The following is a 115,343-nucleotide window of genomic DNA, read 5'->3' on the forward strand; positions in this document are numbered from 1 at the left end:
GGTCAGGCCCGCCGCGTGCTGGTCATCGGCGCCGAAACCTTCAGTCGAATCATGGATTGGGAAGACCGCTCCACCTGCGTGCTCTTCGGCGATGGCGCCGGCGCGCTGATCCTCGGCGCCGAAGAGGGCGTCGGCACCAAGGAAGACCGCGGCATTCTTGCCACCGATCTCAATTCCGACGGGCGCTACAAGGACATGCTCTATGTCGATGGCGGCGTCTCCACCACCGGCACCGCGGGCAAGCTGCGGATGCAGGGCAATCAGCTCTTCCGCCAAGCCGTGGAAAAGCTCGCCTCCACCGCCGAAACCTCGCTGGAAAAGGCTGGTCTGCTGAGCTCGGAAGTCGACTGGATCGTACCGCATCAGGCCAATATCCGCATTATTTCCGGCACCGCGCGCAAGCTCGGCCTGTCGATGGACCGCGTCGTTCTGACGGTGCAGGACCATGGCAACACCTCCGCCGCGTCGATCCCGCTGGCGCTGTCGGTGGGCGTGGCCGAGGGCCGGATCAAACGCGGCGATCTGGTGCTGTCCGAGGCGATTGGCGGCGGTTTGGCTTGGGGTTCCGTGGTTCTGCGCTGGTAAAACCTGAGAAATCCCGCTTAAACAGCCACTTCCAAGTGGTTGATATTGACTCGTTTAATACTTCCCCGCAATGTTATCCAAAGCATCCAGGGGGACGACATGAGCGAAACCACACTGACACGCATGGACCTGAGCGAGGCGATTTTCCGCGAAGTCGGTTTGTCGCGCAACGATTCCGCCCAACTGGTGGAAAGCGTGCTCGACCATATGTCCGACGCGCTGGTGCGCGGGGAACAGGTCAAGATTTCATCTTTCGGCACCTTTTCCGTGCGCCAGAAATCGGCCCGCATGGGGCGTAACCCCAAGACCGGAACCGAAGTGCCGATCGATCCACGCCGCGTGCTGACCTTTCGCCCCTCTCACCTGATGAAAGAGCGCGTGGCGGCCGGCAACAAACGCTAAGGCGGACCGAGCCGATGCCCAAATCCGCAGACGCCTTCCGCACCATCAGCGAAGTCGCCGATTGGCTGGGCGTTCCCGCCCATGTTCTGCGCTTTTGGGAAAGCAAGTTCAGCCAGGTCAAACCGGTCAAACGCGCGGGCGGCCGCCGCTATTACCGCCCCGCCGATATGCGCCTTCTGGGCGGCATCCGAAAATTGCTGCATGACGATGGGATGACCATCAAGGGCGTGCAGAAACTCCTGCGCGAACAGGGCATCAAACATGTGGCCGCCCTGTCGCTGCCGCTCGACAGCGACGACGATCCCGTCGAGATCCCAGCCACCGCGCCCGCCGCGCCGGAAACGGCCAAGGTGCTGAGCTTTAGCCGCGACGACAATGCCGAAGCCCCCCCTTCTGACGACAGCGACGCCGCAAGCCCTGCGCAGCCGAGCGACCCCGAAGAGGCATCGCCCACTGAGACGCCCGAGGCGGCCCCGGTAGACACCCCCGCCGCTACGGCATCGGACGCGCCACCAGCCGCGCACTCTCCCGAAGGTCAGCCCCCCGAGACAACGCCGCCCGCCGCTAGGACGCCCACGACCACAGAATCGCCCACAGAGACAGAAGAGACGCCCGAAGCGCCCTCCATGGCCGAGGCCGCCAGCGCCGAGCCTGCCCAGCAAGACACGGCCAGCCACGACAGCAGCGACGTTAGCAGCGCAGACACAGCCCCAGTCACAGAAGCGCCGACCGAGACGCCCGCAGAGATGCCCGCAGAGACGCCCACCGCGACACCTCCTGAGGCCCCCACAGACGCCGCAGACCCCGCGCTCGAGGCACCTGCGCCAGACCCCACAGCGACCACACCAGCCCCCAAACGCCCCGCCGTCCCGCGCCCGCGGTCGATCACCCTGCCCGACGATCCCGCCGACACGATCGCCGCCGCCCCCGGCCCGCTGAGCGCGCTCAGCACGCTCGACCGGGCGCGCCTCGCCGGACAGAGCTCTGATCTGAGCGTCCTTCTCGACCGCGTCCGGCGCTTTCCGTCGACGAAAGCCAATTCTCGCAAATGAGTGCCGCCTTTTTGGCAAAACCCCCTTGTGCTCGGTTTCAAAAACGGTATGAAGCCTGCACTGAGTTCGGGCTATGGCGCAGCCTGGTAGCGCGTCCGTCTGGGGGACGGAAGGTCGCAGGTTCGAGTCCTGCTAGCCCGACCATAAAACCACCCCACCTAACCCGCCCGATCCGTTGTAACGGAAAGGACCGACCATGACCGGTGTGCTTGCAGATCACCAGATCAGCCAGATGATCACCGACGGCGGCATCGCCGCCTCCGTCCCGGTCGAACCGGGTCAGGTGCAGCCAGCCTCGCTCGATCTGCGCCTCGGGGAACGGGCCTACCGCGTGCGGGCCTCCTTCCTGCCGGGTCAGGGCAACACGGTCACCGACCGGCTCTCCGATCTCACCATGCATGAAATCTCGCTCGACGGCGGCGCGGTGCTCGAAAAGGGCTGCGTCTATGTCGTGCCGCTGATGGAACGGCTCCGCCTGCCGCAAGGAATGACCGCCGCCGCCAGCGCCAAGAGCTCAACCGGCAGGCTCGATCTCATGACCCGGGTGATCACCGATCAAGGGGTCGAGTTCGACCGCGTGCAGGACGGCTATGACGGGCCGCTCTATGCCGAAATCTGCCCCCAGAGCTTTTCGGTCGTGGCCCAGCCCGGCCAGACCCTGACCCAGATCATCTTTCGCCAGGGCCGCACCATGCTCTCGGATGACGAGCTGCGCGCAGTCCACGCCCGCACGCCCATCGTCTCGGACACGCCGGTGATCTCCGACGGGCTCGGCTTTTCGGTCGATCTGCGGCCCCGCTCCGGCGATCTCGTGGGCTACCGGGCCAAGCGGCACACCGGCGTCATCGACCTCGCCAAGCTCGGTCACTACGACCCGGCGGATTACTGGGAAGAGATGCGCACCACCAAGGGCCGGATCATCCTCGATCCCGGCGCTTTCTATATTCTGGTGAGCCGCGAGGCGATTTCGATCCCGCCCGATTGTGCGGCGGAAATGGCCCCCTATCTCGCCATGGTTGGTGAATTCCGGGTGCATTACGCGGGGTTTTTCGACCCCGGTTTTGGCTATGCCGAGGCCGGCGGCGCCGGCTCGCGCGGGGTGCTCGAAGTGCGCTGTCACGACGCGCCTTTCGTGCTCGAACATGGGCAGGTTGTCGGCCGGCTCATCTATGAGCGCATGGCCAGCGCGCCAAAGACGCTCTACGGCGCGGCGCTGGCCTCAAACTATCAGGGCCAGGGCCTCAAGCTTTCAAAACATTTCCGCAGCTAAGGACGGCGAGGGACAGGCGGCCGAGAACAGGCAGCCCGCCCGCTCACATCCGCCCGATACGCCGCGCCATGCGCATCGTCTGCTTGGCCCGCTGCTGCGTGGCCGCGCTGTCGGGCGCATTGGGCTTGGCCCCCGGCTCCGGCGCATCCTTGCTGCCGAACTTGCGCGACGCCACATCGATGCCGGTGCTGACGCCCTTGTTGATCACCCGGCGCATGACCTGCCGGATCACCATATTGATCACTTGGTTCATATTCATCGCTCACACTCCTCTCGGCCCTTCGGCCAACCGTTACACCCAATATAGGGGCGGATCTTGGCGTTTTCAGGGCATTCGGTGCGGCGCTCTCACGCCTCGAACATATCGCCCTGATCCTCGGCCGCGATCCCGGCCCCGTCATCCTCGTCATCCTCGCCATCCGGCAGCCCCGGCATCGACGACGGCGGCGGACGGTTGTCGAGAAGCCCCGCCGCCCGCAGCTCCTTGAGCCCCGGCAGATCGCGCGCACTCTCGAGCCCGAAATGCGCCAGAAAATCCTGCGTCACCACAAAGGTGATCGGCCGCCCCGGTGTCATCTTGCGCCGCCCGAACCGGATCCATTCCATCTCGAGCAACTGATCAATCGTGCCCCGGCTCACCGACACGCCGCGGATCTCTTCGATCTCGGCGCGGGTCACCGGCTGATGATAGGCGATGATCGCCAGCGTCTCGATCGCCGCCCGGCTGAGCTTGCGGGTCTCCACCGTCTCGCGCTGCATGAGAAAGCCGAGATCGGGTGCGGTGCGAAACACCCAGGCATCGCCGACCTTGGCCAGCGCCACCCCCCGCCCCTCATAGCGTTTCTTGAGATAGACCAGCGCCTCCGCCGCGTCGCTGCCATGGGGCATCCGCGCGTTGAGCTCGTTCACCGTCACCGGCTCGGCGCTGGCAAACAAAATGGCCTCGACCATGCGCTCCTGTTCCGCGATGGGCGGCGCTTCAAAGAGGCTCTCGCCCCGCGCCTCCTCTTCTGTGCCCGCGTCCTCGGGCGACAGGGTGGCCTCGCTCTGGTCGTCCTGCGGACCTGTCTCGCTCATCTTCCGTCCTCTTCCTTCCGCCGCCGCACCTGGATCGGCGCAAAGACCTCGGATTGCTTGATCTCGAGCTTGCCCTCCTTGGCCAGCTCAAGCGCCGCCGCAAAGGTCGAGGCGGTGGCCGACCGCCGCTTGGCGGGATCGGTGCCAAACCCTTTGGGCATATAGCTCGAAATATCCATCCAGTCGCCGGCAAAGCCGATCAGGCTGCGCATCCGCTCGAGCGCCTCTTCGAGCGAAAAGATCGACTCGCGGTCGAGCGCATAGGGCCGAAACTCGTCCTTGGTCCTGATCCGCGCATAGCCCTGCATGAGATCGAGAAGCGTCGCGGTATAGGTCACCTTGCGCACCCGCTCCATCGTCTCGGGAATGCCGCGCGCAAAGAAGTCCCGCCCGAGCCGCGACCGCGCCATGAGCCGCGCCGCCACATCGCGCATCGCCTGCAGCCGCTCGAGCTGAAACGCCAGATGCGCTGCAAGCTCTTCGCCCGACGGGCCATCCTCCGACGGATCGGGCGGCAGCAGAAGCCGCGATTTGAGAAAGGCGAGCCAGGCCGCCATCACCAGATAATCCGCCGCCAGCTCGATCCGCAGCTCGCGCGCCTTTTCAACGAATTTGAGATATTGCTCGGCCAGCTGCAGGATCGAGATCTTGCGCAGATCGACCTTCTGCGTCCGGCTCAGCGTCAGCAGCAGGTCGAGCGGCCCTTCATACCCGTCCACATCGACGATAAGCGCCTCTGCCGCCACCCGTTCGGCAACGCGGCTGCGCTCATCCTGTTCGATCTCGTGAAAGAGGTTGTCGGACACGTCTGGCGACTTGGCCTCCCGGCGCTACTGCAATTCTGCCAGCTTGGCCTTCAGGGCGCGAATGTCAACCTCGCAGGCCACCTGCCGCCGTGCCATCGCCGCCTCGGCCCGGGCCTGCGCCGCCGGGCTCATCCGCCCCGAGGCCTCGGCCACGATCGCCCGCGTCGCCAGATCGGCATTGCACAAGAGCACCACGTCACAGCCCGCCTTGAGCGAGGCGCGCGAAATCTCCTCGGGCGTGCCGTTCAGGGCCTTCATGCTGATGTCATCGGTCATCAAAAGCCCATCAAAGCCGATCTCGTCGCGGATCATCCCGATTACCTTGGGCGACAGGGTGGCGGGCAGATCATCCAGCGCCTCATAGACCACATGCGCCGTCATCGCCATCGGCTGATCGGCGAGCCGCGCGAAAGGCGCGAAATCCACCGCCCGCAGATCCTCGGCACTGGCCGCCACGCGCGGCAGCTCGAGATGGCTGTCACAGCTCGCCCGGCCATGGCCCGGAATATGTTTGACCACCGGCAGAACCCCACCGGCCAAAAGCCCTTCGGCCACCGCCGCGCCAATCTCGCCCACCGCATCCGGCGCATCGCCATAGCAGCGGTCGGTGAGAAACTCATGGGTCGCCTCGGCGATCACATCAACGAGCGGCGCACAATTGCTGTCGACGCCCAGCGCCCGCAGCTCTTCGGCCATGATCCGGTAGCGCAGGCGCATCGCCTCTGCCGCCTTCGGCCCGGCCCGGCGCACCTCGTCCAGAGGCGCGTCCCAGCCCGTCCAATGCGGCGGGCGCAGCCGCTGCACACGGCCGCCTTCCTGATCGATGGTGATGACCGCGTCGCGCCCCACCGCCTCGCGCATCTCCGAAGTCAGCGCATGGACCTGCTCGGGCGTCTCGATATTGCGGCCAAAGAGGATAAACCCGAACGGGTCCGCCTCGCGAAAGAAGGCCTTTTCCTCGTGGCTGAGCTTGGTGCCGCTGGCATCGAGGATCGTCGCGCCGAACCGGCTCACCGCGTCACCACCGGGATGCACTCGGCCCGTTCCGCCACCAGCGCGGAACAGAACCGCCGCGCCTCGGCCAGATCATCGAACCCCATGGCGCGCAGGCGATAGAAGGTCCGCCCGCCGCTGGTCGCCTTCTGGATCACCCGGTTCTTGCCGTCGAGGTAATCGCCAAACCGCGCCTCGAGCCGCGCCCATTCCTCGCGGGCAATCGCCTCGCTCTTATAGGCGCCAAGCTGCGCCAGCCGCGTGCCCACCGGGATGCTCTCGGGATCGACACCCTGCGATCCGGCGGCGGTCGCCGCCACACCGGGCTCGGCCGAGGCCACCTGCCGCAGCGCCGCAGGCCGCGCCAAGGGGCGCAGCGACCGGGCCAGCCCATCTGTCGCCAGCGCCGCCACAGGCTCTGCCTCTTCAGTCTCCACCGCGAGGCTCGCCGGTTGCAGCGTCTCAAGCGGCTCGGCGCCTTCGGCGAGGCTCTCGGCCAGCGCCAGAATTTCCGCCTCGCTCATGTCCTTGACGGATTTCGCCGGGGCCGCCGGCGTCGTGCGGACAACCGCCCCCGGCGCCGTGCCAGCCGGCACTTCTTCGAATGTCAGATCGAGCGGCTCGGGCGCCAGCACAAGCCGGTCCGCCGGCGCTGCCGCCGTACCCACTGCCGCCACATCATTGACCGACAGGCCCTGGTTGCGGGCCTGCTGGCCACCGGGATCTTCGGGCTGAATGCGCATCGGGCCTTTCGAGGCCTGAATGACCGGCACACCGCTGAGATCGCGGGTCATCATATTGACGCCCCAGACCACCATACCGACAACCAACCCAAGCGAGAGGGCCGCGCCCACCAGATAGGTTGCTTTTTCCAGAGGATGTCCCGGGTGCTGCTCCGGGGTCGCGGCCATCGGCCGCGGCGCCTGCATCTGTGCCATGTCTCGCCTCTTGTTTTCCCGACGATACATGGCCGCCGGGACGTTTCCGCCTCACGCCCCGGCGATTGTGCAGGATGTCTTAGCGCATCTCTTCCACCGGAGTTACGCCCAGAATACCAAGCCCGGCCGAAATAACAACGGTCGCCGCCCGCGCCAGCGCGATTTTTGCCTGTGATGTGGCCGCATCGCCCTCTTGCAGGAAGCGAAGCCCCGGCTCGTCATGGCCCCGGTTCCACAGCGCATGCAGATCGCTGGCCAGATCATAGAGGTAGAAGGCCACGCGATGCGGCTCATTGGTGCGCCCGGCAATCTCGACGAGGCGCGGCCATTCGGCGATCTTGCGCGCCAGCGTGAGCTCGGCCTCATGGCTCAGGATCGACAGATCGGCCTTGGCCAGCGTCGCATCATCGGCGGCAATCCCCGCCTCCGCCGCCTTACGCAGCACCGACGACACCCGCGCATTGGCATATTGCACGTAAAACACCGGGTTGTCCTTGGACTGCTCGACCACCTTATCGAAATCGAAATCGAGCGGCGCATCGTTCTTGCGGGTGAGCATATGGAACCGCGTCACATCCGCGCCGACCATATCCACCACGTCGCGCAGCGTGACAAAGGTGCCCGCCCGTTTCGACATCTTGAACGGCTCGCCATTCTTGTAGAGCTTGACCAGCTGGCACAGCTTGATGTCGAGCGGCACCCGCCCGTCCGAGAGCGCCGACACCGCCGCCTTCATCCGTTTGACATAGCCGCCATGATCGGCCCCGAACACGTCGATCAGCGCGTCAAAGCCACGGCTCACCTTGTCATAGTGATAGGCGATATCGGGCGCGAAATAGGTCCAGGCCCCGTCGGATTTCTTGACCGGCCGGTCTACATCGTCACCATGCTCAGTGCTCTTAAAGAGCGTCTGCTCGCGCGGCTCCCAATCCTCGGGCTTCTTGCCCTTCGGCGGCTCGAGAACCCCTTCATAGATGAGCCCCTTGCTCTCGAGCTCGGCCAACGCCGCCTCGATGCGGCCCGTGCCATAGAGCGACTTTTCGGAATAGAACTCGTCCATCTCGACGCCGAGCGATTTGAGATCCTCACGAATGAGCCCCATCATCTTCTCGGTGGCAAACTCGCGCACCTTCTCGAGCCAGACCTCCTCGGGCTGACCGACATAGGCATCGCCCACCTCGGATTTGAGCGCCTCGCCCACCGGAATGAGGTAATCGCCGGGATAGGTGCCATCTTCAAAGGCGACCTCCTGCCCATGCGCCTCGAGATAGCGCAGATAGACCGACCGCGCGAGCACATCAACCTGCGCCCCGCCATCATTGATGTAATATTCGCGCGTCACCTCATGGCCGGTGAAATCGAGAAGGCTCGCCAGCGCATCACCAAAGACCGCGCCCCGCGTGTGCCCCACATGCAGCGGCCCGGTCGGGTTGGCGCTGACATATTCCACATTGACCTTGCGCCCCTGCCCCATGGTCGAGCGGCCAAAATCCGGCCCCGCCGCGAGCACCGCGCGCAGCACCTCATGCCATTGCCCCGGCGCCAGCCGCAGGTTGAGAAACCCCGGCCCCGCCACTTCGGCACTCGCGATGCGCGGGTCGTCGGCCAAACGCGCCGCCAGATCCTCGGCAATGTCGCGCGGCTTGAGCCCGGCAGGCTTGGCCAGCACCATCGCGGCATTGGTCGCCATGTCCCCATGCAGCGGATCGCGCGGCGGCTCGACCGCCACGTTGGACAGGTCCAGCCCTGCAGGCAGGGTATCGGCGTCCATCATCGCCTCGAGCGCGGCAATCACGGTGCCGCGGATTTCGGTGAACAGGTTCATATCTCTTGCGCCTCTTTGATCATCGCGCCGGGTTTACCACTGCCACCGCCCGCGTCAATCGGATGATGGCTTGACCGCGTCTGCCGGTGTCGGCTCTGCCGGGGCCTCTGATGCCTCCTCGGACGCTGCGTCGGACGCCTCCTCGGCCATCGGCGCGAAATAAACGAGATGCCAGCCCGCCGTGCCATTGGGCTCCATCTCTTCCGCGATGAGCCGAATATCACGCCCCGGCTTGACCTCGGCCAAGACCACCGCATCAGGGTTCGCCGCCCGCCAGCTCTCCAGATCGGGGCCGTCGTCGAGACCCCATTCGAGAACTTGCACCTCCCAGCCCTCGCCCATCCGCCGGCCAATCTCGAGATAGCTCAGCCCGTCGCAATAGCTCCGCCCACCGAGCGTCACCGGCATCGCATGCCGCCGCTGCTCCTGTTTCGCGGGTTTGAGCTGATAGACATTCTCATGGCCGAACTCCGGCGCGAGATCGGTGGTGATCAGCGTGTTGAGCGCGTCATTGTCGCTGAGCGCCACGATCCGCCCATAGCTGATGAACTCGACCCCATGCTCCGCCGCCTCCGACAGGATGTTGCCGACGAAAATCGGCAGCCCCGCCTCGCGCACACTGCGCAGCCGCGTGCGATTGCTGTCCGCCACCAGAACCGGCACCTCGAGCCGCTTGAGCGCCAGCCCGAAAGAGGCCGCAAACCGCGACCCCCCGGCGATGAGCACCCCGGGCACCTGCGCCGCGCTGAGCCCAAGCGCGCGGGCCATCGGCGACATGGTGAACCCGTGCAGGATCACCGTCGCCGCCACCAGCGCAAAGGCAATCGGCGTGAGCCGCGCCGCATCCTCGACCCCGTCGGCATAGAGACGCTGGGCAAACAGCCCCGCCACCGCCACCAGAACCACGCCGCGCGGCCCGGTGAACCCGACCAAGAGCCGCTCGTTCATCGGCAGCTTGGTCCCGAGAAACGACACCAGCACCGTCGCCGGCCGCACCACCAGAATGACCACCACCACAAAGGCCCCGGTCCGCCAATCGAGCGCCATCAGCGTCTCGGGCTTGAGCGAGGCGGCGAGCACCACGAAAACGCCCGACACAAGAAGGATCGTCGCATGTTCCTTGAACCGACGCAGCTCGTCATAGCTCGGCAGCTCGGCATTGGCGATCCAGAGCCCCATCACCGTCACCGCCAAAAGACCGCTCTCATGCAGCATCCCATCAGAGAGCGCAAAAACCCCGAGCACCATGGCAAACAGCAGCGGCACTTTCATATATTGCGGCACCAGCTCCCGGCGAAAGGCCCGCACCACGCCCCAGCCCCCGGCAATGCCAAGCGCAGTGGCGAGCGAAATGCCCAACACCAGATCGAGCACCGCATCGCCCATGGTCTCGGTCGCCCGCATCACGAGGATCATCTCAAAGGCCAGAACCGCCGCCAGCGCCCCGATGGGATCGTTGACAATCGCCTCCCAATGCAAGAGCTGCGCCGGCCTTCGCGGCAACCGCGCCTGCCGCAGAAGCGGCGCGATCACCGTAGGCCCGGTGACAATCATGATGCCGCCGAACACCAGCGACGCCTCCCAGCTGAGCCCCGCCACATAGCGCAGCGCCAAGGTCGACAGAAGCCAGCCCAAAGGCGCGCCCACCACCACCAGCCGCCGCACGCCTTCGGCGGCACTGCGCAGATGGTGGAAATTGAGGGTAAGACCGCCTTCGAAGAGGATGATCGCCACCGCGATGGAAATCATCGGCTGCATCAGCGGCCCGATATCGCGCCCCGGATCGAACAGACCGAGCAAAGGCCCGATTACCAGACCGGCCCCGAGCATCAGCACAATGGCCGGCATCCTGAGCCGCCAGGCGAGCCATTGCGCCCCCACCCCGATGCCCCCGACCAGGGCAAAGGCCATCACCGGGCTGAGCCCCTCGGCCACCGCTGTCTCTACCGCCATGCGCGTTCCTCGTTACCTGTGCCCCCAAAGAACCGTGCATGGCTTTGGTAGGCATACCTGTCTGTCATTCCTGCGATATAATCGGCCACCAGACGTGCCATCGCGGTCTCATCCTTGGCCCGCGCCACATCTTCCTGCCAGTCCTTCGGAAGGAACTCGTTGCGCTCCATATAGAACGGAAACAGGTCCTCGACCACTTTCGTGACCTCCGCCCGCATCACCATGACGCTCGGCGCGCGGTACATCCGGGTGAAGAGAAACTTGCGGATCACCTGCAGCTCGGCCCAGAGATCTTGGGAAAACCGGATCACCGGCCGCCCGAGATCGCGGATCTCCTGAGAACTCACAACACCCGACTGGCTGAGCGTGGCGCGCGACGTCTCGATCACATCGCCAACCATGACACCAAACACCCGGCGCAGCGCCTCATGCCGCCGCCGCACCCGGCCCAAGCCCGGATAGGCCGCATCCACCTCGCGGAAACACGGCCCCACGATGGGCAGCTCCAAGAGCTCCTCTTCGGTAAAGAGCTTGGCGCGCAACCCATCATGCAGATCGTGATTGTTATAGGCGATGTCATCGGCCAGCGCCGCCACCTGCGCCTCGGCGCTCGCATGGGTGTGCAGCTCGAGATCATGGCGCGCATCATATTCCGCCAGCGCATAGGGCAGATCGCCGAGCACCGGGCCATTGTGCTTGGCAATCCCCTCCAGCGTCTCCCAGGTGAGGTTGAGCCCGTCGAACTCTGCATAATGCCGCTCGAGCGAGGTCACGATGCGCACCGCCTGCGCATTATGGTCGAACCCGCCATAGGGCTGCATCAAGGCGTCGAGCGCATCCTCGCCGGTATGCCCAAAGGGCGTGTGACCCAGATCATGCGCCAGCGCCACCGCCTCGGTCAGCTCGGCATTGAGGCCCAGCGCGCCGGAGATTGTCCGCGCCACCTGCGCCACCTCGATCGAATGGGTGAGCCGCGTGCGGAAATAATCGCCCTCATGTTCGACAAAGACCTGCGTCTTGTGTTTGAGCCTGCGAAAGGCGCTCGAATGAATGATCCGGTCCCGATCCCGCTGAAAACACGAGCGAAACGCGCTCTCCTCCTCGGGCACAAGACGCCCGCGCGCGGCCATCGGCTGTGCCGCATAGACTGCCGTCATCTTCTCATTGATCCTTGTCGCCCCGTTCTGCCCTTCATATATTGCAAAGCGACGGACAAACAAAGCTTACGGGCCGAAAACCATGCAACTGCCTCCCAAAGTCACCGACCGCGCCTTTGAACGCCTCGCCGAGATCGGCGCCGGCGCCCAGGGTCAGGCCCTGCGCGTCGCGGTCGAAGGCGGCGGCTGTTCCGGCTTTCAATATGAGATCAAGCTCGACGCGCCCGAGGCCGATGACCTCGTGCTCGAGGGTCAGGGCGAACGGGTCGTGGTCGATGCCGTGTCGCTGCCCTTTCTCACTGGGGCGACCATCGACTTTACCGAGGAACTGATTGGCGCGCGGTTCATCATCGACAACCCCAACGCCAGCAGCTCCTGCGGCTGCGGCACGTCCTTCTCTATGTAATCACCCTATTATTAGGGTTTGATAAAGGTGCGCGTCATTCGGCGGGCACCGCACTGGCCTGTGCCGCGCGGCGCTGTGGCAGGCTCTGATCCCAGATGAGCCAACCGCCCGCCACCATGATGATCGCGGCCCCGATATAGACGGTGAGCGCCGGCATCTCGCCAAAGGCCACCGCGCCCAACAGCACCATCCAGACGAACTGCAGGTTCATCAGCGGCGTCACCACATAGGCCGGCATCATCCGAAACGCCGCCACCAACACCCACCGCGCCCCAAAGAGCACCCCGGCATAGAGCATCGCCAGCGCCAGATCCCCAAACCCCATCGGCTGCCAGACGAACGGCAAGGCCGCGGCCATCACCAGACCGAGGCCGAGATTGGGATAAAACACCTGCGCCAGAATATTGTCATCGCGCAGCCCGATATAGCGCGACGCCATCATCGACACACAGCCCAGAAGCACCGCCGCCAGCGCCACCAGATGCCCCAGCCCGATATCGCTGAGCCCGGCGGGAAAAAGACACATCACCCCCACCGCGCCAAGGCCCAGCGCCGCCCAGGCCTGCGGCCGCACCGCCTCGCCCAGAACCGGCCCTGACAAGAGCGCCGTCACCAGAGGAATGAGCGCGATGAACAAAAACACCTCCGCAAAGGGCAAGAGCCGGAAGGCATAGTAAAATGCCACCGACCCGGCCACCGTCGCCGCCACCCGCAGCGCCATCGCACGCGGGCAATGGGTGCGCATCCCGCGCCTCGTCCCGCCGCGCCGATTGGCCCCATAGGCCAGCCCCGCCACCATCAGCCCCGACAGCGCGAAGAGCTGCGGCGCGGCATAGCCATGGGCAAAAAGCTTGGTGATCGCGTCGGCGCTCGAAATCAGCAAAGTATAGAGCGCGACCATCGCCACGCCGAGCGGCAGCGCGCTACGCAGCACCCCGGCGCTCATGCCCGCAGCTCCATCTGCAGACCGACCCGCGAAAACCCGTGGAAAAACGCATCGAACTGCCCGGTGGCCGCCTCGGCTGCGGCAATCGCCGCCTGCGCCTCCTGCGACAGCCGCGCCGACACCGTTTCGCGCATCTTGGGCCAGTCGCCGCTGCGGGTGTTGCCCATGGCATAGATGCATTCCGACAATTCCCGCAAGGGGCCGGAAAGCGGCCGCACCCGACGGAAAACCACGCGCCCCTCGGGCACCTGGTCGGCAAAACCGCCCAGCCCCGTCAGAGACAAATACCAATTCAACATCAGATACTCGTGATAGTCGTCCGCCAAAGGTGCGGCCTCGTCCGGGACCAGGGAGAAACAGCGCAGTTGTTGGCGCAGCCAGATGTCCCAGACCTCGGGTGGCTCTTCCCCGGCAAAGCGCAGCGCGATGCAGATTTCCGCCAGCAGATCGGCGTTGAAATCGAGAAAGGCCAGTGTTCCTGCAAAGATAAGACTGTCATGCATGGCGGCATCGATCTGCGGATCGACGCGCCCATATTCCGACAGGTAGAAAATGATATGGGTCAGCTCATAGGCCGCCTTCTTGTTGGGCATGGCAAAGGTCTGCGACCGCCCGGCAAAGGCCCGAAGCCGCGCCTCGAGCGCCGCCCCCTCGCCCGCCAGCGGATCAACCCCGCGCCGCAGGCACAGACGCCGCGCCTCGGCCCGCTGCAAATCCGACAGCTCCGCCTCGGCCAAGCCCTGCGCCGCGACCCATTCCGCCAGGCGCGCGCCCTTGTCGCCGCCAAAGCCCAGATCTTCGAGATCGAGGCACATCGACAGGTGAAACCGGTAATATTGCGGAAAAAACCCAAGCCGCGCCTCAAGCTGCTCATAGCCCGGCTGATGCAGCGCCAGCGCCTCGGGGCCGAGCGTCGCGCCGGTGGTCTCGAGAACGTTCAGGATCTCGGCATTCTCCTTGAGCCAGAACACATCCTCGCGCCCCCGCCGGTCCTCGGCGAAATTGCGGACCAGCGCGCCTTGACGCGCCGCCGCAGAGGTTTGCCGGAACGGGACATTCAGTCGGACAACATTATGCATGGGTCTTTCCTTGTCGGCTGGCCGGGGCAAATGCCCCGTTCCGGTTGCGTCAAATCTCGATCAGAGGCTCGAGGTGAAGAGCGCCACGGCATCGCCATCGCGGGTCTTGCTGGCCGAGGGTGCGAGGCTCGAGGTGAACATTTCGACCGCGTCGCCATCACGGGCTTCGGTCGCCATCGGCGCGAGGCTCGAGGTGAACATCTCGACCGCGTCGCCGTCACGGGCTTCGGTCGCCATCGGCGCGAGGCTCGAGGTGAACATCTCAACCGCATCGCCATCACGGGCTTCGGTCGCCATCGGCGCCAGGCTCGAGGTGAACATCTCGACCGCATCGCCGTCACGGGCTTCGGTCGCCATCGGCGCGAGGCTCGAGGTGAACATTTCCACCGCATCGCCGTCACGGGCCGAGGTCGTCATCGGTGCGAGGCTCGAGGTGAACATTTCCACCGCATCGCCATCACGGGCCGAGGTCGCCATCGGTGCCAGGCTCGAGGTGAACATTTCCACCGCGTCACCCATCAGCGCATCACCCGCCATCACCGGGCCGAGGGACGAGGTAAAGGCCTCAACAGAGCTGCCATCATGCAGGCTTTCCACGCGCTCCACGCGGCGCGGGCTGGTCACAGTCACTTCATGCTTAAGTTGTGCGGTCATCTTTCGATCTCCCCGGATCAAGGTTGCAGATGCCTAACTGCCGCACACGCTAAACGGGTTTGTCTACGAAGATTTTAACGCTAAAGTTTTATCCACAGCCCTGTGAATTGTTCAACTTCGCCGCGCAATCCTGCCCCCCGGATCAGGAGTTTCCGCCCGCCCCCCGAGGCTGACGTCGGGGAAAATATTTTGCCTGTGGATAGAATCTCTGCGTTTCTCATATGGAAACGACCTCAACCCATACGGGTATCGCCCTGAGCGCGCAGCGAAGCTCCGGGAATCCGCCACGTCCGATTCGCGCGCTCATGCACGGGCTCCGCGGCGCCCTCTCGCGACCCCAGAGTTTGCGCACAACGCTTGCCCCCACCCGACGAACACGCGATAGAGGGCCAGTGCATCGCGGAGGACCGGGTATGAAAATCGCCAGTTTCAACATCAACGGCATCAAGGCCCGGATCGACGCCCTGCCCGCATGGCTCGACGAGGCCCAGCCCGATGTCGCCATCCTTCAGGAAATCAAATCCGTCGATGAAAACTTCCCGCGCGAGATCTTCGAAGAGCGTGGCTATCAGGTCGAAACCCACGGCCAGAAGAGCTTCAACGGCGTCGCCATCCTGTCGAAACTGCCGCTCGAGGATGTGACCCGCGGCCTGCCCGGCGACGACGCCGACGAACAGGCCCGCTATATCGAAGCGACGGTCATTGGCGACCACAGCGCGCTGCGGCTCTGCGGCCTCTACCTGCCCAATGGCAACCCCGCGCCGGGGCCGAAATACGACTACAAACTCGCCTGGATGGAACGGCTTCAGGCCCGCGCCGAGGCGCTTCTCGCGCTGGAAGAGCCCTTCCTCATGGCCGGCGATTACAACATCATCCCGCAAGACGAGGATGCCAAACGCCCCGAGGCCTGGCGCGAAGATGCGCTCGCCCTGCCGCAAAGCCGCGCCGCCTATCGCCGGATCGTCAATCTCGGCCTGACCGAGGCCTTCCGCGCCCGCACCCAAGGCCCCGGCCATTACACCTTCTGGGACTATCAGGCCGGTGCCTGGAACCGCGACGACGGCATCCGCATCGACCATTTCCTGCTGAGCCCGCAATGCGCCGACCGCCTCACCGATTGTCAGATCGACAAACATGTGCGCGGCGGCGACAAGCCCTCGGATCACGTTCCGATCTGGATCACGCTCGACATCTGAGCCCTCTGAAAGCCTGAGCAATGGACAATCTGCGCGGTGCGCTTCTCATGGTTCTCGCCATGACGGGTTTCGCCTTTGAAGACGCCTTCATCAAATACATGGCGGCCGATCTCCATATCGGCCATATCCTGATGCTGCTGGGGCTCGGCGGCACGGTGATCTTTGCCCTTGCCAGCGCCCTGCAGGGGCAGCCCGTCGTCACCCGCGCCCTCGTCTCGAAACCGATCCTGCTGCGCAATCTGGGCGAACTGATCGCCGCCATCGGCTTTGTCACCGCGCTCTCCATGGCCGATCTGTCGCTCGTCTCCGCAATCCTTCAGGCCAACCCGCTCGCCGTGACGCTGGCCGCCGCGCTCTTCATGGGCGAAACCGTGGGCTGGCGCCGCTACAGCGCCATCGCCGTGGGGTTTCTCGGCGTGCTGATGATCATCCGCCCCGGGTTCGACGGGTTCAACTTTGCCTCGCTCTGGGCGCTGACGGCGGTCTTTGCCCTCGCCCTGCGCGATCTCGCCACCCGCCGCGCCCCGCCGAGCGTCACCTCGATGCAGATCTCGACCTATGCCTTTGCCACCATCGCGCTCTCCGGTCTCGGGCTCTTGCTGATGGGGGGCGAGCCGCTCCTGCCTGCGGGCTTTCCGCTCTGGCCGCTCGGCGGCGCGCTCGTCGCCGGCTGCACCGGCTATTACGCCGTGGTGGCCGCCAACCGCGTCGGCGATGTCTCCTTCATCTCGCCCTTCCGCTACAGCCGGCTTCTGGTGGCGCTGGCCATCGGCATCATCGCCTTTGGCGAACGCCCCGACGCCTGGACGCTGCTCGGCTCGGCCATCATCATCGGCTCCGGCCTCTATACGATTCTGCGTGAACAGCGGCTCAAGAGGCGCAGCCGCGATACCGCCGTGAAACCGACGTAAAACCGTTACCGGCATCATCGGCGCAATCTCCTCGCAAATCGTCGTGTTAGCGATAACATATCCGGTTCCCTTTTCACCGGTTCTTTGCTACTGAACGGGCAACACTGGTTATTCAGGAATTGCCCCATGAGCACGATTATCGACATCCACGCCCGCGAAATCCTCGACAGCCGGGGCAACCCCACCGTCGAGGTCGACGTGATCCTCGAAGACGGCACCATGGGCCGCGCCGCCGTCCCCTCGGGCGCCTCCACCGGCGCCTACGAGGCGGTCGAACGCCGCGATGGCGACAAGAGCCGCTACATGGGCAAGGGCGTGCTCGAGGCCGTCGCCGCCGTCAATGGCGAGATCGCCGACACGCTCCTGGGCTTTGACGCCGCCGAACAGGTCGCCATCGACGAAGCGATGATCGAGCTCGACGGCACCGACAACAAATCCCGCCTCGGTGCCAACGCCATCCTCGGTGTCTCGCTCGCCACCGCCAAGGCCGCCGCGGATTTCTGCGCCCAGCCGCTCTTCCGCTATGTCGGCGGCACCTCGGCCCGCGTCCTGCCGGTGCCGATGATGAACATCATCAACGGCGGCGAACATGCCGACAACCCGATCGACATCCAGGAATTCATGATCATGCCGACCTCGGCGGAGAACATCCGCGACGCGGTCCGCATGGGCGCCGAGGTCTTCCACACGCTCAAGAAAGAGCTCTCCGCCGCCGGCCTCTCCACCGGCATCGGCGACGAAGGCGGCTTTGCCCCGAACATCGCCTCGACCCGCGAAGCGCTTGATTTCGTGCTGAAATCCATCGAGAAAGCCGGCTACAAGCCCGGCGACGACATCCATCTCGCGCTCGATTGCGCCGCCACCGAATATTTCAAGGACGGCAAATATGTCCTCTCCGGCGAAGGCAAGACCCTGAGTTCGCAGGAAAATGTCGACTACCTCAAGGCGCTGGTCGCCGATTACCCGATCATCTCGATCGAGGACGGCATGGCCGAGGATGACTGGGACGGCTGGATCGCCCTGACCGAGGCGCTGGGCGACAAGGTGCAGCTGGTCGGCGACGATCTCTTCGTCACCAACCCCACCCGCCTCGCCGAAGGCATCGAACGCGGCGCCGCCAACTCGATGCTGGTCAAGGTCAACCAGATCGGCAGCCTGACCGAAACCCTGCGCGCCGTCGAAATGGCCCACCGCGCCCGGATGACCAATGTCATGTCGCACCGCTCGGGCGAAACCGAAGACGCGACCATCGCCGATCTCGCCGTCGCCACCAACTGCGGCCAGATCAAGACCGGCAGCCTCGCCCGCTCGGACCGGCTGGCGAAATACAATCAGCTCATCCGCATTGAGGAAATGCTGGGCGACACCGCCATCTACGCGGGCCGCTCGATCCTGCGCTAAGCGCGGATCACGCCCCCCAAAACACCCCAAGGCGCGCGGCCCCCCGCGCGCCTTTTTCATGTCCGCCCTTCGCCCAAACAAAAAAGGGGCGCGCTCCCGGCGCACCCCTTCTTCGGTGGAACTCAAACCTAAACCAATCCCCGGATTACGGGCACGGCGCCTCGTAATAGGTGCCATTGCCGCGCGAATAGGCGCAGACATTGCGCTGGTTGTTCTGGGCCACGACCGTACCGGCCGCCGCACCGGCCAGCGCCGAGATCAGCCGCCAGTCATCATCCGCTCCCAGAGCCTCGGCAGTGATCAGGCCAGCAGCGGCCCCACCGGCCACACCGGCCACGGTGCGCTGATCAGAGGTCATGTTTTCACAAGCCCCCAGCACCAGCATCGACGTCCCTGCGATCATATGTACGATCTTGGTCATGACAAATTCCTTTCGCCTTGCGTTTCGTTGTCTGTCCCTCAACGCAAGCCCCCGAAAGGGGTTCCATCACCGCGACAAAATTTCCCACGCGTTCGGCGGATCTCAGCGCTCGCGCGCCCAGAACCTCTGGGCATAGGCCACCAGCGCCCGGGTCGAGCCGTCTTTGCCCTCCGCGCTTTCCTCGCCGGCCAGCACCGGCTCGAGCGCCCGGGCCAACTCTTTGCCAAGCTCGACCCCCCATTGGTCAAAGGAATTGATGCCGAGCATCACCCCCTCAACAAACACCCGATGCTCATAGAGCGCGATGATCTGCCCCAGCCGATAGGGGGTGAGCTGATCTATCATCAGCGTCACCGACGGCCGATTGCCCTCGAACACCCGATGCGCCGCCTGCCGGTCGCGCTCCGCCCCCTCATAGCCCGCCTCGGCCATCAGCGCCTGCGCCGTGGCCATATCGCGCCCGCGCATCAGCGCCTCGGATTGCGCCAGGCAATTGGCCAGCAACAGCCGGTGATGATGGGCAAGCGTCGGCTCATGGCCTTCGGCCGCCACGATGAATTCGCAAGGCACCACCTGCGTGCCCTGATGGATGAGCTGATAGAACGCATGCTGGCCATTCGTGCCCGGCTCGCCCCAGACCACCGGCCCCGACGGCAGATCGAGCGTGCGGCCATCCATCCGCACCCTTTTGCCGTTCGATTCCATCTCAAGCTGCTGCAAATAGGCCGGCAGCCGCTCCAACCGCTGCGCATAGGGCAGCACCGCCCGCGTCGGAAACCCCATCACCTGATGATGCCAGAGCCCCACGAGACCGAGCATCACCGGCATGTTCTCGGCCAGAGGCGCCTCGCGGAAATGCCGGTCCATCGCCGCCCCACCCCTGAGCATCATGCCAAAAGCCTCGGGCCCGATGGCAATCATCAGCGACAGGCCAATCGGCCCCCAGACCGAATAGCGCCCGCCGACATAATCGCCGAAATCGAACACCTGCTCGGGCGGCACGCCAAATTCGGCGGTCTTCTCCTTGGACGAGGACAGCGCCACGAACTGCTTGGCCGGGTTGTCCACCGCCGTCGCCATCCAGTCGCGCACCGTCGCCGCGTTGGTCATGGTCTCTTGGGTGGTAAAGCTCTTTGACGCGACAATCACCAAGGTCTGCCGCGGGTCGAGATGATCGAGAATATCCGCCGCATCCGCCCCGTCGACATTCGACAGGAAATGACAGCGCGGCCCTTGCCGAAAGGTCTCGAGCGCTCTGACCGCCATCTCCGGCCCGAGATGCGAGCCGCCAATGCCGATATTGACCACATCGGTGATCTCGCCGCCCGCGCCCTTGTAGCTCTGCGCCCGCACCCGCCGGGCAAAGCGCTTCATCCGTTCGAGCGTGTCGCGGATCTCGGGCATCACATCGCGGCCATCGACCTCGACCGGACCGCCCTCGAGATTGCGCAGCGCCGTGTGCAGCACCGCCCGCCCCTCGGTCTCGTTGATCCGCGCGCCGGAAAACATCGCATCGCGCCGCGCCGCCACCCCCGCCGCCTCGGCCCAGCCGAGCAGTGCCGCCCGGTCCTCGCGGTCGAGATGGGTCTTGGCATAATCAAAGAGCAGCCCGTCAAACCCGATGGAAAACGCCTCGGCCCGGCCTGCGTCCTCTTCAAACAGCGGCAGAATACCCCGCGCCCGCGCCGCTTCGCCCCGCGCTTTCAACTCGTCTTGCACTTTGAACAAATCCCTCAATTCCGACAATCGGCCCCGATTACAGCCCCGGCCACAGCCCCGGCCACACCCCCGTGACCGCGCCCCAAATTCACGGCGCCCAATGCACCTCGATATCGTCGAGCACCGCCGCCACCGGCGCCTGCAGCGGCGTCATCGACCGCGCCCGATCAAGCGCCCCGCGCTTGGCATCGCCCATGATCACCAGATGCTTGCTCATCGCGTCGTTGAGCACCCTCGCGCTCATCGTGACGCGCGGCTCCGGCTCGCCCTCGGCCCGCATCGGCACGAGCACCGGCGCGTCGCGGCTGAGCGCCTCTTCAATCCGGTCACCGCCGGGAAAGAGCGACGCAGTATGCATATCCGTCCCCATCCCCAACAGCAGCACATCAATCGGCAGCCGCGCCTCGATCCCCGCCGCCAGATCGTCGATCACCTCCTCCGGCGTCTCCGCCCGCCGGTAGAGCGGCACATGGGTCGCCTTCGCCGCCCGCTCAACGAACAGCCGCTCGCGCAGCAGCTTGGTGTTCGAGCGGATATGCTCCTCGGGCCGCCAGCGCTCATCCGAGAGCGCCACATCCACCCGGCTCCAATCGAGCCGCGTGGCGCAAAGAATGTCGAAAACCGGCCCCGGCGTCGTCCCGCCGGGGACCACGAGAAAGGCCCGATCCTGCGTCTCAAGCGCCGTGTTGAGCGCCCCGGCCAGCCGGTGTGCGAGCTGGATCGACAGCATGTCTTCGTCAAGATACTCGTTGAAATTCATGGCTTTATCTCCCGCCAACGGCGCCCGTCCCGATGCATCAGGAACATGGCGCTCTCCGGTCCGGAACTGCCCGGCGCATAGGGTTCGGGCGCCTGCCCCGACCCGTCCCACTCCGCGATGATCGGATCGGTCCAGGCCCAGGCCGCCTCGACCTCGTCGCCGCGCATGAACAGCGTCTGGTTGCCCCGGATCACATCCATGATCAGCCGCTCATAGGCATCCGGGAAATCCGCCTCATCGGGCCCGAGCACCTCCGCGAAACTCATGTCGAGCGGCACATCCACAAGACGCATTCCCCCCGGCCCCGGTTCCTTGATCGTCACGCCAAGCTCGATCCCCTCATTGGGCTGCAGCCGGATCGTCAGGATATTGTTATGGCGCTGCCCATCCTCTTCGAAAATCGAATGCGGCGCGTCCTTGAAGATGATGGCAATCTCGCTCGCCCGATCCTTGAGCCGCTTGCCGGTGCGCAGGTAAAACGGCGTCCCGGCCCAGCGCCAATTGCTGATATGCGCCTTGAGCGCGACAAAGGTCTCGGTGGTGCTGTCGCGGCTCTCCACCTGGTTGCGATAGCCCGGCCGCTCGCCATCGCCCTCATATTGACCGCGCACGATATTGTCGGGCTCTACAGGATCGAGCGCCCGGATCACCTTGAGCTTTTCGTCGCGCACCGCATCCGGGTCGAACTTGGCCGGCGGCTCCATCGCGATGAGACACAGAAGCTGCATGAGATGGTTCTGCACCATATCCCGCATCGCCCCCGACCGGTCGTAATAGCCGCCCCGCGTGCCGACCCCGACACTCTCGGCCACGGTGATCTGGATGTGATCGACATATTGGCTGTTCCACAGCGGCTCGAAGAGCATATTGCCAAACCGCACCGCCATCAGGTTCTGCACCGTCTCCTTGCCGAGATAATGGTCGATCCGGTAAATCTGGCTCTCGTCGAAATGCCGCGCCAGCATCTGGTTGAGCTCCTTGGCCGAGGCCAGATCGCGGCCAAAGGGCTTTTCCACCACCAGCCGCGTGCCTTCGCCCGCCATCCCATGCTTGTGCAACCGCTTGGCCAGATCGCCAAAGAGGCTCGGCCCCACCGAGAAATAGATCGCCCGGATGCGGTCGCTATGCATCTTGCCGGCCAGTTCCTCCCAGCCGGTCTCGCCCTTGGCGTCAAGCGTGACATAGCTCAGCAACTTGAGAAAGGATTTGAGCGCGCGCACCTTCACATCGCTCTTGTCGAGAAACTCGCGGATCGCCTCCTCGGCAAAAGCGCGGTAAGCCTCGCTGGTCATCTCGCCCCGCGCCGCGCCGATGATCTGGCTCTTCTTGCCGATCTGACCCGCGTTGAACCGCTGATAGAGCGCAGGCAGGATCTTGCGCCGGGCAAGATCGCCCGTGCCCCCGATGATCACCAGGTCGAAAGCCTCGACTGGGATGACGCGTGAAACCATCTGCACCTCTTTTCGCCGGACCCGATGCCCGACTTTGGCCCGAGACTAACACGCCCCCCGGTGTTCACAATGGCGTCAAATGCCCCTGTGCGGACTTTTATTACCGGGCTGGCGTCTTTAGTCGATGGTAGAGCACCAATGTGACGGGACCATCATGAAAGATCACGCAATCACGCCGGACGATGCCAGCCTCACCGCCCAAGCCCCGGACGGCGCGGCAAAATTTTCCGACCCTGCCGTGACCGCCAAGGGCGAGCCCCGCGCCTCCGTGCCGCTGAGCCATCCCGAAACGCTCTGGTTCAACACCGGCACGCTGTGCAACATCACCTGCGTGAATTGCTATATCGAGAGCTCGCCAAACAATGACCGGCTGGTCTATATCACCGAGCCCGAAATGCGCGCCTATCTCGATGAGCTCACCGCCCGGAACTGGCCGGTGCGCGAGATCGCCTTCACCGGCGGCGAACCCTTCATGAACCCCGAGATGTGCGCCATGGCCCGCACCGCGCTCGCCCGCGGCTATGAGGTGCTCATCCTCACCAATGCCATGCGCCCGATGATGCGCAAATCCGTGCAGGCCGAGCTCGCCGCGCTGATCGCCGACTATGGCCCCCGGCTCACCCTGCGCATCTCGCTCGACCATTGGTCTGAAGAGATGCATGACCAGATGCGCGGCAAGCAGGCCTTCGCTCGCACCCTCGACGGCATGATCTGGCTGCGCGACCAAGGCGCGCGCATGGCGGTCGCCGGCCGCACCCTCTGGGACGAAAGCGACGCAGAGGCCCGCGCCGGCTATGCCGCGCTCTACGCCCGCCATGGCTTTGACATCGACGCCAGCGACCCGGGCACCACGGTGCTTTTCCCGGAAATGGACGAAACCGTCGATGTGCCGGAAATCACCACCGCCTGCTGGGACATTCTCGGCAAATCGCCCCGCGACGTGATGTGCGCCTCCTCGCGCATGGTGGTGAAACGCAAAGGCGCCGCGACCCCCACCGTGCTCGCCTGCACGCTGCTGCCCTACGCGCCCGAGTTCGAGCTCGGCACAACCCTGGCCGAGGCCGAGCGCGACGTGGCGCTCAACCACCCCCATTGCGCCAAATTCTGCGTCCTTGGCGGGGCCAGCTGCTCGGCCTGAGCGTCGCGCCTCTGGCCCGCGCGGCTCTTGGGGTATTTGACACCAGAAAGAGGCCCCGCCTTGCCCCGCCAGAGCCCCGGGCGCATATATGAGAGATGTTGAAACTCACCCCGATTCTGCTCGCCCTGCTCTACGGGTTCGTGATGTACCGCTTCTCGGCCTGGCGCACCGCGCGCGAGCTCGACGCCCGCTCGACCGAGCTGGCCGATCCGATGCTGCGCGTGATGAACGACCGGCTCGCCCGCGCCCTCGACCTGCCGCGCATCCGCGTCCATATCTACGAGATCGACCCGGTCAACGGGCTTGCCGCCCCCGACGGCCGCATCTTCATCACCCGCGGCTTCTATCGCCAGTTTCAAGAGGGCGAGGTCAGCGCGGACGAGCTCGCCTCGGTCATCGCCCATGAGCTGGGCCATGTGGCGCTCGGCCATGCCCGGCGGCGGATGATCGACTTTTCCGGCCAGAACGCCCTGCGCACCGCAATGGCGCTGATGCTGTCGCGCGTCTTGCCGGGGATCGGTGGGGCCATCGCCAATGCGCTCACCTCGCTGCTCGCCGCCCGCATCTCGCGCGCCGATGAATACGAGGCCGACGCCTATGCCGCGGCCCTGCTGACCAAGGCCGGGATCGGCACCGCGCCGCAGATCTCGCTGTTTCAAAAGCTCGAAAAACTGACCGAGGCCCGGGGCGGCGCGGCCCCCGCCTGGCTGATGAGCCACCCCAAGACCGAAGAGCGCATCAAGGCCATCGAGAAACTGTCGCTGAGCTGGCAAGCCTGACGCAGCCCTGCTTCTTTCTGGTGTCAAATACCCATGACACCCGGCCCGCCGCGCTCAGGCGGTCAGGGCCTTGGCGAGCCGGGGCAGCCGTGCTTTCTTCAAAAGCGGCCGCAAGCTCCACGCCTCGCCCGAGAGCCGCCGCGCCTCCGCCAGAACCCGCGCCGCCACCTCGGCCACCATGTCAGGTTTGGCCTGCCAGAACCCCATGAGAAACGCGTCCGGGTCGGCCCGGCTCAGCCCCTCTTCGGCGAGGATATTGCGCGGGAAATCCTTGGCATTCATCGTCACGATCACTTCCGCCGAACTGGCGATGGCCACCGCCAGCACATGGGTGTCGGCCGCATCGGGCAGCCAGAGCCGCGCCTCGATCCCCGGCGCGGGCGCCACTTCGGCCTTGGGCCAGCGCGCCGCCAGTAGCGCCGCCTCGCCCGCCGCCTGCGCCGCGCCCTCCGGCCCGAGCTTTTGCGCCGCGCGCACCCATTCGCCGATGATCCGCTCGGACCAGAGCGGCGTGAACGCCCCCGTGCCCGCCACCCCCAGCAGCATCTCGCGCATCACCGTGGGATAGATCACATTGGCGTCGAGCAGCGCTTTCATAGGGCGAAGAACAGCGCCTTGAGATAGCCGCTCTCGGCGAGCTGCGGATGCATCGGATGATCCGGCCCGGCAAAGCCCGTGTGGATGAGCCGCGCCTCGCGCCCGGCGCGACCGATGCCACGCACCGACGCGCCCCGGAACGCCCCGAGATCGGCCGCATGCGAGCACGAGCAGAGCCCCAAGAGCCCGCCCTCGCGCACCAGCGGCGCCGCCAGCCGTGCCACCCGCTCATAGGCCCGCAAGCCCCGGTCGAGCGCCTTTTTCGTCGGCGCAAAGGCCGGCGGGTCGCAGATCACCACATCGAAACTCTCGCCCTCCGCCGCCAGCGCTTCGAGCTGGGCAAAGGCATCGCCGCGCCGCGTGGCAAACCGCGCCTCGGCCCCCATCGCCGCCGCCCCGGCCTCGGCCAGCGCCAGCGCCGGCTCCGACCCGTCGACCGCCACCGCGCTCTCGGCCCCGCCCGCCAGGGCCGCGAGCGAAAAGCCCCCGACATGGGAAAACACATCGAGCACCCGCGCCCCCGGCGCGAACCGCGCGGCAAAGGCATGGTTGGGCCGCTGATCATAGAATATCCCGGTCTTCTGCCCGCCCATCAGATCGGCCATATAGGTCGCGCCATTCATCGGCACCGCAAGCGGCCCGTCGGGCGCCGCCCCGCGCAAAACCGCGCTCTCTTCATCGAGCCCTTCGAGCGACCGCGCCCGGCCAGAGGCGTTCTTGATCACGGTGCTGACACCGGTCACCGCCACCAGCGCTTCGCTCAGCACCTCGATCATCGCCTCGGCCCAGGCCGCGTTGGGCTGGATCACCGCGACATCGCCAAACCGGTCGATGATCACCCCCGGAAGCCCATCGGCCTCGGCATGGACGAGCCGGTAATAGGGCGCCTCAAAGAGCCGCGACCGCAGATCGAACGCCCGCAGCAGCCGCGCCTCGATCCACGCGCGCCCGATCTCGGCGCCGGTGTCGCGGTCAAGAACCCGCGCCATGATGCGCGAATTGGGATTGATCGCCACCAGGGCCACGGGATTGCGCTCGGCATCCTCGAGCAGGCCGATGGTGCCCGGCGCGATCGCCCGGCTGCGGCGGTCGGTGACAAGCTCGTTGTCATATACCCAGGGAAACCCGTGCCGGATGTGGCGCGGGCTCATTTTGGGTTTCAGGCGGAGAATAGGCAAAGGGGACAGCGTCATGCCGTCCCCTTAGATCAGTTTGCGCGCTCTGGGAAGAGCCGGATCAGTTGAACATCTCAAGAAGCCCGAGCCGCACCGCCTTGAACCCTTCGGGATCGGTGAGCTCGGTGCGCACGACCTGGGCCAGATGCTCGGTGATGCGCACCTTCTGGGTCTCGCCCCGCGCCTCGGCCGCCACCGCCGCCTCGCCGCCATAGGCCTTGAACCCGGCTTCGACAAAGCGCGAGGGGGCCAGCGGCTCGCCGGTCTTGGGATGCAGCAGCGTCATGTTGAATTCCACGTCATGCACGCCGCCGGTGGTGTAGCGGGCCTTCTGGGTCAGCGCGTGAAAGCGGGTGATCTGGATGTGCAGATCGACCGTCGTCGGACCATCGAGCCCGGCCACACCCTTGGTCATCGCATCCTCGACGATGGCCTTGACCTGCGCATGACGGTCGCCCAGCGGATCTTCGCGCCAGACAATATCGCCTGCGGGGAAGTAGCGATTGGCCTCGCTCACCTCAAGGCTCTGCGGCACATCGACGATCACCCGGTTGACCTTGAGCGCCGGCACAGAGGGCGCCGCGATAAGCTCGTTGCCCGGCGGCGTGTTACGGGTGGCGGTATCGCTCATGGCACAGGCGCTCAGCCCCAGCCCCACAAACAGCGCAGTCATCACACGGATCAGTTTCATCTTGTCCTCCAGCGGGCCGAAACCCTCTTTGGGCTTTTGCCCTTGTCTGGAAACAATCTGCGCGGGAAATAAGGCGCATTTGAGATGGATTTAGTTCAATTCAGTGATGGTTTCAGGTCAGCGTCATGGCCGCATAGCCCTGCAAAAGCTGGTAAATTTACGTGTATACGAACGGATGACCGCCCCGCCCGCCGTGACTCAGTCGCGCTGTTGCCGCCGCCAGCCGCCGCGCCGCCGGGGCCGCTCGGCACTGGCTTGGCCCTCGCGCAGCACCTCGGTCATCGGATGCTCGGGATGCTCTGCGCCATAGCGCGCGATCAGCGCCGCGATATCCTCCTGCGTCTCGCGCCCGGCCTCCATCGACAGCGCCCAGTCGAGAAAGATCGACCGGCATTCGCCGCCCGTGATCCCCTCGATCCGATAGGCCTCACGGATGAGCCCCTTGGGGTCCAACGCATCTTTCACGCGCTTGCCGTTCATCTCCGTGCTCATCCCTGTCTCCCTTCCGGCGCGCGCTGCAGCGCCGCCTCGATGATCTCTTGCGCCCGCGCCGCGCGATGGTCGAGCGCGGCGATCAGCGCCGCCATATCCCCCGCCTCGACCTGACGCAGCAGGAACGCCTTGGCGCTGCCGGTCACCCGATCCGGGTCCGGCGCCTTGTCGCTGAGCAGCCGCGCCGCCAGCGTCACCCGCCAACAAAGCCTGAAAGCGGATTGCAAATCCTGCCTCTCCGCGTCACTTAACCAGCCGATTTCGACAGCCTCGGCCAAACCCTGATGCACATCACAGGTGCCGCTGCCCGCCATCAGGATCGCCGCCTGCGCGATGAGCTCCACATCCTGCAGCCGCCCCGGCCCGAGCTTGGTATCAAGCGGCCCATCGGGCTGTTTCGCCGCGCCGATCCGCGCCCGCATCTCCGCCACCTCGGCCAGAACCTTGTCCACCGGATAGGCCTGCGCCAGCAGCTCGCGCCGGAACGCCTCGACATCGCGGCCAAGCCCCGTATCGCCAGCAATCGCCCGCGCCCGGGTGAGCGCCAGATGCTCCCAGACCCAGGCCTCGCTCTTCTGATATTCCTGAAACGCCGCCCAGGCCGTCGCCACCGGCCCCTGATTTCCCGAGGGCCGCAGCCGCATATCCACCTCATAGAGCCGCCCCTCGGCGGTCTGCGCGGTGATCGCGGTGATCAGCGCCTGGGTCAGCCGCGCATAATAGGTCCGCGCCCCCAAGGGCCGCTTGCCGTCCGAGCTCTCAACCCCCTCCGCGTCATAGATCACGATAAGATCGAGATCCGAGGTCGAGTTGAGCCGCGCACCGCCCAGCGATCCCATGCCGAGCACCGCAGCCCCCCGCCCCGGCGGTGGCCCGTGCCGCGTCGCGAACTGCGCCACCACCTCCGGATAGAGCGCCGAGACAATCGCCTCGGCCAATTCCGCATATTGCTCGCCCGCGCGGTCCGCATCGATGAGATCGCGCAGATGATGCACCCCGATGCGAAAATGCCATTCCCGCCGCCAGCGCCGCGCCGCATCAAGCTTGCGCTCGTAATCGCTCTCGGCGGCGAGCATCTCGGCGGCCTCGACGCGCAGCGCTTCCATCCCCGGCCAGGGCGCAAAGAAATCGCCCGCGATCACCGCATCGAACACCCCCGCATTGCGCGACAGATGCGCCGCCAGCGCCGGCGCGGTCCCGGCAATATCCAAGAGCAGATCAATCAACTGCGGATTGGCCTCGAAGAGCGACAAGAGCTGCACCCCGGCCGGCAGCCCCGCCAAAAACCCGTCGAGCGCCACCAGCGCCTCTTGCGGATGCGCGGCACAGGCCAGCCGGTTGAGGATCTTCGGCCGCAGCCGGTTGAAAATCTCCGTGGCCCGGGTCGAGCGCAGCGCCGGATAGGTGGGCCAACGGGCGATGATCGTCCGGTCGAGCTCGATCCCTTGCGCGGGCGGCGTCTCTTCCACGCTCTCCGGCGCATCGGGGGCAAAGAACCGCTCGATGATCGCATCCACCTCGGTAAGCCGCGCGGTGATCTCGTCGCGCAGATCGCCAAGGTCGCGCCCCATGAAATCCGCCAGCCGCTGAAACTCTTCCTCGGAGCTGGGCAGCGCATGGGTCTGCGCATCGCGCAGCATCTGCACCCGATGCTCGACCTCGCGGTGAAACCGGTAATGATCGCGCAGCGTTGCCGCCACATCCGCCGGGATCCACTCATTCTCCGCCAGCCGCGCCAGCCCCTCTTCGGTGCCGCGCACCCGCAACGCGCGGTCGCGCCCGCCCGCGATGATCTGCCGTGTCTGGGTGAAAAACTCGATCTCGCGAATGCCGCCCCGGCCGAGCTTCATGTTGTGGCCAAACTGCCCGATCCCACGGCCAAACCCCTTGGCCTCGCGGATCCGCAGCCGCATGTTATGGGCATCCTCAATGGCCGCGAAATCGAGATGCCTGCGCCACACGAAGGGCTTGAGCGTCGCCAGAAACCGCTCGCCCGCCGCCAGATCCCCGGCACAGGGCCGCGCCTTGATATAGGCCGCCCGCTCCCAGGTCCGCCCGAGGCTTTCGTAATAGGCCTCCGCCGCCGCCATGGCGAGGCAGACGGGCGTCACGCTCGGATCGGGCCGCAGCCGCAGATCGGTGCGAAACACATAGCCCTCCGCGGTCCGGTCGTTGAGCGTCGCGCTCATCCGCCGCGTCGCCCGCACGAAACTCGCCCGCGCGTCGAGAAACTCCTCCGGCCCGAACCTCGTCTCGTCAAAGAGACAGATCAGGTCGATATCCGAGCTGTAGTTGAGCTCCCCCGCCCCCATCTTGCCCATGGCGAGCACCACCATGCCGCCCGCCGTCTCGATGTCATCCTCGCTTTGCCCCGGCAGCTTGCCACGCCGGATCTCGCGCCCCACCGCCTCGGTGAGCGCCCGCTGGCACGCCAGATCGGCAAACTCGGTGAGCGTCCCGGTCACCTCTTCCAACGGCCAGACCCCCGCCAGATCCGCGAGCCCCGCCAAGAGCGCAATCCGCCCCTTGGCCGCGCGCAGCCCCGAGCCAAGCGCCCCATCCTCGAGCCCCCGCACCTCCGCCATGAGACCCGCCCGCGCCGCCTCCGGGTCGTCGAGCGCCTCGCTCAGCCACCCCGCCTCCCGCGCGATCAACCCGGCGAGATAGGGGCTGCACCCCGCCGCCCCCGCCACCAGATCGGCCAGCTCGGGGGCAAGCCCCGGCACCTGGCCCCGCGCCTCCTCGGCAGCATCGGGATCATGGGGACGGGGACAGCGGGTCATGCGGGACAAAAAACTCATGGCCCGACCATTCCCCGCCCCCGTCCCGAGGTCAATGGGCCTCGCACCATTGCACGCACGCGCCCGCCTCCCTATCTGGGGATCATGACCTATACCCAAGCCCCGCTCACCTGGCACCTGCCCGATCCCGAACGTCAGCCCGAGTTCTACCGCGACGTGGCGACGAAACGCTTTGTCGCCTTCTGGATCGACACGGCGGCAATCTTGCTGCTCACGCTCATCGCCGTTGTGCTGACCGCCTTCACCGGACTTTTCTTCTTCCCGCTGCTCTTTCTCGCGGTGGGCTTTGCCTATCGCAGCTACGGGCTCGCCCGCCATTCCGCCACGCTTGGCATGCGGCTCACCGCCATCGAATTCCGCGACCGCAACGGCGACCGGCTCGGCACCGACACCGCCCTGCTGCACACGCTGGGCTTCTCGCTGAGCTGCCTGCTCCCGATCATTCAGATCGTCTCGATGGGCTTCATGCTGCTCAACCCGCGCGGTCAGGGGCTCACCGATATCGCCCTTTCCACCGTCGCTCTCAACCGCCGCGCCGCCAGCTAAACCCCAGCCAGCCTCGCAAATCCACAACCTGCCCCCTTGGCGGGGGGTATCTTCGTTGCTATCGTTTCCCTTGGATTGACGACAATAGAGGTATCATGCGCCACACGCTGCCCCTGGCCCCTCAGTTCTATGTGACCGCGCCGCAACCCTGCCCCTATCTGCCGGGGCGGATGGAACGGAAACTCTTCACCGCGCTGCAAGGCGACGAGGCGCAGCGGCTCAACGATTCCCTCTCGAAACAAGGCTTCCGCCGCTCGCAGAACGTGCTCTACCGCCCCGCCTGCGCCGATTGCGCCGCCTGCCTTTCGGCCCGGATCGACGTGTCACGCTTCAGCCCGACGAAATCGCAAAAACGGGTGCAGCGGCGCAATGAACATCTCGAACGCCGCGCCACCTCGCCCTGGGCCACCGAGGATCAATACGATCTCTTCCGCGACTATCTCGACGCCCGCCACGCCAGCGGCGGCATGGCCGATATGGACGCGTTCGAATTCGCCGCCATGGTCGAGGAAACCCCGGTGCGCACCCGCGTCGTCGAATATATCGACCGCGACAGCGGCGCGCTGATGGCCAGCTGCCTCACCGATATTCTCGATGATGGGGTGAGCATGGTCTACTCCTTCTTCAACCCCTCCATCGCCCGGCAAAGCCCCGGCACCTATCTGATCCTCGACCATATCCAGATGTGCCGCGATCTCGGCCTGCCTTACGTCTATCTCGGCTATTGGGTGCCGGGCAGCCCCAAGATGGGCTACAAGGCCGGGTTCTCGGGGATCGAGCTCTATGTCGGCGGCCAATGGGAAGACATGCGCCCGTCTGAGGACTACGAGGACCGCGCCCACCCGCTGCACAGCGATCCCATCGCCGAACAGGTGGCCGATATCGTGCTGCCCGACGGCATGGCCCGCCACTCGGGCGCCACGCGCTAGCCCGCGCCGCCGCCCTGCGCCGCGGCCGCCGCGCTGAGCCAGCCCATCACCGAGGCCACCGCCTCGGGCCGCCGCCCGCGCTGCGCCAGAAGATAGAAATCCTGCGCGCCGCGCATCACCGCCTCACTGACTTGCACGAGGCTGCCCTCCGCCAGATCCCGCGCCACCAGGAACCGGCTCACCAGCGCCACGCCCTGCCCGGCCCGCGCCGCATCAATGGCAAGCGCCGTCTGGCTGAGCCCAAGCCCGCGACCGCTCTCCTCCGCCACCCCGATCTGGCGCAGAAAGCCCGGCCAATGCCCATGGGCATCGCGCAGCTTGGGCAGCTGCGCGAGCTGCGCGGGCGTCACCGGCACCCTCCTATCGCCCAGCAGCTCCGGCGCCGCCACCGCGATCAGCTCTTGGGCGAAAAGCAACACCGCCTCGATCGACGCCCCAAAAGGCGGCCGCCCCTGCCGCACCGCCAGATCAATGCCATCCCCATGAAAGCTCGAGACTTTTTCAGTGGCCAATATGCGCAGATCGACATCCGGATGCCGCTCGGCCAGCCCCGCCATATTGGGGATGAGCCATTTCGCCGCAAAGCTCGGTGTGACGCTGATCGTCACCCGCCCGGGCGTCGGCCGTAGCGCCGCCGTGGCCTGCCGCATCTCGTCGAACGCCCCGGCGATCCGCCCGTGATAGGCCCGCCCCGCCTCGCTGAGCATCAAGCCTTTCGGCAAACGCTCGAACAAGGCCACGCCAAGCCCTGCCTCCAACTGCCGTACCTGCTGCGCCACCGCGCCTTGGGTCACGCCCAATTCCTCCGCCGCCGCGCGAAAGGTCAGATGCCGCCCCGCCGCCTCAAAGGCCCGCAGCCCGTTCAGATTGGGTAATCTCTCCATCTGGCAATAGTATTCCTACAGTCACGAGAGATCAATCCTCTCGCGCATTTGCCCGCCAGCCGGCGTATCTATGAGGCAAGCAACCCGATGCAATCCCCTGATGGAGGCAAAGATGACTGTAGACAAAGTAGCCCTGATCACCGCCGGCGGCTCCGGCATGGGCGCCGACGCCGCCCGCCGCCTGGCCCAAGATGGCTTTAAGGTCGGCATCCTCTCTTCCTCCGGCAAGGGCGAGGCCCTCGGCCAAGAGCTCGGCGGTTTTGGCGTCACCGGCTCCAACCTCGACCCCGAGGCGCTCGCCGCGCTGGTCGACGGCGCCACCGAACGCTATGGCCGCGTCGATGTGCTGATCAACTCTGCCGGCCACGGCCCCAAGGGCCCGGTGCTCGACATCCCCGATGAGGATTGGCATCAGGGGATGGAGGTCTACCTGATGAACGTGATCCGCCCCACCCGTCTCGTCACCCCGGTGATGCAGGCCCAGGGCGGCGGCGCGATCATCAACATCTCGACCTTCGCAGCCTTTGAACCCGACCCGCTCTTCCCGACCTCAGGCGTCTTCCGCGCCGGGCTCGCCGCCTTCACCAAGCTCTATTCCGACAAATATGCCGCCGATAACATCCGCATGAACAACGTGCTGCCGGGCTTTATCGACAGCCTGCCGGAAACCGACGACCGCCGCGCCCGCATCCCGCTCGGCCGCTATGGCCGCGCCGAGGAGGTCTCGTCGCTCATCGCCCTGCTCGCCTCCACCGACGGCGGCTATATCACCGGCCAGAACCTGCGCGTTGACGGAGGCCTCACCCGTGCCGTCTGATCTCGCCCCCCGCCGCCTCTCGACGGCCCAGATCGCCTTTGCGCTGAAATGGGTGGCCTCGGCCATCCAGATCGCGGGCTACGCCGCCACCGCCTTTGGCTGGACCCCCTACAACCTCTATTTCTTCCTCGTAGGCGTCCTCGGCTGGTTCCTCGTCGGCGTCATGTGGAACGACCGCGCCATCATGCTCATCCATATCGTCGCCCTCGCCGCCATGATCGCCGGGATGAGCCAGTAACGGGTGGGTGGGTCGTGAAAAGCGGAAGCTAACCGCGCTCGGCGGACCTCGCTGCCCTTCGCAGAGGCCATCGCCAGCCCAAGGCAGGGACTGGCGATGGCCGGGCCCCTTGCGCGCTGTTCATCGGCCCGGCGCTTGCACTGATCCCTCCGGGCCGGAAAATCCGCACTGTCGCTTTGCCGACGCGATACCGACGTGTCACCGACACCGCGTTTTCGGCTGGGTCCTCGCGGGCATCTTGTAGACAGACCGCGCCATCCGCATTCGGTTGATGTTTCGCGACACGTATTTAAGGGACACAAAAAATCGCTTTCTATAGGGCAACAGAAAATCCCGGAATGACGATGCGGTCAAAGAATTACCCGCAATTCGGGCTAATTCCACCCGAATTCAGCATAGACTGCTCCGGCAGTAACAATTGATGAGTTAACCCGTGCCTATAGAAACCTATACACTACCTGAGAGCATGCAATTGGTTGTCCGCATTCTTCCGTCGGGCAATGATCCTGATAGCTATGACAGCGAGATCCTTTCAGGATTTATAGAGTCTATTCCTGTGATCAAACGATCGGCCAGTGACAGGTCGCTGTACTTTCAGACCTTTTCCATTGCGCCGCCGCCCCGAAAGCAGATGCTGGAGAGCGGAAAATCCGCAACATCCTGGACGCCGCCCAGAGAGTTTGATCCCTGGAATGCCACGACGCGGGCCTTCTGGGCGCGCGTCGCCCGCAATCCGGATTTGCATCAACAGATAAAATCCTGGCTTGATCAGGTCCTGCACATGCTCGAGCGCGTCAACAAAATGGGCCGTGCGACAGAGGGGCTATGGGAACTCGACGAAACGCAATTCGCCGAACCCGCCATATCTGTTCTTGCAATAGCGCACCCTGATTTCGTCCCCTATTATGCGCGGTTCTTGACCGTCTGGGACATGCACCATGAAGTATCCCAGAAAGACGTCATTTCTCAAATTTTCGCGTCTCATGGAATTACTGAGGCAACCGAGAACCTGCTTATCGCTCGAATTGTTGATGGCGTTGGACAATATGGCTACGACAATTTCTGTGAAATGCTGCCACTCTTGCAAGAGCACTATGGCAAGATCGAAGGCACGGATTTTTACAAGCGAATGGCCGCGTATCATCACGCCGCATCTGTGAGCAGCTATGCACGTGTATTGCAGAATAAATTCGACAATTACAGATACGACTTTCTGCGGGACAAGAATCCGCAGCTGCCCAAACTCTCCGAGCTTCTCGCTTCGTTTTTTCCGGAGGGTCAGCCGAAACCATACGAAGGCGACCTCGAACTCTTCGACGATTTGCTTCGAAAACAGTAGACAAGCGCCCTCTAAAAACACCCCGGCCCGGCGCGTCAAACCAACGCTCCGGCACCGCCCACGCCGGCCGGGATGAGCCAGTAGCGCACAGGTGTATCGCCCGGTCAGGCCGCTCTTACTTGTTTCCCTTGCGCATCACCGACCTCGGGAGGCGGGTGAAACGCGGAACCCAGCTACGCTCCCCACTGATTTCCCCATTGCGGACGTTTCAGACCTTCCCTGCCGTTATGCCAAACTCTGTTTCCGAGTGATTGGATAAGCCAAAGAACTTGCGTAGTGTTCTGCATAAAGGGAGAAGGTAAAGCCGCCATGAAAAATCCAAAGGATGTTGGTGACGACGATATCTACGACCCTCAATTCGTCGCAAATTTATTTGACCGTTGCTCATCAAGCTACAGGCGGTGGAGCGCCATAAGCTCATTCGGATTCATTTCCTTATGGCGTTACCAATGTGTGAACCGTCTCATTCCACCTGCGCATACTGGCTCAATTGCGGTGGATCTGATGGCGGGAACGGGCGAGGTTTGGCCACATCTTCTGCGTCGGTTTCCTGACCTTGGCACGATCACGGCGCTGGATATTTCACACAGAATGCATTTGGAAGCTGTGGATCGCTTGCACGGTAAATACGCGGATATGATAACTCACATTGAAGCAGATGCGTTGCGAACTGATCTGCCATCTGATTACGCTGATCTCGTGATCTCCACTTTTGGTCTAAAGACCTTTGACCGAGATCACCAAAGTGTTTTGGCAAAACAAATTGCCCGTATTCTAAAGCCTGGCGGCAGCTTTGCACTGATCGAAGCATCGGACCCTAAGGGCTGGATGTTGCGGCCATTCTATCGGTTCTACCTCGACAGAATATTGCCCCAAATAGAACGGTTTTTCCTAAAAGGTGCGAAGGATTTCAGCATGATTGGCACCTACACAAGAAACTATGGTGACAGCACCCACATGGCGGAAGCCCTTCGCGAAGCAGGTCTGTCGGTAACATTGAAAAACCACTTCTTCGGCTGCGCCACCAGTGTCGCCGGATACAGGCCCGTCAAGCGGTGAAAAGATATAGGTTTTGATTGCGTATTTTTCCGTTGTTTCGGGCTGCTACTATCCACGGAAAAAACTCTAGCCTTATCGAGACGCCCGCTTCCGTCCAAGAACGGTTCAACATTTATCTGAGTTGCCGCGCCCGATCAGCGACGTAGAACCAATACCCCTGCCCCCACGATCAACATCATACCCGTGATCGACGCGACGGTCGGCGCGATGCCAAAACACAAGATATCCCAGACGGCAACAAAGACGAGATAGCTATACTCGAATGTAGCAACGGTGGATGGCGGCGCGGCTTGATACGCCCCCGCCAGCATCATGCCAATACCCACGGCAAATCCCGCCAACAGCAAAAGGACGAGCCAATCCTGTGGGGTCACTGTTGTCCATTCACCAAGAATATACGGATAGGCCGCGTGCAGCTCACCCTGCGGCTTCAGAAAAACCAGAAAAAGGCTTACCGCAACACCCGCCACCATCATGACGGTATTCTGCGACAACGAAAGCGCGGCAAGGGGCACGCCCTGGCATCTTGTCCGTGTCGTAATATGTGCAAGAGCATAGAAACCCGCGCCTATGATCGGCAACAATGCCCAAGGCGAAAACGCGTCTGTGCCTGGCTGTAACAAGACGACGACCCCGACAAAGCCAAGCACCACACCCATCCAACCCAGAGGCCCGACGGCTTCCTTGATCACATAGGCGGACAGCAAGGCCACAAAGATAGGAGCGATGTAATTTGCAGCGCCAACTGTCGACAAGCTTAGAAATGGGATGGCGGCATAGAAGGCTAGAAATGTGGTTGTGATAAAGAGCGCACGTAATATGGACCATGTCCCAAAGGCGGCGCGCAGAATGCCCCTATGTGCGCCGCGCATCCAACTCACACTCAGCAGCAGAGGCACGGCCAGAACGCCGCGTAGCGCAAAAATTTGCCAAAGGGTCAGAGTGTTGCTGAACAGTTTGAAGATGACATCTTGAACTGAAATCGTGAGTGCAGCCAGGACAATCAGCAGGACACCCCGGGTGATGTTTAGCGGGCGGGTTTCGACCTCAATGCTCAAGAGCGGTATCTCCGTTAGCTTCCGCGCAACTTGCATCGCGAGGTACATTGGGGGTCTCGGCGCTCACTTCGGCTCGACGCTTTCATTCCGATATGATTGGTAAATCCGACAGTCCTACGCGCCACAGCATTTCGCCAGCCCAAGGCAGGGGCTGGCGATGGCCGGGCCCCTTGCGCGCTGTTCACCGGCCCGACGCGCCAAACCAACGCGCCGGGCCGGAAAATCCCCACCGCCGCTTTACCGACGCGAGACCGACGTGCCACCGATACCCCGTTTCGCCCTCAACCGAGCTTGCGCAGCCGCTTGAAGAGGCTCGACGTATCCCAACGCCCGCCGCCCATTTTCTGCACATCCTTGTAGAACTGATCGACCAGCGCCGTGACGGGAAGCGACGCGCCGTTTTCCTCCGCCGTGTCGAGGCAGATCCCCAGATCCTTGCGCATCCAATCCACCGCGAACCCATGTTCGAACTGGTCGTCGATCATCGTCTCATAGCGGTTCGCCATCTGCCAGCTGCCCGCAGCGCCCTGGCTGATCACCTCCACCACGGCCCGCCCGTCGAGCCCGGATTTCTCCGCGAAATGAAGCGCCTCGCTCAGACCCTGCACAAGGCCCGCGATGGCGATCTGGTTGCACATCTTGGTCATCTGGCCGGCACCGCTCTCGCCGATCCGGCGGCAGATCCGCGCATAGGCCGCCATCACCGGCTCGGCCTGCCCATAGGCCGCCTCATCGCCACCGCACATGACCGAGAGCACGCCGTTTTCCGCCCCCGCCTGACCGCCCGAGATCGGCGCATCCACAAAGGCGAGCCCCTTGGCCCCCGCCGCCTCATAGAGCTCGCGGGTGACCTTGGCCGACACGGTGGTGTGGTCGACGAAAACCGCCCCCTCTTTCATCCCCTCAAACGCCCCGTCCTCGCCCAGACAGACGCCCCGCAGATCATCGTCATTGCCGACACAAGCCATAACGAAATCAGCACCTTGCGCCGCCTCGCGCGGGGTCTTCGCCGCCGCGCCGCCATGCTCTTTGACCCAAGCCTCGGCCTTGGCCGCGGTGCGGTTATAGACGGTCACCTCATGCCCCTTGGCCTGTAGATGCCCCGCCATCGGGTAGCCCATCACACCCAAGCCCAGAAATGCCAGTTTCGCCATATCCCTCACCTCCTGCATTGTCTCAGGCCGGATTTCTGACTATCCCGTCCCTGATTGCAAGGAGAAACGGCCCCACATGGCAAGACTACTCAAATGGGTGATCCGCATCACCGGAGCGGCGCTGCTGCTCGGCCTGATCGCGGTCGGCGTGTTCTATATGCTGCTGTCGCGCTCGCTGCCCGACTATGACAAGAGCCTCGCCGTCTCCGGGCTCACCGCCCCGGTCGAGATCGTGCGCGACAATGCCAATGTGCCGCATGTCTTTGCGGCCTCCGACCGCGATGCCTATTTCGGCCTCGGCTATGCCCATGCCCAGGACCGGCTGTGGCAGATGACGACCCTGCGCCGCACCGCCCAGGGCCGGCTCTCCGAGGTCTTCGGCACCCGCACGCTCAATATTGATAAGCTCTTGCGCCGGCTCGATCTTTACGGCGCGGCCCGCGCCTCGGTCGAGATGCAGGATAGCGAAACCCTGATCGCCCTCGACGCCTATGCCGCCGGGGTCAACGCGCGGCTCGAAGAGATCAACAGCGATGCTTTGGGCCGTGGCGCGCCAGAGATGTTCCTCTTCAACGCGCCGATCTCGCCCTGGCAGCCCGCCGACAGCATCGCCATCCTGAAACTCATGGCGCTGCAACTCTCGGGCCATCTCGCCCATGAGGTGCGCCGCACCCGGGTCTCGCTCATGCTCAATGACAAGGACCGGCTGCGCGACATCCTGCCCGACGATCCGGGCCAGGGCATCGCCGCCCTGCCCGAATATGCGAGCCTTTTCCCGCCCCAGAGCCTGCCGCGCTATGCCGAAACCACCCGGATGCCGCGCGACCCGTTGTCGCCCTTCGCGCCGCCGGAACTCGCAGGCGCCTCGAACGCCTGGGCCGCCGCCCCGGCCCGCTCCGCCGCCGGTGGCACGCTGCTGGCCAATGATCCGCATCTGGGCTTTTCCGCCCCCGGCGTCTGGTATCTGGCGCGGCTCGATCTCGCCTCGGGCGGGGTGATCGGCGGCACGATCCCCGGCATTCCCGCCATCATCGTCGGCCGCAGCGCCCGGCTCGGCTGGGCGGTCACCTCCTCCTATCTCGACGACCAGGACCTCTTTATCGAGAAACTGAACCCCGAGAACCCCGAGCAATATCAAACCCCTGACGGGTTCAAAGCGTTCGAGACACGCAATTCCATCATCCAGATCAAGGACCATGATCCGGTCACCATGACGCTGCGCTGGACCGACAATGGCCCGGTGCTGCCCGGCACCCATTACGATCTCGGCACCGTGACGCCCAAGGGCCATGTCGCCGCCCTCGCCTGGACCGCGCTGAGCCGCCGCGACACCACGATGAGCGCCGCGATTGAGCTGATGTCCGCCGCCGATGTCTCCGAGGCGCTCGAGGCGGGCGAACGCTATATCGCGCCCTCGCAGAACCTGACGCTGGTCGATCAGAACAACATCGCCATGAAGCTGGTGGGCGCCATGCCCCGCCGCGCCGCAGACCACGAAAGCCAGGGCCGCATGCCAAGCCGCGGCTGGATCGCCCGCAACCGCTGGCAGGGCCGCATCCCCTACGCCGACAACCCCGAATTCATCGCCCCGCGCGGTGGCATTCTCGGCAACACCAACAACAAGACCGTGGATCAGCCCTTCCCCAACCATGTGAGCTTTGTCTGGGGCGACACCCAACGCATCCACCGCTGGGAACGGCTCATGCAGGGGCGCGAGGTCCACACCCGCGACAGTTTCATCGAGGCCCAGCTCGACACGGTGAGCTTTACCGCCCGCTCGATCCTGCCGCTGATCGGCGCTGATCTGTGGTTCACCGGCACCCCCTCGCCCGAAGGCACCCAGGAACGTCTGCGCGAGGACGCGCTGCGGCTTCTGGCCGATTGGAACGGCGAGATGAACGAACATCAGCCCGAGCCGCTGATCTATGCCGCTTGGCTGCGCGCGCTACAGGTGCGCCTCGCCAAGGACGAGCTCGGCCCGCTGATCGAGGAATTCACCCATGCCGATCCGGTCTTTATCGAACGGGTCTACCGCGATGTGGACGGGGCCGCGATCTGGTGCGACGTGCGCCAGTCGAGCCCTCAGGAGACCTGCACCGACATCGCCCGGCTGGCGCTCGACGATGCGCTGGTCTGGATCTCGGATCGCTACGGCAATGCGCTCGAATCGCTCCGCTGGGGCGATGTGCATCAGGCCACCCATGACCACCCGGTTCTGGGCGAGGTGCCGGTGCTGCGCTATTTCGTCAACATCCGCCAATCGACCAGCGGCGGCGATCACACGCTCCTGCGCGGCCGCACCATCGGCGAGGGGCCGAACCCCTATCACAACGTCCATGGCGCGGGCTATCGCGGGGTCTATGATTTTGCCGATCCCGACAGCAGCGTCTTCATGATCTCGACCGGCCAGTCCGGCCATTTCCTGAGCCGCCATTACGACGACATGGCCCAGCTCTGGCGGCGCGGCGAATATATCCCGATGTCGCTCGATCCCGATCTGGCCCGCGCCGCCTCGGTCGGTGTGACCCTGCTCAGCCCGCGTTAACGCGGGCCGAGCACCCGGTTTCGGGCACAGTCGTTTTACCGTCGCAATACCGACGTCTTACCGACAGGGGATTTCCGGGGTTAACGCCGCGCTACCCGGCGCCAAACCCGGCCCGAGGTTCGACCCGACGACGCCCTTCTGCCATCTCGACATAGAGGCTCTCGCCCGTCTCCTCGATCCCCGTCGAGATCATCCCGACGCCGATATTCGCACCGAACCGCTGCGAATAGACCGCCTCGCTGAGGACACCGGCAGGCGCGCCTTGGCCCGTCAAAACCGGCAGCCCATGCTCGAACCCTTGGATCGGAGCGCCCTCGATCACATAGGACACCCGCCGCCGCGCCGCCCCCTCGCGGCGCAGCCTGAGCAACGCTTCACGACCGACAAAATCCTCGGGCTTGTCGAAATCGACCAGCGCCCCAAGTCCGATTTCAAAGGGATTGCAAGGGTTTACCTGCAGCCTTCCATCCGCCCCATAGGACACAAGCCCGCTCTCGATCCGCTCGAGATCATTCGGCGCGCCGGGCCGGATGCCATAGGGAGTGCCCGCCGCTTTCACCATCTGCCAGAGCTCCGCCCCCCGCGTCCCATCCTGCAGATAGAGCTCGAACCCGCCCTGTTTCGACCAGCCCGACCGCGCCAAGACCAAGGGAATACCGCGCAGCTCCGTCTGCCGGAACCCAAAGTATCTAAGCTCCGTCACCCAATCCCCAAAGAGATCCGCCACCACCCGCTCGGCCTTGGGCCCCTGGATCGCGAGCGGCGAGACATCCGGCTCATGCACCTCCACATCGAACCCCCGCTCCGCCGCAATCGCACTCGCCCAGAGCTCGATATCGCTATCCGCAATCGACAGCCAAAACCGCCCATCGCCCAGCTTCAACAGCACCGGATCATTGATCAGCCGCCCCGCATGATCGCAGATCGGCACATAGCGTCCCTGACCCACTTTCGCCCCCCGCATGTCGCGCGTCGTCAGATACTGGATCAGCCGCGCCGCATCGGGTCCGGCAATCTCCACCTGCCGCTGCGCCGCCACGTCCCACATCGCCACCCCGGTCATGAGCGCGTCGTACTCCGCCTGTGGATCTCCGAAATGCGCCGGAATAAACATATGATTATAGACGGAAAAACACGCCACCCCATCCGCCACGGTGGCGTCGAAATACACTGATTTCCGGTTGTTGGGCCCAATGCCGATCTGAAACACCATTCCGATTTCCCATCCTTGATTGCCGAGGAACTGGGTCGCAAGATATGGATATTCCGTGCAAGCTGTGGTCAAAATAGCCAGAGTTTTGGCAGAATATTGCAAGGGCCCCATGGACCGGCTGGACATCCGCATCGTCGACATTCTGCAACGCCGGGGCGATCTGACCCATGCCGAGCTGGCCGAGGCCGTGGGCTCGACCCCCTCGACCTGCCTACGCCGGGTCCGCAGCCTGCAAAAGGCGGGCATCCTGACCCGCAATGTCTTTCTCGCCGATGGCGCAAAGCTGGGCCGTGGCCTCAGGGCGATCATCACCGTCACCACCAAGGATTACGATCTCGCCCGCCGCGCGGCCTTTGCCAAATCCGTGGGCGCCGAGCCCGCGATTTCCTATGCCTATGGGGTGACGGGAGATCTGGATGCGATCCTGATTGGCAATTTTCGCGATATGGTCGAGTATCAGGCCACCTGCGACAGGCTCTTTGACGGGGATAAAAACATCACCCGTTACACGACCCATTTCATCTCGGAAACCTACAAGGACGATCCGGCCATCCCCTGCGACCCGGCCCTGTCAGGGGGCTGAGCCACCGCGTTTACAGGTCTTGGAACTGCCCCGCCTGCCGCGCGGTCCAGCGCAGATCGAACTCCCAGCCCTCATCGGTCTGCCGTTCGGCCTCCACCACGCCCTGATCAAAGAGCCACGCCCGGCGCCGCCCTTCGCCAAAGCCGAGCGTGATCGTCGCCTCGTGCTGCACCCCGCTGAGCGCCTCGGTGGCCTGATCGACAAAGGCTTCCATCCCCTCGCCGCTCACCGCCGAGACAAGGATCACCTCCTCGCGCCGCGCCGCCTGATTGGCAAAGGTCTCGCGCGCCTCCGGGTCGAGCAGATCGGCCTTGTTCCACAGCTCGATGCGGGGCGTGCCCTCGGCCACGTCGAGGCTCTCGAGAATGGCCTCCACGTCGCGCGCCTGCTCTTCCGTCTCGGGATGCGAAATGTCGCGCACATGCACCACGAGATCGGCGCTCACCACCTCTTCGAGCGTCGCCCGGAACGCCGCCACCAGCTCGGTCGGCAGGTCCGAAATGAACCCCACCGTATCGCTGAGGATCACATCCGGCCCGCCATGCGGCAGCGACACCTTGCGCATCGTCGGATCGAGCGTCGCAAAAAGCATGTCCTTGGCCATCACGTCCGACCCGGTCAACCGGTTGAAAAGCGTGGATTTCCCGGCGTTGGTATAGCCCACCAGCGCGACAATCGGAAACGGCACCTTGGCCCGCGCCGCACGGTGCAGGGTCCGGGTCTTCACGACCTTTTCCAACTGCCGCCGCAGCCGCACGAGCTGATCATCGATCGCCCGCCGGTCGGCCTCGATCTGGGTTTCCCCCGGACCGCCGACAAAGCCAAGCCCGCCGCGCTGCCGCTCGAGGTGGGTCCAGGCCCGCACCAGCCGCGTCCGCTGATAGCTGAGCGCCGCCATCTCGACCTGCAGCACGCCCTCGCGGGTCGCGGCACGGTCGCTGAAAATCTCAAGGATAAGCCCCGTCCGGTCCAGAAGCTTGAGCCCCCAAGCCTTTTCGAGATTGCGCTGCTGCACCGGCGTCACCGGCCCGTCGATCAGCACGAGATCGACCTCATTCGCCTCGAGCCGCGCCTTCAGCTCTTCGATCTTGCCCGACCCAAAGAGCGCCCCGGGATGCGGTTTCGGCAGGCGCACGATCTCGGACCCCACCACGTCGAGACCCGGCAAGGCGACGCCAAGCGCCACGGCCTCTTCGAGCGCCCGCTTGGGATCGCGGTCGTCATTCTGGCCATATATATCTGGATGCAGGACCCAGGCACGGGTCACCGCGGGATCATGTGACGTCACGCGTCCTCGTCACCGTCATACAGGTTGACCGGCTGCGCGGGCATGATGGTCGATACCGCGTGCTTGTAGACAAGCTGGCTCTGGCCATCGCGGCGCAGCAGGATGCAGAAATTGTCAAACCAGGTGATCACACCCTGCAGCTTGACACCATTGATCAGGAAGACCGTGACCGGAGTCTTGGTCTTACGCACTTGGTTGAGAAATGCGTCCTGCAAATTCTGACGGTCTGAAGCCATTGTACCCTCAAAGCCTTTTTTCTTGCGCGGTGCCGCGGATCGGCCCCGATTTTCAATCTTCATTAAGTATGAAGATCAATCGACGCTTATTCCAGCCCTAAAATGCAACCGGGACAAACACCTCCGCCGGTTGTGCCCGGCTCGGCTTAATCCCGCCACAGGCCGGGGTTCAGCAATGCGATGATCGCCAGCGTCTCAAGCCGCCCGATCACCATCGCCGCACAGAAGGTGAGCTTGGCCCATGGCCCGATGGTCAGCAGGTTGATCGGCACTTCGAGCGCCGAATGGGTCAGCGGCCCGGTGGTCGACAGCCCCGCCACCGACAGCACCAGCGCCTGTTCAAACCCGATGCCCAGCGCCGAGAACACCACCGACAAAAACGCCAGCGACAGCGCGAAGAGCATGAAGAAGATCCACGCCACAAAGGCCCCCTGCCGCCGGATCCGACGGCTCCGCGCCCCCGCCCGTCCCACCGACGACGGATGGATCAGCCGCTCCATCTCCCGCGTCCCCGCGAGATAGAGCGCATAGACCCGCAAGAGCTTGACGCCCCCCGCCGTGGTCGCCACCCCGCCGCCCATCACCGCGAGCCCCATCAGGATCAGCCCCGAGGTCTCGAGCCCCGACCAATCCTGCGCCGCGTCCCAATAGGCGCTCTCGAACCCGGTGGTCGACAGGAACGACAAGACACTGAACGCCCCACCCCAAAGCGCCTGAAACGCCGCGAGCCAGCTCTGCCCCTCGGTCACATCGAGCGTGCCAAGCCAATGCCGCGCAAAAAGCGCCAAGGGCACCCCCACCACCATGATCACGCCGAGGCGAAATTCTGGATCGTTCCAAAGCCCCGGCCGCGCCGTGGTCACCGTGTCCGACGAAAACGTCAGCCGCGACAGCGCGAAGGTGAGAAAGAGGAAAATCACCGCCTCGCCGGCGATGCCCGATTGCGCATTCTGCAACCCGCCCACCGCGGAAATCCCGCTCGTGGCCATGGTCGACATGGCATGCACAAGGCCGACCAGAGGCCGGTCGCCGCCGACCAGCAGGCAGAGCCACATGATCACCGTGAGACCGACATAGACCGGCGCCAGCGTCACCGTCGCCCGCCCCAGCCGCCGCGACGCCGAGGCGCGTTCAAACCGGTCGAACCGGGTGCCGCCCTGCCCCGGCTCCGCCGTCGCCGTGACCTCGAACCCGCCGAGGTTGAGCTGCGCCAGAACCGCCGAGGCCGAGACCCACATCAACAGCCCGCCGAGCCAGCCGATCATGCCGCGCCACAGATGCAGGCTATCGCGCAGCCGCCCCGGCTCGTCAAAAAGCGTGGCGCCGGTGGTGGTCAGGCTCGACACCATCTCCACATAGGCGTTGAGATAGCTCGTCGTGCCGAGCCCCTCGTAAAACGGGATCGCCAGAAACAGCGGCAATACTGAATAGGTGAGGAAGAGCGAAAACAGGTTGGCGAGATCATTGTCGGTGCGGCGCGGCCCGGTGCTCATCGCCACGCCGGTGAGAGACACCAGCGCCAGCCCCAGAATGCCGGTATAGAAAAAGCTCCGCGCAATCGTGTGATCTTCGAGCAAAAGCGCATGAAAGGCCGGTAGAAACATTGCCAGCGCCGCAATCCCCGCGAGGATCAGAAACAGGGGCAATCTGGCCAGATACGCCAACATCGGATCAGAAAAAGTCGATCGAGACCTGGAGGAGCTGCTCGACCGCAGGCACATCCGAAGCCAGCGCGAAGATCACCATCACATCGCCTTCTTCGATGCGCAGACCGCCGCTCGGTTTGTGAATCTCATGGCCCTTCTTGACCGCCCCGACCAGCACGCCTTCGGGGAAATCGATGTCGCGGATATGCACGCCCGCCACCGAGGAGGTCGACAGCACCTGCGCCTCGATCACCTCGGCCTCGGCATCGCCGATGGAATAGACGCCGCGCACCCGGCCATGCCGGATATGGCGCAGGATCGAACTCACCGTGGTGGCGCGCGGGTTGATATAGGCGTCGATCCCCATCGGCTCCATCAGCGGGATGAGCGTCGGATCATTGATCAACGAAATCGCCAGAGGACAGCCCTCCGCCTTGCCGCGCACCGCCGCAAGAAGGTTGGTCTTGTCATCATCCGTGACCGCCAGCACCGCATCGGCCCGGCTCACCCCCGCCTCATTGAGAAGCGTCGCGTCGAGCGCATCGCCATTGAGAACGATGGTCCGCTCGAGCGCATCCGCCGCGCGTTCGGCACTGGCGCGGTTGCGCTCGATCATCTTGGCCCGGATGCCGCCGCCGCGCTCTTCGAGCGCCTGCGCCACGGTGAGCCCGACATTGCCGCCGCCAAGGATCACCACCCGCTCCTGCCGCTTGGTGGTCTTGCCGAACACCTCGAGCAGACGCGGCACATCCTCATTCGGGGCAAAGGCATAGATTTCATCGCCCGCGAAAAGCTGATCGCCCGCATCCGGCGCGAAAAGCCGCCCCTCGCGCCGCACCGCGAGCACGATCACCCGCAGCGTCGAGAAGAGATCATTGAGCTGCCGCAAGGGCGTGTTGAGCACCGGACAATCCTGTTCGAGCCGCAACCCCATGAGCTGCGCCTCATCTTCGAGGAAACTCTCGCTGTCAAAGGCCGCCGGATATTTGAGCCGCCGCAGCGCCGCCTCGGCCACCTCCCGCTCGGGGCTGATCACCACGTCAATCGGCATGTGATCGCGCCGGTAGAGATCGGAATAAATCGCGTCGAGATAGGACTGGCTGCGCAGCCGGGCAATCTTGCGCGAGATGTTGAACACCGAATGCGCCACCTGACAGGTGACCATGTTCACCTCGTCCGAATGGGTCGCGGCGATGATCATGTCGGCGTCATTGGCGCCGGCCCGTTTGAGAATGTCGGGATAGCTGGCAAAGCCCCACAAGCCCTGAACATCAAGCGTGTCGGTCGCACGCCGCACCAGTTCGGGATTGTTGTCCACAACGGTCACGTCGTTCTTCTCACCAGAGAGATGGCGGGCGATTTGCCAACCGACCTGACCCGCGCCACAGATAATGACCTTCATGCCTGCCCTGTCTTTTGGCCCTTGGGGCTTTTTGCATGGCAGGTTGCGGGGCAAGGGTCAACGGGTTTATCCGCCGCCCGATCCCGCATCCCGCGCCCCTGCGACGCCCTCACGAGAGCCATGTCCAAAGCCCCCAAATCGCCATCAGCAGTAAGATGAACGCGAAATACCGCTCCGGCCCCACCGTCGCCTCCACCACGAGCGATAGAACACACTGCGCGGTGATATAGGCCGACGCCAGCCCGAGCAGCAGCGCGATCCAGCGAATGACGTTCCAGACCCCGTCATCGCCCGGCGGCAGGCCCGGCCCGCCAAAGAGAAACACCCCGAACCCCGCCAGCGCCAGCACGAGGAAAAGCCCGGTGAGCATCGCGGCCTCCTTGACGCTGCGTGCCTTTTCCTCTGGGCTGCGGCGCGGGAACAGCTGCATGATCTAGCTCTCGGCCCCTTCCGCCACCTTGGCGACCCGCGCCCCGGATTTGGCATTGGTCACCACGCCCAGTGATTTGAGCTTGCGATGCAGCGCGCTGCGTTCCATGCCCACGAACTCGGCGGTGCGGCTGATATTGCCGCCAAACCGGTTGATCTGGGTGAGCAGATATTCCCGCTCGAAGGCCTCGCGCGCCTCGCGCAGCGGCATCGTCGCCAGCGCCCCCGACAGAACCACCCGGCCATCATCGACCGAGGCCTCGGTATCGCCGGGCAATTCGCTCGCCTCGATCGCCGCCGTCCCCTCGCCGAGGATCAGCACCCGCTCGATCACATTGCGCAATTGCCGCACATTGCCGGGCCAGCTCATCGTCTGCAACAAGGCCCCCGCCTCATCCGACAAGGCCCGCTGAGGCAGGCCTTGGGTCTTGTGCAGCTGTTCGATGAAATAATCGGCCAAGAGCGGAATATCGTCGCGCCGTTCCTCGAGCGAGGGCACCGCAATCGGCACCACATTGAGCCGATGATAGAGCTCGCGGCGGAACCGTTCGGCGGCAATCTCCGCCTCGAGATCACGGCTGGTCGAGGAAATCACCCGCAGATCGACCTGCACCTTGTCCGACCCGCCAACCCGCAGGAATTGCTGATCCACCAGAACCCGCAGGATCTTGGACTGGGTGCCCACCGGCATGTCGGCCACCTCGTCGAAATAGATCACCCCGCCATTGGCCTCTTCCAAAAGCCCGGGCTCGATGCCGCGCTCTTCGCTCTCGCGCCCAAAGAGAACCTCTTCCATCCGGTCCGCTTCGATCGTGGCGCAGCCCACCGAGACGAACGGATGATCCGCCCGCGCCGAATTGGCATGAATATAGCGCGCCGCAAGCTCCTTGCCCGATCCCGCCGGCCCCGACAGCATCACCCGCCCGTTCGACCGCGTGACCTTGTCGAGCTGACTGAGCAGCGCCCGGAATACGCCGCTCTCGCCAAGCATCTCCGCCGGGCCACTGCCCTGCCGCTTGAGCGATTGCACCTCGCGGCGCAGTCGGCTCGCCTCCATGCCGCGCCGGATCACCACCAAGAGCTGATCGATGTTGAACGGCTTCTCGATGAAATCATAAGCCCCCTGTTTGATCGCCGCGACGGCGATCTCGATATTGCCATGGCCCGAGATGATCACCACCGGCACATCCGGATAGTCACGCTTCACCGCCTTGAGAATGTCGATCCCGTCCATATTGCTGTCTTTCAGCCAGATATCGAGGATCAAAAGCGCCGGCTGCGTCTCCGCAATCGCCGCCATGGCATCGTCTGAATTGCCCGCCAAACGGGTCTCAAACCCTTCATCTTTCAAAATATCAGAGATCAGTTCGCGAATATCGCGTTCGTCATCGACAATAAGAATATCACTCATGGGATCACCCCCTACACCGCTTGTTGTTCCAATGGCTCGCCCTGCGCCTCCCGACGCAGGTCGAGCGTCACGACCGCCATCGCCCCGCGATGCGCCCCCGGCTCAAATTCCGGTGCATCCTCAAGGCTGAGCGTGCCGCCATGCTCTTCGATAATCTTCTTCACGATGGGCAGGCCGAGGCCGGTGCCCTTGTCGCGGGTCGTCACATAAGGCTCAAAGAGCCGGCTGCGATCTTCGGGCAGGCCAATGCCATTGTCGGCAATCCGGATCACCGCCGCGCCATCCTCTTCACCACAGTGAATACGGATCGTCGGGGTGAACTCCTTGCCCAGTTTTTCCTGCCTTGTTTCAATGGCTTCGCCTGCGTTCTTGATCAGGTTGATGAGCGCCTGACTGATCATCGTCGCATCCACATCCGCCACCATAGGTTCCTCGCTGAGATCGGTCTCGAACCGCACCTCGGGCTGACCCGCCTCCTGCAGCATCGCCGCCTCGCGCACCAATTGGCTCAGACTCTCCTGCCGCCGTTCGGGCTCTGGCATCCGGGCGAATTTGGAAAACTCATCGACGATGCGGCGCAGGTCATCGGTCTGACGCACGATCACATCGGTCATCTGCGCCAGATCGGCCGCATCCTCTTCGGCCAGCAGTTTTGAGAACTTGCGCCGCGTCCGTTCCGCCGAAAGCTTGATCGGCGTCAGCGGGTTCTTGATCTCATGCGCGATGCGTCGCGCGACATCGCCCCAGGCCGCCATCCGCTGCGCGCTCACCAGATCGGTCACATCGTCAAAGGCCACCACATAGCCCTCCGGCGTGCCCGCCTCGCTGATCCGCTCGGACATGCGCACCAGCAGATTTTCCTGCTCGCCATTGCGGGTGACGCGGATTTCCTCCTGCACCAGCCCGCCATGCGCCCGCAGCCGCTCAAAGAGCTCGGCAAATTCCGGCACCGCCACCGAGAGCGCCACGGATTGCTGATCTTCTTGCCAGTTGAGCAGCCGCTCCGCCGCGCGGTTCACAAAACTGACCCGCCCTTCCACATCGAGCCCCACAACCCCCGAGGACACCGATCCCAGCACCGAATCGAACAGCCTGCGCCGCCGTTCGATCTGTTCCGACCGGGTCAAAAGATCGTTGCGCTGGCCCTTGAGCTGCCGGGTCATCTGGTTGAAATAACGGCCCATCATGGCGATCTCGTCATCGCCCTCTTCTTCCTGCACCTGCACGTCGAGATCGCCATCCCCGACGCGCTGCGCCGCGCTGGCAAGCCGCCCCACCGGCCGCGACAGGCGCTCGGCAAACCACATGCCAAGCCAGATCGCCGCGAGGATGAGGATCACCGCAAAGCCCAGATACACCAGCCCGAACTCAAACAGCACCCGCCCCCGCTCGCTCTCGCGCTGACGATAGAATGTCGCCGTCTCCTGCGTTTCGTCGAGCAGGTTGAGGATCTCGCCATCGACATTGCGGCTCACATAGAGATAGCGGTCGGGAAAGGTCACCAGCGGCATCAGCGCCCGAAACTCGTTGTTGACCCAATCCTGGATCACGATGATCCCATCCGCCCGCGCCCGCGCCACCTGCGCCGGGCTGGGCCGCTCAAAGTCGAAAAGATAGCTGTTCTCGCCCCGCGCCCGGATCTCGCCGGTGCCATCGACGACAAAGGCCTCGCGCAGCCCGCGCTGAATGCCGCGCTGCCCATCTGACAGAACCTTGCGAATATCGCCGTCATTCATGAACACCGTGGCGCGTTTCGTGGCGTTGATGATCGACGCCAGCGCCCGCGCATCGGTGATGAGATCGCGGCGATGCTCTTCCTCATAGGCCTGCGCCGCGGCCACCGAATTGCTGACCACCCGGCCCACCCGGTCGGAAAACCATGCCTCGAGCCCCATGTTCACGCTGAGCGTCGCAAACACCGCCACCGTGACCGTCGGGATCAGCGCCATGATGGTGAAAACACCGGTGAGCCGCATATGCAGCCGCGAGCCCGCCGAATGCCGCCGCCGCGCCGCGACCATCTGCATCACCCGCGTCAGAACCAGCGCCGCCACGATGAGCACATAGACCAGATCGGTGAGCAGCACGATGCGCAGCACATTCGACGCGGCCCCCTTGTCGAGCGGCCCCATCACCAAATAGGTGACCACCGCCAGAACCGGCCCGAGAAAGAACAGCGCAACCGTGCCCACGGCCTGCAATTCGCGCAATCTGCGCAGCCGGACAAGCCGATCCCAGCTCAATCTCTGTGCTCTTGCCGCCACTCAAGCCCCCCTCAATTTGTAGCGAAAAAGAGGCGCACCGCGAAATATTGCGGTGCACTTGAGCGCTGCTCCCTTTTCGCCACAGGCCTGTTGCGGTTTTACATCAACTTGCGGCGGCGTGTCACGCGAATATCAAGGTCGGTCATTTTCTTGCGCAAAGTATTCCGGTTGATCCCCAGAAGCTCGGCGCATTTCGCCTGATTTCCCCCCGTCGCTTCCAGCGCGATTTCAATGAGAGGCTGCTCCATTTCCTTGAGAATCCGGGGATAGAGCCCCGCCGGTGGCAACAATCCGCCATGCATGTCGAAATAGCGCCGCAGATGCCGCCCGACAGATTCGCTGAGCGTCTCGCCCTCCGGCCCCCCGGCGCTTTCCGGCGCGTCGGGCTGCACCGACAGCAGCGGTTCAATATCCTTGAGCCCGATCTCCGCATCGCGCACCGACAATGCCGCGTGCCGCACGAGGTTCTGCAATTGCCGCACATTGCCCGGCCAGGCATAGCGCCGCATCAGCGACAGCGCGTTCTCGCTCAGATGCCGCGCCGGGGCGCCCTCGGCCTCGGCCAGCGCCAGCGCATGCGCCGCCAACAGGGCAATATCCTCGCTCCGGTCGCGCAGCGCCGGCATCTCGAGAACCGCCCCCGACAGCCGGAAAAACAGATCGTCGCGCACGCCGCCGGTGCCACCATGCTGCAAAGTGCTCAGCACCCGCAGGTTCTGCCCCGTCTGCAACAGCCGGATGGCCAGCGACTGCGCGGTGTCGCCAAACTCTTCGAGCCCGTCGAGCACCACGGTGCCGCGCCCGGCCCGCTCGATGATCGCCGCCACATCCGCCTCGCGCGCGAGATCACCGCCGCCGACCACCACAAACGGCTCGGCCCGGCGTTCCGACAGATCATGGATCGACTTCGCCAAAAGCGACTTGCCCGCCCCCGTCTCGCCGCGGATCAGCACCGGAAGCTCGCTATGGATAAGCCGCGCCACCCCTTGATAGAGCGCCTGCATCACCGGCGTCCGCCCCACCAGGGGAAGCTCGTCTGGCCGCTCTTCGACCACCGCACTGCCCGACCGCGACGCCCGCCCCTTGTCGAGCGCGGCGCGCGTCCGCTTCATCAGATCGGGCAGGTCAAAGGGCTTGGGCAGGTAATCGAACGCCTCCGCCTCGGTCGCGCGAATGGCGGTCATGATCGTGTTCTGCGCCGAGATCACGATCACCGGCAGCCCCGGCCGCTCCTGCGCGATCTTTGGCAGCATCTCGAGCCCGTTGCCATCGGGCATCACCACATCCGAGATCACCGCATCGCCCCGGCCTTCGGTCACCCACCGCATCAGCGTGGTGAGCGACGAGGTGGCATGCACCTTGCACCCCGCCCGCGTCAGCGCCTGGGTCAGGACCGTACGGATCGTACGGTCGTCATCGGCCACCAATACAGTGCCATCCATCAGTTATCCTCCTGAAGTTCTCTGGGCGCCATCGGCAGCGACAGCCTGAAGACAGTGCAACCCGGTTCCGACGTCACGCCGATCCAGCCGCCATGCGCCGCGATGATCTTGGCGGCCAGCGCCAGCCCCAACCCGGTGCCATTTTCCCGGCCCGAGACAAACGGATCGAACACCTCATCGGCGATATCCGCTGGCAGCCCCGGCCCGTCATCCTCGATCTCGATCTGCAGCGGCACTTTCTGGCCCTCGCCATCCGGCCCCTGCAATCGCAGACCATGTTCATAATAGGTGCGCAGGGTGATCGTGCCCCCTGCCGGTCCCGCCGCCTGCGCCGCGTTCCGGATGAGGTTGAGCAACACCTGCAACAGCTGATCGGCATCGCCATGCGCCGGTGGCAGCGAGGGGTCGAAAATCTCGATCACCTTCATATGCCCCGCCACGCTGAGCTGCGCCGACCGCCGCGCCCGGTCGAGAATATCATGCAGGTTGACCGCACTCCGCTCTGGCGGGCGCACATCGCCAAACTGCTCGACCTGCTCCAAAAGCCCGACGATCCGCCGGCTCTCGGCCACGATCAGATCGGTCAGCTCCTGATCCTCCTCACTGAGCGTCATCGACAAGAGCTGCGCCGCCCCGGTGATCCCGGCCAGCGGGTTCTTGATCTCATGGGCGAGCATCTCTGCCATGCCGATCGCCGATTTCGACGATTTCGCCGAGATCGCCCCGCCCGGCCCCGGCCGCCCCGCCGCATCGCGCGGCGCAACAAGCACCACCATCGCCCCGTCCTGCCCGGAGAGTGGCGCGATCTGAAGCCCGGCCTGCACCCGGCTGCGCGGCCCGGTCTCGATCGTCGCATCATTGATATAGAGCGGCGTCACCTGTTCCCGCGCCCGCGCCACGGCGGCAAGCGGCGGCTCGGCCAGCCGCAGCACATCCCACAAGGGCCGCCCCCGCACGCTGCGCGACGACAGGTTGAGAAACCCTTCGGCGGCGGTGTTGAGATCGCTCACCAGATCGTCGCCATCGACCAAGATCCCCGGCACCGGCAGCGCCGCCCAGATGGTGTCGCCAATCCCGCTCATGCCGCCACCTGCTGCGGCGCGCCGAGCGCCTCCGGCAACCGCGCGAACACCTCTTCAGGGGCCCGGGCCGTCAGGATCGGCCGCCGCAGATTGGCGGGCGTGCCCACCCCATCCATGTACCAACCGAGATGTTTGCGCGCCACGCGCAGCCCGAGATCGCCGCCGTAAAACCGCAGCATCTCGTCATAATGGTCCGACACCAGATCAACGAGCTCGGCACCCTGCGGCACGTCGGGCGGCGCAGCCCCCCAGAGCTCTGCCGCCACCTGCGCCAGAACCCAAGGCCGCCCCTGCGCCCCGCGCCCGATCATCACGCCGTCGCCGCCCGATTGCGCCAGCGCCGTGCGCGCCTCGTCAGGCCCGGTGATATCGCCATTGGCAATGACAGGCACCGCGACGGCCTCTTTGACCCGCGCGATCGCCGCCCAATCGGCCCGACCCTTGTAGAACTGACACCGCGTGCGGCCATGGATGGTGATCATCTGCACCCCCGCCGCCTCGGCCCGCGCCGCAATCTCGGGCGCGTTGAGCAGATCCTCATCCCAGCCCAACCGCGTCTTGAGCGTCACCGGCACCTCGACCGCCTCGACCACCGCCTCGATGAGCCGCAGCGCATGGTCCGGCGTCTTCATCAGCGCCGAGCCGCTCGCGCCATTGCCGCTGGCACTGGTGACTTTCTTCGCCGGGCAGCCCATGTTGATATCGATGATCTTCGCGCCATTGGCCTCGACCATCCGCGCCGCCTCGGCGAGCCATTCGGCATCGCATCCCGCCAGCTGCACCGCCGTATTCTCCACCCCAAAGCCGAGCTCGGCCCGCTCACGCACCCCCGGCTTGGCCTGCACCATCTCCTGGCTCGCCACCATTTCGCTCACCACCAGCCCCGCGCCAAAGCGCGACACGAGGTTGCGAAACGGCAGATCGGTGATTCCCGCAAGCGGGGCGAGGAAAACGGGCGGGGTCAGGCCAAGGCCTGGGATCGTATCGATCACGTGCTTAATCCTTGTGCAGTGGCGGCAGGCTGCGTCCAGATGCGACTTTCCGCAATAATTCAAGACCAGAATGTCCCGCTCATTCAGCAGTTGCACAAAATTTAAGCACATTTTCCCGCCATTGCACAGGGTCGCATCACCGCGCTATCAAACCTCATGATCATCGCTGCCCTCATTGTCGCCGCTGGCCGTGGTTCGCGCGCCGAAACCCCGCTGCCCAAGCAGTGGCAACCGCTCGGGCCTGCCCGCGTCGCCGATGTGACGCTGGCGCGCTTTGCCACCCACCCGCGCATCGGCCCGATCTGCATGGTGCTGCATCCCGACGACATGGCCCTCGCCCCCGATCACCCCGGTCTGATCCTTGCGCCCGGCGGCAGCACGCGCGCCGCCTCGGTCCGCAACGGGCTCGACGCGCTGGCCGAGCACGCCCCGGACCTTGTGCTGATCCATGACGTGGCCCGGCCTTGCGTTTCGTCCTCCGTCATCGACGGGGTGATCGCGGCGCTCGCCCATGGCCCCGCCGCCGCCCCCGCGCTGCCGGTCACCGACGCGCTCTGGCGCGGCGCCGAGGCCCGCGTCACCGGCACCGAAGACCGGACAGGTCTCTTCCGCGCCCAGACGCCGCAGGGCTTTCACTTCGCCGCCATCCGCGACGCCCACGCCAAGGCCCAGAACGACGCCCAGACCCAGGGCACAGCCGACGCCGCCGATGATGTGGCCATTGCCCGCGCCGCCGGGCTTGACGTCATCATCACCCGGGGGGATGAGGCCAATATCAAGATCACCTGGCCCGAGGATTTCGCCCGGGCGCAACGCATATTGGGGAGCGAGATGAAAATCAGACTGGGCAATGGCTATGACGTGCACCGGTTCGGGCCGGGCGATGCGGTGGTGCTCTGCGGTGTAACCATCCCGCATGATCGCGGCCTCCAAGGCCATTCCGATGCCGATGTCGGCATGCACGCGCTCACCGATGCCATCTATGGCGCGCTGGCCGAGGGCGACATTGGCCGTCATTTCCCGCCCTCCGACATGCAATGGAAAGGCGCGGACAGCCGCATTTTTCTCCGCCATGCCGTCGGCCTCGCCGCCGATAAAGGCTACAAGATCAACAATCTAGACGTCACTCTTGTCTGCGAATACCCCAAGATCGGCCCCCAGGCCGAGGCCATGCGCGCGGCCCTAGCCGAGCTCTGCCAGACGCCGCTCGATGCTGTCTCGGTCAAGGCCACGACCTCCGAACGGCTGGGCTTCACCGGGCGCGGCGAAGGCATTGCGGCGCTGGCCACCGTCACCCTCACCGGTCTCTGAGAGGAGCCCCCGCATGTCCACCCGCCTGAGCCATCTCATCGCCACCTTCTTTCACGCGGGCCACCTGCGCCCGGCCCCCGGCACCTGGGGCTCGCTCGCGGCACTGCCCGCCGCCTGGCTGCTCCTGAGCCTCGGTGGCGTGACGCTTCTCCTCCTCGGGATCGTCGCCGCCTGTGGATTAGGATACTGGGCCACCGCTTTGGAAACCAAGGGAAAATCCGACAAGGACCCCTCCGAGATCGTGATCGACGAGGTCGCAGGCCAATGGATCGCGCTGCTGCCCGTGGCCATCGGTGCCGCCCATTCCGGCGCGCCGCTGCTGGCGCTCTGGCCCGGCTGGGTCGCGGCCTTCGCCCTCTTTCGCCTCTTCGACATCCTGAAACCCGGCCCCATCGGCTGGGCCGACCGGCTTGGCGGCCCGATGGGCGTGATGCTCGACGATGTGATCGCCGGCGTCTTTGCCGCGCTCGGCACCGGCCTCATGGGCTATCTCTGGCACGCGCTATGACCGACGCCCCCGACATCCGCGCCGAGATCCTCGCCCGCGCCACGCGCGCGGGCCTCACCATCACCACCGCCGAGAGCTGCACCGGCGGCATGGTCGCCGCCGCGCTCACCGATCTGCCCGGCTCCTCGGCCATGTTTGAACGCGGCTTCGTCACCTATTCCAACGCCGCCAAGACGGATCTTCTTGGCGTCTCGCCCGACACGCTCGCGGCCCATGGCGCGGTTTCCGAAGCGGTCGCCGGTGAAATGGCCGCAGGCGCGCGCCAACAGGCCCGCGCCGACATCGCTGTTGCCGTGACCGGCATCGCAGGCCCCGGCGGCTCCGAATTCAAACCCGAGGGCCGCGTCTGTTTCGGCCTGAACTACGGCTCAGAAGCCCTTGTAGAAACAATGGATTTCGGCACATTGGGCCGCGACGCCGTACGCCGCGCCGCCCGCGATCACGCGCTCAACCTGATCCTCAGCGCCCTGCCATAAGCGCCACGAACGCGCCAAGATCACCGCCACTGACCGCCTGCCAGCCCGCCTCGGCCCGCGCCGCCCCCAAGAGCGCCGCCGCCTTGGCCTGCACCCGCGCCTCGCGCGCCGCCAGATCCATCGGCGCGGTGAGATCGAACACCGCCTCGCGCCGCGCCCCCGCCATCAACCGCCCAAGATCATCGCTCATGGTTTCGCCCCATAGAGCTCATGCGCCCGCGCCTCGAACGCCCGGACCACCCGCTGCATCGCCTCGAAAAAGAAAAGCCCCGCCGCCTTTTGCAGCAGCAGGTTGCGAAATTCGAAATCGACCGAGAACCCGACCTCACAGCCGCCCTCGACATCGCGGAACCGCCATTCCGACTGCATATATTTGAACGGCCCGTCGAGATATTCGGTATCAATCGCCAGATCCTCGGGCCAGAGCGTCACCCGGCTGCCGAATTTCTCGCGAAAGAGCTTGAAGCTGATCACCAGATCCGCTTCCATCACCTCGGCGCCATCCTCGCGCGGCGTGACGCTGCGCACCCGTGCGGCGGCGGTCCAGGGCAGAAAGTCCGGATAGGAGGCCACATCCGCCACCAGATCATACATCTGCTGGGCGCTATATGGCATCTGCCGGGTTTCGGAATGGCTTGGCATGGTAATCGTCCCCGATAACGGCGTGACCGGGGTTTTCAGGGAATGCGCCCCGGTTTGCAAGACCCGGCCCGAGGGAGACAGGATAATGAATCAGCGCTGGCTGTTCCGAATGGCCAAACTGGCCAAACACCCGCCAAGCGAGGGCCGCGTGAAATTCGTCCTCGCCATCCTCGCCGTCTGCCTGATCATTGCCGGGGTCGAACGGTTCATCGGCTTGCCCGAGTTTCTCAAGCTCGATCCGGTGAGCCATCGCGACTACAAACCCTGACCCCAGCCCCAAACCCAGCTCTGACCCCGGCCCTGACCCCAGGCCTGATCCCGGCCTAGGACGCCTGCGGCAAAGGCGCGGCCTCGGCACGCACAGGCGCATATATAGAGACGCATATATAGAGAGGGGGAGAAAGTGGCGCGGTTGACGGGGCTCGAACCCGCGACCCCCGGCGTGACAGGCCGGTACTCTAACCAACTGAGCTACAACCGCGCGTGAGGGGCTGATTAAAGAACGCCCCTGCCCCCGTCAATGACGAAATGCACCTCAATTTCACCGATCGCGATTTTTTTGGGCGCCAATCCCGCACTGTCGCTTTACCGACGCGATGCCGACGTGAAACCGATGCGGGATTTCTGGGTCAAACGGCGAAAATCCCGCGGCCCAAAGGCCCGGGATCATCTCGCCGGATCGCTCTTCTAAACTGTCCGAGGAATTAGCAGCGGTGGCGCGGTTGACGGGGCTCGAACCCGCGACCCCCGGCGTGACAGGCCGGTACTCTAACCAACTGAGCTACAACCGCCCACTGCTCGGTTGCACCCGTTGGTGCGACCGTGAGCCGTCTCATATGGCCCTCTGCCGGGCGCGTCAAGCGATGGAATGGAATTTCTTTCGATCCCGCGAAATTCCTCCCTCTCCCCGCCAGCGATCGGACCCGCAGACCAGCCTGATCGGGGCCGCCCCGCAACCCTATACAAACCCTCTCCAGCCGCCCCCTCAAACGGGCTTTGCCGCAAATCTGCCGCAATCCCTGACCCCTGCCACAATCCGATTCGGTGCCCCAACGTCCCATCGGGCCAAAACACCGATTTTCCTCTGATTGTGTTCGATTGTCACAATTTCGCCTTATTTCCCCAGATCAACCTTTTGTTAACACTTGAGAAACAACGCCCTTGCATGGCTCAAAACCGTTTCCCGTTATACGTGTAATCCACGCGGAATACGGGCATATTTTCAAGAGCTTGCAGTGCAACTCCTAACATCCGGGAAACATATTGTTTCCGTAGAAACGATTTAGGAATCATGAGAAACTGATAGTCTAACTTTAGACAAATTATTGGCCAATTTCGTGCGCCGTGTGTGTTTTGTGTAAAAAGTGTTTTGAGTAAAAGTGGTTAAATAGTTCAGCCCTCTTGGGCTCGGATAGGAAGACCGCCTCGCCTTCTGCTCTTGCGAGGATTTACGGGATCTTCTGCGTATATCCGAGATGGGGCTCTCCGCACAAAGAACGCCGTATATCGCTGCTGGGGAAGGCAGATGACGGATTCATCAATTGTGTACCCGCGCGCCAGCGCGGGCGTAAAAGCTATTGGCACGACCAAACCCGCCCTGACCGCTGCCACGGTCGACGGCTTTTATCTGGTTGTAGGCAAACGTCTCCTCGACATTCTGCTGGTCCTGCTGCTCGCGCCGCTGGCGCTGCCCTTGATCCTGCTCGCCAGCCTGGCTCTCTGGATCGAAGGCGGCAATCCTTTCTATCATCAGGATCGCCTCGGCCGTCACGGCGAACGGTTCCGCATCTACAAGCTGCGCACCATGGTCCGCAACGCCGACAAGATGCTCGAAACCTGCCTTGCCAAGGACCCAGAGCTGCGCGCCGAATGGGACGCCACGCAAAAGCTCAAACATGATCCGCGCATCACCCGCATCGGCGCCCTCCTGCGCAAGACCTCGCTCGACGAGCTACCGCAGCTGTGGAACGTGCTCACCGGCGAGATGAGCCTAATTGGCCCGCGCCCGATGCTGCCCGAACAGCTGCCGCTCTATGGCGATGCCAGCTATTACTTCGCCCTGCGCCCCGGCATCACCGGAAGCTGGCAGGTTTCGACGCGCAACGAAGATCTCTTCACCCAGCGTGTCGGCATGGATCAATCCTATGCCGAAGACCTGTCGCCCTGGCGCGATTTGGTGATCCTTTTCAAGACTGTGGGCGTTGTGCTCCGCAGGACTGGCTACTGACGATGAGCGTCGACACCGGATCTTCCGGGACTATGTGTTAAGATGAGTGGGACTTTTGAAATGACCGCGATGAGTGCAGAAAAAATATCCGCCGACCGCAAGGCCCAGCCCGCACCGATCCCGCGGATTGGCCCGAACGCGCGCCGCGATGCCACCGCGCAATCGCTCATCTCTTTGCTGCGCGAAGACGCCGCCGCGCCGCGCACGGTCGAGGCAAAACCCGTCAAGACAAAAGCGCCCTCTAAGCCTTTGATGACGCCCGCAAAACCGCGTGTCGCAGCCCCCGAACAGACGCCCTCGACCAGCACCGCCCTGACCAAACTCGCGACCCCCGGTCCGCTGGTGCTCGGCGATCCGCATTTCATAGCCGCCACGTCGCGCCCGATGTCCGTCGCCCTCTCGACCCGCGACCCGTGGCGCGCGCTGCCCTATCTCTACGAGAATTCCCAGCATATCGACGCCCATCACGTGCAAATGGTGCTCGCGCATCAAGACGCCCGTGTCGTGCGCATCTTCGACGATCTGCGCACCCAGCTTCTGACCAGCATGCAGGCCGAACGCTGGCGCCGCATCGCCATCACCGCGCCCACCTCGGGCTGCGGCGCGAGCTTTGCCGCCACCCAGCTGGCGCTGAGCCTCTCGCGCATCCCCGATCAACGCACCGTGCTGATGGACCTCAATCAGCGCAGCCCCGCCCTGACCCGCCAGCTCCGCATCAGCCGCGAGAGCGACATGGCCGGTTTCCTGCGCGGCCAGCTGCCGCTCGAGGATCATCTGGTCAAATTCTCCGACACGCTGGCCCTCGGGCTCAACACCATGCCCTCACAGAGCCCCTCCGAAGTGCTGCACATGCGCCGCAGCGGCGAGGTGCTCGACGCGATGATCCACGATCTCAACCCCGATCTGGTGCTCTACGACATGCCCGCCATGCTCGAACATGACGATGTCGCGGCCTTCCTGCCCCAGCTCGACGGGGTGCTGCTGGTGGCCGATGCCACCCGCACCCTCGGGCCGCAGATCGAGGAATGCGAACGCCGCCTGTCGGGCAAGGCACCGCTGCTCGGCGTGGTGCTCAACCGCGCCCGCCGCTTGCCCAGCACCTCGGTTGCCGCATAATCATCCCCTGTCAGGCCATAGTTTCGCCCCGTTGCTCCGCTAGGTAACCGGAAAGCCGGGCAAACCGGCATGACCCGGTCAGAGGCAGGAAAAGGACGTTATGGGTTCGATTTACTCCATCGGAGATGTCTTCGATATGGTCCGCCGCAGGCTGGCCATCATCCTATCCGTGGCCATTCTCGGCACGATCCTCTCCGTGCTCTTCGCCCTGACCCAGCAGCATCTCTACCTCTCGACCGAAGTGCTGCAACTGCGCAGCCCGAAAATCGCCACCTCGCTGACCCCCTCGACCGTCGAAGGCTCCTCCGCCCGCCGCCTGCAATTCATCGAACAGCAGGTCATGTCGCGCGGCGCCCTGCTCGACGCGGCCGAACGGCTCAACCTCTTCACTGACCTGCCCAATCTCGAGGATGGCAAAAAGGTCGAACTGCTGCGCCGCTCGGTCGAGCTGCACGGCGTCGCCGCCGCCCGCGAAGGCTTTAGCGACGATGGCACCGTCTCGCTCTTGCGCATCACCGCCACCTGGGACAGCCCCGAAGCCGCCCAGAACCTCGCCCGCGATTTCTCCCGCCGCACCCAAGAGCTGAGCATCGATTCCCGCCTCGAACAATCGCTCGAGGCCGTCCGCTATTTCGAACTGCGCGAAGCCAATCTCGCCGCCGAGGTCGACGCGCTCGAGACCGAGATCGCCGAGTATCGCGCCAGCAATGACATCCCCGCCCCCGGCAGCGTCGCCGCCGCCCAGCGTGAAATCGAACGCCTAAACCAGAGCCTGCTGAGCCTCGACCGCGAGATGATCACCCTGCAGGCCCGGCTCGCCCGGACCCCGCAAACCCGCGTCGAACGCCGCGAACAGGACGAGGCCCGCGAGGCCATCGCCCGGCTCACCGAAGAGCGCAAGCTGATCACCGCGCCACTGGCCGAGTTGCAAAGCTCGATCGCCGCCAGCCCCGAGATCGAACTGCAGCTGAGCCGGTATGAGCTGCAGCTGTCGCAGCTCCGCGATCAGCTTCAGGCCGCCCGCACCAAGCACAAAGAAGCCGCCATCGCCCATGATCTCGAGGCCGAAAAACAATCCGAACGGCTGACCGTGCTCGAACCCGCGCCGCTGCCCGAATACCCCTACACCAGCTCGCGCAAGAAACTCGTCATCCTCGGCAGCCTTGGCAGCCTGCTGGCCGGGCTGTTCCTCGCCTTCCTGCTCGACCTGCGCCGCCCGGTGATCCGCACCGCGGCCCAGATGGAACATGCCATCGGCCTGCGCCCCGTGGTGACCATCCCCGAAATCGATCCCCGCGCCCGCCGCCGCAAAAAGAAACAGCGCTAGCGGCCCGGATTATGGCGCGCGTCATTGCGCGCGGCTGAGCGCCGCAATCGCCGGCCAGTGCAGCCAGACCACCGCCCCGATGATCAGCGTGGCGAGCAGCGCAAACCCCGCATCATGGCGCGCGCCCCAGGCCTGATGCCGCCGCGCCAGCCGGATGAGCAGCGGATGCACCAGCGCCATCGCCACCCCATAGGACACCATCCCGCCGACAAGCCCAGCGATCCGGAACCCGACCAAGAGACAGCCCACCTGCAGCACCGCCCGCAGCCCGGAATAGACAAAGGCCCCGCGCGAATCTCCCGCCGCCAGCGCCGCGCGCTCATAGGTGACGCCAATCGCCTGCGGCAGAAACGCCAGCGCAATCACGACAAGCATCGCCCCCGCCGGCGCATAGCGCGCATCATAAAGCAGATCGACCACCCAAGGCCCAAGCAGTGCCATCCCGCTCAGCATGGCAAACAGCGCCGAGGTCACGACAAACCGCATCCGGCCAAGCTTGGCCCGGTTCTCCGCGCTCTCCGCTGGCGGCCGGTCGCGATAGACCGGGATGAGCAGGCTGTTGCACAGCGTCACCCCCAAAAGGATCGGAAACCCCGCAAGGAAATAGCCGATGTTGTAGATCCCCAGCGTCTCCAGCGACAAAAGCTTACCCAGGATCGCCTTGTCGCCCTGCTGGCTGACAAAGGCAAAGGCGGTGGACAGAAACACCCATTTGCCAAACCCCATCTGCTCGGCCATCGCCGCCCGTTCGATCCGTGGCCGGTTGTTATGCCCCGGCAACACACCCCAGGCGAGGATGAGCTTCACGAGTGCCTGCACCACCGAGCCGAGCACCAGCGAAATCACCGACTCTGTCACCAGCGCCAGCAGCACCATCGCCACCACGCCAATCGCCTGCGACGCGAGCTCGATCATCGTCAGCCGGCCAAAGCGCAAATGCCGCTGCGCCGTCTCGACCTTGGTCGGCTTGAACCCCAACAGTAGCAGCGCAATCCCCGCAATCGGCAGGTAGAGCACCAGATCGGGCTGATCGTAGAACCGCGCCATCGGCCCGGCGAGTGCGATGGTCGCGAGCCACAGTAACGCGCCGCGCAGGATCTGGATGCTGAATGCCGTATCGAGAAACGCCGGATCGTCGCCGCGTTTGCTCTGGGCAATCGACGGGCCGACCCCCACGTCCGAGAACATCATGAGCCCGACGGTCACCACCGACACCAGCGCCATGAGACCGAAGGCCTCGGGAAAGAGAAGCCGCGTCAGGATCAGGTTCGACGCGAGCCGAATGGCCTGCGACCCGCCATAGCCGATCAGCACCCAAGACCCGCTGCGCATCAACCGCGCCATCAGACCCGAGCCCGTAAACATGCCGGAAATTCCCTTCATGCATAGCCCCTTACGCCGCGCCCCTCTCCTCTTACGCGAGCCATGTAAAAGGACAATCATCGCGCCGCAGAATCTCGGGATTTGTGGCCCAAACCCCTCAAGATCGGGCCCATCCCCCTTGTGCCTTGGGCGGTAATCGCGAGAATACGGGCCAACCCTGCGCCCTGCCGCGCATATTCTGATCCTGGAAAGGCCGGGCATGCGCATCGCCTATGTTCTCAACACCTACCCGCAACCCTCGCACAGCTTCATTCGCCGCGAATTGCACGCGCTCGAACGGCAGGGGTTCACCGTGACGCGCCTCGCCATGCGCGGCCCCGACATGGCGCTCGTCGATCCCGGCGACCGGGCCGAGGCCGAGCGCACGGAATATGTGCTGGACCGTGGCATGCCCGCGCTTCTCGGCGGGCTTTTCGGCCTCGCCCTGCGCCGCCCCGCTCTGGTGCTGCGCTCTGCGGCCCGCGCCTGGCGCATGGGCGCGCGTGCGGGCGGTCTCTCGGGCCGGTTGCGCCATCTCGTCTATCTCGCCGAGGCGGCCCATGTCCGCGCCCGCTGCGCCACCGAGGATGTGCGCCACATCCACGCTCATTTCGGCACCAATGCCGCCGCCGTCGCGCATCTCTGCCACGCGCTCGGCGGGCCGGGCTATTCCTTCACCGTCCATGGCCCCGAAGAGTTCGACGCGCCCCGCGCCCTGTCGCTTGGCGAAAAAATCGCCGCCTCCCGCTTTACCGTGGGGGTGAGCAGCTTTGGCCGCTCGCAGCTCTGCCGCTGGGTTGACCACGCCGATTGGCCCAAAATCCACGTGGTTCATTGTGGGATAGAATACAGTCGCTTTACCGACGCGATACCGACCCCCGAAAACGGCCCGCTCCGCCTCGTTTCCATCGGCCGTTTCGTCGAACAAAAGGGCCAGATGATCCTTATCCCCGCCATGCAGGAGATCTGCGCGAAACACCCCGATACGGTGCTCCATCTCGTCGGCGACGGCCCCCTCAGACCCGAGATCGAGGCCGGTATCGCCGCCGCGGGCCTCTCGGAAAACATCAAACTTATCGGATGGTTAGACGAGGCGGCGATCCGCGCCGAGCTCGACGCCGCCCATGCGCTCCTGATGCCGAGCTTTGCCGAAGGCCTGCCCATGGTGGTGATGGAGGCCATGGCCGCCGCCCGCCCCGTCATCGCCACCTATATAGCCGGCACGCCCGAGCTTGTCCGCCCCGGCGAGACCGGCTGGCTCACCCCCGCCGGAGACCCTTCCGCGCTCGCCGCAGCCGCCTGCGAACTCGCTGAAATGTCTCATGAAAATCGAGATGCCCTGGGCCAATCCGCCCGCCGCCGCGTGCTCGCGCGTCACGATGTCGACACCGAAGCCGCCAAGCTCGCCGAGCTCATCCGCGCCGCCCAGACCCCCTAGCGCCCGCGCACCCAGAGCGTCCCGTGCCGCCCCCGGCTGAGCTTGACGCTCAGCGCCACCAGCGCATAGGCGCAAAACCCCAAAGGCGCCCGCAGCGCCCGCAGCAGAACCGCGCCAATCCCCGGTCGCGCCACCGCTTCGTTCTTCATAAGCTCCGGAAACGCCTCGGCAATCTCGCGCACCCCGCGATCCTGCCTGCGCCGCACCCGCACCAGATTTCCAAACCCCTCCACCAACGGCCAGTGATAGCGCTGCGGCAGTTTCACCCGCTCCTGCGGCGCGAAATTCAGCCGCGCAAACATGTCGTCCGCGATGATCCGGGGCCACACTCCCCACCGCGCCCGCCCCGCCGCGTTCATCGCAAAAAGCCCAAATCCCCCAACGTCTTGCGTGTTGAACGGCAGTCGCATCCAATAGCGCCCATAGGCCCGGCTGAACGCCGATCGCGCCCGGCAGAGCACCACCGTCCCGCTGGCATAACGCGCCGCCTCGCCAGACAGCTCCCGCGCCAGCGCCGCCAGCAGATCCGGCGCCACCGTCACATCCGCATCGAGATAGACCCGCACCCCATGCTCTGCCGCCGCATCCCCCGCATCGAGCGCCCCGGGCTTGCCGCCCTCCGCCAGCTCGATCACCCGCAACGCCATCCCCGCCGCCTCTGCCGCCGGCCCCATCGCCCGCGCCTCCGCTGCCGTGTCATCGGAACAGCCATTGGCCACGACCACGATCTCGACCGCCCCACCGCCGGGCTCGGACGCGATGAGCGCCGACAGGCACGCGCCGATCCACCCCGCCTCGTCATGGGCCGGGATGATGACGCTCAGCGACGCGCTCACTTGGCCGCCTCGAGCACCTGCCACCGCGCCGTGTCATCGCCGAGATAGCGCAGCGCGCCCCAGCTCCCCCATTTCCCCGGCTTCTGTATCTCGTTGAAATGCGTGAACAATCCGCCCCCCGCCGCACGCCAATCCGCGATCAGCCTGGCATAGAGCATGCCCATCTCGGCGGTATAGTTGAGATGGGTGAAAAACGCCGTGAGCTCCGGGTCATCAACCCCGGCCCCGATGCCCACCACATGGGTGCCGCCCTCATACATGATGAGGTCGAGATCATAGTCCCGCGCGATCCCCGCATGATAGGGAAAGACCCGGTCGCGCAGATCGTTGAGCGAGCCTTCCGCATCCCCGCTGAGCGCCCCGGACAACAGCTCATCCGTCGCAAGGCTCACCGCGAGGTCATAGCGATGCCGCGCCACATGCGCCTCGAGCGCCTCACCGCCAAGCCCCGCCGCCGCGCCCGCCGCGCGCGCCGCCTCGGCGCTGTCCTCGATCCATTGCCGCACCATGTCGCGCCGCTTGTCGCTGCCCAGAACGCCGAAATAGCCGGTCACCGCATAGGCATCAAAACTCTCATGCGGCGGGCGATACCCCGGCCCCTTGTCCCGCCAGAGCGGCGCGGTGAGGATCCCCTTCTCAAGCCCGAGCCAGCCGGTCTGCGTGGCAATCACATTGACCAGCTGTTCGCGCTGTTCCGGCCCAAAGGCCTCGGCACAGATCTCCGCCAGCTGCGCCGCCCGCATCCCATAGAACTGCGTGCCCTGATCCCGGTCGCCCCAAAGCGCAAGCGCCTGATCCGCCGCCCATTCCGCCTGATCAAAGGTCCAGTTCCAGACCTCGTTGGAATATTCGACATAGACCCGGCCATCCTCGGGCACAGCCTCACGCAACAGACGGCACGCGCCCCGCGCATAGGCATCCTCCGCCAGATGCGGCAAGGTGATCCAGACATCGGCCCCGACCGCGCCTGCGAGCTGCTGCATCACCTCATAGGGCACGCCCTGCCGTGTATAGGAAAAATCATCGACCCGCGCCCGATCGTCCCAGCTCGCCAGACGGCTGTTGTTGGTGTTGCCCCAATCCATAAAGCGAAGCGTATCAAGCCCTTGCAGCACCTTCAGGTATTCGGGATGAAACACCGCCCCGGCCTCATAGGCCGCCAGATGCTCGCGTTTGACCACGGTGATATCGCGCAGGTGATCGCCCTTGCCATAGGGATCGCTGCGCTGAATGCGGATCACCACCGGGCCACTGCCGGGGGTAAACTCGAACCGCACCTCGCCCTTGCCATAGCGCACATTCTGCGCCCGGCCCGACACTTCGACGATGCCTTCGCCCTTGAACCGCAAAAGGTATTCGCCCGCGAATATCTCGGCCTCGGGCGGCAGATCGGTGAGGATCACCGTGCCGATCGAGCCGAGATCGCCGGGCACCCGCTTGGGCCAGCCCTGTGCGTCCAGCAGATCCTGCGCCATGAGGCTCTCATAGGACACGCCGCCCCATTGCCCCGGCTTATGCCCGATCCAGCGCCGCGCCGTCTTCATCACATCGAGAAAAGGCTGCGCGCTCGACCAGTCGCGCAGATAGGCGAGGTTCATCCCAAGCCCCGGCTTTGCCGTGCTTTCCGACGCGACGGCCTCTGACGCCTCCGCCCCCGTGCCCTCCGCCTGTGCCTGCGCCTGCGCCGATCCCGGTGCCAGCACGGAAACACAGCCCAGCAGCATCGCCGCCCAGATAGGATGTCTCATTCTGTCAGCCCCGCTCTCGTCTCAGCCCGGTCATCGGCATCTTGGTCACCACATCCCATACGGTCTCCTGCATCAGCTTGGCCAGCGCTGCCTCCGGCGCCACCGCCGCCTGCCCATCGGCCCGCATAAGCTGATGCGCAAGCCCCCTCGGGTCACGATGATAGAGAACCGCGTAATGGGTCAAGGCCACCAGATAGGCCCCGAGGTCATTGACATGGATCGTGTCGAGCGTCCCATCCTCACGCCGCGCAAAGAGATCCTCGCGCGAAAACGCCACCCCGGCCTCTCCTGCCTCGGCCCGGCGGGTAAACTCGGCCATGACCTGCCCGGCAGGCATCACATGGATCGGCGTCGCCGGCTCCTTGGCCAGCGCCGGGCCAAGGATCTCGCCCAGCCAATAGTGTTCGAGATCGCCCTCAAGCCGGGTGAGCCAGCCCTCCGGGTCATCGACATGATGCCAGGTCTCATAAAGGTAGAGCCGCACATCCGGATTGCCCGCCCGCGCCCGCGCCGCCCAGCGCTGCAGATATTGCGCCGATTTGTGGTATTTCACCGCATCCTTGATCTCGACCATCTCGGTCAGAACCACCGCGTCATACTCGCCCGAGGCCAGCGCCTCTTCGGCATCGCGATAGCGCGGGTGATCGTTTTCCGCCTCGAACCCGTTGATCGGCAGATCCGGCTCATAATGCTCGCGCAGCGATGTGCCCCAGCCGAGCTGACTGTCGTAGCGATGCGCGCCGATGCCCGCAGCCTCTGCCAGCTGCGCCAGCATGGCCGGCATGTCGCGCCCGACAAGACTATGCCCCAGATGATAGACCGCAAGCGCCCCCTCCGGCGCGGCAAGCGGCTGCGAAAACGCGCCCGTCAGCGCCGTGCTTGCCGCCCGCTTGGCCCCCGACTGCCAAAAGGCATAGAGCCCCAGCCCGAGCAGAACCACGACCCCGGCAAATATAGCTGCCCCCATGCGCGTCATCCCATCCCCTTCATCCGCGTGCTCACCTGCGCGTTCACCCGCTGCCCTGCATGCTCCAGCGCGGCCCCGGCGACAGGCTCACCGCCGTCACGATCACGCCCTCGCACATCAGGAACCGCCCGTGAAAACACTGCCCCTCGCGAAACCCCGGCACCGTCCGAAGCAATGTGGCCTCAAACTGCCCGGTGTCGAGATCGGGGGTGATCACCAGATCCTGAAACCCGATCATCGCGCCGCTCACCGGGTATTGGCACTTATAGGCCGCCTCCTTGGCCGAAAAGATCAGCCGCGCTAGGCGCCCGCGCACCGATGCCGATTGCGCCGAGAGCCACGCCCGCTCGACCAGACAGGTCACCTCATCAATGAGGTCCGCGGGAAGCGCCGCATCCGGCTCCACATCGACGCCGAGGCTGCGCAGGCTCTGGGTCGGGGCCACCGCCGCAAGGCAGAGCCCCTCGCAATGGCTGATACTGCCACAAAGCCCCGCAGGCCAGCGCGGTGCCCGGTCCGGCCCATGCGGCACCGGCGCGGCCACCCGCCCAAGACGGCGCATCGCGCCATGGGCGGCGGCCCGCCCGGCGGCAAACTCGCGCTGCCGCGCGGGCGTGGCGCGGGCCATGGCGACGGCCTCTTCGGCAAAGGGCGCGGGCTGTACCGCGCTTGGGTCAGAGACCTCGACCGCCACCCCCGGCGGAAAAAGCCCCGCCAGATCCGCCAGCCGTGTTTCGCTTGCAAGCTTGCGACAGGCGCTCATCCCGCCTCCTCCGGCCGCCGTTTCGCGCGCAACGCCTGCCGCCGCGAGACGATCTCCTGCACTGCGGGCGCGAGCACCACGCGCGGGGCCACGATCTCTGCCGCCGTCGGGCGGTCGACCGGCTCAGCGGCGGCTGTGGCGGCGGGCACTGCGGCGGGTAGCGCCGCGCCCCCCTTGGCCACCACATGCGCCACAAGATCGCGCAGCACCGGAAAGCGGAACACATCCGTGATGGTCAGCGCCACCCCAGGCAGCGCCGCCCGGATCTGCCGATGCGCCTGCACCGCCAGAAGCGAATGCCCCCCGAGATCAAAGAAACTGTCCTCGGGCGCAATATCCGACACGCCCAACACCGCGCGCCAGACGGCCAAAACCGCCGCCTGCACCGCCGCGCCATCCTGCGCCGTGGCCTCTGTGGCCTCTGTGGCCGGTGCCTGCACCTCCGGCACCGGCGTCGCGGCCACCGCTTTCGCCACACGCCCCGCCACCGGATCGGGCAGCGCCTTGCGGTCGATCTTCTTGTTCGGCGTCAACGGAAACGCCGCCAAATGCCGGATATGCGCCGGGATCATCGCCCCCATGAGCCGCGTCCCCAACTCGGACTTGAGCACCGCCTCCTCCCGCGCGACCCCGGTATAATAGGCCACCAGCCGCGTATCCCCGGCGATCTCACGCGCCACGACAACCGCCTCACGCACGCCCTCGCTCGCCTTGAGCGCGCTTTCGATCTCGCCAAGCTCGATCCGCTGCCCCCGGATCTTGACCTGAAAATCGGTCCGCCCCAGGAACGCGATCTGCCCATCGGCCCGCCAGCACACCAGATCCCCCGTCCGGTAGAGCCGCGCGCCCTTGCCACCCTTGGCAAACGCATCCGCACAGAACCGCTCGGCCGTGAGCGCCTCGCGCTGCCAATAGCCCCGTGTGACCCCATCGCCGCCGATCCAGAGCTCACCGGGCACCCCCACCGGACAGAGCCCCCCCGCGTCATCGAGAACCCGCACCACCGTGTTGGCAATCGGCCGCCCGATCGGCTCGGCCCCGGGTGCCGGCTGCCCCGGCTTCGCCACGGTGGACCAGATGGTCGTCTCCGTCGGCCCGTACATATTGTGGATCTCCGCCCCGGTCACCTCGCGCAGCTCCGCCACCAAGGACCCCGGCAGCGCCTCGCCGCCAAGATAGATCTGCCGCACCTCTGATAGCGCCTCGCGCGCCTCGTCATTCATCATGAAAAGCCGCGCCATGCTCGGCGTCGCCTGCAGATGGGTGATCTCATGGCGCACGATCTGCGCCGCGAGCGAGAAATCATCCGCCGCGGGCCCCGCGCCCGCGTTCACATGATCCATCACCGCCTTGATCCGTGGCAGGCTGTCGAGAACGGTCTGCGTCTCGATCCCATATTCGATGAGGCAGGCAATCTCGCTCACCCCGATCTCGCGCAGCGCCTCGGCCCGGGCGATGCCATCCGCCACCGAGCCAAAAAACCCGCTGTCCTCGAAATAGCGCTCAAAGGCGAAATCGAGGATCGCCTCCATCTCGTCCTCGCTAAGACCGCTGAGGTCGATCTGGAACGGGTTGCTGACGCCCTCGGGTTTCTTGAACGCCGGAAAGGCCCAGGCATATTGCTTGATCAGCCCCGCCGCAGAGCGCAGATAATCCTTCATCGGCTCGCGTGCGATGTCACGCGCCGTCTCGCGATCCTCGGCGAGATAGCTGTGCAGCATGAGCGTCACCTTATGCGCCGCCGGATCATGCCCCGCCGCGCGCAAGGCCTCGTGATAGATGCCGATCTTTTCCGCCACTTCCGCGATGGACTGGCCCAACAGATGGGTGAGGATATTGGCCCCATTGGCCCCCGCCTCGCGCCAGGTCTCGGGATTGCCCGCCGTGGTGACCCAGGCCTCGAGCTCGCGCGACACCGGGCGCGGCTGCGTCACCACCCCGTGCATCTCGCCGTTTTCGCGCGGAAATTCCACCGTCTCGCCGCGCCACAGCGCCCTGACCTGATCCAGCGTCGCAAAGAGCGCATCGCGGTTCTTCGGCGGCGTGTTCTCGGGGCGCAGGATGAAATCATCCGGCTGCCAGCCCGAGGCAAAGGCCATCCCGGCCCGCCCGCCTGTCAGGTTGTCGATCACCGCCCATTCCTCGGCAATCCGCGCCGGATGGTGCAGGGGTGCGACGATAGATCCCGCCCGCACGCCGATGTTGCGGGTGAACCCCGCGACCGAGGCCCCGGTCACCGCCGGGTTCGGATAGGGCCCGCCAAAGGCGTGGAAATGCCGCTCGGGCGTCCAGATCGCGGCAAAGCCGTTCTCATCCGCATAGCGCGCGCCCTGCATCAGAAGGTCGTATTTCCCCGGCCCCGGCTGATCATCCGCCCCCCAGTAATAGAGCGAGAAATCCATCGCGCCGCCCGCCTTGCCCGCGCCGCCGCGCAGCGGCCCGTTGGAAATGGCGGCGCGCGTCTCGTCGCCGCTGATCACCACGCGGAACCCCCGCGACAGGGTGTAAAACAGCTCGAGCACCGAAATATCAAAGGCGAGGCTCGTCACCGCCATCCAATTGCGGCCCTGGTCGCGGTCGATAAACGCATCCATCGCGTGAAAGAAATTCACCACATTGCGATGCTCGACCATCACCCCCTTGGGCAGGCCGGTCGAGCCGGAGGTATAGATGAGATAGGCGAGATCACCGGGCCCCGCCTCACCATCCACCGGGCCATCCTCGCCCCGTGCCTGCAGATCAGAGATCAACAGAACCGTGGCCTCGCTCTCGGGCAGCTTGCCCGCCAACGCCGCATTGCTGAGGATCACACCGGCGCGGCTGTCGCTGATACAATGCGCCAGCCGGTCCTTGGGATAATCGGGATCGAGCGGCAGATAGGCGCCGCCCGCCCGCAGGATCGCCAGCGCCCCGATCACCAGATCAAAGCCACGCGGCAGGCAGAGCGCCACATTGCTCCCCGGCCCGATCCCCGCCGCATGCAACTGCCCTGCCACTTTCCGCGACAGCTGATCGAGCGCCCCGTAGCTGAGGCTCTGATCCTCAAAGACCAGCGCCACATCGTCAGGGGTTCTGGCCATCTGCGCCTCGATCGCGCCATGCATCGTCTGGCTGCTGTCATAGGTGCTCTTGGTGGCGTTCCACCCCTGCAAGAGCCGCCGAACCTCGCGCGCGGGCAAGGCCCGAATGGCGTCGAGCCGCGTCTCGCCCTCGGCCACCCGCGCACAGATCGCCTCGAGCCGCCGCAAGAGCAGTGCCGCCGTCGCCGCATCGACCCGCGCCCGATCAAAATAGAGCGCCGCCCGCCCATTATGGACCGCAAGCGTGACCGCCATGCCGTCAATCGGCGCATCGCACACCGAGAGCCCGATTTGCGGCAGCTCCCGCGCCGCGAGCGCGGGATCACGGGCGATAAGATCGGCGGCAAAGCCGATGCCCCGGTCCGCCGCCTGCACCTGTTTGGCCACGCCATTGCACAGATCGGCCCAATCCCGCGCCTGCCCCGTCACGCGCAGCGGCACCCAAGGCGCAACCGCCCCCTGCGGCGCGTCCTGAAACGCGGCCTGTGCCGCGCCATACCAGGCGATATCGCCCGTCTCTGCCCCAGCTGAAATCAGCGCCCAGAGCGCCGCCGCCGCATGCATTTCCCGCGCGGTCAGCGCCTCGGGCAGAACCCGCGCCACCCGCTTGTAGCGCGGCGCCTCGGCCCCACGCCGCACCAAAGGCAGCGACAGCCCGGACATCTCTGCCAGCCTCCCCCGCCACATCGGCTCATGGCCGACAATCGCGCCCGTCACCTCTTGCCAGCGCTCGGGGCGCAGCTCTGCGCCGCTCGGCAGGAGGTCCCCCACGGTGAACAGCGCTTCCGCATCGCACCCCAGCCCCGCAAGATCGCTCAAACCGCTGAGCCGGACCGCGCCGTCCTTGGCCGCCACGATCACCCCGTCGCGCGAAACCTCAAGAACCTCGCCCACGGCCCCCTGCCGCTCGGCGACCAGATCGGCCGCACCCACCAGAACCACGCCGGATTTGCTCATCAGCTTGGCGCGGCAAAGCGGGTTCCAGTACTCCCCGAAATCGAGCCCCCGCACGAGGCGCAGCACCGCATCTTGCCCTTCCGCGAAGTCGAGACAGCCGCCCGCCGTAGGCCGGTCATCGCGCCGACAGAGCCGCCGCGTACCCTCAGGCTGCGGCACGCCATCGCCCTCGCCCCGCGCCAACATCTCGATCAGCTCGGGAAAGGTCTCGAGCCCCGCGGCATAGGCCTTGGTGTTGAGCCCTTGCGCCGTGTCCTCGGGCCGGATGTCAAACCGCCGGTCGAGCAACACCGCCCCGGTGTCGATCCCCGCATCCATCCGGTGCCAGGTGATCGCATGCTCTGTCTCCCCCGCGAGCTTGGCCCAGACCGGGGTGTTGAGCCCGGCATAGCCCGGCAGCGGTCCGTCATGGAAATTCACCGCACCCTTGCCCGCGAGGCGCAGCACATCCTCGGGCAGCAGCGCGAGATAGGCCACGCTCAGCAGCCAATCGAACCGCGTCTCCCCCGCCAGCCCATGCAGCGCCTCGGGCGTCGACAGCACCGCCAGCCCCTCGGCCTGCGCCCAGTCGCGCACCGCCTGGTCCTGACTGACCACCGCGCGGATCACATGGCCGGCCTCGCGCCACAAAGTGCCACAGCCAATGGTGAGAGAGGCATCGCCAATCAGGACACAGGACAGCTTGCTCATTTTCCCTCCTCCCGGAGCGGATCGCCCGCCCCCGGGCCACCGTCGCTTTGCCGACGCAATACCGACGCAATACCGTGGCTGATTAAATCCCGCAGAAAATGTGGCGGCTCGCCCAGATCCTTGCTGGAGATCGCCACCCGCACCCGCCAGATCGCCGCCCCCATGACCCGCGCCAAAGTGGCCATAAACGCATAGAATCGCCCATGATTTTTCGTGAAATAGTAAAGCCGCGAGTCAAACCAATAGCCCGGCGTCCGGGTCCAGCCCTTCATCCCCGTGCTGACCGATCCCACATGCACCACCCGGCTCTGCGGCAGATACCAAACCTGCCACCCCGCCCCCTCCGCCCGACGACAAAGATCGGTCTCCTCAAAGTAGAGAAAGAACCGCTCATCAAAGCCGCCGATCTGGTCGAGCATCTCTTGGCGCATCAAAACCGAGGCCCCCGCCACCCAATCCACCGCAGTGGGCGTCTCCGGCATTGGCAAGGGCACGATCGAACGGCGCAAGAGCCGCGACACGATCCCCGTCCGCACCGCCCCTTCGAACTCGCTGGCCATCGACGGAAACCGAAAGGCGGTGACATGCGGCACATCATCCTCGCCCCGGATATAGCTCCCCGCCATGCCCGCCGCAGGGGTCCGTTCAAGATGCTCCAAAAGCGCGTTAATCGCCCCCGGCTCGGGAAAGGCATCGGAGTTGAGGATATAGACATAATCCGGCTTCGACCCATCCGAGAGGCCAAGCCCCATGCCGAAATTATTGCCCGCGCCAAAGCCGCCATTGCGGCCGGAGGCGGCAAACCGCACCCGCGTCCCCTCGGCCCAGCCCCGCGCCTCGATCCCCGCAGAGATCACCTCGCAAGAGCCATCGTCAGAGCCATTGTCGACCACGACGATCTCGCCCGCGATCCCCTCCATGGCACGATAGGCCGCATCGAGCGACCGCAGGCTCATCTCCGGCGTGCGATAGTTCAAAATGACGGTGAGAACCGTAGGAGTATGCACCGCCATCACTCCGCCGCCGTCCGATTGGGCCAGACAAAGCCGACCGCCTGCCCTCTGGGCCCATCCGCCACCCGCAGCGCATCCCCGATATGCCGGGCGAGAACGCTGACATTGGGCACGAGAACCATACTGTCGTGATCCCCGGGCACTTCGATCACCTCGAGCTTTGGCGCAAGCGGCCGCCACTGATTGTCCTCGAACACATATTCGCGCTCGCGGCTGACGAAATTGCCGCCCGACACCGGCCAATGCCGGTCGAGCCGGGGCCGGAAGAGCGTCACCGCCCCATCCCAGGGCTTGGCCTCATAGGCGCCAACCGCCGCAAGAAACGCGCGCTCAATCCCCGCATTGTCAAAACCGCCGGCCTCGGCCCCAGCCTCACGCTGCGCCGCGCGCCGCCGATTCTCCGCCTGCCATTCAATCCGGTTGCGCAGCCATTCCGCAAAATAGGCGGGCCCCTTGCGGCGGAGTTCATGCAGCTTGATCAACCCCTTGTCCAAGCGGCTCAGCGACGGGCGCACCGGCAGCGGCGTGTCGAGCAGGATCAGACTGCCGACCTCCTGACCCGCCGCCGACAATTGCTGTGCGATCTCATAGGCGGTGATGCCCCCGCCCGAGAATCCGGCAAGGTGATAGAGCCCCTCCGGCTGCTCCCGGCGCAGCTCGGCGATATAATCTGCCGCCGCCTCTTCGATCCGCTCATGCGGCGCCTCATCCCCGACAAGACCCCGCGCCTGCAGGCCAAAGACCGGGCGATCCTTGCCCAAAAGCGCCGCCATATGGCGCAGGTTCATCACATTGCCGAACATGCCCGCCACGATATAGAGCGGCGCGCCCGGCCCCGGAGTGCCACTGTGCAAGGGCACGAGATAGCGCGTGCTCGACACCTCCGCCGGTTTGGGCGCAGCGCCCCGGTCTTTTGAGGCCGCCTGCGCCACCTGCCCGCCCGAGGCCTCGACCTTGGCCGCCAAGGCCCGGATCGTCGGCGCCTCGAACAGCACCGAAATCGGGAACTCGACCCCAAAGCTGCGCTTGACCTGCGCAAAGAGCCGCACCGCCAACAGCGAATGACCGCCCAGATCAAAGAAACTGTCCTCGGCCCCGATCTCTTCGATGCCGAGAACCGCCTGCCAGAGCTCGGCGAGCCCGGTCTCGATCTCGCCCTCGGGGGCGGCATATTCACTGTCGAGCTCGGGCCGCTCAAAGCTCTGCCCGGCACCGCCAGCCGCCTCTTGCGGCTGCGCCGCCTCGGCACAAAGCGCCGGCAGATCGAGCGAGGAAATGAACAGCTGCGACCGCCCAAGGCTCAGCCCCCGGGCCAGGGCCTCTGCGCCCTCCTTGGCCGTGATCCCCCGCGCCACATTCTGCGCGAGCCGCTCTTCGGCCCGGCTGAGCGGCGCCTGCGCCGCGTCCGCCACGCGAATATCCCGCGCCGCCACCGGGGCCAGCGCAAAGCCGCCCTCACCGGCCAGCCTTCGCATCTGGAAATCCTCGATCTCGGCATAGACCGCGCCATCCGCCCCGCAGAGCGTGATGTCGAACCGCGCGCTGTCGCGATCCGCCCCCTCGCGCAGCCGCACCCAGCTGATGATTTCCGCCGGCAATTTCCCCCAGATGCGGATCGCCCCATAGGACATCGGCGCCCAGAGATGCGTGCCCTGATAGCCCGGCACCAGCCCGATGGCCCAGCCCGTCGCCAGATCCATCAATGCCGGATGCAGCCGGATACCCTCGTCGAGGTCCCTCTGTCCTTGGCTGCCGAGCGCCAGCCGCGCGATCCCCTCGCCCGCGCCGAACCGGGCCTCGCGTACCACATCCCAACGTGGCCCGAACTCGAGATGCGCCATCTGCGGCGACCGTAAGGGCTGCGGCAGGATCTCGGCACAGCGTTTCTCGATCGCTGGCGGGTCAACCCGCCCGGGCCGCTCTGCCGGATCGAGCGGCGCAAGCTGCGCCTCGGCAATCGCCACCTGGCCGCGCCGCCCCTCGGCCTGCGCCTCGGCGCTAAGCTCGAACCGAAGCCCGTCGGCCTCTGGCGTCAGGGCAATCTCAATCCTGCGCCGTCCCGCCACATCGAGCGGGCGCAGGAACATCAGATCGCGCAGCGCATAGGGCGCGCCAAAGCCTTTCGCCGCCAGCGCCTCTGCCGCAAGCTCGACGGTCCCGGTCCCCGGCAGGATGATCTGCCCGCGCCGCGTCTTATGCTCGGAGAGCACCCAGTCGCGCGCGCCATCAAGCTCGGCCCGCAGCCGATCGCCCTCCGGCCCCGGCGTCAGTTCCCTGAGCAACGGCAGGTCGAGCTGCAGCGTTTCGCTGTCCTCTTCCCCGGTCCGCGCCGCCACCGCCTCGGCGGCCATGCCGGTCTCGGCCCAGACCCCCCAGTTCACCGCGCAGACCTTGGTCTTGCCGCCCCGGCGCGACTGGGCAAAGGCGTTGAGATATTCATTCGCCGCGACGTAATCCACCTGCCCCGCCGGGGTGATGATGGTCGAGGTCGAGGAAAAGAGCAGCATCAGGTCGAGCGACCCATCAGGGAACACCGTGTCGAGCACCCGAAGCCCCGCCACCTTGGGCGCGAGCACCGCCTGCACCTGCGCCACATCCTTGGCCAGAAGCGGCGCGTCATCCACATGACCGGCGGCATGAATGACGCCCGTGACCGCGCCCCGCTCGGCGCAGAGCTGATCGCGGATCTCCTGCATCGCGGCGAGATCGGTGACGTCGCCCTGGAACACCCGCACCTCACCGCCGAGCGCCTCGATCTCGCGCAGCGCGATGAGCTTGGCCGCCACCGGCCCGGTGCCGCCGGTCCGCGCGATGTAATCGTCCCAGTCTTCGCGGGGCGGAACGGACCGACGCGATACCGACGCAATACAGGCGCTATACTCCCGTGCCAAATACCGCGCCACGCTAAGCCCGATGCCGCCCAACCCCCCGGTGATGAGATAGGTGCCACCGGCCCGGAACTCCGCCGGTTTGCGGGTCATGTCGGGCAAGGGCTCAGACCGCAGCCCCGCCACATAGCGCCGCCCGTCGCGATAGGCGACCCGGGCATTCGCGGGCTCTGCCAAGAGCTCTTCGAGCAGCCGATCGACCAGCACCTCTCGCTCCGCCGCGCCTTGCATCACGAGATCGACACTCGCCATGCTGAGCCCCGGCATCTCGCGCGGTGCGACCCCCAAGACCCCGGAAATCATCGCTTTTTCCGGCCAGGGCAGCGGCTCGTCTCCGACCTGTGCCGCGCCATTGGTGAAGGCCGTCACATGCACCGGGGCCCCGTCCTCCCGCGCCTCTTCGAGCGCCTGGGTCAGGTGGAACAGCCCATAGAACCCATGTTCGAGATTGCGGTCAAAGAAGCTGCCACCGGGGCGGAATGTCTCGCTTTCGGTCACCAGCCAGAAATGCGCCACCCGGTCCGGCATCATCCCGTCCTCGGCCAGCCCCGCCAGCAAAGCGTCATAGCCATCGCGCCCCACCTCCGGCGCGATCACATACTCCCCCGCCCCCCGCCGCAGAAAGCTATCGCCCGAGGCCACCGTCGCCACCCGATGCCCCGCCGCCCTGAGCCGGGTGACGAGCCGCTCCGCAATCCCGCCGGTGTCGCTGAACACCAGCCAGCACCGCGGCGCCTCCGCCAGCCGATCCAAGGCATCTGCCTCGATATCGGGATAGGCGGGCTTCCAGCCGAGGCTATAGCCCCAATCGCGCAGATCCTCATGCCGCGTGACAAGTGCCTGTTTGGCCGCCACATCGCGCCGCCCCGGCGCAATAAAAAACCGTTGCTGTTGAAAGGCATAGGACGGCAGAACCACGCGGTTGCGCCGCGCATTGCCCCAGATCTGATCCCAATCCGCCTCGACCCCGGCAGCCCAGAGCCGGCCAATGATGCGCAGGAAATGGGCGTCATCCTCGGTCTTGTCCTCCGGATGCCGGAGCGAACTCAGCACCTGACCGGGTTTGACCGCCGGCTGCATCCCCGCCAGCGCGCTGAGCGCCTTGCCCGGCCCGACCTCAAGGAACACCCGATCGGATTTCGCCCCGAGATGGCGCAGGCAATCGTCAAACCGCACCGTGTTGCGCAGCTGTCCGACCCAATACTCCGGGTCGGTCGCCTCCTCGGCACGCAGCGCCTCACCGCTGCGGTTCGAGATGATCTCCATCTGCGGTGCCGCTAGCGGGATCGAGGCCAGAAAGGCGCGATAATCCTCAAGGATCGGCTCGAGCATCCGGGAATGCGCCGCGATATCGATGGCAATGCGCTGAAACTCGACCCCGTCGCGCGTCAACCGCGCGCCAAGCTCCGCCAGCGCCGCATCCGGGCCGGACACGGCACAAAGCTCGGGCGCATTGACACTGGCCATGTCGAGCGCCTCGGCCTCCGAGAGATAGGCCCGCAGCGCCGCCTCGCCGAGCGACACGCTGAGCATCCCGCCCGCCGGCACCCGGTCAAACAACTGCCCGCGCAGCAGCACCAGATCGATGCAATCCTCGAACCCCATGACCCCGGCGAGACAGGCGGCAGTATTCTCCCCCATCGAATGCCCAACCAGCGCCGCCGGACGCACCCCCCAGCTCATCCAGAGCTGGGCCAGCGCATATTCCACAATCATGATCAGCGGCAGCTGCACCGAAGGCTGCAACAGCGCCTTGTCGGCCTCGGCCTCCTGCCCCGGCTCTGGCAGCCAGACGGCGCGAATGTCAAAATCGCTCCGCGTTTCAAGATGGGCGAGCCCCCGCTCCATCCAGTCGCGGAAGACCGGCTCCGTCTCATAGAGATCGCGCGCCATGCCCGCATATTGCGCGCCGCCGCCGGGGAACATGAAGACCACATCTGGCGCCGCGCCCAGCCGCTCATGGCTGAAGACCCGACGCGGATCGCCCGCCTCGAGCAGATCCGCCGCCTCTTCATGGCTTCGGGCCACCACGACGCGCCGCTTGTCGAAGGCCCCGCGCGCGGTCTTGAGCGTATAGGCCACATCGGCCAGCGGCACCTGCGGCGACCGGCGCAGCCAGTCGGCCAGCACCAAAGCATTGGCATCGAGCGCCTTGGCGGATTTCGCCGAAAGCGTTAGGATCTGATAAGGCCAGTCCGACGGCTCTGACGCCGCCCGCGCCGGCGCTTCTTCGAGCACCACATGCGCATTGGTCCCGCCCACGCCCAGCGAATTGACCCCGGCCCGGCGCGGCGCCTCTGCCGTCCAATCCGACAGCCGGTCACTCACCCGAAACGGGCTGCCCTCGAAGGCGATGGAGGGGTTCGGCGCCTCATAGCCGAGGCTCGGCACCAATTGCTTGTGATAGAGCGACAGGCTCGTCTTGATCAGACTCACCACCCCCGCCGCGGTGTCGAGATGGCCGATGTTGGTCTTGACCGATCCGATCCCGCAATAGGGTGTCTCGGCCCCGCCAAAGGCCTCGGTCAGCGCCGCCACCTCGATCGGATCGCCCAGATAGGTGCCGGTGCCGTGGCATTCCACATAGCCGATGCTTTCCGGCGGCAGCCCGGCATCGCTGAGCGCCGCGCGCACCGCCTCGGCCTGGCCATCGACGCTCGGCGCGAGATAGCCCGCCTTGGCCGCCCCGTCATTGTTGATCGCGCTGCCCTTGATCACCGCCCAGATGTGATCGCCATCGGCCAGCGCATCCTCGAGCCGCCGCAGCGCCACCGCGCCTGCGCCGCTGCCAAACACCGTGCCCTGCGCCCGATGATCGAAGGCATGGCAATGGCCATCCGGCGACAGGATTTCGTTTTCCTTGTAGAGATAGCCCCGCCCCTGTGGCAGCTCGATCGTCACGCCGCCCGCCAGCGCCATATCGCATTCGCCGCGCATCAGGGCCGCTCGCGCCTGATGCACCGCCACCAGCGAGGTGGAACAGGCGGTCTGGATGTTGAGGCTCGGCCCCTTGAGGTCGAACACATGGCTCACCCGGGTCGACAGGAAATCCTTGTCATTGCCGGTATGGCGCAGAAGGAACATGCCCACATCATCGACGAGATCGGGGTTGGAGCAGATGTTGAAATAGAAATAGCTGCCCATGCCACAACCCGCATAGACGCCAACGCGGCCCTTGAACTGGCCCGGCACATGCCCGGCCTGCTCCATCGCCTCCCAGCTCACCTCTAGGAATTTGCGATGCTGCGGGTCGAGGATCGCCGCCTCCTTGGGACCAAAGCCAAAGAAATCGGGATCGAAATGGTCGTATTCGTCGAGAAGCGCCGCCGCCCGCACGTAATTGGCCTGCGCCAACCGGCCCGGGTCTTCGCCCGCCGCGAGCAAATCCTCTTCGCTTTGCGGTTGGATGCTCTCGATGCCTTGGCTGAGGTTGCGCCAGAAGTCATCGACGCCATCGGCCCCCGGCACTTTCAGCGCCATGCCGACAATCGCGATATCGCCCCCAAGATCGGTCGAGCTTCCCCAAGCACACATTTAGCAATCGACTCCCAAATCCATGTCTCGAAATGCGTTAGAATTATGAATTCTCTACCCGAAACAGGGGCAGTCGCGCAGCAGCGGACAGGGATTAAATTGAGTTTTCACCTACAGCCCTTTGATAACATTAATTTTATTGAAAAGCCACAGTTTTGCCGCAAAGACACCGCTGGGTGACAAACCACGCAGGCGAAACAAATTGGTCACGCTGGGTCAACAATGCCTTGATAAGGCGGCAGAATCGCTCTGAGGTTGATCCGTGCAACCGACCAGAGATCCGCCGGGGAGGTCCTAGAGAACAGTACGCCGTTTCTTCGGCACGTCCCGCTGCAATGCGGTCGGCAGCGGCTGGCGCGTCATCGGGGCCTTGGCCTCCTCATCGCCATCCGCCCGAAGATAGCTCTCGGCGCGGCCCCAGACCGCCCCCGCCACAAGCCAGGTAAAGGGCGTCAGGATCGCGTTGATCAACATATCAACGAGCGTGATCGCCAGCAGCAGCGTCACCACCCCGCCATAGCGCGCCCCCCGCGCTGTGTCGCCCGCTTTGCGGCGCGGCAAATGCCGCCACATCATGTAGACCGGCACCGCCAAGAGCCCCATCTGGCTCAGATAGCCGACCCAGCCGAAGGTCCCGAACACGATGATCCACTCGCCATCCGGGATGGTCAGAATCCGCCCCGTGGTGACGTCATGCAACAGGTTGCGCCCCCATCCGCCCCAGCCGAACAAGAGCTTTTCCTGCGCCCGCTCCAACAGGATCGTCTCATTGTTGAACCGATAGGCCAGCGATTGCGCGCGGTCGGGGTTGAACGCCTCGGCCTGTGCGAGGATCGCATCCACCGGCACCCAGCCATTGCCGCGCAGCACCGGATAGACCACCGCCACCGCCGCCATCAAGAGCGCCACCCGCACCATCGCCCGCTCGCTCGCAAAGAGAACCGCTGGCACGAGCGCCATCGCATAGAGCATCGAGGCAAGGCTCTTGCACAGGACCAGCACGCCCAGCAGGTAAATCCCCGCCAGCAGCGCCCGTGCCCTCTGCGGCCCCTTCTCCGCCCGCGCCAATGCCATCAGCGCCACCACCGAGGTCATCAGGAAAAACGCGAGCCAAAGCGCATGCGGCAGGAACACGATGGGCCTAAACCCGCCATCGCGCATCATCTGTTCGAAATCATGCTGAAAGAACCCGTAGATCCAGACATGCAGCTGCGGGCTCATGCGAATTTCAAAGAGCGCCGGCAGGCTATAGGCCAAGCCGCCCAGCGCCAGCGCCAGCAGCAGATCCCGCATCCCCTGATCCCGCGCGAGGAAATTCCGCCCGAGAAAGAACGGCATCAAGGTGATGAGCTGCGTCGCCAGCACCGAAAACAGGTCGATCACCCGCAGCCCCGGCAACGACCCCACCTCAAATAGGTTCGTCTCGCTCACCCCGAGCAGCGAAAACACCACCGGCTCGCGGTTGGTCAGAACGGTCGGCACCACGCCAAACACAAAGCCAAGGAGCAGCACCCGCATCACCCATGTCTCGGGCCAGAGCCGCACCCGCTCCTTGAGCAGCAAAACCACCATGGCAAAGGCACAGATATTGGGGATCGACACCTTGTCCATATCCGGCACCAGCGGCAGGTCGAACTCGGTCCCCTGCGGCAGCAGGAGATAGCCTGCCAGCACGGTCCAGATGATCGCCCGCTCTTTTGGCAGCTTCTGAAACAGCAAGAGCGACACGCCCGGCCACAGGATCAGCATGAGATAGGCCACGGGGTTCGGCATCGGCGTCGGACAGTCCTGCTAGTTGCGCGTCGCGGGCCATAGCGGCGCATCGCGGCGCGGCCCGGGGCGACCCTATCACGCACCGGCAGAATTGTCGCGCCCCTGCCGTCAACCTCCCGGAAACTGTGTTTTTTCTTTGCCAGCGTGGCGTGACAGGCTATCGCCTCTCGCAAAGCTATTTGAGGATCAGATGCGCATCGACACCGGCACCGGCACCGTCGGGATCAACATCCCCACCCGCGATCTTCTGTGGCAGGCGGTGACCGACCGGCTGGCCCGGGGGGATGGCTTTGCCCTTGCCACCGTGAACCTCGATCATCTGGTCAAGCTGCGCCACGACCGCGCGTTTGCCCGCGCCTATGCGGGACAGGATTTCGTGGTGGCCGATGGCCGTCCCATCGTCTGGCTCTCACGGCTGAGCCGCCAGCCGGTCGAGCTGATGCCCGGCTCTGACCTGATCCTGCCGATGGCCCGGATCGCCGCGAAAAAAGACTGGCCTATCGCCCTGCTGGGCAGCACCGACGCGGCCCTCGCCGGGGCGGCAGAGGCGCTTGCGGCGCAAGTGCCGGGGCTGCGTGTCCTGCATTGCTTTGCCCCGCCCATGGGGTTCGATCCCGAAGGCGATGCGGCCGCAACCGCCCTGCAGGCGATCGAGGCCTCCGGCGCCCGGCTCTGCTTTCTGGCCCTCGGCGCGCCGAAACAGGAAATCCTTGCCCTGCGCGGTCGCACCCTCGCCCCCTCGGTGGGGTTCGTCTCCATTGGCGCCGGTCTCGATTTCCTCTCCGGCCATCAACGCCGCGCCCCGAAACTGATGCGGGCGCTTGCGCTCGAATGGCTCTGGCGCGCGCTGTCGAGCCCGAAACGGCTCTTGCCGCGCTATCTGGCCTGTTTCGCCATACTGCCCGGCCTCATCCTTCAGGCCTGGCGGCAGCGCCGCGCCCGCTGAGCGCTATTTATATTCGATGAGCCGCGCTTCACCGCGCCGCAGCCGCCGCCACCAATAGCCCAAGACGCCCTGCGCCTCGGGAAATTTCGACAGCACCGTGAAAAACGCCCAATCCGCCCCCAGCCCCTTGCGCCAGAGCCGCAAAACCTGCGCTGGATAGGCGAGCCACAGCAGCAGCGCCCAAGGGCTCCACAACGCGCCCAACAGCCCCGCCAGTGGCAGCAGCAGTCCCCAGAGCACCCCCCGCAGCGTCTCGCGCAGCCAATGCCGCTCGGGCGCGAACCCATAGCGCGCCGCGCCTTCGGCAAAGGCAAAGCCCGCCCGCCGCGCCCGCCGCCACCATTGGCCAAACCGCGTCAGCGCCGCGTCATGCGCTGTCATCTCGGCATCGAGCCGCCAAAGCCGCCAGCCCGCCCGCCGCAACCGCAGACAAAGCTCCGGCTCTTCCCCGGCAATCAGCCCGGCATCGAACCCGCCCACCTGCGCAAACGCCGCATGCCGCACCATGAAATCGCCGCCACAGGCGCGGGTCTCGCCCACCGGCGTGTCCCATTCCCTGTCGATCAACCGGTTGTAGACGCTGGCCTCCGGCTGCCGCTCGCGCCGCCGCCCACAAACGAGGCCCAGCGCAGGCTCGTCAACCAGCGCCGCCCGCGCCGCATCAATCCACCCCGCGACCACCGAACAATCGCCATCGATGAACTGAACAAATTCCGCCGCATCTTCGCCCAGCGCCGCAAACCCCGCATTGCGCGCCCGCGCCGCGGTAAAGGGCTGTGTCATATCCAGATTGACCACCTCCGCCCCCAGCGCCTCGGCCCGGGCCACGCTGTCATCCTGCGATCCGCTGTCGACATAGATGATCCGCCGCACGCCACCAGCGAGCGAGCCGAGCGCCGCGCTGAGCCGCTCCCCCTCGTTGCGGCCGATCACCACCGCATCGACCTCGGGCCCTGCCCCGCTCATGCCGTCACCTGCCAGAGCGGCGTCATCTGTTCGACAAACCGGGACGACCGCGCATAATCCTGCATCTTCTGAAACGCCGCCCGCGCAATCCGCTCGCGCCGCGCAGGATCGGCCAGCAAGCCGCGCACCACCTCGTCAAAATCGCTCAGGTCCCAGCGCAGCGGCACATAGGTCTCGCCGGGCACGAACAGATCGGGATCGGTCTCCACATGGCCCATATCCTGTTTGAGCAGCACCGCCCCGCACATCACCGCCTCGAAGTCGCGCCAGCACACCTCGCCATAGCCAAACGGGCTAAAGCAGATCTTCGAGCGCCGCAGCTCTTCCAGGAACCGATCATGCCGGATGCCGGTCCCCACCAGCTTGTTGACGCCCCCCAGCGCGTCAACCGCATCGGCACAGCCCTGCCGCATCTTCTGATACCACGGCGTGCCCGCCACCGCGATCCGCGCATGCAGGTCGATGGGGCGCGCGCCTTCGGGAAACGCCCCCCTATCAAAGACCGGCAGCATGAAAGGCGCGGTGACAAAGGACGGCCCAAGCCGCAGCTTCTCCCAGAACCCGTCAGGCACCGCAAAACACTGCGCCTCTTGGTCGAGCCCAAAGTGACGCCCATAGAAATCCATCAGCGTGGTATCCCCCAGCGTCGGATGCCCATAGGCCGCCCTGTCGCGCAGAAGATGCTTGCTGAGATAGAGATCGACACGCTCGGCCATCATCTCGGCAAACCGCAGATCGGTCGGCGCGAACCAATCCATGTAAGTGATCCGCGCCTTTGGATTGGCCCTGCGCACCCGGTCGAGCAGCCGGTCGAACTGCGCCTCGGTCAGATCCATAGTGCTCTGGATCGCCACGGCGCTCGCCCCCTTGGGCGCACTCTCCCCGGTCTCGCCATAGCGGGCCACATTGGCCTCGCGCACCTCCACCCCCGCCTGTTTCAGAGCCCGGCGGTAGTAATGGAACGGATAGACCTGACTTTGCGGGATGCGATGATCCACCCCAAGGATCAGCAACCGATGCGGCAGATCCCCGTCAAAGGGTCTCTGATAGCGTCCCAGCCGCTTGATCTCCTCCTGGGTCTCCAGCCATTTCATGCGGAACCGGTCGATCATCCCCGGGCCTCCAGCCTATCGCTGATCAAGCGCGCCGGCGACATATGGGCAAACTCCGCCGCCAGCCGCTGAATATCGCGCGCTCGGGTGGCGTCGAGCCCGTCAAGACAAAGCTGATGCAGATCATAGACCGCCCCATGCACCCGGGTGAGCTGCGGATGCGCCTTCACCCAGCCCAGCGTCGAGCGCAGGCGCCGCTCAGGCCGAAGCGCCCCGGACACCTGCCACGCCGCCTGCAGATTGCGCCACTTATGGCCAATGCCACAGCGCCCGGCGGCAGGTTGGTCAAACCCCTCCTGATAGGGAATATCCGACATCTCGGGAAAGCCGCGGGCAATCGCGTCATCATGAAGCATCTGATCCTTGGTCACGCTATAGGGCAAGGACAGACAGAACCGCGCGAACTCTGGGTCGAGATAGGGCGTAAAGACCTGCCGCGCCGGCGACAGGATCGCTTGCGGGACGAAATTGATCTCGCGCCGCGTGCGATGGAACATCCAAAACATCTGATAGGGATCGGGCGCATCGGCATATTGCGCAATCGCCCGCCCCATATGGTCGAGCACCTCGTCGTCGCGCCCCGGCGAATAGACCGGCCCCGCGCCCTGCCCCCACTCGGACCGCGAGATCACCCCGCCATGGCCTTTGATCATCCCCAGCGCGATGCCGCGATAATCGCCCTTCTCCGCCAGCTTGTAGAAATCATCCGCCCAATCATCGGGATTGGTGAGGATATCGCCCGCAATCCCGTCAAAACCGATGACATCGCGCTGGGCGAAATAATCATGCAGCGGCATCATCTGCGCATGCTCATCGGCGCAAAGCCCGGTCAGTGCCATCGCCCGCGTCGCATCCGCCAGCCGTGGCCGCGCATAGCCCAGCACATCATGGGCGATCCCTGCCCTTTGGCACAGCGCCCGTGCCGCCTGCGCCTCGCTGTTGAACGCATAGCCATTGTGATGAAAGGTCACGCAGGCCTCGGGCGCGCGCCCCTGATGCAAAAGCTCAAGCAGGATATGCCGCGAATCCCGCCCCCCGCTCAGCGGCAGCACGATCGGCCCGTCGCAATGGGTCAGGATACGCCGCACCGCCTGCCCAAAGAGGCTGATCATCCCGTCCACCGCATCATCGCGGCTGATCCGCTGCGCTACGGGGATCTCGGCCCCGCCGGTGATCTCCATCCGCCCCGCGCGCCAGACCAGCCGCCCCCCCGGCGGCAGGACCCGCACATGTTTCAGCGGCGTTTCGTCATTGATGAAAATCCCCACCCGGTGAAACACCGCCAGCGCCAGCTCATCGCGCGTGGTATCCGCCCCCTGCGCCACCAGTTCGAGCAGCGAGGGCGACACCATCACCTCGCCCTGCTTTTCATAGACAAAAAGCGAATAGAAGCCGAACCGATCCACCTCGGCCACGAGCTGCGCGCCATCCCAGGCCCAGGCCCCGCGCATCATGCCAATAGCGGCCCCACCCGGCGCAGGCGTCGATTGCCAGCGCGACAGCCCTTCGACCGCCGGCCCCTCGGGACCCGCGCGCAGACGAATATAGGGGGCGCTGCCAAGCATGCCTGTCTCTGTCATCACGACCTGTCTCATTCCCAAGCCATCAGGGCCCAAGCCACCACGGGCCCAAGCCGCCAAAGGGCGGACCTCAATATCTTCTCGCCTGCCTATAGGGTTTTGACGACCGAATAATGACCGGAACCGGGCGACAGTATAGCAGCACCCCGCATCCCGGCCTTATTCGCTAGCGTGCAAAGACGATATCGGCCTGCAGCCCCCCAAGACGCGCACTCTCCCCCAGCCGCAGACTGCCGCCATGCGCCCGCGCCACATCCATCGCGATAGAGAGGCCAAGCCCGACACCGCTACCCTTGTTCTGATTGCGCGCAGGCTCGAGCCGGGTGAAGGGCTTGACCGCCTCCTCGCGCAGCGCCGCCGGAATGCCCGGCCCGTCATCCTCGACCCGGATGCGCAGGCTGCGCTCGGTCAGCGCCACCGACACCTCGGCCCGGTTGCCATAGCGCACCGCATTGCCGACGAGGTTCTCCACCGCGCGCCGTACCGCGCCTTCGCGCAAGGGCAAAACCCCGCCGAGCGCCTCGCCCTCGACCGCCCCCAGCTCCACCGCCATACCGGCCCGCTGACATTCCTTCACGATATCCGAGACCAGCGCGACCGGGTCCACCGCCCCCATCTCGCCCTCCGCCGTGCCCCGGGCAAATTCGAGAAACTCGTTCAAGAGCCGCTCCATATCCCGCACATCGCGCAGCATCGCCTCCGCCTCGGCATCGTCGAGCATCGACAGGCTGAGCCGCAGCCGCGTCAGCGGCGTGCGCAGATCATGGCTTACCCCCGAGAGCATCAAGGTCCGCTGCTCGATATGGCGCTCGATCCGCGCCCGCATATCTAGAAAAGCGTTCCCCGCCGCCCGCACCTCATTCGCTCCGCTCGGGCGATATTCCTCGATCCGCCCCCGGCCAAAGGCCTCGGCCGCCCGTGCCAATCGGGTGATCGGCCGCAGCTGATTGCGCAGATAGAGATAGGCGATGATCGTCATGATCGCCCCCGTCACCACCATATTCACGATGAGCTGATGCGGATTCGACGCCGACACCCGCCGCCGATCAAACTGCAGCTCGACCGCTTCCGGCCCATCCGCCACATAGAGCCGCACCCAATTGTCATCCGGCAGGTCCACCGCCAAGAGCCCCGGCACCTGCCGCTCCATGTTGCGAATGACCAACAGCCCCGTCACATCATACCAGCGCCGCTGATGCGCCCCCGGCGCGTCGTCGCGGGGCAGATCGCGCATCGCAATCTCAAGCGCCGCCGCCTCGGCCTCCGGGTCTTCGTCATTGAGAATCAGCAGGATTTCCCGCGCCGTGGCCGTGGTCATCTGCACGGTGACCCCTTCAAAAAGCCGCTGCGCCGACACCACAGAGACCACCAAAGTCACCGAGATGACCGGCAGCAGCAGGATCAGCGTCGCCCGCCCAGAGAGGCTTCGGGGCATATATCGTTTGAGCCAGCGAAAAGACATGCGTTACATCTATCCGCAGCCCGCCAGACGCGAAAGAAAAACTCTCATGACCTCCGCCTTCGATCCCGCCGATTTCAATCCCGCCCCCGGAGAGGCCACGCCTCTCGCCCCCGGGCTGCGCCGCATCCTAGCGCCGAACCCGTCGCCGATGACCTTTCGCGGCACCAACACCTATCTGCTGGGCGCGCGCGACATCGCGGTGATTGATCCCGGCCCGGCGGATGCGGTGCATATGGAGGCGATCCTTGCCGCCCTCACCCCCGGCCAGCGGATCAGCCATATTCTCGTGACCCATGCCCATCTCGATCACTCGCCCCTCGCGCGACCGCTGTCCGAGGCCACCGGCGCCCCGGTTCTGGCCTTTGGCGATGCCGAGGCCGGGCGCAGCGACATTATGCAATCGCTGGCCCTTGGCGGCGCCATCGGCGGCGGCGAAGGCGTCGACAGGGATTTCTCCCCCGACGTCACCCTCTCTGACGGCGCGGTGATCGAGGGCGAGGGCTGGCAGCTCACCGCGCTCTGGACGCCCGGGCATTTCGGCAATCACCTCTGCTTCGACTGGCAAGGTCAGGTCTTTTCCGGCGATCTGGTGATGGGCTGGGCGAGCTCGCTGGTCTCGCCCCCCGATGGCGATCTCACCGATTTCATGACCTCCTGCCGCCGCCTCCGCGCGCTTGCCCCGCAACGCCTCTACCCCGGTCATGGCGCGCCGATTGAGAGCCCCGAAGACCGCATAAGCTGGCTGCTCACCCACCGCGAGGGCCGCGAGACCGATATCCTGCGCGCCCTCACCCAAGGCCCCGCCACCGCCCAGAGCCTCGCCCGCGCCATCTACACCGACACGCCCGCGTCCCTCCTGCCCGCCGCCGGCCGCAATGTGCTCTCCCATCTCATTGATCTCTTGGGGAAAAACCACGTCACCTGCACCGCGCCCCTGGCGCCCGACACAGAATTTTCCCTCAATTCCAACGCGCTGGAAAAAGATACGAAAAAATTGTGAACTCCCTCTGGACGCCACCGAAACCTGTTGCTATATCGCCCCTCGTGTTCCGGCGTAGCTCAGCGGTAGAGCAGTTGACTGTTAATCAATTGGTCGTAGGTTCGATCCCTACCGCCGGAGCCAAAAAAAGCCCTTAAGTCGCAAAGACTTGAGGGCTTTTTTGGTTTTCAAGCCAAACCCAACCCGCCCCCAAAACAGGCGTGTCTCCAAAGACTTGCCTTGCGCCTGCCACGCCGCTAGCACCGCCCGAAACAGGCCTTCTCAAGACCCGCATTCTTGACAGAGAATTTCACATTCTGGCCCCTTTCCTTTGATTAAAACTGTGCGTTGTTTCTGGTTTTGAGTGAGGCTTGGTATGCGTGCTTACTTTATTGTGATTGCCTGTCTTGGGGCGATGATCGGGGTGTTGATGCTCCCCGACCTTCTCATGGGGCTGACCTATCTGACATTCGGGCTCGTGCTTCTGTTCGGGCTCCTGATCGCCAACCTCTTCGCCCTCATGATCCTCATGATCCCCGCCGTTTTGCTCGGCCGAAAAACACGGGCCGGCGCGGCGCTGCTTGGTGCCGTGATCTTCCTCGGAGCGGTTTTTGGCCCGGGCCTTTACCGCAACCACCTTGATCCAAACGCCGCCTGGTTACAGCCCGTCCTCAGCGCCGAGCTGAAGACACCGCCGAGATCCGTAGAGCTCTGGACCAAATGGAGCGGCAAAGAGGCCCATGACCTGACCTGCTCTGACATCTGCATGCAGCTCCTGAGAAACCCTGATCTGGACTGGATCCGCTTGCGTTGGAGTTCAAAGACCGCCGCATTGTTTGCCCGCGATCGGGACGGGCGGCTCAGAGCGCAGGAAAACCACGAACGTCCTGCTGATGTGATGATCAACGACTACGAGGTGAGCGGCGAATGGCCCCGGCCCGGCAATCTCGACATCTGGGAGGTTCAGTCCCGGCCCGAAGGCTATGTGATCGTGGACCAGCGCAACCGCAAGGTGATCGCACGCAATCTCGAGGCCAAAGCAAAGGGCGTATGGCACTTTGCCTTCTTGTACATGGATCCGGAGGAACGCGGCCTGGCCTCCCTACACCTGTGGCGCAACAGCTGGCTCAAAATCTCTGCCGATCCAGATCGCACCCTGAAAAGCGACCTGATCCACTTCGGTCTGTTTGACCCGGACATCTCCTATGACACCGTCAACGACCCGGTCATTCTTGACGATGCGGTGCGGAAGATCCTGCAAAGATATCAGAGCCCGCACCCCGCGCCGCTCTCTGCCGATGAAAAAGATCTGTTGCGGGAATTCGACCTGCAGCTGGACCGGGGCCTCCGCCTGCCCGAACGAAAAGATCTCGTTGCCGAGCTGATCAAACAAGGGTTCGGCTTTGGCAAGGGGGCCCGAAAGATCCTGGAGGCAGACCCCTCGATCAGATCAGAGCTCTTCGCCATCGCCGCATCGAACTTTCACAACAGAGATATCTTTGCCGCCAAACTTGCCAAGCTGGAGTTCTACTATCGGCTCGATAGGAACGAGTCTCTGGCAGAGGTCGGCCAATATGAAACAGAACTCGCAATGGCGTTCCGTCGCGCCGACCATCAGCGAAAAGTGAACAGCCTGCCTTTGCTGTATTACTTTAAAATGGACCATCCAGACCTGATCCTGGATCAGATCATCGCGCTGTTTCCCCCGCTCAGCGACGTCAACCGGCGCTACAGCGACGAAACTTTGCGCGGCTGGCAAGCGCAAGGCGCGGATATCGAGTTCATGCAAGGCCTGTGGAAAAAGAAAATCATCATCGAGACCCCACCGGATCACATCCAACTCTCCCACCCCGCTATCATAGCCATGGCGAAGATGGAGGATCTCGACCAGGATTACCTCCGCAGCTGGATGATGCGCTGGTCCCTCGAACATCACCGTGTCAGGTGGTTTGAAAAAGACGTCAACAAAGCCGTGGTAGATTTGCTCGTCAAACATGATCTGCTGGATGTACTCGCGTTCTTGCAAGGCTCCATGTTCCCCAACCGGGGTCTGGACACGCCGCGAGATCCGAGCAAGTTTGCAACCCCCTTGGTCCTGCGGTGATGCGGGGCTGGGGCAAGGCCGCCGCCCCATCGCCCCCTCCCGGCGTGGCAGCGGCACCCTTCACATACCCCGCCATCCCCCCACCCCTGCCGCGCCATTTTGGCCACGACACGCCCACAGCGCATCTGCCGGGTTGCGGCAGCGGGCGGAATTGCCTAAATCACCTGAAATCGAAATGACTCGCGTGCGTCCGGTCCCGTACCGGATGGCCGCCCATGCGCGTTGACGCGCGCAGCAACCACAGGATCCTACAGGCCCGTCCATGGAAAATGTCGTCCTTACCATCCACCTCCTCGTCACGCTGGCCCTGATCGGCGTCGTGCTCCTTCAACGCTCCGAAGGCGGCGGGCTCGGTATGGGCGGCGGCGGCGGGGCTGTCGCGGGCCGTTCTGCGGCCACCGCGCTGGGCAAGCTGACCTGGGTTCTGGGCTTTGGCCTCTTCGCCACCTCGATCGCGCTCACCGTGATCGCGGCGGAAAAATCGGCCGGCAGCTCGGTGCTCGATCGTCTGACCGACGCCCCGGCGCAATCGGCCCCGGCCGACGCCCAAGGCGACACCGGCCTCGGCGGCTCGCTCCTGCCCCCGGCGGCAGGCGATGACACGCCGCTCCTGCCAAGCGCCGAATAATCCACAAGCTTTAGAGGAAGGCAAAAGAACCGCAACATCATCTTGCGGTCACCTTGCGCCTTTATCTCGATTGCTATAAGAGTTGAGTCCCGTGGTGCTGCGGGTCTCAGAGACCGAATCGTGCCATCTCAGAGGCCAGAAATCACGGGGGACTGCCATCCTATGGCGCGTTTTATCTTCATCACAGGTGGGGTCGTCTCGTCCCTTGGCAAAGGTCTCGCATCGGCGGCGCTCGGCTCGCTCCTGCAGGCCCGCGGCTTCTCGGTGCGCCTGCGCAAGCTCGATCCCTATCTGAATGTCGATCCCGGCACGATGTCGCCCTTTGAGCATGGCGAAGTCTTCGTCACCGATGATGGCGCCGAAACCGATCTCGACCTCGGCCATTACGAACGCTTCACCGGCGTCCCCGCCCGGATGAGCGATTCCGTCTCCTCGGGCCGCATCTATTCCGACGTGCTCGAAAAGGAACGGCGCGGCGATTACCTCGGCAAGACGATCCAGGTCGTCCCCCATGTCACCAACCAGATCAAGGAATTCATCTCGATCGGCGAGGACGAGGTCGATTTCATGCTCTGCGAAATCGGCGGCACCGTCGGCGACATCGAGGGCCTGCCCTTCTTCGAGGCAATCCGCCAATTCAGCCATGACCAGCCGCGCGGCCAATGCATCTTCATGCACCTGACGCTGCTGCCCTATCTCTCGGCCAGCGGCGAGCTCAAGACCAAACCGACCCAGCACTCGGTCAAGGAATTGCAATCCATCGGCATCGCGCCCGACATCCTCGTCTGCCGCTCCGAACAGCCGATCCCCGAAAAGGAACGCGAGAAAATCGCCCTCTTCTGCAACGTCCGCAAAGAGGCGGTGGTCGCGGCCTATGACCTCAAATCCATCTACGAGGCGCCGCTTGCCTATCACCGCGAAGGTCTCGATCAGGCGGTGCTCGATGCCTTTGCCATCTCGCCCGCGCCGCGCCCCGATCTGACCATCTGGCAGGATGTCTATGACCGCATCCACAACACCGATGGCGAGGTCAACATCGCCATCGTCGGCAAATATATTCAGCTCGAAGATGCCTATAAATCCATCAAAGAGGCGCTGACCCACGGCGGCATGGCGAACCGGGTCAAGGTCAATGTCGAATGGGTCGATGCCGAGATCTTCGACCGCGAAGACCCCGCGCCCCATCTCGAAGGCTTCCACGCGATCCTCGTCCCCGGCGGCTTTGGCGAACGCGGCACCGAAGGCAAGATCCGCGCCGCCGAATTCGCCCGCACCCGCAAGATCCCCTATCTCGGCATCTGCCTCGGCATGCAAATGGCGGTGATCGAGGCGGCACGCAACGTGGCCGGGCTCAAAGACGCGGGCTCCGAGGAATTCGACCACGAGGCCGGCGAAAAGCGCTTCACCCCCGTGGTCTACCACCTCAAGGAATGGGTGCAGGGCAACCGCAAGGTCAAGCGCAAGGTCTCCGACGACAAGGGCGGCACCATGCGTCTCGGCGCCTATGACGCGACGCTCAAGGACGGCTCCCGCGTGGCCCAGATCTATGGCACCACGGGTATCGACGAACGTCACCGCCACCGCTACGAGGTCGACACGACCTATCGCGAACAGCTCGAAAAATGCGGCCTGACCTTCTCGGGCATGTCCCCCGACGGGCGGCTGCCGGAAATCGTCGAATGGGCCGATCACCCGTGGTTCATCGGCGTGCAATTCCACCCCGAGCTGAAATCGAAACCCTTCGCGCCGCATCCGCTCTTTGCCGATTTCGTGCGCGCCGCGCTGGACAACAGCCGCCTCGTCTAAGGCTTCAGGCGGGGCGTTTGAGCCCCGCCCGCGCCGCCTCCGACACCTCCCGCATGGCACAGCCCTCGGCGTGATCATTGATCAGCCCCATCGCCTGCATGAAGGCGAAAATCGTCGTCGGCCCAAGAAACTTCCAGCCGCGCTTTTTCAATTCCTTGGCAATCGCCTGTGACGCCGGCGATACCGACCGGCTCTGCGGGGTCACCGCCGGCTCCTCGCCCGGCTCATAGCGCCAGAAAAACGCCGCCAGCGATCCCTCCGCTTCGACCATCTCACAGGCCCGCGCCGCATTGTTGATCGTGGCCTCGATCTTGCCGCGATGCCGGATGATCCCCGCATCCTGCAAGAGCCGCGCCACATCCGCCTCGCCAAACCGCGCCACCTGATGAAAATCGAACCCGGCAAAAGCCGCGCGGAAATTCTCGCGCTTCGACAGGATCGTCCGCCAGCTGAGCCCCGACTGAAAGCTTTCCAGACAGAGCTTCTCGAAAAGTCGCTGGTCATCGACCACCGGATAGCCCCATTCGCGGTCGTGATAGTCGAAAAACTCCGGCGCCGCCGCGCACCAGCCACAGCGCGGCCGCCCGTCCGGCCCCTCTACCAATCCCGTCATCGCTCTCTCTCCCGGTTTGCGCCTCTTCTGGCTCACAATATCCCGGGGTGAATTGGCCGCAAGGCCAAGAGGGGCCGCGCCCCTCCCGGCCCCGCTTTCTTACCCGCGCGCCTCGCGAATGAGCCGCAGAATATCCTGCGCCGCCTCGGGGATATTGGTGCCCGGGCCAAAGATCGCCTTGACGCCGGCCTTCTTGAGGAACTCGTAATCCTGCTGCGGGATCACCCCGCCACAGATCACCAGAATATCGCCCGCATCATTTTCGCGCAGCGCCTCGATGAGCTTCGGCGCCAGCGTCTTATGCCCCGCCGCCTGGCTCGAGATGCCGATCACATGCACGTCATTGTCGACCGCATCCTGCGCCGCCTCTTCCGGCGTCTGGAACAGCGGCCCGACATCCACGTCAAAGCCGATATCGGCAAAGGCCGTGGCAATCACCTTGGCGCCCCGGTCATGGCCATCCTGCCCCATCTTGACGACGAGCATGCGCGGACGCCGCCCCTCTTCCTCGGCAAAGTCCTCGACCGATTTCTGAATCGCGGCAAAGCCCGCGTCGCCCTCATAGGCCGCGCCATAGACCCCGGCCAGCGTCTTGACCTCGGCCCGGTGCCGCCCGAACTCATCTTCCATCGCCATGCTGATCTCTCCCACAGTGGCCCGGGCCCGCGCGGCCTCAACCGCCGCCTCGAGCAGATTGCCGCCCTCGCGCGCGCGCCGCGTGATCTCGGCCAGCGCCGCATCACAGGCGGCCTGATCGCGGTTCGCCCGGATCGTCTCGAGCCGCGCGATCTGACTGTCGCGCACCGCCATATTGTCGACATCGAGAATGTCGATCGGGTCTTCCTTGTCCTTGCGGTACTTGTTGACGCCGACGATCACCTCGTCGCCGCGATCGATCATCGCCTGCCGCGTCGCCGCCGATTCCTCGATGCGCAGCTTCGGCATACCCGAGGCCACCGCCTTGGTCATGCCGCCCATCTCATCGACCTCTTCGATGATCTTCCACGCCGCCTCGGCGAGCTCATGGGTCAGGCTCTCGACATAATAGGACCCGGCCAGCGGATCGACCACGTTGGTCACCCCGGTCTCTTCCTGCAGCACGAGCTGGGTGTTGCGTGCAATCCGCGCGCTGAAATCCGTCGGCAGCGCAATCGCCTCGTCGAGCGCATTGGTATGCAGCGACTGCGTGCCCCCCAGAACCGCGCTCATCGCCTCATAGGCGGTGCGGATCACGTTGTTATAGGGGTCTTGCTCCTGCAGGCTCACGCCGCTCGTCTGGCAATGGGTGCGCAGCATTTTCGACCGGTCCGATTTCGCCCCGAACTCGGTCATGATGCGATGCCAGAGCAGCCGCGCCGCCCGCAGCTTGGCCGCCTCCATGAAGAAATTCATGCCGATCGCAAAGAAAAAGCTGAGCCGCCCGGCGAACTTGTCGACATCGAGCCCCGCCTCGATCGCCGCTTTCACATATTCCTTGCCATCGGCCAGCGTAAAGGCCAGCTCCTGCACGAGGTTCGCCCCCGCCTCCTGCATGTGATAGCCCGAGATCGAGATCGAGTTGAATTTCGGCATATGCTCAGAGGTATAGCCGATGATGTCCGACACGATCCGCATCGACGGCTCGGGCGGGTAGATATAGGTGTTGCGAACCATGAACTCCTTGAGAATGTCGTTCTGGATCGTGCCTGCGAGCAGGCTCTTGTCATGGCCCTGCTCTTCGCCCGCCACGATGAAACTGGCAAGGATCGGGATCACCGCGCCATTCATCGTCATCGACACGCTGACCTGATCGAGCGGGATCTCGTCAAAGAGGATCTTCATATCCTCGACACTGTCGATGGCAACGCCCGCTTTGCCGACATCGCCGACGACGCGCGGATGGTCGCTGTCATAGCCCCGGTGCGTCGCCAGATCAAAGGCCACCGACACGCCCTGCTGCCCGGCCGCCAGGTTGCGACGGTAAAAGGCGTTGGATTCCTCGGCCGTGGAAAACCCCGCATATTGCCGGATGGTCCAGGGACGGCCCGCATACATCGTCGCCTTGACGCCACGGGTGAACGGCCCCTCGCCGGGCAGGCTGCCCAGATGGCCGAGCCCTTCGAGGTCCTCCTCGGTATAGATCGGCTTGACCTTGATGCCTTCCAGCGTGTTCCAGGTCAGGTCCTCCACCGCGCGACCGCGCAGCTCTTTCTCGGCGATTTCACGCCATGCGTCGTGCTTGCGTCCCATTGCTTTGTCCTCTTCTGATCGCGCCCGGGTCGGGGTTTGTCCCCGCTGTCTCAGGCGTGGTTTCCTCACAGATCCGTGCCAGCCCATCCGCGCCCGCGCGCAGCCAGTACAGATCATCCGCATAGGTTTCGGCCATCCGGGCCCGGGCCTCCCTGTCAAAGAGCCCTGCCCCCTCGGCCATCTTGGCATAGGGTCCGGGATCGAGGCCGCACTCCGTCAGCCGCGCCACCAGCGCCGCCGTGCTGGGCCGCGCATTGCGCACCTCGCGCGCATGTTTGCGCGGCACATCCGCCCGCCCCAGAAGCGCCGCCAGACGCGCCTCCGGGTAAGGCGCCAGCCGCTCATGCGGCAGCACGATGATCTCGGTGTCGGGCAGCGCACAGGCGAGATCGGTCACCACATCGCGCCAGCTGCGCGGCATGGCGGCAATCTCGGACAGCTCCGCGCGTCCCGGCACCTGACCGATCCGCATCAGGCTGAACGCATAGGCCGAGGCCCAGTAATGCTGCGGCGCGCGGATGCACAGGATCACCCGATCCACCCGGCCGCCCATCGCATGACGATAGCGCGCCAGCCGCTGCCCCGCCGCCGGATAGAGCTGCCGATGCCGCAGATTGTGCCGCACACTGCCGAGCATATTCTCGTCGCTCACCACCAGCGCCCGCAGCCCCCGCGCCTCGAGCTTGGCCAACCGCAGGGCGATCCGGCCCCGGGCGCGCTCGATCTGCTGCGCCGCGCTCATCACCGACGCCACCGGCGTCACCCCGTGAAACAGCCCCTTGCGCAGCCGCGGCGGCCCCCAATAGCCCACGCCGCCATCGCCCAGCGTCTCGGCATTGGACCGCATGTAAAACTGAAAACTCGTCGAGGCAGCCCGATGCGCCCCCAAATGCAGGTGAATATCCATGGCAGCCCTTGCAGATGGCGCCGCCGATCTCTGTCGCGACGCGGGAAAAGATGCCCGAGCCTTGCGCAGAGTTTTTGATATATGATGAAGACGCCCCCGCCCGGCACAGCCTGCGCTTTGCCATATCGCAATCGGTCCATCCGTGCTTATATAAGGATCAGCAGGAGGATCAATGACACGCGTTTTTTCCAAGTTTTCCGGTCTGTTGCTCGCCATGGCATTGGCTGCACCGGCCGCCGCCCAAGAGGCCCAGACCACGCCAGAAGATCCGGTCGTCCTCGGGTCAATTGATGCAAATTTGAATGATTTTCTTTGGCATAAACGCCCGCTGGTCATCTTTGCCGACAGCGCCGAAGACCCGCGTTTCCTGCAACAGATGCAATATATCGAGGCCCGGCTCGACGATCTCGCCGAACGCGATGTGGTGGTGCTGATCGACACCGATCCGGCCAGCGGCTCCGAGCTGCGCGAGGCGCTGCGCCCGCGTGGCTTCATGCTCGCGCTGATCTCCAAGGACGGCACCGTGATCCTGCGCAAACCCTCGCCCTGGTCGGTACGGGAAATCTCGCGCACCATCGACAAGCAACCGCTGCGCGAACAGGAGATCCGCGACCGGCGCGCCGCGGGCCAGGGCTGAGCCCCGCCCGCCGCAACTCCGGCCCCGCTGATATCCTGCCCGCGCGTCATTGCGGTTACTCGAACTCCATGATCACGTCATCCACGGCGAGACTGTCGCCCGGACCCGCGTTGATCTTGGCCACCACGCCCTTTTTCTCGGCGCGCAGGATGTTCTCCATCTTCATCGCCTCGACGGTACAGAGCGCCTGCCCCTCCTGCACCTCCTGCCCCTCTTCCACCGCCACGGTGACGATGAGGCCCGGCATCGGGCAGAGCAGCAGCTTGGACGTGTCCGGCGGCAGCTTCTCGGGCATCAGCCGGGCGAGCTCGGCCTGACGCGGGCTGCGCACATGCACCTTGAGCTCGGCACCGCGGCTGCGAATGCGGAAACCGCCGGAAATCTTGCCGACCTTGAGCACCAAGGGCGCGCCGCCCACATCGAGCCGCGCCAGCGTGTCGCCGGGGGTCCAGTCGCTCGCCACCCGCAGCTCGCTGCCATCGTCGAACTTCACGGTCGAGCCTTCGCGGTCGGCCTTGATGGTGACGGGATACTCCTCACCCTGCAGGCTCACCACCCAATCCTCACCGACATGGCGCTCGTGATTGTCCATCCGGCCCGACACGCGGGTGCGGCGGATCTCGGCCACCCGGTGCATCGCGGCACAGGCCGCCGCAATCCGGCGCAGCGCCTCACTGTCGAGCGTCACACCCTCGAAGCCTTCGGGATATTCCTCGGCGATGAATGCCGTGGTCATGTCGCCCGACACAAATTTCGGGTGATCCATCACCGCGCTGAGGAACGGCAGGTTATGCCCGATCCCCTCGACCTCGAAACTGTCAAGCGCCACGCGCATCCCCTCGATGGCGCTCGCCCGGTTCGGCCCCCAGGTGCAGAGCTTGGCGATCATCGGGTCGTAATACATCGAAATCTCGCCGCCATCATAGACGCCGGTGTCATTGCGCACGGCCCAGTCGCCCGCCGGCGCCTCGCCCTGCCATTTCCCGGTCTCGAGAAGCGGCCCGGCGGCCACTTCCTGCGGCGGCGCATAGCGCGTCAGACGCCCGATCGACGGCAGGAAGTTGCGATAGGGATCCTCGGCATAGAGACGGCTCTCCATCGCCCAGCCGGTGAGTTTCACATCGTCCTGGCTCATGCCGAGCTTTTCGCCTGCCGCGACCCGGATCATCTGCTCCACAAGGTCGACCCCGGTGATGAGTTCCGTCACCGGATGCTCCACCTGCAGACGGGTGTTCATCTCGAGGAAGTAGAAATTCTTGTCGCCATCGACGATGAATTCCACCGTCCCGGCGCTGGCATAGCCCACCGCATGGGCCAGCGCCACGGCCTGCTCGCCCATCGCGCGCCGCGTCGCCTCGTCGAGAAACGGGCTCGGCGCCTCTTCGATGACCTTCTGGTTGCGCCGCTGGATCGAACATTCCCGCTCGCCCAGGTAAATGCCGTTGCCATGGCTGTCACAGAGCACCTGGATTTCGATATGGCGCGGCTGGGTGACGAATTTCTCGATGAAAATCCGGTCATCGCCAAAGCTGTTGGCAGCCTCGTTCTTCGAACTCTGGAACCCTTCGCGCGCCTCTTCGTCATTCCACGCGATGCGCATCCCCTTGCCGCCGCCGCCAGCCGAGGCCTTGATCATCACCGGATAGCCGATCTCGCCCGAGATCTTCACCGCCTCATCCGCATCCGCGATCAGACCCATATAGCCCGGCACGGTCGACACATCGGCCTCCTGGGCGATCTTCTTCGAGGTGATCTTGTCGCCCATGCTCTCGATCGCGCCCACCGGCGGGCCGACAAAGGCCACGCCCTCGGCGGCCAGCGCCTCGGCGAATTTCGAGTTCTCCGACAAGAAACCATAGCCCGGATGCACCGCCTCGGCGCCGGTGGCGCGGATGGCCTCCATGATCTTGTCAATCACGTTATAGGATTGGTTCGCGGGCGGCGGCCCGATATGCACCGCCTCATCCGCCATCTGCACATGCAGCGCATTGCGGTCCGCGTCCGAATAGACCGCAACGGTCTGAATGCCCATCTTGCGGGCCGTCTTGATCACGCGACAGGCGATCTCGCCGCGGTTGGCGATCAGGATTTTCTTGAACATTCTGCGTCCCCTTCGGTTCTGCCGCGCCCGTTTTCGGGCTTGCGGTCGGCAAAGAAAAAGCCACCGACGGCAGCACCGTCGATGGCTCTATGACAATGACAGGCGCGGCGCCAGGCGGCGCCACCTGTCAGGTGATCAGCATCTACTTGGGTAGGCGTGGCAATAGGCGACGTTGCCCGCCGCACCGACGGCTGCCCCGGCTGCAAGGCTGCCGCCCAGCACCGCCGCGGTGCCGACGCCCGCGCCCGCCCCGATAAGGGCCTGCTCGCCCAATGTGTCGCCACAGGCCGCAAGGCCAAGCGCGGCAACCAAGGCTGCGGCCAATGAAAACTTCTTCTGCATGATAGGCTACCTCTTCCCGATCCTTCAGGGGTTATCCCTCTATCACAGGTGGAAACGCCATCAGCGTCAAACAGTTCCCCTTTCTGTACGCACAAACTGGCAAGAGTTTGCCCATCTCTGTGCGCCTCAGCAGAGGAAAAAATGGGCGACGCACGCCAAAACACGCGGCGCCGCCCATAAGGGGAAGGGTAACGGTTCAGACAATATGTCTCGGGCCCTTGGGGAAGACCCGCCACTACAAGACCCAATCTGGGGGCGGTTTTCGTCCAAGCCAAGCCGGTTTTCTCCAGCTTCTCGCGATCGGCTGCAACCCGCTTAAACCGGTCTTTCATGCGCGGAAACAAGCGCAGATTCCCGCCGATTTGACGCTCACCTTCGCAGAACTGCACAAAAGGACTGGTCATTTCGATCATTCCATGGCCTCAGGAAAGGCTCGGCGCATGGCCTCGACATCGATGACGAGACGCGCCTCGTAATCCTCGGGATCGAACGGATCATCATAGGGCAGCACTTCGCGCCCAAAGAGCCAGGCGAGCCGCCCGGCATCGAGATTGCCGCGCTCAAAGGGCTCATCGCCGAAATGCTCCCAAAGCGCCGCGGCAAAGGCCGCATCGGCGCGCTTGTCCGCCGGCCGCCGGTCGCGATACCGCTCCCGCGCCACCAGAGGCGTCGCCCCCTTGGGATTGGCCCGGCGCAGGGTGAACTGGAAATCAGACCCCGGCAGACGGCCGGGAAATCCGCGATGTTTGATCATGCTTGGGCCTCCGCATCGATCTGGGCGGCGCGCATGAAAAACGGGACAGGCCCAAAGGCCCGCCCCGCGAAACCCGAAATCGGGTCAGCGTGCTTAGTATTTGCCGCCGTATTTGGTCGTGGGCGCGGGCTCGACCGAAATCGGCTCCGGCTCGACGACAACGTATTCTTCTTCAGCTTGCTGGGCACAAGCTGCAACCATGGCCACGAGGCCGAGCGCGAGAAGGCTCTTGATACTGTTCGACATGTTTGTCTCCTGTTTCTTGTTCGAGGGTTAAACGAGGCAAACGCCCCCACCTGCCCCGAAAACACGGTAACGGCCACCCGAGGGCAACCACCGTGCAAAATAGGCGATATCCATGTCAAAAGATATGCGGAGAAACGCATCGAATTCCCCTGTGACTCAGAAGCCTCAACTCCCGCCAGGGCCGCAGAATCCGCCGCAAGATATTGTGTCCGCATCAGAATTCCTCCCAGATACAGACGCCGTTTTCGACGCGAAACGCCTCGAACACCTGCGCGACACCGGGCGTCGGCTCGCCGAACACGGTCTTGGCCCCGGCCAGGGAAATCACCACCTGATCGGGCTGCGGACCGACGCTGGGCAGCCGCGGCACAGCATAGCTGTCGCACAGATATTGCAGATCGCTCATCACCGCGTCGAACCCTCCTTCCGTCACTTCAAACCCGTCCTGCACAAAGCGGAACCTGTAGATGAGCCCCGGCCCCGGCCGGTCGCTCAGAGTTTCGTGCAAATGCGCCACCCCGCCCGAAGGCAGCGGCAGCAATTCGGGCAAGGCGGCCTGCCCCGACGCCCCGACCGTTCCACAGAACAGCCAGACCCCGGTCAGCGCCGCCGCCCGCCCCATCACAGCGGAATATTGTCGTGTTTCTTCCACGGCATGTCATGCGCCTTGTTGCGCAGGCTGGCAATCGCCCGGCTGACCCGCACCCGCGTGCTGCGCGGCATGATCACCTCGTCGATAAACCCGCGCTCGGCGGCCACGAAGGGATTGGCGAACCGATCCTCGTAATTCTTGGTATGGGCCGCGATCTTTTCCGGATCGCCCAGATCGGCGCGATGGATGATCTCCGTCGCCCCCTTGGCGCCCATCACCGCCACCTCGGCGGTGGGCCAGGCATAGTTGAAATCGCCGCGCAGATGTTTCGACGACATCACCACATAGGCCCCGCCATAGGCTTTGCGGGTGATCACCGTAACCTTCGGCACCGTCGCCTCGCCATAGGCAAAGAGCAGCTTGGCGCCATGTTTGATCACCCCGTTATACTCCTGGCTCGTCCCCGGCAGGAAGCCCGGCACATCCACCAGCGTCAGGATCGGAATGTCGAAACAGTCGCAGAACCGCACGAACCGCGCCGCCTTGCGAGCGCTGTCAATGTCGAGAACCCCGGCCAGAACCATCGGCTGGTTGGCCACCACACCGACCGTCCGCCCCTCGAGACGGATAAAGCCGGTGATCATGTTCTTGGCGAAATCCTCCTGGATCTCGTAGAAATCCCCCTCATCCGCCAGTTTGAGGATCAATTCCTTCATGTCATAGGGCGTGTTGGGATTGTCGGGCACCAGCGTGTCGAGGCTCGGCTCGACCCGGTCGGGCGCGTCAAAGAACGGCCGTTTCGGCGGTTTCTGCCGGTTGTTGAGCGGCAGGAAATCGACCAGACGCCGCACTTCGGCCAGCGCTTCGACATCGTTCTCAAACGCCGCATCCGCGACCGAGCTTTTCTTGGTATGGGTGCTCGCCCCGCCGAGCTCTTCGGCGCTCACCTGCTCGTTGGTCACGGTCTTGACCACATCCGGGCCGGTCACGAACATGTAAGAGCTGTCTTTCACCATGAAGATGAAATCGGTCATCGCCGGGCTATAGACCGCGCCGCCGGCACAGGGGCCCATGATCACGCTGATCTGCGGCACCACGCCCGAGGCCATGATGTTGCGCTGAAAGACTTCGCCATAGCCCGCGAGACTGTCGACGCCTTCCTGAATGCGCGCACCGCCCGAATCGTTGATCCCGATGATCGGCGCGCCATTCTGCACCGCCATATCCATGATCTTGCAGATCTTCTGCGCATGGGTGGCCGAGACCGACCCGCCCAGCACGGTAAAGTCCTGGCTGAACACATAGACCTGACGGCCATTGATCGTGCCCCAGCCGGTCACCACCCCGTCGCCATAGGGTTGGTTCTCTTCCATGCCGAAATCGGTGCAGCGATGGGTCATGAACATGTCGAACTCTTCGAAACTGCCCTCGTCGAGCAGCAGATCGATCCGCTCGCGCGCCGTCAGCTTGCCGCGCCCATGCTGCGCGTCGATGCGCTTTTGCCCACCGCCAAGCCGCGCCTGACCGCGGCGGTCTTCCAAGGTCTGAAGAATATCTTTCACAACTGGCCTCCCGGGATTTTTCCCATCTATAGGCGGCGCATCGCGCCCCGTGAAGCGCTATTCAGCAAATTTGCAAATACTTGCGAAACATGCGGTGCAATACTGCAAATCAGCAAATCCTCCGCCGCCGCCCCCCGCTCGCCCCGGCACAAAGCCCGGCACAAAATTGTACCAAACGGTTCATCCCCGATGGACTTTGCCAAAATCCTGACCTAACCGAAGAACATGCAAGAGACGCCGACGGTCCGTTTTGGCGACCGAACCACCGCACCCCATATCGTGACCCTCATCCTGCTGGCCGGGATTTCGGCGCTTGCGATGAACATCTTCCTGCCCTCCCTGCCCGGCATGACGGCGCATTTCGACACCGATTACCGGCTGATGCAGCTCTCGGTGGCGCTCTACCTCGCCGTCAACGCGATGCTGCAGATCCTGATGGGCCCGGTCTCCGACCGTTTCGGTCGCCGCCCGGTGATCCTCGGCGGGTTGATCATCTTCATGATCGCCACCGTCGGCTGTATCTTCGCCCCCAATGTCACCGTCTTTCTCGCCTGCCGCATGGCCCAGGCCGCCGTGGTCGCCGCCATGGCGCTGAGCCGCGCCGTGGTGCGCGACATGGTTCCCCAGGACCGCGCCGCCTCGATGATCGGCTATGTCACCATGGGCATGACCGTGGCCCCGATGATCGGCCCCGCCATCGGCGGCGTGCTCGACGAGAGCTTTGGCTGGCAGGCCAATTTCTGGGCGCTGCTGATCCTCGGCGGGCTGGTGACCTGGCTCACCTGGTCCGATCTCGGCGAAACCGCCCCCAAGAGCGAGTTGTCGATCTTCCGCCAATTCGGCGAATATCCCGAACTGCTCACCGCGCCGCGGTTTTGGGGCTATGCGCTGGCCTCGGGCCTGTCGTCGGGGGCCTTCTTCGCCTATCTCGGCGGTGCGCCCTATGTGGGCGATCACGTCTTCGGCCTGTCGCCCTCTGAAGTGGGTTTCTTCTTCGGCGCGCCCGCCGTCGGCTATTTCGTCGGCAATTTCCTCTCCGGCCGCTACTCGGTCCGCGCCGGCGTCAACAAGATGGTGCTCTGGGGCACGCTGATCAACGCCTCCGGCATTCTGGTCAATCTCGGCCTGTTCTGGGCCGGGCTCGCCAATGAGATCACCTTCTTCGCCCTGATGACCATGGTCGGGCTCGGCAATGGCATGACCATTCCCAACGCCACCGCCGGCGCGCTCTCGGTGCGCCCGCATCTGGCCGGCACCGCCTCGGGGCTTGCAGGCGCCTTGATGATCGGCCTCGGCGCCGGGCTCTCGGCGCTGGCCGGCGCGGTGCTCACCGAAGGCTCGGGCGCGACGCCGCTCCTGTGGGTGATGCTCGCCACCGCCCTGCCCGCCATCGCCGCCATCTCCTTCGTGATCCACCGCGAGAAACGACTGGTGGCCGAGGCCCGTCTCTAACCGCCCCTCCTCTCCCCCATACCTCGCCCCCTTGACGGGCCGAGTTTGCAAACACATGATGCGCCAACCGCAAATCTGCAAAGGCGCACCCATGGCCCCTCGCAAACTCTACGCCGGTGCCAAGCTGCGCGAGACCCGCAGCCGCCTCGGCCTGACCCAAAAAGACTTCGCCGCCCGGCTCGGCGTGAGCCTCCCGTACCTGAACCAAATGGAGAATAATAACCGTCCAGTGAGCACCACCGTGGTGCTGGCCCTGGCGCAGGAATTTGGCTTCGACGTCACCGAGCTTGGCTCGGGCGACGCCGAACGCATGGTCTCCGACATGCGCGAAGCGCTGGCCGATCCGGTCTTCTCCGACCCGCCGCCGCTCTCCGACCTGCGCCTCGCCGCAGGCAATGCCCCGGCCCTCGCCCGCGCCTTTCTCGAACTGCACGCCGCCTACCGCCAGACCCATGAACGGCTCGCCTCCCTCGACGAGGCGCTGGGCCGCGACGACGCCCAGACCCAGCAAAGCCCGTGGAACGAGGTCCGCGATTTCTTTCACTATTGCGACAATTACGTCGATGCGGTGGACCGCGCCGCCGAACGGTTTGGCACGCTCGACAAGCCCGGCCAGACGGTGACCGACAAGGCCCGCAGCGCCCTGCAGGACCGCGGCATCTCGGTCGTGCTCGCCGACACCGACCCGGTGCGCCAATTCGACCGCGAACGCGGGATACTCCAACTCTCCTCCCGCGCCGCCCCCGAAACCCGCAGCTTTCAGATGCTCCTGCAACTGGCGCTCCTGACCCAGGACAAGCTTTTCGAGGCGACGCTCGATCTCGCCCGGTTCCAATCCGACGAGGCCCGCGCCATCGCCAAGATCGGCCTCGCCAATTACTACGCAGGCGCCGCGCTCATGCCCTATGGCGCTTTCCTCGCCGCCGCCCGCGACCAGCGCCACGATCTCGAACGGCTCGCCAACCGCTTTGGCGCCTCCATCGAACAGGTGGCGCATAGGCTCTCAACCCTGCAACGCCCCGGCGCCAAGGGCATCCCCTTCTTCTTCGTCCGCGTCGATCAGGCCGGCACCATCACCAAACGCCACTCCGCCACCCATATGCAATTCGCCCGCTACGGCGGCGCCTGCCCGCTCTGGAACGTGCATCAGGCGTTTGAAACCCCGGGCCGCTTCCTGCGGCAACTGGCCGAAACCCCCGACGGCATCCGCTATATCAACCTCGCCCGCGACGTCTCGAAACAGGGCGGCTCCTTTGGCGCGCCGGTGCGCCGCTTTGCCATCGCGCTGGGCTGCGAGGTCAAACATGCCGAGGCGCTGGTCTATGCCGACGGGCTCGATCTCGACACCGCCCAGGCGTTCGAGCCGATCGGCATCTCCTGCCGCATCTGCGAACGCACCGATTGCCACCAACGCTCGATCCCGCCGCTGGAACGACGGCTCACCATCACCCCCGACGCCCGTGGCGTGCTGCCCTATGAGGTCGGCTGACGCCGCGCCCTCTGGCCCCCGTCGCGCAGGGGTATTTGCCAACCAGAAAGAGGCGCAAGTCACTCTTTTTGGTTAAAAATACCCAAATCCAACAGCGGCCACAGGCCTAGCGCTGCGCAGCGTCCCAGTCGGGATGCAGCCAAGGCTCGGCATTGTCGGGCGCCAGCGGCGCCCGGCCCAGCACATGATCCGCGACCTTCTCGCCCGTCATGATCGACGGCGCATTGAGATTGCCATTGGTGATGCGCGGGAAGATGCTGCTGTCGGCGACGCGCAGCCCTTCGACCCCGATCACCCGCGCCTCCGGGTCGACCACCGAGCGCGGATCCTCCGCCCGCCCCATCCGGCAGGTGCCGCAGGGGTGATAGGCGCTCTCCACATGCTCGCGGATGAAATCGTCCAGCGCCGCATCCGATTGCGCCGCTTCCCCGGGCTGGATCTCGTGGCGCACATAGGGTTGGAACGCCTCCTGCGCGAAAATCTCGCGGGTGAGCCGGATACAGCGCCGGAAATCCGCCCAGTCGCTGTCGTCGCTCATATAGTTGAAGAGGATCTTCGGGTCCGCCGCCGGGTCCTTGCTGCGCAGGCTCACCGCCCCGCGCGAGACGCTGCGCATCGGGCCGACATGGGCCTGAAACCCGTGCCCCTCGGCCGAGGCCTGCCCGTCATAGCGCACCGCGATGGGCAGGAAATGATACTGGATATCCGGATAGTCCACCCCCTCCCGCGACCGGATGAAGGCGGCGCTTTCGAACTGGTTCGACGCCCCCGGCCCGGTCCGGGTGAAGAGCCAGCGCGCCCCCACATAGGCCTTGCCCAAGAGGCTCCAGTATTTGTAGAGGCTCACCGGCTGGCTCGCCGCCATCTGGATATAGAGCTCGAGGTGATCCTGCAGGTTCTGCCCGACGCCCGGCCGGTCGGCCAGCACCTCGATCCCATGCTCTGCGAGATGCGCGCCGGGGCCGATCCCCGACAGCATCAGAAGCTTGGGCGAATTGATCGACGACGCCGCGAGGATCACCTCCGCCTCTGCCCGGATCACCTCGACCTTGCCGCCGCGCAAGACTTCGACGCCGCGCGCCCGCCCCTCTTCGATCACCACCCGCCGCGCCAGCGCCCGCACCAGCGTGCAATTCTCGCGCCTGAGCGCCGGTTTGAGATAGGCATTGGCCGCCGACCAGCGCCGCCCTTTCCAGACCGTCATGTCAAAGGGGCCGAACCCCTCTTGCTGATGCCCGTTATAGTCGCCGGTCACCGGATAGCCCGCCTGCCGCCCGGCCTCGACAAAGGCCCGGGTCAGCGGGTTGGCGCGTGTCCCCCGCGTGATATGGAGCGGGCCGTCCTTGCCGCGCCACGCCGGATCGCCGCCATGGCCGCCATCATGCCAATTCTCCAGCCGCTTGTAATAGGGCAGCACATCGGCATAGCCCCAGCCCGCCGCGCCCTCGTCGCGCCAATGGTCGAAATCCTTGGCATGTCCGCGCACATAGATCATGCCGTTGATGCTGCTCGACCCGCCGATCACCTTGCCGCGCGGACAGGCGAGACGCCGCCCGCCGAGATGCGGCTCGGGCTCGGTCTCATAGCCCCAGTCATAGCGTTTCATGTTCATCGGATAGCTGAGCGCCCCGGGCATCTGGATGAACGGCCCCGCATCGGTGCCGCCATGCTCGATGACGATGACCCGCTTGCCCGCCTCGGCCAGCCGATAGGCCATGGCACAGCCCGCGCTGCCCGCGCCGACGATCACATACTCTGCCTGCATGTCACTCACCCCGCGGGAACCGTTGATTTTCCTCGACCACGTTGAGGTCCATGTGATTGCGCATATAGCGCTCGCTGGCGTCGCGCAGCGGCTGGTAATCCCACGGGTAATAGCCGCCCTGCCTGAGCGCCTCATAGACCACCCACCGCCGCGCCTGGCTCTCGCGCACCTGCGCATCGAACGCCTCGAGATCCCAACGCGCCGCCGCCTCGACCCGGAACCTCTCGAGCACCTCGCGATGCTCCGACAGCTCGGCCAGATTGGTCAATTCATGCGGATCGGCCTCAAGATCGAACAATTGCTCAGGGTCGAGCGCGCAATTGGTGTATTTCCACCGCCCCGCCCGCAAGCACACCAGCGGCGAATTCGACGCCTCGGCCGCATATTCCATCGCCACCGGGCTGCGCCGCTCGGCACCCTGGCCCAGCGGCACGAGGCTCTCGCCCGCGACCCAGGGCATCACCTCGGACATATCGACCCCGGCCAGATCGCAGAGCGTCGGACAGACGTCGATATTGCTCACCGGCGCCTCGATCAGACCCGGCGCCATCTCGGGCGACGACACCATCAAGGGCACCCGCGACGAGCCCTCGTAGAAGCACATCTTGAACCACAGCCCCCGCTCGCCGAGCATATCGCCATGATCCGACACAAAGAGGATCACCGCCTCCTGCCGCGTCGCCTCGAGCGCCTCCATCACCTCGCCGATCTTGTCGTCGAGATAGGAAATATTGGCGAAATACGCCCGGCGCGACCGGCGGATATCTTCTTCCGTGATGTCGAAATTACGCCAGTCATTGGCGTCGAAAATCCGCTGCGCATGGGGGTCGTGATCGGCATAGTCCATCGCCGGCACCTCGGGCAGAAGATGGGCGCAATCCTCGTAGAGATCCCAGTATTTCTTGCGCGCCACATAGGGGTCATGCGGATGGGTGAAACTCACCGTGAGACACCAGGGCCGCGCATCATGGCCCCGCGCCAGATCATAGACCTTGGCCCGCGCGTGATAGGCGACCTCATCGTCATATTCCATCTGGTTGGAAATCTCGGCCACCCCTGCCCCGGTGACGCTGCCCATATTGTGATACCACCAATCGATGCGCTCGCCCGGCTTGCGATAATCCGGCGTCCAGCCGAAATCGGCTGGATAAATATCGGTGGTCAGCCGCTCTTCGAACCCGTGCATCTGATCGGGGCCAACGAAATGCATCTTGCCCGAAAGACAGGTCTGATAGCCCGCCCGCCGCAGATGATGCGCATAGGTCGGAATATCGGCGGCGAACTCGGCCGCATTGTCATAGACCCGGCTGCGCGACGGCAGCAGCCCGGACATAAAACTCGCCCGCCCCGGCGCACAGAGCGGGCTCGCCGTATAGGCGTTTTTGAACCGGGTCGACCGCGCCGCCAGCTTCTTGAGATTGGGCGCATGCAGCCACTCGGCAGGCCCATCGGGGAACAGCGTCCCATTGAGCTGATCCACCATGAAAATCAGGATATTGGGGGCAGTCATTCTGCGCTCTCCTTGCTCAGGGCGCTGTCCAGATAGGACAGCATGACATCAATCGCCGCATCCCCGGCGAGCGGATCGCGGCGCAGCGCCTGCCGCAGGTAGAGCCCGTCGATCATCGCCGCGAGCCCCCGCGTCACAAGCCGCGCCTCGGCGGCGGGCATCATCTGACGCAGCGCATGGTTGAGGTTCGACCGCAGCCGCCGCTGATAGATATGCAAGAGCCGTGACGCCTCGTCGGATTTGAGCGCCTGCACATAGAAATTGAGCCAGGCCGCCACCGTCTCATTGCGAAACTGGGTGCGGGCGAAACTGGCGCGGATGATCGCCTCGACCCGTTCGCGCGGCGTTTTGGCCATCGACAGCGCGCCGCGCACCTCGGCCCCGTAAAGCCCGAGGATATGGCGCATGGCGGCGGTAAAGATCTGCTCCTTGCCGCCGAAATAATGATGCGCCAGCGCGCTCGACATGCCCGCCCGCTTGGCGATCTGGCTCACCGTCACATCGAGCGTGCCGCGCAGGCCGACCTCGTGGATCGTCGCCTCGACCAAGGCCGAGCGCCGGATCGGCTCCATTCCAAGCTTGGGCATAGCGGGGCTCCGATAGAAAAAACTTGTCTCAATCGGATATTGGCGTTTAATTGACTCGTCAATCAATAAAAAACCGACCGACTCCCGCCAGAGTACGATTTGTAAAAATTGAAGCGCGGGCAAGAAATTAGGTTGCGTGCCCGGCGACGCTCGCCGTATCTTTTGCGCATGGGACCATAACACCATCACCCCGGCCGCACGGGGAAACTGTCGCAGATCCGGGCGTTCCCCTTAAACGGAACGCTCTGCTGCCGGTCCTCCCCTCCCGGTCGGAAATAACGAATGAAGACAACGACTCAGGGAGAATAGTTCATGTCGATCATCAAAGGCGGCCTTCTGGACCGCCGCGGTTTCCTCAAAACAACCGCCGCCACCACCTTCGCGGCCAGCCTGCCCATGACCGCCTATGCGGCCCCGAAACGCGGTGGCCACCTGCGCGTCGGCAAGGCCCATGGCCAGACCACCGACACGCTGAACCCCGGCACATGGGAAAACGGCTTTACCATCGGCATGGCCTTCGCCATCCATGGCTTCCTCACCGAAGTGGCCCCCGATGGCTCGGTCGCGGGCAACCTCGCCGAAAGCTGGGAAGCCTCTGACGACGCCGCCGAATGGCGCTTCAAGATCCGCAAGGGCGTGACCTTCCACGATGGCGCCGAACTGACCCCCGAAGACGTGGTCGCCTCGATCAACTTCCACCGCGGCGAGAACTCGACCTCGGCCGCCGGCCCCATCGTGGCGCCTATTCAGGACATGACCATCGAAGGCGATACCGTTGTCTTCAAGCTCGAAGGCGGCAATGCCGACTTCCCCTTCATCCTGACCGACTATCACCTCGCCATCTGCAAGGCCAAGGATGACAGCATCGACTGGCAATCCGGCAATGGCTGCGGCGCCTATGTGCTCAAGTCCAAGGATTTCGGCGTCTCGATCCGTCTCGAGAAGAACCCGAACCACTGGCGCGAAGATGTCGGCTTCTTCGACAGCATCGAAATGCTCGCCCTCGTCGACCAGAACGCCCGCACCACGGCGCTGGTCTCGGGCGATGTCGATGTCATCGACCGTCTCGACCTCAAGACCGTGGGGCTTCTGGGCCGCAAACCCGGCATTCAGATCAAATCGGTCGCCGGCACCCAGCATTACACCATCCCGATGGACACGCGGATGGACCCCTACAGCAACAACCACGTGCGTCAGGCGCTCAAATACGCCGTCAACCGGCAGGAAATGGTCGACAAGATCCTCTTCGGCTATGGCTCGCTCGGCAATGACCACCCGATCGGCTCGGGTCAGCGCTTCTACCATTCCGAACTGGAACAGAAGGCCTATGACCCCGACAAGGCGGCCTGGCACCTGAAAGAGGCCGGCATGGACAAGGTTGCGATCAACCTCTCCTCCTCCGACGCGGCCTTTGCCGGCGCGGTCGACGCCGCCGTTCTCTTCCAAGCCTCCTCCAAGGGCACCGGCATCAATATGGAAGTCGTGCGCGAGCCCAATGACGGCTACTGGTCCGACGTCTGGATGAAGAAACCGATGGTCTTCTCCTACTGGGGCGGCCGACCCGTCGAAGACCAGATGTTCGCCACCGCCTATAAATGCGGCGCGAGCTGGAACGAAAGCTACTGGTGCAACGACCGCTTTGACGAGCTGATGGTCAAGGCCCGCGCCGAGCTCGACGATGCCAAGCGCAAAGAGATGTATTGGGAAATGCAGGAGATCTGCGCCAACGAAGGCGGCACGGTCATCCCGATGTTCGCCAATTACGTCTTTGGCGTCAGCGACAAGGTGATGATCCCCGAGCAGATGAGCTCGAACTGGGATCTCGACGGCGAACGCTGGGCCGAACGCTGGTCCATGGCCTGATCGCCGCGCGCGACCTGATCGAAACACACGCCTGCCGGGGAAACTCGGCAGGCGTTTTTCATTGGAATGGGCCGCTCAGTCAGCAGCCAATTTCATAGGACTGAACCACCGGCGACCCTTGGCCGAGATTGTCTGACGAAGGCGAGCCGCCCACGGTGGTCACCCACAGGCTGTAGCTGTCATCTTTGCTATATCCAAAAGCGCAATAGCCGACCCCAGTTCCGGAACAGCTATCCAACTCCGGAAACGCCGCGCGCTCGTCCTGATAGCTGTCGCTGCCGCTTTGATCCGAAGCCTCTGACGGCTCCCAGCCTTCGCTCATCAACACACGCCGCGCCACGTCAAAGGGCAACCGGTGTAGCGTTGGCAGGCTCGTTGCCCCGTCGCAGAAACTGTCACGCTCGGCCACCGGCTTCACGATCATCAGCGCCTCGCTTTCGATGACCAGATCGGCCATTGGCCAAGACCCATACTTGCCTCCCCAGAGGCGCAGCCGCTCCCCTTCAAGCTCTTCAATGTAGGTCAAACTGCTGGCCGCTGAATCTGCGGTATAAATGACCCCAAGAGGCTGCTCCCCCCGGAACACGCCGACATTGCCGTGACTGTAGATACACATCCCGCTCGTGCCCGGCTCAACCTCTCCTGCAAAACTGACAAAACTCAGATCACCGCGCGAAATCTCATTGGTGACACTCCACCCCCGCGCCGCAACAAGATTGCCCGCAACAGTCACCCTGTTCTCTGCAGCCAGAAAGCAATGCTCGGGTCTCGCGCCCTGATCCCGCCATTTGTTCTCGGGCAGCGTCTCTAGCGTGACAGCGGTCAAATTTGCCACCTGCGACACCAAAGCAACCGGCTCGGCCTTTGCTGGGCTGCCCCCACCGAGCGTCATCCCCGCGACGCTTGCCATTAGAATAAAAACGCCTTTTCTCATAATAGAAATCCTTTCCAAATTAGTCGCTCATCGAAATCAGGTCATCACGGGGCGAAGCCTCTGCGTTCCCTGCCCTAACCAGAAATTCGGGCAGGATTTTGTCGATATTTTTGAAGCGCTCCCCGCAGACAAATTCATTGCCCAAGCGATCAGCGCCTGCCACCCTGCCCGTGTAGCCAATGACGAAAGGACACCACAGATGAGCTTGGGCTTTCACCGTGACGACACTGGCAAGCGACGGATCAGCAACCGACAGATCGACTTTCTCGGCTGGCTCCTCTTCATCGCC

Annotated in this window: 98 protein-coding genes and 4 tRNA genes (2 of these 102 cut by a window edge); 38 read left to right on the forward strand and 64 right to left on the reverse strand. The window is 64.7% G+C overall.

Features of this window, described 5'->3' with window-relative positions; translation table 11 throughout:
* From ISM_RS16220 to ISM_RS16240, 5 genes are all read left to right on the forward strand, one after another.
* Window positions 1-585, forward strand: the 3' portion of a protein-coding gene (locus ISM_RS16220; protein WP_009815286.1) for a beta-ketoacyl-ACP synthase III. 390 nt of this gene lie to the left of the window's left edge; the window shows 585 of its 975 coding nt (coding positions 391-975); the start codon falls outside the window, past its left edge; the stop codon is at window positions 583-585.
* 99 nt (window positions 586-684) lie between these two features.
* On the forward strand, window positions 685-987 hold the full coding sequence (ihfA, locus tag ISM_RS16225; protein ID WP_083780943.1) for an integration host factor subunit alpha: 303 nt from the start codon (window positions 685-687) through the stop codon (window positions 985-987).
* Window positions 988-1,001: 14 nt separating this feature from the next.
* Complete coding sequence (locus ISM_RS18055; protein ID WP_009815288.1) at window positions 1,002-2,039, forward strand: MerR family transcriptional regulator; 1,038 nt, start codon at window positions 1,002-1,004, stop codon at window positions 2,037-2,039.
* A 67-nt stretch (window positions 2,040-2,106) separates the two neighbouring features.
* Window positions 2,107-2,183: transfer RNA gene (locus ISM_RS16235), tRNA-Pro, on the forward strand.
* Between the two features lie 52 nt (window positions 2,184-2,235).
* Window positions 2,236-3,309: a 2'-deoxycytidine 5'-triphosphate deaminase gene (locus tag ISM_RS16240; RefSeq protein WP_009815289.1), complete on the forward strand. Its 1,074-nt coding sequence runs from the start codon at window positions 2,236-2,238 to the stop codon at window positions 3,307-3,309.
* 43 nt (window positions 3,310-3,352) lie between these two features.
* Here the strand turns inward: ISM_RS16240 and ISM_RS16245 are convergent, their stop codons facing one another.
* The 8 genes from ISM_RS16245 to ISM_RS16280 all read right to left on the reverse strand — a co-directional run bounded on the left by ISM_RS16245 (window position 3,353) and on the right by ISM_RS16280 (window position 12,070).
* Window positions 3,353-3,568, reverse strand: coding sequence for a hypothetical protein (locus tag ISM_RS16245; RefSeq protein ID WP_009815290.1), 216 nt, complete (start codon window positions 3,566-3,568; stop codon window positions 3,353-3,355).
* A gap of 89 nt (window positions 3,569-3,657) precedes the next feature.
* On the reverse strand, window positions 3,658-4,386 hold the full coding sequence (scpB, locus tag ISM_RS16250) for an SMC-Scp complex subunit ScpB (protein ID WP_009815291.1): 729 nt from the start codon (window positions 4,384-4,386) through the stop codon (window positions 3,658-3,660).
* Complete coding sequence (locus tag ISM_RS16255; RefSeq protein ID WP_009815292.1) at window positions 4,383-5,192, reverse strand: segregation and condensation protein A; 810 nt, start codon at window positions 5,190-5,192, stop codon at window positions 4,383-4,385. The genes scpB and ISM_RS16255 overlap by 4 nt, the downstream gene beginning before the upstream one ends.
* 24 nt (window positions 5,193-5,216) lie before the next feature.
* Window positions 5,217-6,227: a beta-N-acetylhexosaminidase gene (nagZ, locus tag ISM_RS16260; RefSeq protein ID WP_009815293.1), complete on the reverse strand. Its 1,011-nt coding sequence runs from the start codon at window positions 6,225-6,227 to the stop codon at window positions 5,217-5,219.
* Window positions 6,203-7,123 (reverse strand): SPOR domain-containing protein, encoded by a 921-nt coding sequence (locus ISM_RS16265; RefSeq protein ID WP_009815294.1) that lies wholly within the window; start codon window positions 7,121-7,123, stop codon window positions 6,203-6,205. The genes nagZ and ISM_RS16265 overlap by 25 nt, the downstream gene beginning before the upstream one ends.
* A gap of 79 nt (window positions 7,124-7,202) precedes the next feature.
* A complete protein-coding gene (gene argS, locus ISM_RS16270) occupies window positions 7,203-8,948 on the reverse strand; it encodes an arginine--tRNA ligase (protein ID WP_009815295.1) in 1,746 nt (581 codons plus the stop codon).
* Between the two features lie 54 nt (window positions 8,949-9,002).
* On the reverse strand, window positions 9,003-10,901 hold the full coding sequence (locus tag ISM_RS16275) for a cation:proton antiporter (RefSeq protein ID WP_009815296.1): 1,899 nt from the start codon (window positions 10,899-10,901) through the stop codon (window positions 9,003-9,005).
* Window positions 10,892-12,070: a deoxyguanosinetriphosphate triphosphohydrolase gene (locus tag ISM_RS16280; protein WP_276525080.1), complete on the reverse strand. Its 1,179-nt coding sequence runs from the start codon at window positions 12,068-12,070 to the stop codon at window positions 10,892-10,894. Before ISM_RS16280 ends, ISM_RS16275 begins: the two co-directional genes overlap by 10 nt.
* A 70-nt stretch (window positions 12,071-12,140) precedes the next feature.
* Here ISM_RS16280 and ISM_RS16285 point away from each other — a divergent pair, with 70 nt between their 5' ends.
* Window positions 12,141-12,464 carry a HesB/IscA family protein gene (locus ISM_RS16285; RefSeq protein ID WP_009815298.1) on the forward strand — a complete coding sequence of 108 codons (324 nt, stop codon included), beginning with the start codon at window positions 12,141-12,143 and terminating at the stop codon, window positions 12,462-12,464.
* A gap of 34 nt (window positions 12,465-12,498) precedes the next feature.
* Here ISM_RS16285 and ISM_RS16290 read toward each other — a convergent pair whose 3' ends face one another.
* Genes ISM_RS16290 through ISM_RS16300 form a run of 3 tightly spaced genes read right to left on the reverse strand, consistent with a single transcriptional unit; the run spans window position 12,499 to window position 15,143 of the window.
* Complete coding sequence (locus ISM_RS16290; protein WP_009815299.1) at window positions 12,499-13,410, reverse strand: DMT family transporter; 912 nt, start codon at window positions 13,408-13,410, stop codon at window positions 12,499-12,501.
* Window positions 13,407-14,489, reverse strand: coding sequence for a DUF6902 family protein (locus ISM_RS16295; protein WP_009815300.1), 1,083 nt, complete (start codon window positions 14,487-14,489; stop codon window positions 13,407-13,409). Before ISM_RS16295 ends, ISM_RS16290 begins: the two co-directional genes overlap by 4 nt.
* 60 nt (window positions 14,490-14,549) lie before the next feature.
* Window positions 14,550-15,143, reverse strand: a complete 594-nt coding sequence (locus ISM_RS16300) for a DUF6749 family protein (protein ID WP_009815301.1) — start codon at window positions 15,141-15,143, stop codon at window positions 14,550-14,552.
* A 413-nt stretch (window positions 15,144-15,556) separates the two neighbouring features.
* Between ISM_RS16300 and xth the strand changes: the two genes are divergently transcribed.
* The 3 genes from xth to eno all read left to right on the forward strand — a co-directional run bounded on the left by xth (window position 15,557) and on the right by eno (window position 18,651).
* Window positions 15,557-16,339 (forward strand): exodeoxyribonuclease III, encoded by a 783-nt coding sequence (gene xth / locus ISM_RS16305; RefSeq protein ID WP_009815302.1) that lies wholly within the window; start codon window positions 15,557-15,559, stop codon window positions 16,337-16,339.
* A gap of 20 nt (window positions 16,340-16,359) precedes the next feature.
* A complete protein-coding gene (locus ISM_RS16310; RefSeq protein WP_009815303.1) occupies window positions 16,360-17,250 on the forward strand; it encodes a DMT family transporter in 891 nt (296 codons plus the stop codon).
* Window positions 17,251-17,376: 126 nt separating this feature from the next.
* The gene (eno, locus tag ISM_RS16315; RefSeq protein WP_009815305.1) at window positions 17,377-18,651 is read left to right on the forward strand and encodes a phosphopyruvate hydratase; all 1,275 of its coding nucleotides are present in this window, start codon (window positions 17,377-17,379) and stop codon (window positions 18,649-18,651) included.
* A 145-nt stretch (window positions 18,652-18,796) separates the two neighbouring features.
* Here eno and ISM_RS16320 read toward each other — a convergent pair whose 3' ends face one another.
* The 4 genes from ISM_RS16320 to zwf form a co-directional block, all read right to left on the reverse strand.
* A complete protein-coding gene (locus tag ISM_RS16320) occupies window positions 18,797-19,072 on the reverse strand; it encodes a glycine zipper 2TM domain-containing protein (protein WP_009815306.1) in 276 nt (91 codons plus the stop codon).
* A gap of 102 nt (window positions 19,073-19,174) precedes the next feature.
* Window positions 19,175-20,800 carry a glucose-6-phosphate isomerase gene (gene pgi, locus ISM_RS16325; RefSeq protein ID WP_009815307.1) on the reverse strand — a complete coding sequence of 542 codons (1,626 nt, stop codon included), beginning with the start codon at window positions 20,798-20,800 and terminating at the stop codon, window positions 19,175-19,177.
* A 79-nt stretch (window positions 20,801-20,879) separates the two neighbouring features.
* Complete coding sequence (gene pgl, locus ISM_RS16330; protein ID WP_009815308.1) at window positions 20,880-21,551, reverse strand: 6-phosphogluconolactonase; 672 nt, start codon at window positions 21,549-21,551, stop codon at window positions 20,880-20,882.
* Entirely contained in the window at window positions 21,548-23,002 is a 1,455-nt protein-coding gene (gene zwf, locus ISM_RS16335) for a glucose-6-phosphate dehydrogenase (protein ID WP_009815309.1), read from the reverse strand. The genes pgl and zwf overlap by 4 nt, the downstream gene beginning before the upstream one ends.
* A gap of 154 nt (window positions 23,003-23,156) precedes the next feature.
* Between zwf and ISM_RS16340 the strand changes: the two genes are divergently transcribed.
* Together ISM_RS16340 and ISM_RS16345 are read left to right on the forward strand one after the other, a co-directional pair.
* On the forward strand, window positions 23,157-24,140 hold the full coding sequence (locus tag ISM_RS16340; RefSeq protein WP_009815310.1) for a radical SAM protein: 984 nt from the start codon (window positions 23,157-23,159) through the stop codon (window positions 24,138-24,140).
* A 95-nt stretch (window positions 24,141-24,235) separates the two neighbouring features.
* Window positions 24,236-24,919: a M48 family metalloprotease gene (locus ISM_RS16345; protein WP_009815311.1), complete on the forward strand. Its 684-nt coding sequence runs from the start codon at window positions 24,236-24,238 to the stop codon at window positions 24,917-24,919.
* A gap of 54 nt (window positions 24,920-24,973) precedes the next feature.
* On the opposite strand, the gene ISM_RS16350 is transcribed toward ISM_RS16345, so the two are convergent.
* The 5 genes from ISM_RS16350 to ISM_RS16370 form a co-directional block, all read right to left on the reverse strand.
* A complete protein-coding gene (locus tag ISM_RS16350) occupies window positions 24,974-25,516 on the reverse strand; it encodes an RSP_2648 family PIN domain-containing protein (RefSeq protein WP_009815312.1) in 543 nt (180 codons plus the stop codon).
* A complete protein-coding gene (locus tag ISM_RS16355) occupies window positions 25,513-26,709 on the reverse strand; it encodes an RSP_2647 family RNA methyltransferase (RefSeq protein ID WP_040618171.1) in 1,197 nt (398 codons plus the stop codon). The genes ISM_RS16350 and ISM_RS16355 overlap by 4 nt, the downstream gene beginning before the upstream one ends.
* A 43-nt stretch (window positions 26,710-26,752) precedes the next feature.
* Window positions 26,753-27,382: a DUF6778 family protein gene (locus ISM_RS16360; RefSeq protein ID WP_009815314.1), complete on the reverse strand. Its 630-nt coding sequence runs from the start codon at window positions 27,380-27,382 to the stop codon at window positions 26,753-26,755.
* A gap of 198 nt (window positions 27,383-27,580) precedes the next feature.
* Window positions 27,581-27,874 carry a hypothetical protein gene (locus ISM_RS16365; protein ID WP_009815315.1) on the reverse strand — a complete coding sequence of 98 codons (294 nt, stop codon included), beginning with the start codon at window positions 27,872-27,874 and terminating at the stop codon, window positions 27,581-27,583.
* Complete coding sequence (locus tag ISM_RS16370; RefSeq protein ID WP_040618172.1) at window positions 27,871-30,675, reverse strand: [protein-PII] uridylyltransferase family protein; 2,805 nt, start codon at window positions 30,673-30,675, stop codon at window positions 27,871-27,873. Before ISM_RS16370 ends, ISM_RS16365 begins: the two co-directional genes overlap by 4 nt.
* Before the next feature lie 84 nt (window positions 30,676-30,759).
* Between ISM_RS16370 and ISM_RS16375 the strand changes: the two genes are divergently transcribed.
* Window positions 30,760-31,221: an RDD family protein gene (locus tag ISM_RS16375; protein ID WP_009815317.1), complete on the forward strand. Its 462-nt coding sequence runs from the start codon at window positions 30,760-30,762 to the stop codon at window positions 31,219-31,221.
* Between the two features lie 95 nt (window positions 31,222-31,316).
* On the forward strand, window positions 31,317-32,150 hold the full coding sequence (locus tag ISM_RS16380; protein WP_009815318.1) for an arginyltransferase: 834 nt from the start codon (window positions 31,317-31,319) through the stop codon (window positions 32,148-32,150).
* Here ISM_RS16380 and ISM_RS16385 read toward each other — a convergent pair.
* A complete protein-coding gene (locus ISM_RS16385) occupies window positions 32,147-33,034 on the reverse strand; it encodes a LysR substrate-binding domain-containing protein (protein ID WP_009815319.1) in 888 nt (295 codons plus the stop codon). The two genes, ISM_RS16380 and ISM_RS16385, sit on opposite strands and share 4 nt — an antisense overlap.
* A 112-nt stretch (window positions 33,035-33,146) precedes the next feature.
* Between ISM_RS16385 and ISM_RS16390 the strand changes: the two genes are divergently transcribed.
* The 4 genes from ISM_RS16390 (at window position 33,147) to ISM_RS16405 (ending at window position 36,487) form a co-directional block, all read left to right on the forward strand.
* The gene (locus tag ISM_RS16390) at window positions 33,147-33,851 is read left to right on the forward strand and encodes an SDR family oxidoreductase (protein WP_009815320.1); all 705 of its coding nucleotides are present in this window, start codon (window positions 33,147-33,149) and stop codon (window positions 33,849-33,851) included.
* The gene (locus ISM_RS16395) at window positions 33,841-34,089 is read left to right on the forward strand and encodes a DUF6552 family protein (RefSeq protein ID WP_009815321.1); all 249 of its coding nucleotides are present in this window, start codon (window positions 33,841-33,843) and stop codon (window positions 34,087-34,089) included. Before ISM_RS16390 ends, ISM_RS16395 begins: the two co-directional genes overlap by 11 nt.
* 466 nt (window positions 34,090-34,555) lie before the next feature.
* Window positions 34,556-35,428, forward strand: a complete 873-nt coding sequence (locus ISM_RS16400; protein ID WP_156783424.1) for a hypothetical protein — start codon at window positions 34,556-34,558, stop codon at window positions 35,426-35,428.
* A 309-nt stretch (window positions 35,429-35,737) separates the two neighbouring features.
* A complete protein-coding gene (locus ISM_RS16405) occupies window positions 35,738-36,487 on the forward strand; it encodes a class I SAM-dependent methyltransferase (protein WP_040618174.1) in 750 nt (249 codons plus the stop codon).
* A gap of 134 nt (window positions 36,488-36,621) precedes the next feature.
* Here the strand turns inward: ISM_RS16405 and ISM_RS16410 are convergent, their stop codons facing one another.
* Window positions 36,622-37,545, reverse strand: coding sequence for a DMT family transporter (locus ISM_RS16410; RefSeq protein WP_198011675.1), 924 nt, complete (start codon window positions 37,543-37,545; stop codon window positions 36,622-36,624).
* A 281-nt stretch (window positions 37,546-37,826) separates the two neighbouring features.
* Complete coding sequence (locus ISM_RS16415) at window positions 37,827-38,699, reverse strand: NAD(P)-dependent oxidoreductase (protein WP_009815325.1); 873 nt, start codon at window positions 38,697-38,699, stop codon at window positions 37,827-37,829.
* 76 nt (window positions 38,700-38,775) lie between these two features.
* Between ISM_RS16415 and ISM_RS16420 the strand changes: the two genes are divergently transcribed.
* On the forward strand, window positions 38,776-41,244 hold the full coding sequence (locus ISM_RS16420; protein ID WP_009815326.1) for a penicillin acylase family protein: 2,469 nt from the start codon (window positions 38,776-38,778) through the stop codon (window positions 41,242-41,244).
* Between the two features lie 91 nt (window positions 41,245-41,335).
* Here the strand turns inward: ISM_RS16420 and ISM_RS16425 are convergent, their stop codons facing one another.
* Window positions 41,336-42,457, reverse strand: a complete 1,122-nt coding sequence (locus ISM_RS16425; protein ID WP_009815327.1) for a glycine cleavage T C-terminal barrel domain-containing protein — start codon at window positions 42,455-42,457, stop codon at window positions 41,336-41,338.
* Between the two features lie 64 nt (window positions 42,458-42,521).
* Between ISM_RS16425 and ISM_RS16430 the strand changes: the two genes are divergently transcribed.
* Complete coding sequence (locus ISM_RS16430; protein WP_276525081.1) at window positions 42,522-43,040, forward strand: Lrp/AsnC family transcriptional regulator; 519 nt, start codon at window positions 42,522-42,524, stop codon at window positions 43,038-43,040.
* Window positions 43,041-43,050: 10 nt separating this feature from the next.
* Here ISM_RS16430 and hflX read toward each other — a convergent pair whose 3' ends face one another.
* The 10 genes from hflX to dusB all read right to left on the reverse strand — a co-directional run bounded on the left by hflX (window position 43,051) and on the right by dusB (window position 55,232).
* A complete protein-coding gene (gene hflX / locus ISM_RS16435) occupies window positions 43,051-44,328 on the reverse strand; it encodes a GTPase HflX (RefSeq protein WP_009815329.1) in 1,278 nt (425 codons plus the stop codon).
* Window positions 44,325-44,564 carry an RNA chaperone Hfq gene (gene hfq, locus ISM_RS16440; protein WP_009815330.1) on the reverse strand — a complete coding sequence of 80 codons (240 nt, stop codon included), beginning with the start codon at window positions 44,562-44,564 and terminating at the stop codon, window positions 44,325-44,327. Before hfq ends, hflX begins: the two co-directional genes overlap by 4 nt.
* A 146-nt stretch (window positions 44,565-44,710) precedes the next feature.
* The gene (locus ISM_RS16445; protein ID WP_009815331.1) at window positions 44,711-46,231 is read right to left on the reverse strand and encodes a TrkH family potassium uptake protein; all 1,521 of its coding nucleotides are present in this window, start codon (window positions 46,229-46,231) and stop codon (window positions 44,711-44,713) included.
* Window positions 46,232-46,235: 4 nt separating this feature from the next.
* A complete protein-coding gene (gene trkA / locus ISM_RS16450; RefSeq protein ID WP_009815332.1) occupies window positions 46,236-47,612 on the reverse strand; it encodes a Trk system potassium transporter TrkA in 1,377 nt (458 codons plus the stop codon).
* Window positions 47,613-47,721: 109 nt separating this feature from the next.
* Window positions 47,722-48,042, reverse strand: a complete 321-nt coding sequence (locus ISM_RS16455) for a hypothetical protein (protein WP_009815333.1) — start codon at window positions 48,040-48,042, stop codon at window positions 47,722-47,724.
* 3 nt (window positions 48,043-48,045) lie between these two features.
* On the reverse strand, window positions 48,046-49,452 hold the full coding sequence (gene ntrX / locus ISM_RS16460; RefSeq protein WP_009815334.1) for a nitrogen assimilation response regulator NtrX: 1,407 nt from the start codon (window positions 49,450-49,452) through the stop codon (window positions 48,046-48,048).
* An 11-nt stretch (window positions 49,453-49,463) separates the two neighbouring features.
* The gene (locus ISM_RS16465; protein WP_156783425.1) at window positions 49,464-51,716 is read right to left on the reverse strand and encodes a sensor histidine kinase NtrY-like; all 2,253 of its coding nucleotides are present in this window, start codon (window positions 51,714-51,716) and stop codon (window positions 49,464-49,466) included.
* 98 nt (window positions 51,717-51,814) lie between these two features.
* Window positions 51,815-53,158 carry a response regulator gene (locus tag ISM_RS16470; protein ID WP_009815336.1) on the reverse strand — a complete coding sequence of 448 codons (1,344 nt, stop codon included), beginning with the start codon at window positions 53,156-53,158 and terminating at the stop codon, window positions 51,815-51,817.
* Complete coding sequence (locus ISM_RS16475) at window positions 53,158-54,240, reverse strand: two-component system sensor histidine kinase NtrB (RefSeq protein ID WP_009815337.1); 1,083 nt, start codon at window positions 54,238-54,240, stop codon at window positions 53,158-53,160. The genes ISM_RS16470 and ISM_RS16475 overlap by 1 nt, the downstream gene beginning before the upstream one ends.
* Complete coding sequence (gene dusB, locus ISM_RS16480) at window positions 54,237-55,232, reverse strand: tRNA dihydrouridine synthase DusB (RefSeq protein ID WP_009815338.1); 996 nt, start codon at window positions 55,230-55,232, stop codon at window positions 54,237-54,239. Before dusB ends, ISM_RS16475 begins: the two co-directional genes overlap by 4 nt.
* 156 nt (window positions 55,233-55,388) lie before the next feature.
* Between dusB and ISM_RS16485 the strand changes: the two genes are divergently transcribed.
* Genes ISM_RS16485 through ISM_RS16495 form a run of 3 tightly spaced genes read left to right on the forward strand, consistent with a single transcriptional unit; the run spans window position 55,389 to window position 57,527 of the window.
* Entirely contained in the window at window positions 55,389-56,543 is a 1,155-nt protein-coding gene (locus ISM_RS16485; RefSeq protein WP_009815339.1) for a bifunctional 2-C-methyl-D-erythritol 4-phosphate cytidylyltransferase/2-C-methyl-D-erythritol 2,4-cyclodiphosphate synthase, read from the forward strand.
* Between the two features lie 13 nt (window positions 56,544-56,556).
* The gene (locus ISM_RS16490) at window positions 56,557-57,051 is read left to right on the forward strand and encodes a phosphatidylglycerophosphatase A family protein (protein WP_009815340.1); all 495 of its coding nucleotides are present in this window, start codon (window positions 56,557-56,559) and stop codon (window positions 57,049-57,051) included.
* On the forward strand, window positions 57,048-57,527 hold the full coding sequence (locus ISM_RS16495) for a CinA family protein (protein WP_009815341.1): 480 nt from the start codon (window positions 57,048-57,050) through the stop codon (window positions 57,525-57,527). Before ISM_RS16490 ends, ISM_RS16495 begins: the two co-directional genes overlap by 4 nt.
* Here ISM_RS16495 and ISM_RS16500 read toward each other — a convergent pair.
* Both ISM_RS16500 and ISM_RS16505 read right to left on the reverse strand, forming a co-directional pair.
* Window positions 57,511-57,717 (reverse strand): hypothetical protein, encoded by a 207-nt coding sequence (locus ISM_RS16500; protein ID WP_009815342.1) that lies wholly within the window; start codon window positions 57,715-57,717, stop codon window positions 57,511-57,513. The genes ISM_RS16495 and ISM_RS16500 overlap by 17 nt on opposite strands.
* Entirely contained in the window at window positions 57,714-58,169 is a 456-nt protein-coding gene (locus tag ISM_RS16505) for a type II toxin-antitoxin system RatA family toxin (protein WP_050754156.1), read from the reverse strand. Before ISM_RS16505 ends, ISM_RS16500 begins: the two co-directional genes overlap by 4 nt.
* Window positions 58,170-58,254: 85 nt before the next feature.
* Here ISM_RS16505 and ISM_RS16510 point away from each other — a divergent pair, with 85 nt between their 5' ends.
* On the forward strand, window positions 58,255-58,437 hold the full coding sequence (locus ISM_RS16510) for a hypothetical protein (RefSeq protein WP_009815344.1): 183 nt from the start codon (window positions 58,255-58,257) through the stop codon (window positions 58,435-58,437).
* A 136-nt stretch (window positions 58,438-58,573) separates the two neighbouring features.
* On the opposite strand, the gene ISM_RS16515 is transcribed toward ISM_RS16510, so the two are convergent.
* Together ISM_RS16515 and ISM_RS16520 are read right to left on the reverse strand one after the other, a co-directional pair.
* A tRNA-Asp gene (locus ISM_RS16515) sits at window positions 58,574-58,650 on the reverse strand.
* Window positions 58,651-58,883: 233 nt separating this feature from the next.
* Window positions 58,884-58,960: transfer RNA gene (locus ISM_RS16520), tRNA-Asp, on the reverse strand.
* Between the two features lie 734 nt (window positions 58,961-59,694).
* On the opposite strand from ISM_RS16520, the gene ISM_RS16525 reads away from it, so the two are divergent.
* The 3 genes from ISM_RS16525 (at window position 59,695) to ISM_RS16535 (ending at window position 62,839) form a co-directional block, all read left to right on the forward strand.
* The gene (locus tag ISM_RS16525) at window positions 59,695-60,396 is read left to right on the forward strand and encodes a sugar transferase (RefSeq protein ID WP_083780945.1); all 702 of its coding nucleotides are present in this window, start codon (window positions 59,695-59,697) and stop codon (window positions 60,394-60,396) included.
* 69 nt (window positions 60,397-60,465) lie between these two features.
* Entirely contained in the window at window positions 60,466-61,512 is a 1,047-nt protein-coding gene (locus tag ISM_RS17845) for a CpsD/CapB family tyrosine-protein kinase (RefSeq protein ID WP_156783426.1), read from the forward strand.
* 100 nt (window positions 61,513-61,612) lie between these two features.
* The gene (locus tag ISM_RS16535; RefSeq protein WP_040618175.1) at window positions 61,613-62,839 is read left to right on the forward strand and encodes a GumC domain-containing protein; all 1,227 of its coding nucleotides are present in this window, start codon (window positions 61,613-61,615) and stop codon (window positions 62,837-62,839) included.
* A 21-nt stretch (window positions 62,840-62,860) separates the two neighbouring features.
* Here ISM_RS16535 and ISM_RS16540 read toward each other — a convergent pair whose 3' ends face one another.
* Window positions 62,861-64,222 carry an oligosaccharide flippase family protein gene (locus ISM_RS16540; protein ID WP_040618176.1) on the reverse strand — a complete coding sequence of 454 codons (1,362 nt, stop codon included), beginning with the start codon at window positions 64,220-64,222 and terminating at the stop codon, window positions 62,861-62,863.
* Between the two features lie 199 nt (window positions 64,223-64,421).
* On the opposite strand from ISM_RS16540, the gene ISM_RS16545 reads away from it, so the two are divergent.
* The gene (locus tag ISM_RS16545; RefSeq protein WP_009815350.1) at window positions 64,422-65,639 is read left to right on the forward strand and encodes a glycosyltransferase; all 1,218 of its coding nucleotides are present in this window, start codon (window positions 64,422-64,424) and stop codon (window positions 65,637-65,639) included.
* Here the strand turns inward: ISM_RS16545 and ISM_RS16550 are convergent.
* The 8 genes from ISM_RS16550 to ISM_RS16585 all read right to left on the reverse strand — a co-directional run bounded on the left by ISM_RS16550 (window position 65,636) and on the right by ISM_RS16585 (window position 83,888).
* Window positions 65,636-66,475, reverse strand: coding sequence for a glycosyltransferase family 2 protein (locus tag ISM_RS16550; protein WP_009815351.1), 840 nt, complete (start codon window positions 66,473-66,475; stop codon window positions 65,636-65,638). The two genes, ISM_RS16545 and ISM_RS16550, sit on opposite strands and share 4 nt — an antisense overlap.
* Window positions 66,472-68,223 (reverse strand): hypothetical protein, encoded by a 1,752-nt coding sequence (locus tag ISM_RS16555; RefSeq protein WP_156783427.1) that lies wholly within the window; start codon window positions 68,221-68,223, stop codon window positions 66,472-66,474. The genes ISM_RS16550 and ISM_RS16555 overlap by 4 nt, the downstream gene beginning before the upstream one ends.
* 4 nt (window positions 68,224-68,227) lie before the next feature.
* On the reverse strand, window positions 68,228-69,190 hold the full coding sequence (locus ISM_RS16560) for a hypothetical protein (protein WP_050754194.1): 963 nt from the start codon (window positions 69,188-69,190) through the stop codon (window positions 68,228-68,230).
* A 43-nt stretch (window positions 69,191-69,233) separates the two neighbouring features.
* The gene (locus tag ISM_RS16565) at window positions 69,234-69,953 is read right to left on the reverse strand and encodes a 4'-phosphopantetheinyl transferase family protein (protein ID WP_009815354.1); all 720 of its coding nucleotides are present in this window, start codon (window positions 69,951-69,953) and stop codon (window positions 69,234-69,236) included.
* Window positions 69,950-74,680, reverse strand: a complete 4,731-nt coding sequence (locus tag ISM_RS16570) for a MupA/Atu3671 family FMN-dependent luciferase-like monooxygenase (RefSeq protein WP_009815355.1) — start codon at window positions 74,678-74,680, stop codon at window positions 69,950-69,952. Before ISM_RS16570 ends, ISM_RS16565 begins: the two co-directional genes overlap by 4 nt.
* The gene (locus tag ISM_RS16575) at window positions 74,677-75,693 is read right to left on the reverse strand and encodes a glycosyltransferase family 2 protein (RefSeq protein WP_040618177.1); all 1,017 of its coding nucleotides are present in this window, start codon (window positions 75,691-75,693) and stop codon (window positions 74,677-74,679) included. The genes ISM_RS16570 and ISM_RS16575 overlap by 4 nt, the downstream gene beginning before the upstream one ends.
* Window positions 75,693-82,115, reverse strand: coding sequence for a type I polyketide synthase (locus ISM_RS16580; RefSeq protein WP_009815357.1), 6,423 nt, complete (start codon window positions 82,113-82,115; stop codon window positions 75,693-75,695). The genes ISM_RS16575 and ISM_RS16580 overlap by 1 nt, the downstream gene beginning before the upstream one ends.
* A 294-nt stretch (window positions 82,116-82,409) precedes the next feature.
* Window positions 82,410-83,888, reverse strand: a complete 1,479-nt coding sequence (locus ISM_RS16585) for an O-antigen ligase family protein (RefSeq protein ID WP_009815358.1) — start codon at window positions 83,886-83,888, stop codon at window positions 82,410-82,412.
* A gap of 190 nt (window positions 83,889-84,078) precedes the next feature.
* Here ISM_RS16585 and ISM_RS16590 point away from each other — a divergent pair, with 190 nt between their 5' ends.
* Window positions 84,079-84,834 (forward strand): WecB/TagA/CpsF family glycosyltransferase, encoded by a 756-nt coding sequence (locus ISM_RS16590; protein ID WP_009815359.1) that lies wholly within the window; start codon window positions 84,079-84,081, stop codon window positions 84,832-84,834.
* Between the two features lie 3 nt (window positions 84,835-84,837).
* Here ISM_RS16590 and ISM_RS16595 read toward each other — a convergent pair whose 3' ends face one another.
* From ISM_RS16595 to ISM_RS16610, 4 genes are all read right to left on the reverse strand, one after another.
* The gene (locus ISM_RS16595) at window positions 84,838-85,800 is read right to left on the reverse strand and encodes a glycosyltransferase family 2 protein (protein WP_009815360.1); all 963 of its coding nucleotides are present in this window, start codon (window positions 85,798-85,800) and stop codon (window positions 84,838-84,840) included.
* Window positions 85,797-86,912: a glycosyltransferase family protein gene (locus tag ISM_RS16600; RefSeq protein ID WP_009815361.1), complete on the reverse strand. Its 1,116-nt coding sequence runs from the start codon at window positions 86,910-86,912 to the stop codon at window positions 85,797-85,799. Before ISM_RS16600 ends, ISM_RS16595 begins: the two co-directional genes overlap by 4 nt.
* Window positions 86,909-88,492: an asparagine synthetase B family protein gene (locus ISM_RS16605; protein ID WP_040618178.1), complete on the reverse strand. Its 1,584-nt coding sequence runs from the start codon at window positions 88,490-88,492 to the stop codon at window positions 86,909-86,911. Before ISM_RS16605 ends, ISM_RS16600 begins: the two co-directional genes overlap by 4 nt.
* A 166-nt stretch (window positions 88,493-88,658) precedes the next feature.
* Window positions 88,659-89,954 (reverse strand): ATP-binding protein, encoded by a 1,296-nt coding sequence (locus tag ISM_RS16610; RefSeq protein ID WP_009815363.1) that lies wholly within the window; start codon window positions 89,952-89,954, stop codon window positions 88,659-88,661.
* Window positions 89,955-90,000: 46 nt separating this feature from the next.
* On the opposite strand from ISM_RS16610, the gene ISM_RS16615 reads away from it, so the two are divergent.
* The 5 genes from ISM_RS16615 to ISM_RS16635 all read left to right on the forward strand — a co-directional run bounded on the left by ISM_RS16615 (window position 90,001) and on the right by ISM_RS16635 (window position 95,471).
* Window positions 90,001-90,954: an MBL fold metallo-hydrolase gene (locus ISM_RS16615; protein WP_009815364.1), complete on the forward strand. Its 954-nt coding sequence runs from the start codon at window positions 90,001-90,003 to the stop codon at window positions 90,952-90,954.
* Window positions 90,955-91,002: 48 nt separating this feature from the next.
* A tRNA-Asn gene (locus ISM_RS16620) sits at window positions 91,003-91,077 on the forward strand.
* Between the two features lie 232 nt (window positions 91,078-91,309).
* A complete protein-coding gene (locus ISM_RS16625) occupies window positions 91,310-93,037 on the forward strand; it encodes a hypothetical protein (RefSeq protein ID WP_009815365.1) in 1,728 nt (575 codons plus the stop codon).
* Window positions 93,038-93,299: 262 nt separating this feature from the next.
* Entirely contained in the window at window positions 93,300-93,665 is a 366-nt protein-coding gene (gene secG, locus ISM_RS16630) for a preprotein translocase subunit SecG (protein ID WP_009815366.1), read from the forward strand.
* A 162-nt stretch (window positions 93,666-93,827) separates the two neighbouring features.
* Window positions 93,828-95,471, forward strand: a complete 1,644-nt coding sequence (locus ISM_RS16635; protein WP_009815367.1) for a CTP synthase — start codon at window positions 93,828-93,830, stop codon at window positions 95,469-95,471.
* A gap of 4 nt (window positions 95,472-95,475) precedes the next feature.
* On the opposite strand, the gene ISM_RS16640 is transcribed toward ISM_RS16635, so the two are convergent.
* From ISM_RS16640 to ISM_RS16650, 3 genes are all read right to left on the reverse strand, one after another.
* Window positions 95,476-96,084 carry a DNA-3-methyladenine glycosylase I gene (locus ISM_RS16640; RefSeq protein ID WP_009815368.1) on the reverse strand — a complete coding sequence of 203 codons (609 nt, stop codon included), beginning with the start codon at window positions 96,082-96,084 and terminating at the stop codon, window positions 95,476-95,478.
* Between the two features lie 99 nt (window positions 96,085-96,183).
* Window positions 96,184-98,313 (reverse strand): methylmalonyl-CoA mutase, encoded by a 2,130-nt coding sequence (gene scpA / locus ISM_RS16645; RefSeq protein WP_009815369.1) that lies wholly within the window; start codon window positions 98,311-98,313, stop codon window positions 96,184-96,186.
* A complete protein-coding gene (locus ISM_RS16650) occupies window positions 98,285-99,220 on the reverse strand; it encodes a hypothetical protein (protein WP_009815370.1) in 936 nt (311 codons plus the stop codon). Before ISM_RS16650 ends, scpA begins: the two co-directional genes overlap by 29 nt.
* Window positions 99,221-99,392: 172 nt before the next feature.
* Here ISM_RS16650 and ISM_RS16655 point away from each other — a divergent pair, with 172 nt between their 5' ends.
* Entirely contained in the window at window positions 99,393-99,857 is a 465-nt protein-coding gene (locus ISM_RS16655; RefSeq protein WP_009815372.1) for a DUF4174 domain-containing protein, read from the forward strand.
* 55 nt (window positions 99,858-99,912) lie between these two features.
* Here ISM_RS16655 and ISM_RS16660 read toward each other — a convergent pair whose 3' ends face one another.
* From ISM_RS16660 to ISM_RS16680, 6 genes are all read right to left on the reverse strand, one after another.
* A complete protein-coding gene (locus ISM_RS16660; protein ID WP_009815373.1) occupies window positions 99,913-101,958 on the reverse strand; it encodes an acetyl-CoA carboxylase biotin carboxylase subunit in 2,046 nt (681 codons plus the stop codon).
* 135 nt (window positions 101,959-102,093) lie between these two features.
* Window positions 102,094-102,300, reverse strand: a complete 207-nt coding sequence (locus tag ISM_RS16665; RefSeq protein WP_009815374.1) for a hypothetical protein — start codon at window positions 102,298-102,300, stop codon at window positions 102,094-102,096.
* A gap of 409 nt (window positions 102,301-102,709) precedes the next feature.
* Entirely contained in the window at window positions 102,710-103,054 is a 345-nt protein-coding gene (locus ISM_RS16670) for a hypothetical protein (protein WP_009815375.1), read from the reverse strand.
* 93 nt (window positions 103,055-103,147) lie between these two features.
* Window positions 103,148-103,300, reverse strand: coding sequence for a hypothetical protein (locus ISM_RS18445; protein WP_009815376.1), 153 nt, complete (start codon window positions 103,298-103,300; stop codon window positions 103,148-103,150).
* Between the two features lie 214 nt (window positions 103,301-103,514).
* The gene (locus ISM_RS16675) at window positions 103,515-103,952 is read right to left on the reverse strand and encodes a DUF6497 family protein (protein WP_254655693.1); all 438 of its coding nucleotides are present in this window, start codon (window positions 103,950-103,952) and stop codon (window positions 103,515-103,517) included.
* Complete coding sequence (locus ISM_RS16680; RefSeq protein WP_009815378.1) at window positions 103,922-105,454, reverse strand: acyl-CoA carboxylase subunit beta; 1,533 nt, start codon at window positions 105,452-105,454, stop codon at window positions 103,922-103,924. Before ISM_RS16680 ends, ISM_RS16675 begins: the two co-directional genes overlap by 31 nt.
* Window positions 105,455-105,679: 225 nt before the next feature.
* On the opposite strand from ISM_RS16680, the gene ISM_RS16685 reads away from it, so the two are divergent.
* Together ISM_RS16685 and ISM_RS16690 are read left to right on the forward strand one after the other, a co-directional pair.
* Window positions 105,680-106,906 carry a multidrug effflux MFS transporter gene (locus tag ISM_RS16685; protein ID WP_009815379.1) on the forward strand — a complete coding sequence of 409 codons (1,227 nt, stop codon included), beginning with the start codon at window positions 105,680-105,682 and terminating at the stop codon, window positions 106,904-106,906.
* 91 nt (window positions 106,907-106,997) lie between these two features.
* Window positions 106,998-108,395, forward strand: coding sequence for a helix-turn-helix domain-containing protein (locus ISM_RS16690; protein ID WP_040618180.1), 1,398 nt, complete (start codon window positions 106,998-107,000; stop codon window positions 108,393-108,395).
* A gap of 106 nt (window positions 108,396-108,501) precedes the next feature.
* Here the strand turns inward: ISM_RS16690 and betA are convergent, their stop codons facing one another.
* From betA to betI, 3 genes are read right to left on the reverse strand one after another with little or no spacing between them, the layout of a single operon-like run.
* Complete coding sequence (gene betA / locus ISM_RS16695; RefSeq protein WP_009815381.1) at window positions 108,502-110,160, reverse strand: choline dehydrogenase; 1,659 nt, start codon at window positions 110,158-110,160, stop codon at window positions 108,502-108,504.
* A 1-nt stretch (window position 110,161) separates the two neighbouring features.
* Entirely contained in the window at window positions 110,162-111,670 is a 1,509-nt protein-coding gene (gene betC, locus ISM_RS16700; RefSeq protein ID WP_009815382.1) for a choline-sulfatase, read from the reverse strand.
* Entirely contained in the window at window positions 111,667-112,257 is a 591-nt protein-coding gene (gene betI / locus ISM_RS16705) for a transcriptional regulator BetI (RefSeq protein ID WP_156783428.1), read from the reverse strand. Before betI ends, betC begins: the two co-directional genes overlap by 4 nt.
* Window positions 112,258-112,569: 312 nt before the next feature.
* Between betI and ISM_RS16710 the strand changes: the two genes are divergently transcribed.
* A complete protein-coding gene (locus ISM_RS16710; RefSeq protein WP_009815384.1) occupies window positions 112,570-114,120 on the forward strand; it encodes an ABC transporter substrate-binding protein in 1,551 nt (516 codons plus the stop codon).
* Window positions 114,121-114,199: 79 nt separating this feature from the next.
* Here the strand turns inward: ISM_RS16710 and ISM_RS16715 are convergent, their stop codons facing one another.
* Window positions 114,200-115,054, reverse strand: coding sequence for a hypothetical protein (locus ISM_RS16715; RefSeq protein WP_009815385.1), 855 nt, complete (start codon window positions 115,052-115,054; stop codon window positions 114,200-114,202).
* A 199-nt stretch (window positions 115,055-115,253) separates the two neighbouring features.
* Here ISM_RS16715 and ISM_RS16720 point away from each other — a divergent pair, with 199 nt between their 5' ends.
* Window positions 115,254-115,343 carry the beginning of a hypothetical protein gene (locus ISM_RS16720; protein WP_009815387.1) on the forward strand. The gene runs 123 nt beyond the window's last position, so the window shows 90 of its 213 coding nt (coding positions 1-90); the start codon lies at window positions 115,254-115,256; the stop codon falls past the right edge of the window.

Source organism: Roseovarius nubinhibens ISM, from assembly GCF_000152625.1.
Classification (GTDB): domain Bacteria; phylum Pseudomonadota; class Alphaproteobacteria; order Rhodobacterales; family Rhodobacteraceae; genus Roseovarius; species Roseovarius nubinhibens.

Bases quoted from the DNA above. Each gene is read 5' to 3' on its own strand.
- ISM_RS16635 (WP_009815367.1), top strand. From the start codon at position 93,828: ATGGCGCGTTTTATCTTCATCACAGGTGGGGTCGTCTCGTCCCTTGGC.
- ISM_RS16475 (WP_009815337.1), bottom strand. From the start codon at position 54,240: ATGAGCGGGATTGGCGACACCATCTGGGCGGCGCTGCCGGTGCCGGGG.
- ISM_RS16660 (WP_009815373.1), bottom strand. From the start codon at position 101,958: ATGTTCAAGAAAATCCTGATCGCCAACCGCGGCGAGATCGCCTGTCGC.
- ISM_RS16555 (WP_156783427.1), bottom strand. From the start codon at position 68,223: ATGAGACATCCTATCTGGGCGGCGATGCTGCTGGGCTGTGTTTCCGTG.
- ISM_RS16540 (WP_040618176.1), bottom strand. From the start codon at position 64,222: ATGAAGGGAATTTCCGGCATGTTTACGGGCTCGGGTCTGATGGCGCGG.
- ISM_RS16625 (WP_009815365.1), top strand. From the start codon at position 91,310: ATGCGTGCTTACTTTATTGTGATTGCCTGTCTTGGGGCGATGATCGGG.
- ISM_RS16290 (WP_009815299.1), bottom strand. From the start codon at position 13,410: ATGAGCGCCGGGGTGCTGCGTAGCGCGCTGCCGCTCGGCGTGGCGATG.
- argS (WP_009815295.1), bottom strand. From the start codon at position 8,948: ATGAACCTGTTCACCGAAATCCGCGGCACCGTGATTGCCGCGCTCGAG.
- ISM_RS16320 (WP_009815306.1), bottom strand. From the start codon at position 19,072: ATGACCAAGATCGTACATATGATCGCAGGGACGTCGATGCTGGTGCTG.
- ntrX (WP_009815334.1), bottom strand. From the start codon at position 49,452: ATGAGTGATATTCTTATTGTCGATGACGAACGCGATATTCGCGAACTG.
- ISM_RS16570 (WP_009815355.1), bottom strand. From the start codon at position 74,680: ATGAGCAAGCTGTCCTGTGTCCTGATTGGCGATGCCTCTCTCACCATT.
- ISM_RS16350 (WP_009815312.1), bottom strand. From the start codon at position 25,516: ATGAAAGCGCTGCTCGACGCCAATGTGATCTATCCCACGGTGATGCGC.
- zwf (WP_009815309.1), bottom strand. From the start codon at position 23,002: ATGGTTTCACGCGTCATCCCAGTCGAGGCTTTCGACCTGGTGATCATC.
- ISM_RS16265 (WP_009815294.1), bottom strand. From the start codon at position 7,123: ATGGCACAGATGCAGGCGCCGCGGCCGATGGCCGCGACCCCGGAGCAG.
- ISM_RS16380 (WP_009815318.1), top strand. From the start codon at position 31,317: ATGCGCCACACGCTGCCCCTGGCCCCTCAGTTCTATGTGACCGCGCCG.
- ISM_RS16385 (WP_009815319.1), bottom strand. From the start codon at position 33,034: ATGGAGAGATTACCCAATCTGAACGGGCTGCGGGCCTTTGAGGCGGCG.
- betA (WP_009815381.1), bottom strand. From the start codon at position 110,160: ATGCAGGCAGAGTATGTGATCGTCGGCGCGGGCAGCGCGGGCTGTGCC.
- ISM_RS16445 (WP_009815331.1), bottom strand. From the start codon at position 46,231: ATGTTGGCGTATCTGGCCAGATTGCCCCTGTTTCTGATCCTCGCGGGG.
- ISM_RS16245 (WP_009815290.1), bottom strand. From the start codon at position 3,568: ATGAATATGAACCAAGTGATCAATATGGTGATCCGGCAGGTCATGCGC.
- ISM_RS16575 (WP_040618177.1), bottom strand. From the start codon at position 75,693: ATGGCGGTGCATACTCCTACGGTTCTCACCGTCATTTTGAACTATCGC.
- ISM_RS16640 (WP_009815368.1), bottom strand. From the start codon at position 96,084: ATGACGGGATTGGTAGAGGGGCCGGACGGGCGGCCGCGCTGTGGCTGG.
- ISM_RS16585 (WP_009815358.1), bottom strand. From the start codon at position 83,888: ATGCCGAACCCCGTGGCCTATCTCATGCTGATCCTGTGGCCGGGCGTG.
- ISM_RS16495 (WP_009815341.1), top strand. From the start codon at position 57,048: ATGACCGACGCCCCCGACATCCGCGCCGAGATCCTCGCCCGCGCCACG.
- ISM_RS16455 (WP_009815333.1), bottom strand. From the start codon at position 48,042: ATGCAGCTGTTCCCGCGCCGCAGCCCAGAGGAAAAGGCACGCAGCGTC.
- ISM_RS16375 (WP_009815317.1), top strand. From the start codon at position 30,760: ATGACCTATACCCAAGCCCCGCTCACCTGGCACCTGCCCGATCCCGAA.
- ISM_RS16360 (WP_009815314.1), bottom strand. From the start codon at position 27,382: ATGAAACTGATCCGTGTGATGACTGCGCTGTTTGTGGGGCTGGGGCTG.
- ISM_RS16685 (WP_009815379.1), top strand. From the start codon at position 105,680: ATGCAAGAGACGCCGACGGTCCGTTTTGGCGACCGAACCACCGCACCC.
- ihfA (WP_083780943.1), top strand. From the start codon at position 685: ATGAGCGAAACCACACTGACACGCATGGACCTGAGCGAGGCGATTTTC.
- ISM_RS16590 (WP_009815359.1), top strand. From the start codon at position 84,079: ATGCGCATCGACACCGGCACCGGCACCGTCGGGATCAACATCCCCACC.
- ISM_RS16565 (WP_009815354.1), bottom strand. From the start codon at position 69,953: ATGAGCGCCTGTCGCAAGCTTGCAAGCGAAACACGGCTGGCGGATCTG.
- ISM_RS16400 (WP_156783424.1), top strand. From the start codon at position 34,556: ATGCAATTGGTTGTCCGCATTCTTCCGTCGGGCAATGATCCTGATAGC.
- ISM_RS16505 (WP_050754156.1), bottom strand. From the start codon at position 58,169: ATGCCAAGCCATTCCGAAACCCGGCAGATGCCATATAGCGCCCAGCAG.
- ISM_RS16665 (WP_009815374.1), bottom strand. From the start codon at position 102,300: ATGCAGAAGAAGTTTTCATTGGCCGCAGCCTTGGTTGCCGCGCTTGGC.
- ISM_RS18445 (WP_009815376.1), bottom strand. From the start codon at position 103,300: ATGTCGAACAGTATCAAGAGCCTTCTCGCGCTCGGCCTCGTGGCCATG.
- ISM_RS16600 (WP_009815361.1), bottom strand. From the start codon at position 86,912: ATGATCGACCGGTTCCGCATGAAATGGCTGGAGACCCAGGAGGAGATC.
- ISM_RS16240 (WP_009815289.1), top strand. From the start codon at position 2,236: ATGACCGGTGTGCTTGCAGATCACCAGATCAGCCAGATGATCACCGAC.
- trkA (WP_009815332.1), bottom strand. From the start codon at position 47,612: ATGAAGGTCATTATCTGTGGCGCGGGTCAGGTCGGTTGGCAAATCGCC.
- betC (WP_009815382.1), bottom strand. From the start codon at position 111,670: ATGACTGCCCCCAATATCCTGATTTTCATGGTGGATCAGCTCAATGGG.
- xth (WP_009815302.1), top strand. From the start codon at position 15,557: ATGAAAATCGCCAGTTTCAACATCAACGGCATCAAGGCCCGGATCGAC.
- ISM_RS16535 (WP_040618175.1), top strand. From the start codon at position 61,613: ATGGGTTCGATTTACTCCATCGGAGATGTCTTCGATATGGTCCGCCGC.
- ISM_RS16470 (WP_009815336.1), bottom strand. From the start codon at position 53,158: ATGGATGGCACTGTATTGGTGGCCGATGACGACCGTACGATCCGTACG.
- ISM_RS16560 (WP_050754194.1), bottom strand. From the start codon at position 69,190: ATGGGGGCAGCTATATTTGCCGGGGTCGTGGTTCTGCTCGGGCTGGGG.
- ISM_RS16690 (WP_040618180.1), top strand. From the start codon at position 106,998: ATGGCCCCTCGCAAACTCTACGCCGGTGCCAAGCTGCGCGAGACCCGC.
- ISM_RS16300 (WP_009815301.1), bottom strand. From the start codon at position 15,143: ATGACCGCACAACTTAAGCATGAAGTGACTGTGACCAGCCCGCGCCGC.
- secG (WP_009815366.1), top strand. From the start codon at position 93,300: ATGGAAAATGTCGTCCTTACCATCCACCTCCTCGTCACGCTGGCCCTG.
- ISM_RS16420 (WP_009815326.1), top strand. From the start codon at position 38,776: ATGGCAAGACTACTCAAATGGGTGATCCGCATCACCGGAGCGGCGCTG.
- ISM_RS16365 (WP_009815315.1), bottom strand. From the start codon at position 27,874: ATGAGCACGGAGATGAACGGCAAGCGCGTGAAAGATGCGTTGGACCCC.
- ISM_RS16610 (WP_009815363.1), bottom strand. From the start codon at position 89,954: ATGTCTTTTCGCTGGCTCAAACGATATATGCCCCGAAGCCTCTCTGGG.
- ISM_RS16545 (WP_009815350.1), top strand. From the start codon at position 64,422: ATGCGCATCGCCTATGTTCTCAACACCTACCCGCAACCCTCGCACAGC.
- betI (WP_156783428.1), bottom strand. From the start codon at position 112,257: ATGCCCAAGCTTGGAATGGAGCCGATCCGGCGCTCGGCCTTGGTCGAG.
- ISM_RS16340 (WP_009815310.1), top strand. From the start codon at position 23,157: ATGAAAGATCACGCAATCACGCCGGACGATGCCAGCCTCACCGCCCAA.
- eno (WP_009815305.1), top strand. From the start codon at position 17,377: ATGAGCACGATTATCGACATCCACGCCCGCGAAATCCTCGACAGCCGG.
- ISM_RS16525 (WP_083780945.1), top strand. From the start codon at position 59,695: ATGACGGATTCATCAATTGTGTACCCGCGCGCCAGCGCGGGCGTAAAA.
- ISM_RS16595 (WP_009815360.1), bottom strand. From the start codon at position 85,800: ATGAGCGGGGCAGGGCCCGAGGTCGATGCGGTGGTGATCGGCCGCAAC.
- ISM_RS16715 (WP_009815385.1), bottom strand. From the start codon at position 115,054: ATGAGAAAAGGCGTTTTTATTCTAATGGCAAGCGTCGCGGGGATGACG.
- ISM_RS16405 (WP_040618174.1), top strand. From the start codon at position 35,738: ATGAAAAATCCAAAGGATGTTGGTGACGACGATATCTACGACCCTCAA.
- ISM_RS16295 (WP_009815300.1), bottom strand. From the start codon at position 14,489: ATGCATAATGTTGTCCGACTGAATGTCCCGTTCCGGCAAACCTCTGCG.
- ISM_RS16490 (WP_009815340.1), top strand. From the start codon at position 56,557: ATGTCCACCCGCCTGAGCCATCTCATCGCCACCTTCTTTCACGCGGGC.
- ISM_RS16605 (WP_040618178.1), bottom strand. From the start codon at position 88,492: ATGACAGAGACAGGCATGCTTGGCAGCGCCCCCTATATTCGTCTGCGC.
- ISM_RS16510 (WP_009815344.1), top strand. From the start codon at position 58,255: ATGAATCAGCGCTGGCTGTTCCGAATGGCCAAACTGGCCAAACACCCG.
- ISM_RS16310 (WP_009815303.1), top strand. From the start codon at position 16,360: ATGGACAATCTGCGCGGTGCGCTTCTCATGGTTCTCGCCATGACGGGT.
- ISM_RS16500 (WP_009815342.1), bottom strand. From the start codon at position 57,717: ATGAGCGATGATCTTGGGCGGTTGATGGCGGGGGCGCGGCGCGAGGCG.
- ISM_RS16415 (WP_009815325.1), bottom strand. From the start codon at position 38,699: ATGGCGAAACTGGCATTTCTGGGCTTGGGTGTGATGGGCTACCCGATG.
- ISM_RS16670 (WP_009815375.1), bottom strand. From the start codon at position 103,054: ATGATCAAACATCGCGGATTTCCCGGCCGTCTGCCGGGGTCTGATTTC.
- ISM_RS18055 (WP_009815288.1), top strand. From the start codon at position 1,002: ATGCCCAAATCCGCAGACGCCTTCCGCACCATCAGCGAAGTCGCCGAT.
- ISM_RS16425 (WP_009815327.1), bottom strand. From the start codon at position 42,457: ATGGTGTTTCAGATCGGCATTGGGCCCAACAACCGGAAATCAGTGTAT.
- ISM_RS17845 (WP_156783426.1), top strand. From the start codon at position 60,466: ATGAGTGCAGAAAAAATATCCGCCGACCGCAAGGCCCAGCCCGCACCG.
- ISM_RS16285 (WP_009815298.1), top strand. From the start codon at position 12,141: ATGCAACTGCCTCCCAAAGTCACCGACCGCGCCTTTGAACGCCTCGCC.
- ISM_RS16710 (WP_009815384.1), top strand. From the start codon at position 112,570: ATGTCGATCATCAAAGGCGGCCTTCTGGACCGCCGCGGTTTCCTCAAA.
- ISM_RS16275 (WP_009815296.1), bottom strand. From the start codon at position 10,901: ATGGCGGTAGAGACAGCGGTGGCCGAGGGGCTCAGCCCGGTGATGGCC.
- ISM_RS16655 (WP_009815372.1), top strand. From the start codon at position 99,393: ATGACACGCGTTTTTTCCAAGTTTTCCGGTCTGTTGCTCGCCATGGCA.
- ISM_RS16485 (WP_009815339.1), top strand. From the start codon at position 55,389: ATGATCATCGCTGCCCTCATTGTCGCCGCTGGCCGTGGTTCGCGCGCC.
- ISM_RS16650 (WP_009815370.1), bottom strand. From the start codon at position 99,220: ATGGATATTCACCTGCATTTGGGGGCGCATCGGGCTGCCTCGACGAGT.
- ISM_RS16355 (WP_040618171.1), bottom strand. From the start codon at position 26,709: ATGACGCTGTCCCCTTTGCCTATTCTCCGCCTGAAACCCAAAATGAGC.
- pgl (WP_009815308.1), bottom strand. From the start codon at position 21,551: ATGAATTTCAACGAGTATCTTGACGAAGACATGCTGTCGATCCAGCTC.
- ISM_RS16390 (WP_009815320.1), top strand. From the start codon at position 33,147: ATGACTGTAGACAAAGTAGCCCTGATCACCGCCGGCGGCTCCGGCATG.
- ISM_RS16345 (WP_009815311.1), top strand. From the start codon at position 24,236: ATGTTGAAACTCACCCCGATTCTGCTCGCCCTGCTCTACGGGTTCGTG.
- ISM_RS16615 (WP_009815364.1), top strand. From the start codon at position 90,001: ATGACCTCCGCCTTCGATCCCGCCGATTTCAATCCCGCCCCCGGAGAG.
- scpB (WP_009815291.1), bottom strand. From the start codon at position 4,386: ATGAGCGAGACAGGTCCGCAGGACGACCAGAGCGAGGCCACCCTGTCG.
- hfq (WP_009815330.1), bottom strand. From the start codon at position 44,564: ATGGCTTCAGACCGTCAGAATTTGCAGGACGCATTTCTCAACCAAGTG.
- ISM_RS16580 (WP_009815357.1), bottom strand. From the start codon at position 82,115: ATGTGTGCTTGGGGAAGCTCGACCGATCTTGGGGGCGATATCGCGATT.
- ISM_RS16370 (WP_040618172.1), bottom strand. From the start codon at position 30,675: ATGAGTTTTTTGTCCCGCATGACCCGCTGTCCCCGTCCCCATGATCCC.
- scpA (WP_009815369.1), bottom strand. From the start codon at position 98,313: ATGGGACGCAAGCACGACGCATGGCGTGAAATCGCCGAGAAAGAGCTG.